This window comes from Kumtagia ephedrae, assembly GCF_003012745.1.
GTDB lineage: Bacteria > Pseudomonadota > Alphaproteobacteria > Rhizobiales > Rhizobiaceae > Kumtagia > Kumtagia ephedrae.
In genome coordinates this window covers 1-113957 of sequence record NZ_PXYK01000004.1, presented here as the reverse complement: position 1 = coordinate 113957, position 113957 = coordinate 1, and the positions used below count along the sequence as shown (strand labels likewise).

General features: G+C 67.2%; 98 protein-coding genes (1 of these 98 running past the window's edge). 54 read left to right on the top strand and 44 right to left on the bottom strand.

The window, feature by feature from the left end; all coding sequences use genetic code 11:
• The 5 genes from C7I84_RS05190 to C7I84_RS05170 form a co-directional block, all read left to right on the top strand.
• Nucleotides 1-1408 carry the 3' portion of an ABC transporter ATP-binding protein gene (locus C7I84_RS05190; RefSeq protein ID WP_425351299.1) on the top strand. 176 nt of this gene lie to the left of the window's left edge, so the window shows 1408 of its 1584 coding nt (coding positions 177-1584); the start codon falls outside the window, past its left edge; its stop codon occupies nt 1406-1408.
• On the top strand, nt 1408-2499 hold the full coding sequence (locus tag C7I84_RS05185; protein WP_207770968.1) for an ABC transporter permease: 1092 nt from the start codon (nt 1408-1410) through the stop codon (nt 2497-2499). The genes C7I84_RS05190 and C7I84_RS05185 overlap by 1 nt, the downstream gene beginning before the upstream one ends.
• A 2-nt stretch (nt 2500-2501) precedes the next feature.
• On the top strand, nt 2502-3422 hold the full coding sequence (locus C7I84_RS05180) for an ABC transporter permease (RefSeq protein WP_106771093.1): 921 nt from the start codon (nt 2502-2504) through the stop codon (nt 3420-3422).
• 73 nt (nt 3423-3495) lie between these two features.
• On the top strand, nt 3496-4566 hold the full coding sequence (locus C7I84_RS05175; RefSeq protein ID WP_106771092.1) for a BMP family ABC transporter substrate-binding protein: 1071 nt from the start codon (nt 3496-3498) through the stop codon (nt 4564-4566).
• Between the two features lie 326 nt (nt 4567-4892).
• Entirely contained in the window at nt 4893-5633 is a 741-nt protein-coding gene (locus C7I84_RS05170; protein WP_106771091.1) for an ATP-binding cassette domain-containing protein, read from the top strand.
• On the opposite strand, the gene C7I84_RS31010 is transcribed toward C7I84_RS05170, so the two are convergent.
• Complete coding sequence (locus C7I84_RS31010) at nt 5608-5733, bottom strand: hypothetical protein (RefSeq protein WP_425351303.1); 126 nt, start codon at nt 5731-5733, stop codon at nt 5608-5610. The genes C7I84_RS05170 and C7I84_RS31010 overlap by 26 nt on opposite strands.
• Between C7I84_RS31010 and C7I84_RS05165 the strand changes: the two genes are divergently transcribed.
• The 3 genes from C7I84_RS05165 (at nt 5692) to C7I84_RS05155 (ending at nt 8616) form a co-directional block, all read left to right on the top strand.
• Nucleotides 5692-6750, top strand: coding sequence for an ABC transporter permease (locus C7I84_RS05165; RefSeq protein WP_425351302.1), 1059 nt, complete (start codon nt 5692-5694; stop codon nt 6748-6750). The two genes, C7I84_RS31010 and C7I84_RS05165, sit on opposite strands and share 42 nt — an antisense overlap.
• A 59-nt stretch (nt 6751-6809) precedes the next feature.
• Nucleotides 6810-7814, top strand: coding sequence for a substrate-binding domain-containing protein (locus C7I84_RS05160; protein WP_106771089.1), 1005 nt, complete (start codon nt 6810-6812; stop codon nt 7812-7814).
• A gap of 169 nt (nt 7815-7983) precedes the next feature.
• A complete protein-coding gene (locus C7I84_RS05155; protein WP_106771088.1) occupies nt 7984-8616 on the top strand; it encodes a glutathione S-transferase family protein in 633 nt (210 codons plus the stop codon).
• Between the two features lie 12 nt (nt 8617-8628).
• Here the strand turns inward: C7I84_RS05155 and rimO are convergent, their stop codons facing one another.
• From rimO to C7I84_RS05140, 3 genes are all read right to left on the bottom strand, one after another.
• On the bottom strand, nt 8629-9948 hold the full coding sequence (rimO, locus tag C7I84_RS05150) for a 30S ribosomal protein S12 methylthiotransferase RimO (protein ID WP_106771277.1): 1320 nt from the start codon (nt 9946-9948) through the stop codon (nt 8629-8631).
• Between the two features lie 154 nt (nt 9949-10102).
• Nucleotides 10103-10798 carry a TerC family protein gene (locus tag C7I84_RS05145; RefSeq protein ID WP_106771087.1) on the bottom strand — a complete coding sequence of 232 codons (696 nt, stop codon included), beginning with the start codon at nt 10796-10798 and terminating at the stop codon, nt 10103-10105.
• Between the two features lie 132 nt (nt 10799-10930).
• Nucleotides 10931-11377 carry a Ros/MucR family transcriptional regulator gene (locus C7I84_RS05140; protein ID WP_106771086.1) on the bottom strand — a complete coding sequence of 149 codons (447 nt, stop codon included), beginning with the start codon at nt 11375-11377 and terminating at the stop codon, nt 10931-10933.
• Nucleotides 11378-11591: 214 nt separating this feature from the next.
• On the opposite strand from C7I84_RS05140, the gene C7I84_RS05135 reads away from it, so the two are divergent.
• A complete protein-coding gene (locus C7I84_RS05135) occupies nt 11592-11987 on the top strand; it encodes a hypothetical protein (protein ID WP_106771085.1) in 396 nt (131 codons plus the stop codon).
• 329 nt (nt 11988-12316) lie between these two features.
• Here C7I84_RS05135 and C7I84_RS05130 read toward each other — a convergent pair whose 3' ends face one another.
• Nucleotides 12317-12676, bottom strand: coding sequence for a hypothetical protein (locus tag C7I84_RS05130; protein WP_133170059.1), 360 nt, complete (start codon nt 12674-12676; stop codon nt 12317-12319).
• Nucleotides 12677-13008: 332 nt separating this feature from the next.
• Here C7I84_RS05130 and C7I84_RS29505 point away from each other — a divergent pair, with 332 nt between their 5' ends.
• Nucleotides 13009-15330, top strand: coding sequence for a calcium-binding protein (locus C7I84_RS29505; RefSeq protein ID WP_120785111.1), 2322 nt, complete (start codon nt 13009-13011; stop codon nt 15328-15330).
• Between the two features lie 239 nt (nt 15331-15569).
• Nucleotides 15570-17447: a L,D-transpeptidase family protein gene (locus C7I84_RS05120; protein WP_425351298.1), complete on the top strand. Its 1878-nt coding sequence runs from the start codon at nt 15570-15572 to the stop codon at nt 17445-17447.
• A 119-nt stretch (nt 17448-17566) separates the two neighbouring features.
• On the opposite strand, the gene C7I84_RS05115 is transcribed toward C7I84_RS05120, so the two are convergent.
• Complete coding sequence (locus C7I84_RS05115) at nt 17567-26191, bottom strand: hypothetical protein (RefSeq protein ID WP_106771082.1); 8625 nt, start codon at nt 26189-26191, stop codon at nt 17567-17569.
• 347 nt (nt 26192-26538) lie between these two features.
• Here C7I84_RS05115 and C7I84_RS05110 point away from each other — a divergent pair, with 347 nt between their 5' ends.
• From C7I84_RS05110 to C7I84_RS05100, 3 genes are all read left to right on the top strand, one after another.
• Nucleotides 26539-26850 (top strand): Hpt domain-containing protein, encoded by a 312-nt coding sequence (locus C7I84_RS05110; protein WP_245428317.1) that lies wholly within the window; start codon nt 26539-26541, stop codon nt 26848-26850.
• 108 nt (nt 26851-26958) lie between these two features.
• The gene (locus tag C7I84_RS05105) at nt 26959-27279 is read left to right on the top strand and encodes a 2Fe-2S iron-sulfur cluster-binding protein (protein WP_106771080.1); all 321 of its coding nucleotides are present in this window, start codon (nt 26959-26961) and stop codon (nt 27277-27279) included.
• Between the two features lie 25 nt (nt 27280-27304).
• Nucleotides 27305-28330 (top strand): NAD(P)/FAD-dependent oxidoreductase, encoded by a 1026-nt coding sequence (locus tag C7I84_RS05100; protein ID WP_106771079.1) that lies wholly within the window; start codon nt 27305-27307, stop codon nt 28328-28330.
• A 12-nt stretch (nt 28331-28342) separates the two neighbouring features.
• Here the strand turns inward: C7I84_RS05100 and C7I84_RS05095 are convergent, their stop codons facing one another.
• Complete coding sequence (locus C7I84_RS05095; protein ID WP_106771078.1) at nt 28343-29014, bottom strand: DUF922 domain-containing Zn-dependent protease; 672 nt, start codon at nt 29012-29014, stop codon at nt 28343-28345.
• Nucleotides 29015-29086: 72 nt separating this feature from the next.
• Here C7I84_RS05095 and folP point away from each other — a divergent pair, with 72 nt between their 5' ends.
• Genes folP through folK form a run of 3 tightly spaced genes read left to right on the top strand, consistent with a single transcriptional unit; the run spans nt 29087 to nt 30811 of the window.
• Nucleotides 29087-29926, top strand: a complete 840-nt coding sequence (gene folP / locus C7I84_RS05090) for a dihydropteroate synthase (protein WP_106771077.1) — start codon at nt 29087-29089, stop codon at nt 29924-29926.
• A 26-nt stretch (nt 29927-29952) separates the two neighbouring features.
• Nucleotides 29953-30312 carry a dihydroneopterin aldolase gene (gene folB, locus C7I84_RS05085; RefSeq protein WP_106771076.1) on the top strand — a complete coding sequence of 120 codons (360 nt, stop codon included), beginning with the start codon at nt 29953-29955 and terminating at the stop codon, nt 30310-30312.
• On the top strand, nt 30296-30811 hold the full coding sequence (folK, locus tag C7I84_RS05080; protein ID WP_106771075.1) for a 2-amino-4-hydroxy-6-hydroxymethyldihydropteridine diphosphokinase: 516 nt from the start codon (nt 30296-30298) through the stop codon (nt 30809-30811). The genes folB and folK overlap by 17 nt, the downstream gene beginning before the upstream one ends.
• Before the next feature lie 6 nt (nt 30812-30817).
• Here the strand turns inward: folK and C7I84_RS05075 are convergent, their stop codons facing one another.
• The 5 genes from C7I84_RS05075 to C7I84_RS05055 all read right to left on the bottom strand — a co-directional run bounded on the left by C7I84_RS05075 (nt 30818) and on the right by C7I84_RS05055 (nt 36105).
• Nucleotides 30818-31369, bottom strand: a complete 552-nt coding sequence (locus C7I84_RS05075; protein ID WP_106771074.1) for a DUF924 family protein — start codon at nt 31367-31369, stop codon at nt 30818-30820.
• A 12-nt stretch (nt 31370-31381) separates the two neighbouring features.
• Nucleotides 31382-33211 carry a monovalent cation:proton antiporter-2 (CPA2) family protein gene (locus C7I84_RS05070; RefSeq protein WP_106771073.1) on the bottom strand — a complete coding sequence of 610 codons (1830 nt, stop codon included), beginning with the start codon at nt 33209-33211 and terminating at the stop codon, nt 31382-31384.
• Between the two features lie 101 nt (nt 33212-33312).
• Nucleotides 33313-33858: a hypothetical protein gene (locus C7I84_RS05065; RefSeq protein WP_106771072.1), complete on the bottom strand. Its 546-nt coding sequence runs from the start codon at nt 33856-33858 to the stop codon at nt 33313-33315.
• Nucleotides 33859-34063: 205 nt separating this feature from the next.
• Entirely contained in the window at nt 34064-34660 is a 597-nt protein-coding gene (locus tag C7I84_RS05060) for a DUF4142 domain-containing protein (RefSeq protein ID WP_106771275.1), read from the bottom strand.
• Nucleotides 34661-34710: 50 nt separating this feature from the next.
• On the bottom strand, nt 34711-36105 hold the full coding sequence (locus C7I84_RS05055) for a cytochrome B6 (RefSeq protein WP_106771071.1): 1395 nt from the start codon (nt 36103-36105) through the stop codon (nt 34711-34713).
• 177 nt (nt 36106-36282) lie between these two features.
• Here C7I84_RS05055 and C7I84_RS05050 point away from each other — a divergent pair, with 177 nt between their 5' ends.
• Both C7I84_RS05050 and cml read left to right on the top strand, forming a co-directional pair.
• Nucleotides 36283-38766 (top strand): DNA translocase FtsK, encoded by a 2484-nt coding sequence (locus C7I84_RS05050; protein ID WP_106771070.1) that lies wholly within the window; start codon nt 36283-36285, stop codon nt 38764-38766.
• 249 nt (nt 38767-39015) lie between these two features.
• Nucleotides 39016-40206, top strand: coding sequence for a CmlA/FloR family chloramphenicol efflux MFS transporter (gene cml / locus C7I84_RS05045; RefSeq protein ID WP_106771069.1), 1191 nt, complete (start codon nt 39016-39018; stop codon nt 40204-40206).
• Between the two features lie 88 nt (nt 40207-40294).
• Here the strand turns inward: cml and C7I84_RS05040 are convergent, their stop codons facing one another.
• The 3 genes from C7I84_RS05040 to C7I84_RS05030 all read right to left on the bottom strand — a co-directional run bounded on the left by C7I84_RS05040 (nt 40295) and on the right by C7I84_RS05030 (nt 43424).
• Entirely contained in the window at nt 40295-41374 is a 1080-nt protein-coding gene (locus C7I84_RS05040; protein ID WP_106771068.1) for a YcjF family protein, read from the bottom strand.
• Nucleotides 41371-42834 (bottom strand): YcjX family GTP-binding protein, encoded by a 1464-nt coding sequence (locus C7I84_RS05035; RefSeq protein WP_106771067.1) that lies wholly within the window; start codon nt 42832-42834, stop codon nt 41371-41373. The genes C7I84_RS05040 and C7I84_RS05035 overlap by 4 nt, the downstream gene beginning before the upstream one ends.
• Before the next feature lie 86 nt (nt 42835-42920).
• Nucleotides 42921-43424 (bottom strand): SixA phosphatase family protein, encoded by a 504-nt coding sequence (locus C7I84_RS05030; protein WP_106771066.1) that lies wholly within the window; start codon nt 43422-43424, stop codon nt 42921-42923.
• A gap of 253 nt (nt 43425-43677) precedes the next feature.
• Between C7I84_RS05030 and dksA the strand changes: the two genes are divergently transcribed.
• A complete protein-coding gene (gene dksA / locus C7I84_RS05025) occupies nt 43678-44094 on the top strand; it encodes an RNA polymerase-binding protein DksA (protein ID WP_106771065.1) in 417 nt (138 codons plus the stop codon).
• 106 nt (nt 44095-44200) lie between these two features.
• On the opposite strand, the gene C7I84_RS05020 is transcribed toward dksA, so the two are convergent.
• Entirely contained in the window at nt 44201-45046 is an 846-nt protein-coding gene (locus tag C7I84_RS05020; RefSeq protein ID WP_165815985.1) for a flagellar biosynthetic protein FliO, read from the bottom strand.
• 374 nt (nt 45047-45420) lie between these two features.
• On the opposite strand from C7I84_RS05020, the gene cckA reads away from it, so the two are divergent.
• Both cckA and C7I84_RS05010 read left to right on the top strand, forming a co-directional pair.
• Nucleotides 45421-48042, top strand: coding sequence for a cell cycle histidine kinase CckA (gene cckA / locus C7I84_RS05015; RefSeq protein ID WP_106771064.1), 2622 nt, complete (start codon nt 45421-45423; stop codon nt 48040-48042).
• A 62-nt stretch (nt 48043-48104) separates the two neighbouring features.
• A complete protein-coding gene (locus C7I84_RS05010) occupies nt 48105-48803 on the top strand; it encodes a purine-nucleoside phosphorylase (RefSeq protein ID WP_106771063.1) in 699 nt (232 codons plus the stop codon).
• 3 nt (nt 48804-48806) lie between these two features.
• On the opposite strand, the gene C7I84_RS05005 is transcribed toward C7I84_RS05010, so the two are convergent.
• Nucleotides 48807-49112 (bottom strand): ribbon-helix-helix domain-containing protein, encoded by a 306-nt coding sequence (locus C7I84_RS05005; RefSeq protein ID WP_106771062.1) that lies wholly within the window; start codon nt 49110-49112, stop codon nt 48807-48809.
• Between C7I84_RS05005 and C7I84_RS30315 the strand changes: the two genes are divergently transcribed.
• The 4 genes from C7I84_RS30315 to C7I84_RS04990 all read left to right on the top strand — a co-directional run bounded on the left by C7I84_RS30315 (nt 49112) and on the right by C7I84_RS04990 (nt 52071).
• Complete coding sequence (locus tag C7I84_RS30315) at nt 49112-49408, top strand: hypothetical protein (protein ID WP_133170058.1); 297 nt, start codon at nt 49112-49114, stop codon at nt 49406-49408. The two genes, C7I84_RS05005 and C7I84_RS30315, sit on opposite strands and share 1 nt — an antisense overlap.
• Before the next feature lie 19 nt (nt 49409-49427).
• Entirely contained in the window at nt 49428-49823 is a 396-nt protein-coding gene (locus tag C7I84_RS05000) for a VOC family protein (RefSeq protein WP_106771061.1), read from the top strand.
• 73 nt (nt 49824-49896) lie between these two features.
• Entirely contained in the window at nt 49897-50430 is a 534-nt protein-coding gene (locus tag C7I84_RS04995) for a Twin-arginine translocation pathway signal (protein WP_106771060.1), read from the top strand.
• 69 nt (nt 50431-50499) lie between these two features.
• Nucleotides 50500-52071: a GMC family oxidoreductase gene (locus C7I84_RS04990; RefSeq protein ID WP_106771059.1), complete on the top strand. Its 1572-nt coding sequence runs from the start codon at nt 50500-50502 to the stop codon at nt 52069-52071.
• Nucleotides 52072-52188: 117 nt separating this feature from the next.
• On the opposite strand, the gene C7I84_RS04985 is transcribed toward C7I84_RS04990, so the two are convergent.
• Entirely contained in the window at nt 52189-53082 is an 894-nt protein-coding gene (locus C7I84_RS04985; protein ID WP_106771058.1) for a LysR substrate-binding domain-containing protein, read from the bottom strand.
• A 123-nt stretch (nt 53083-53205) separates the two neighbouring features.
• On the opposite strand from C7I84_RS04985, the gene C7I84_RS04980 reads away from it, so the two are divergent.
• The gene (locus C7I84_RS04980; protein ID WP_106771057.1) at nt 53206-54426 is read left to right on the top strand and encodes an acyl-CoA dehydrogenase; all 1221 of its coding nucleotides are present in this window, start codon (nt 53206-53208) and stop codon (nt 54424-54426) included.
• Between the two features lie 57 nt (nt 54427-54483).
• Here the strand turns inward: C7I84_RS04980 and C7I84_RS04975 are convergent, their stop codons facing one another.
• The 8 genes from C7I84_RS04975 to C7I84_RS04940 form a co-directional block, all read right to left on the bottom strand.
• Nucleotides 54484-55362 carry an SMP-30/gluconolactonase/LRE family protein gene (locus C7I84_RS04975; RefSeq protein WP_106771056.1) on the bottom strand — a complete coding sequence of 293 codons (879 nt, stop codon included), beginning with the start codon at nt 55360-55362 and terminating at the stop codon, nt 54484-54486.
• 25 nt (nt 55363-55387) lie between these two features.
• Nucleotides 55388-56260: an SMP-30/gluconolactonase/LRE family protein gene (locus C7I84_RS04970; RefSeq protein WP_165815984.1), complete on the bottom strand. Its 873-nt coding sequence runs from the start codon at nt 56258-56260 to the stop codon at nt 55388-55390.
• Nucleotides 56261-56279: 19 nt separating this feature from the next.
• Nucleotides 56280-57242: a 3,5-dioxohexanoate:acetyl-CoA acetone transferase gene (gene kce / locus C7I84_RS04965; RefSeq protein WP_106771055.1), complete on the bottom strand. Its 963-nt coding sequence runs from the start codon at nt 57240-57242 to the stop codon at nt 56280-56282.
• Nucleotides 57239-58186 carry a 3-hydroxyacyl-CoA dehydrogenase gene (locus tag C7I84_RS04960; RefSeq protein ID WP_106771054.1) on the bottom strand — a complete coding sequence of 316 codons (948 nt, stop codon included), beginning with the start codon at nt 58184-58186 and terminating at the stop codon, nt 57239-57241. The genes kce and C7I84_RS04960 overlap by 4 nt, the downstream gene beginning before the upstream one ends.
• Nucleotides 58187-58195: 9 nt before the next feature.
• Nucleotides 58196-59002, bottom strand: a complete 807-nt coding sequence (locus C7I84_RS04955) for an SDR family oxidoreductase (RefSeq protein ID WP_106771053.1) — start codon at nt 59000-59002, stop codon at nt 58196-58198.
• 12 nt (nt 59003-59014) lie between these two features.
• Nucleotides 59015-61090, bottom strand: a complete 2076-nt coding sequence (locus C7I84_RS04950; RefSeq protein WP_106771052.1) for an ABC transporter permease — start codon at nt 61088-61090, stop codon at nt 59015-59017.
• Nucleotides 61087-62628, bottom strand: coding sequence for a sugar ABC transporter ATP-binding protein (locus tag C7I84_RS04945; RefSeq protein WP_106771051.1), 1542 nt, complete (start codon nt 62626-62628; stop codon nt 61087-61089). Before C7I84_RS04945 ends, C7I84_RS04950 begins: the two co-directional genes overlap by 4 nt.
• A 290-nt stretch (nt 62629-62918) precedes the next feature.
• Nucleotides 62919-64049: a sugar ABC transporter substrate-binding protein gene (locus C7I84_RS04940; RefSeq protein WP_106771050.1), complete on the bottom strand. Its 1131-nt coding sequence runs from the start codon at nt 64047-64049 to the stop codon at nt 62919-62921.
• A gap of 187 nt (nt 64050-64236) precedes the next feature.
• On the opposite strand from C7I84_RS04940, the gene C7I84_RS04935 reads away from it, so the two are divergent.
• Both C7I84_RS04935 and C7I84_RS04930 read left to right on the top strand, forming a co-directional pair.
• Nucleotides 64237-64914: a GntR family transcriptional regulator gene (locus C7I84_RS04935; protein WP_106771049.1), complete on the top strand. Its 678-nt coding sequence runs from the start codon at nt 64237-64239 to the stop codon at nt 64912-64914.
• A 122-nt stretch (nt 64915-65036) separates the two neighbouring features.
• On the top strand, nt 65037-65966 hold the full coding sequence (locus tag C7I84_RS04930) for a hypothetical protein (RefSeq protein WP_106771272.1): 930 nt from the start codon (nt 65037-65039) through the stop codon (nt 65964-65966).
• Nucleotides 65967-65972: 6 nt separating this feature from the next.
• Here C7I84_RS04930 and C7I84_RS04925 read toward each other — a convergent pair whose 3' ends face one another.
• From C7I84_RS04925 to C7I84_RS04895, 7 genes are all read right to left on the bottom strand, one after another.
• Nucleotides 65973-67484, bottom strand: a complete 1512-nt coding sequence (locus C7I84_RS04925; protein ID WP_106771048.1) for an aldehyde dehydrogenase family protein — start codon at nt 67482-67484, stop codon at nt 65973-65975.
• Nucleotides 67485-67557: 73 nt separating this feature from the next.
• Nucleotides 67558-69192, bottom strand: coding sequence for an ATP-dependent acyl-CoA ligase (locus tag C7I84_RS04920; protein WP_106771047.1), 1635 nt, complete (start codon nt 69190-69192; stop codon nt 67558-67560).
• A 10-nt stretch (nt 69193-69202) separates the two neighbouring features.
• Complete coding sequence (locus tag C7I84_RS04915; protein WP_106771046.1) at nt 69203-70711, bottom strand: aldehyde dehydrogenase family protein; 1509 nt, start codon at nt 70709-70711, stop codon at nt 69203-69205.
• Between the two features lie 51 nt (nt 70712-70762).
• On the bottom strand, nt 70763-71563 hold the full coding sequence (locus C7I84_RS04910) for a cyclase family protein (protein ID WP_106771045.1): 801 nt from the start codon (nt 71561-71563) through the stop codon (nt 70763-70765).
• On the bottom strand, nt 71560-72801 hold the full coding sequence (locus tag C7I84_RS04905; protein ID WP_106771044.1) for an SDR family NAD(P)-dependent oxidoreductase: 1242 nt from the start codon (nt 72799-72801) through the stop codon (nt 71560-71562). The genes C7I84_RS04910 and C7I84_RS04905 overlap by 4 nt, the downstream gene beginning before the upstream one ends.
• Nucleotides 72798-73991 (bottom strand): thiolase family protein, encoded by a 1194-nt coding sequence (locus tag C7I84_RS04900; protein WP_106771043.1) that lies wholly within the window; start codon nt 73989-73991, stop codon nt 72798-72800. The genes C7I84_RS04905 and C7I84_RS04900 overlap by 4 nt, the downstream gene beginning before the upstream one ends.
• Before the next feature lie 27 nt (nt 73992-74018).
• Nucleotides 74019-75635 carry an AMP-binding protein gene (locus tag C7I84_RS04895; protein WP_106771042.1) on the bottom strand — a complete coding sequence of 539 codons (1617 nt, stop codon included), beginning with the start codon at nt 75633-75635 and terminating at the stop codon, nt 74019-74021.
• A 162-nt stretch (nt 75636-75797) separates the two neighbouring features.
• On the opposite strand from C7I84_RS04895, the gene C7I84_RS04890 reads away from it, so the two are divergent.
• The 14 genes from C7I84_RS04890 to C7I84_RS04825 all read left to right on the top strand — a co-directional run bounded on the left by C7I84_RS04890 (nt 75798) and on the right by C7I84_RS04825 (nt 92254).
• Complete coding sequence (locus tag C7I84_RS04890) at nt 75798-76697, top strand: LysR substrate-binding domain-containing protein (protein WP_207770967.1); 900 nt, start codon at nt 75798-75800, stop codon at nt 76695-76697.
• A gap of 256 nt (nt 76698-76953) precedes the next feature.
• Nucleotides 76954-78567 carry a GMC family oxidoreductase gene (locus C7I84_RS04885; RefSeq protein ID WP_106771040.1) on the top strand — a complete coding sequence of 538 codons (1614 nt, stop codon included), beginning with the start codon at nt 76954-76956 and terminating at the stop codon, nt 78565-78567.
• 44 nt (nt 78568-78611) lie between these two features.
• Nucleotides 78612-80237 carry a GMC family oxidoreductase gene (locus C7I84_RS04880; RefSeq protein WP_106771039.1) on the top strand — a complete coding sequence of 542 codons (1626 nt, stop codon included), beginning with the start codon at nt 78612-78614 and terminating at the stop codon, nt 80235-80237.
• The gene (locus C7I84_RS04875; RefSeq protein ID WP_106771038.1) at nt 80234-81829 is read left to right on the top strand and encodes a sugar ABC transporter ATP-binding protein; all 1596 of its coding nucleotides are present in this window, start codon (nt 80234-80236) and stop codon (nt 81827-81829) included. The genes C7I84_RS04880 and C7I84_RS04875 overlap by 4 nt, the downstream gene beginning before the upstream one ends.
• Nucleotides 81830-81855: 26 nt before the next feature.
• Nucleotides 81856-82857: an ABC transporter permease gene (locus tag C7I84_RS04870; protein ID WP_207770966.1), complete on the top strand. Its 1002-nt coding sequence runs from the start codon at nt 81856-81858 to the stop codon at nt 82855-82857.
• A 182-nt stretch (nt 82858-83039) separates the two neighbouring features.
• A complete protein-coding gene (locus C7I84_RS04865) occupies nt 83040-84026 on the top strand; it encodes a sugar ABC transporter substrate-binding protein (RefSeq protein ID WP_106771036.1) in 987 nt (328 codons plus the stop codon).
• A 29-nt stretch (nt 84027-84055) separates the two neighbouring features.
• Nucleotides 84056-85447: an amidase gene (locus C7I84_RS04860; RefSeq protein ID WP_106771035.1), complete on the top strand. Its 1392-nt coding sequence runs from the start codon at nt 84056-84058 to the stop codon at nt 85445-85447.
• A gap of 112 nt (nt 85448-85559) precedes the next feature.
• Nucleotides 85560-86345: an SDR family NAD(P)-dependent oxidoreductase gene (locus tag C7I84_RS04855; protein WP_106771034.1), complete on the top strand. Its 786-nt coding sequence runs from the start codon at nt 85560-85562 to the stop codon at nt 86343-86345.
• A gap of 279 nt (nt 86346-86624) precedes the next feature.
• Nucleotides 86625-87791, top strand: coding sequence for an ROK family transcriptional regulator (locus tag C7I84_RS04850; RefSeq protein WP_106771033.1), 1167 nt, complete (start codon nt 86625-86627; stop codon nt 87789-87791).
• Complete coding sequence (locus C7I84_RS04845) at nt 87788-88594, top strand: ATP-binding cassette domain-containing protein (RefSeq protein ID WP_106771032.1); 807 nt, start codon at nt 87788-87790, stop codon at nt 88592-88594. Before C7I84_RS04850 ends, C7I84_RS04845 begins: the two co-directional genes overlap by 4 nt.
• Entirely contained in the window at nt 88591-89631 is a 1041-nt protein-coding gene (locus C7I84_RS04840; protein WP_106771031.1) for a sugar ABC transporter substrate-binding protein, read from the top strand. Before C7I84_RS04845 ends, C7I84_RS04840 begins: the two co-directional genes overlap by 4 nt.
• Nucleotides 89632-89826: 195 nt before the next feature.
• Nucleotides 89827-90822 carry an ABC transporter permease gene (locus C7I84_RS04835; protein WP_106771030.1) on the top strand — a complete coding sequence of 332 codons (996 nt, stop codon included), beginning with the start codon at nt 89827-89829 and terminating at the stop codon, nt 90820-90822.
• A gap of 10 nt (nt 90823-90832) precedes the next feature.
• Nucleotides 90833-91603: an SDR family NAD(P)-dependent oxidoreductase gene (locus C7I84_RS04830; RefSeq protein WP_106771029.1), complete on the top strand. Its 771-nt coding sequence runs from the start codon at nt 90833-90835 to the stop codon at nt 91601-91603.
• A 9-nt stretch (nt 91604-91612) separates the two neighbouring features.
• Nucleotides 91613-92254, top strand: coding sequence for a GNAT family N-acetyltransferase (locus tag C7I84_RS04825; RefSeq protein ID WP_106771028.1), 642 nt, complete (start codon nt 91613-91615; stop codon nt 92252-92254).
• A gap of 65 nt (nt 92255-92319) precedes the next feature.
• Here C7I84_RS04825 and C7I84_RS04820 read toward each other — a convergent pair whose 3' ends face one another.
• The 6 genes from C7I84_RS04820 to C7I84_RS04795 form a co-directional block, all read right to left on the bottom strand.
• Entirely contained in the window at nt 92320-94350 is a 2031-nt protein-coding gene (locus tag C7I84_RS04820; protein WP_106771027.1) for an aldo/keto reductase, read from the bottom strand.
• A 66-nt stretch (nt 94351-94416) separates the two neighbouring features.
• The gene (locus C7I84_RS04815; RefSeq protein WP_106771026.1) at nt 94417-95496 is read right to left on the bottom strand and encodes an ABC transporter ATP-binding protein; all 1080 of its coding nucleotides are present in this window, start codon (nt 95494-95496) and stop codon (nt 94417-94419) included.
• A 15-nt stretch (nt 95497-95511) separates the two neighbouring features.
• On the bottom strand, nt 95512-96345 hold the full coding sequence (locus C7I84_RS04810) for a carbohydrate ABC transporter permease (RefSeq protein ID WP_106771025.1): 834 nt from the start codon (nt 96343-96345) through the stop codon (nt 95512-95514).
• A complete protein-coding gene (locus C7I84_RS04805) occupies nt 96342-97202 on the bottom strand; it encodes a carbohydrate ABC transporter permease (protein WP_106771024.1) in 861 nt (286 codons plus the stop codon). The genes C7I84_RS04810 and C7I84_RS04805 overlap by 4 nt, the downstream gene beginning before the upstream one ends.
• A gap of 156 nt (nt 97203-97358) precedes the next feature.
• On the bottom strand, nt 97359-98633 hold the full coding sequence (locus C7I84_RS04800; RefSeq protein WP_106771023.1) for an extracellular solute-binding protein: 1275 nt from the start codon (nt 98631-98633) through the stop codon (nt 97359-97361).
• A gap of 112 nt (nt 98634-98745) precedes the next feature.
• On the bottom strand, nt 98746-99651 hold the full coding sequence (locus C7I84_RS04795) for a phytanoyl-CoA dioxygenase family protein (protein ID WP_106771022.1): 906 nt from the start codon (nt 99649-99651) through the stop codon (nt 98746-98748).
• 80 nt (nt 99652-99731) lie between these two features.
• Between C7I84_RS04795 and C7I84_RS04790 the strand changes: the two genes are divergently transcribed.
• On the top strand, nt 99732-100622 hold the full coding sequence (locus C7I84_RS04790) for a helix-turn-helix domain-containing protein (protein WP_425351301.1): 891 nt from the start codon (nt 99732-99734) through the stop codon (nt 100620-100622).
• A gap of 42 nt (nt 100623-100664) precedes the next feature.
• Here the strand turns inward: C7I84_RS04790 and C7I84_RS04785 are convergent, their stop codons facing one another.
• A complete protein-coding gene (locus C7I84_RS04785) occupies nt 100665-101504 on the bottom strand; it encodes an SDR family NAD(P)-dependent oxidoreductase (protein ID WP_245428316.1) in 840 nt (279 codons plus the stop codon).
• Between the two features lie 325 nt (nt 101505-101829).
• On the opposite strand from C7I84_RS04785, the gene C7I84_RS04780 reads away from it, so the two are divergent.
• The 5 genes from C7I84_RS04780 to C7I84_RS04760 all read left to right on the top strand — a co-directional run bounded on the left by C7I84_RS04780 (nt 101830) and on the right by C7I84_RS04760 (nt 105901).
• On the top strand, nt 101830-103020 hold the full coding sequence (locus C7I84_RS04780) for an MFS transporter (RefSeq protein ID WP_106771020.1): 1191 nt from the start codon (nt 101830-101832) through the stop codon (nt 103018-103020).
• Nucleotides 103017-103490, top strand: coding sequence for a cyclophilin-like fold protein (locus tag C7I84_RS04775; RefSeq protein ID WP_165815983.1), 474 nt, complete (start codon nt 103017-103019; stop codon nt 103488-103490). Before C7I84_RS04780 ends, C7I84_RS04775 begins: the two co-directional genes overlap by 4 nt.
• Before the next feature lie 24 nt (nt 103491-103514).
• On the top strand, nt 103515-104531 hold the full coding sequence (locus tag C7I84_RS04770; protein ID WP_106771019.1) for a zinc-dependent alcohol dehydrogenase family protein: 1017 nt from the start codon (nt 103515-103517) through the stop codon (nt 104529-104531).
• 189 nt (nt 104532-104720) lie between these two features.
• On the top strand, nt 104721-105113 hold the full coding sequence (locus C7I84_RS04765; protein ID WP_106771269.1) for a (R)-mandelonitrile lyase: 393 nt from the start codon (nt 104721-104723) through the stop codon (nt 105111-105113).
• A gap of 29 nt (nt 105114-105142) precedes the next feature.
• On the top strand, nt 105143-105901 hold the full coding sequence (locus tag C7I84_RS04760) for a carboxymuconolactone decarboxylase family protein (protein WP_106771018.1): 759 nt from the start codon (nt 105143-105145) through the stop codon (nt 105899-105901).
• A gap of 26 nt (nt 105902-105927) precedes the next feature.
• Here C7I84_RS04760 and C7I84_RS04755 read toward each other — a convergent pair whose 3' ends face one another.
• The gene (locus C7I84_RS04755) at nt 105928-106824 is read right to left on the bottom strand and encodes a LysR family transcriptional regulator (protein ID WP_106771017.1); all 897 of its coding nucleotides are present in this window, start codon (nt 106822-106824) and stop codon (nt 105928-105930) included.
• Between the two features lie 154 nt (nt 106825-106978).
• On the opposite strand from C7I84_RS04755, the gene C7I84_RS04750 reads away from it, so the two are divergent.
• The 4 genes from C7I84_RS04750 (at nt 106979) to dusA (ending at nt 111467) form a co-directional block, all read left to right on the top strand.
• On the top strand, nt 106979-107425 hold the full coding sequence (locus tag C7I84_RS04750; RefSeq protein WP_106771016.1) for a (2Fe-2S)-binding protein: 447 nt from the start codon (nt 106979-106981) through the stop codon (nt 107423-107425).
• A 10-nt stretch (nt 107426-107435) separates the two neighbouring features.
• Nucleotides 107436-109664: a xanthine dehydrogenase family protein molybdopterin-binding subunit gene (locus tag C7I84_RS04745; protein WP_106771015.1), complete on the top strand. Its 2229-nt coding sequence runs from the start codon at nt 107436-107438 to the stop codon at nt 109662-109664.
• Nucleotides 109661-110035 carry a c-type cytochrome gene (locus C7I84_RS04740; protein WP_106771014.1) on the top strand — a complete coding sequence of 125 codons (375 nt, stop codon included), beginning with the start codon at nt 109661-109663 and terminating at the stop codon, nt 110033-110035. Before C7I84_RS04745 ends, C7I84_RS04740 begins: the two co-directional genes overlap by 4 nt.
• A 424-nt stretch (nt 110036-110459) precedes the next feature.
• Entirely contained in the window at nt 110460-111467 is a 1008-nt protein-coding gene (dusA, locus tag C7I84_RS04735; RefSeq protein ID WP_106771013.1) for a tRNA dihydrouridine(20/20a) synthase DusA, read from the top strand.
• A gap of 36 nt (nt 111468-111503) precedes the next feature.
• On the opposite strand, the gene C7I84_RS04730 is transcribed toward dusA, so the two are convergent.
• Both C7I84_RS04730 and C7I84_RS04725 read right to left on the bottom strand, forming a co-directional pair.
• Complete coding sequence (locus C7I84_RS04730) at nt 111504-112208, bottom strand: TIGR02281 family clan AA aspartic protease (RefSeq protein ID WP_106771012.1); 705 nt, start codon at nt 112206-112208, stop codon at nt 111504-111506.
• Between the two features lie 4 nt (nt 112209-112212).
• A complete protein-coding gene (locus tag C7I84_RS04725) occupies nt 112213-112440 on the bottom strand; it encodes a DUF1289 domain-containing protein (RefSeq protein WP_106771011.1) in 228 nt (75 codons plus the stop codon).
• 121 nt (nt 112441-112561) lie between these two features.
• Here C7I84_RS04725 and C7I84_RS04720 point away from each other — a divergent pair, with 121 nt between their 5' ends.
• The gene (locus C7I84_RS04720; RefSeq protein WP_106771010.1) at nt 112562-113569 is read left to right on the top strand and encodes a nicotinate-nucleotide--dimethylbenzimidazole phosphoribosyltransferase; all 1008 of its coding nucleotides are present in this window, start codon (nt 112562-112564) and stop codon (nt 113567-113569) included.
• Nucleotides 113570-113573: 4 nt separating this feature from the next.
• On the opposite strand, the gene C7I84_RS04715 is transcribed toward C7I84_RS04720, so the two are convergent.
• A complete protein-coding gene (locus tag C7I84_RS04715) occupies nt 113574-113753 on the bottom strand; it encodes a hypothetical protein (protein ID WP_106771009.1) in 180 nt (59 codons plus the stop codon).
• Between the last annotated feature and the right edge of the window lie 204 nt (nt 113754-113957).

The window sequence follows — 113957 nt, the reverse complement described above, 5'->3', positions numbered from 1 at the left end:
GAAGATGCTGTTCGGCTCGCTGGAGCCCAATGCCGGCGAGATTTTCTGGGACGGCCAGCCGGTGCGCATCGCCAGCCCGCACGCCGCGCGAAAGCTCGGCATCGGCATGGTGTTCCAGCATTTTTCGCTGTTCGACGCGCTGACGGCGGCGGAGAATATCGCGCTGTCGCTCGACGACGACACGCCGATCGCCACCATCGCCGCCAAGGCGCAGGCGCTGTCGCACAGCTACGGCCTGCCGCTCGACCCCTATGCGCTGGTCGGCGACCTCTCGGTCGGGGAGCGCCAGCGCATCGAGATCATCCGCTGCCTGCTGCAGGTGCCGCAACTGATCATCCTCGACGAGCCGACCTCGGTGCTCACCCCGCAGGAGGCGGACAGGCTGTTCGAGACGCTCGACCGGCTGCGCGCCGAGGGCAAGTCGATCCTCTACATCTCGCATCGTCTGGAGGAGGTGAAGCGCATGTGCGATTCCGCCACCGTGCTGCGCCATGGCAAGGTCGTCGGCCACTGCGACCCGCGCCGCGAGACCGCGTCGTCGCTGGCGCGCATGATGGTCGGCAACGACGTGCAGGCGGTAGTGCGCGAGCCGGCGGAAGGCATGGACAAGGCGCCGGTGCTGCTGGAGGTGAAAAAGCTGTCGCGCGCTCCGGCGACGTCCTTCTCGATTCCTCTGCGCGACATCAGCCTTGGAGTCCGGGCCGGCGAAGTGATCGGCATCGCCGGCGTGGCGGGCAACGGCCAGGGCGAGTTTTTCGAGGCCGTGTCGGGCGAGATGGCGCAGGCGGATGCGGCAAGCGTGCGCATCCGCGGCAAGGATGCCGGGCGCCTTTCGATCTCCGAGCGGCGGCGGCTGGGCGCCGCCTTCGTCCCGGAGGAGCGGCTCGGCCATGGCGCCGCGCCGCGCATGAAGCTGTCGGAAAACCTGCTGCTGTCGCGCCACGCCACCGACGACAAGGCCTTCATCGGTCCCGGCGGAACGATCCGGACCGGCGCCGTCGATGCCGCCGCGCAGCGCATCATCGCCGCCATGGACGTGCGCAAGAGCGCCCGCGATCCGGAGGCGGCCGCGCTATCCGGCGGCAACCTGCAGAAATTCATCATCGGCCGCGAGCTCGACCGCCGGCCTGCCGTGATGGTGGTGAACCAGCCGACCTGGGGCGTCGACGCGGGTGCGGCGGCAAAGATCCGCCAGGCGCTGATCGGGCTGGCGCGCGCCGGCTCGGCCGTGCTGGTGATCAGCCAGGATCTCGACGAACTGTTCGAGATCTCCGATGCCATCGCCGTCATGCACAATGGCCAACTGTCGAAGCCGCTGCCGATCGCCGAGGCGACGTTCGAGAAGATTGGCCTCTTGATGGGCGGCGCCGAGCCCGGCCATGTCGAGCCGGCGATGGAGGTCGCCTGATGCGCGTCGAACTGATCAAGCGGCCGCAGCAGTCGGCGCTGTTCTCGGCGGTCTCGCCCTTCATCGCGCTGGCGCTGACACTGGTCGCCGGCGCCATCATGTTCTCCCTGCTGGGCAAGAGCCCGCTGGATGCGCTGTATTATTATTTCATCGATCCTCTGCGCGAGGTCTGGTCGCTGCACGAGCTGGCGATCAAGGCGGCGCCGCTCATCCTGATCGCCGTCGGGCTCGCCGTCTGCTACCTCTCCAACAACTGGAACATCGGCGCCGAGGGCCAGTTTATCATCGGCGCCATGGCCGGCTCGATCCTGCCGATCATATTTCCGGATTTCCAGGGCTGGTACGTGCTGCCCCTGATGCTGCTCATGGGGATCGCCGGCGGCGCGGCCTATGGCGCGATTCCGGCCTTGCTCAAGGTGCGCTTCAACACCAACGAGATCCTCACCAGCCTGATGCTCGTCTATGTCGCGCAGCTCTTCCTCGACTGGATGGTACGCGGCCCCTGGCGCAATCCGGAAGGCAACAATTTTCCGGAAACCCGCCGCTTCCATGTCGACGCCATCCTGCCGGAGATTCTTCCGTCGTCCGGCCGCGCCAATCTCGGCTTCGTCTTCGCCATCCTTGCCGCGATCGTCGTCTGGTTCCTGGTGACCCGCACCCTCAAGGGCTTCGAGGTGCGCGTGCTGGGGTCGAGCCCGCGCGCCGGACGCTTCGCCGGCTTTTCGGCCAAGAAGATGGTGTTCTTCGCCTTCATGTTGTCGGGCGGGCTGGCCGGCCTCGCCGGCATCTCCGAGGTGTCGGGCGCGATCGGCCAGCTCCGCCCGGTGATCTCGCCCGGCTACGGCTTTGCCGCCATCATCGTCGCCTTCCTCGGCCGGCTGAACCCGCTCGGCATCATCGCGTCGGGCCTCATCCTGGCGCTCACCTATCTCGGCGGCGAGGCGGCGCAGATCTCGCTCGGCCTGTCCGACAAGGTGGTGCGGGTCTTCCAGGGCATGCTGCTGTTCTTCGTGCTCGGCTGCGACACCCTCATCCACTACCGCGTCCGCCTCGTCGGCTTCGGCGCGAAGCCGGCCGTCGAGGGAGCCTGACCATGGGGATCGCCGAAAGCATCCTGCTGACGATCGCCACGGCAGCGACGCCGCTCCTGATCGCCGCGCTCGGCGAGCTGGTGGTCGAGCGCTCCGGCGTGCTCAACCTCGGCGTCGAGGGCATGATGGTGATGGGCGCGGTCTGCGGCTTCGTCGCTGCCGCGCTCACCGGCTCGCCATGGCTCGGCGTGCTGGCGGCGATCGTCGTCGGGGCGCTGTTCTCGCTGCTGTTCGGTTTCCTGACGCTCAGCGTCGCCACCAACCAGGTCGCCACCGGCCTGTCGCTGACGCTGCTCGGCCTCGGCCTGTCCGGCATGATCGGCGAAGGCTTCGTCGGCCAGGCCGGACAGAAGCTGCCCAGCCTCTATATTCCCGGTCTCTCCGACCTGCCGCTGGTCGGCCGGCTGGTGTTCGGCCAGGACCCCATCTTCTACATGTCGATCGCACTCACCGTCGGCATCATGTGGTTCCTGTTCCGCACCCGCGCCGGTCTGACGCTGCGCTCGATCGGCGACAACCACGCCTCGGCCCATGCGCTCGGCATTCCGGTGATCGCCTACCGCTACCTCGCCGTCATGTTCGGCGGCGCCTGCGCGGGACTGGCGGGCGCGCATCTGTCGCTCGTCTACACGCCGCAATGGGTGGAGAACATGACGGCCGGGCGCGGCTGGATCGCGCTGGCGCTGGTGGTGTTCGCCTCCTGGCGGCCGCTCAGGGTGCTGGCGGGCGCCTATCTGTTCGGCGCCGTCACCATCGGCCAGATCCACGTGCAGGCGCTCGGCTACGGCATTCCTTCTCAACTGCTTTCTTCGCTGCCCTATCTGGCGACGATCGTCGTTCTCGTTCTAATTTCGCGCAACAGGCGGCTTACCATGATGAACACGCCGGCTTCGCTCGGCCGCGCGTTCGTGCCTGACAGGTAGGGCGGGGGACTTGCACTGCACAACGATAACAAACGGTAGGCCCGAGCAGCTCAAACCACAGAGGATCGCAAAAATGAAGAAGATCGTATTCGCACTGGCCGCGGTGCTTGCCGCCGGCGTTTCGGTGCCGGCGATGGCGCAGGACAAGATCAAGGCCTGCTTCGTCTATATCGGCCCCAAGACCGACGGTGGCTGGACGCAGGCGCATGACGTCGGCCGCCAGATGGTCGACAAGGAGCTCGGCGAAAAGGTCGAGACCCAGTTCGTGGAGAACGTACCGGAAGGACCGGACGCCGAGCGCGTCATCGAGCGCTTCGCCCGCTCCGGCTGCGCCATCGTCTTTACCACCTCCTTCGGCTACATGGACCAGACGCTGGCCGTGGCGCAGAAATTCCCGGACGTGAAGTTCGAGCACGCCACCGGCTACAAGACCGCGCCCAACCTCACCACCTACAATTCACGCTTCTACGAAGGCCGCTACATCATCGGCCAGATCGCCGCGAAGGTGTCGAAGACTGGGGTGGCCGGCTACATCGCCTCCTTCCCGATCCCCGAGGTGGTGCAGGGCATCAACGCCTTCACGCTCGGCGCGCAGACGGTCAATCCGGACTTCAAGCTGAAGGTCGTGTGGGTCAACACCTGGCACGACGCCGGCAAGGAGGCCGACGCCGCCAAGGCGCTGATCGACCAGGGCGTCGACATCCTGACCCAGCACACCGACTCGGCCGCACCCATGCAGATCGCCGAGGAGCGCGGCATCAAGGCGTTCGGCCAGGCCTTCGACCAGATCCAGGCCGGCCCCAAGGCGCAGATGACGGCGATCATCGACACCTGGGGGCCCTATTACGTCAAGCGCATCAAGATGGTGCTCGACGGCACCTGGAAGGGAGGCGAATCGAGTTGGGACGGCCTCAAGGACGGCATCCTGACCATGGCGCCCTACACCAACATGCCCGACGACGTGAAGAAGGCCGCCGAGGAGACCGAGGCCCAGATCAAGTCGGGCGAGCTGAAGCCCTTCACCGGCCCGATCACCAAGCAGGACGGCACGGAATGGCTGAAGGCCGGCGAAACGGCCGACGACAAGACGCTGCTCGGCCTGAACTTCTACGTCAAGGGCGTGGACGACAAGCTGCCGCAATAACAACTGGAGCCTTCGCATCTCACGGAAAGGGCGCCCGCTGTGGCGCCCTTTTTTGTCGCCGGCAGGGGAACGGCCACATCGTCCAGGCCCGGCTCTCGCCGCCACTTCCCAGACACGTCGATAGGAGGTGACGGCGCGTGATTTCTCTGCTTAGCTAATCTGGTCCGACCAGCGACATGAGCAAACCGGGGAACGCTGGTAATCTCTTGCCGCTCCGGAACGGATTGTGTAACTTTTGTTGCAATAAAGGAAAAACCGCAATAGACATTCCATAGAGGGATGCGGAGTGAAAGGCCGTAAGAGCCAAGACCGCAGGGAGGAAACGCGTGGCTTTGCTGGACGTGCGGAGCATTTCGAAGAGCTTCGGGGCTATCCGCGCCTTGTCGGAGGTGGACTTCTCTGTGCAGGCCGGCGAGGTCGTCGGGCTCATGGGCGACAATGGCGCCGGCAAGTCCACGATGGTCAAGCTGATTGCCGGCAACTTTCCGCCGAGCGAGGGCGAGATCGTGGTAGGCGGCAAGGTCTGCCATTTCCACAAGCCGATCGAGGCGCGGGCGGAAGGCATCGAGGTCGTCTACCAGGATCTGGCGCTGGCCGACAATCTGACGGCCGCGCAGAACGTTTTCCTCGGACGCGAGATCAGGAAGGGCATCTGGCCGTTCCGCGTGCTGAACAAGCAGGCGATGATCGACCGCGCCGCCGAACTGTTCGCCGAGCTGAAGTCGGAGACACGGCCGCGCGACCTGGTCAAGAAGATGTCGGGCGGCCAGCGTCAGGCGGTGGCGATCGCCCGTACCCGTCTTTCCAACGCCAAGCTGGTGCTGATGGACGAGCCGACCGCGGCGATCTCGGTGCGGCAGGTCGCCGAGGTGCTGGAACTGATCCGCAGGCTGAAGGCGCGCGGCGTTTCGGTGATGCTGATCAGCCACCGCATGCCGGACGTGTTCGCCGTCTGCGACCGCATCATCGTGCTCCGGCGCGGCTCCAAGGTTGCGGACAAGAGAACCGACACCACTTCGCCCGAAGAGATCACGGGCCTCATCACGGGAGCGATCCGTGACGCCTAGTCAGCCGATGTCCCAAGCCATGCCGGCGGCCGAGTTGCGCGAGCAGGACCACGCCGCGATCGCCGACATCGTCGGCATCAAGGAGCAGACGCTGTTCCAGCGCTTCCTCGCCAGCCAGGCCTTCTGGGTCGCGATCGCGCTCTTCGTGCTAGTCGTCTTCATGACATGGCTGGAGCCCAGCTTCGGGACATCCAGCAATGTCACCAACATCACCCGCAATTTCGCGCCGATCGCCATCATGGGGCTCGGCATGACCGTGGTGCTGATCACCGGCGGCATCGACCTTTCGGTCGGCTCGGTGATGGGCCTAGTCGCCATCGTCGCCGGCCTGCTGCTCACCTGGCACCAGCCCTGGTACGTGGCCTTCGGCGCCGGGCTGCTGGCGGGCCTTGCCTGCGGCGCCTTCAACGGCTTCTTCGTCGCCTATGTCGGCATGCCGTCCTTCGTGGTGACGCTCGGCATGCTGTCGATCGCCCGCTCGCTCGCGGTCGTGCTGTCGGGCAACCAGATGCTCTACCAGTTCGGCGCGGACGCGCCGATCGTCAAGGCGATCGGCCAAGCGAAATGGCCGCTGCGCGAGCCGGCCGGCTGGGCGCCCGCCTGGATGCCGGAATTCTCCTCGCATTTCTGGGTGATGGTGGTGCTGGCGCTGATCGTCGGCTTCTGGTTCAACTTCACCGCCTGGGCGCGCCATCTCTTCGCCATCGGCGGAAACGAGAACGCCGCGCGCATGACCGGCGTGCCGGTCGACTGGATAAAGTTCCAGGCCTATGTCTTTTCCGCCTTCACCGCCTCCATCGCCTCGCTGCTGCTGCTCGGCTACAGCGGCTCGGCCATCAACGCGATGGGCACCGGCTACGAGTTGCGGGTGATCGCCGGCACGGTCATAGGCGGCGCCAGCCTGATGGGCGGCTACGGCACGGCCTTCGGCGCGGTGATCGGCGCGGCGTTCCTCGAAGTCATCCGCAACGCGCTGCTGATGGCCGGGATCGATTCGAACTGGCAGGGCGCCTTCGTCGGCGGCTTCATCATTCTTGCTGTGCTTCTTGGCATGCAGACGTCCGGAAGGTCGCTGCGTGGGATGCTGGAGGGCATGTTCACCGGGAAGCACAAATAGAAGCCGGCGGTCGGAGGGCCGCCGATAGACAGGTAAAACAACAAAGGTGGAGGAGTAACGTGAAGAAGTATGTTTTGACGGCCGCCGTGGCGTTTTCGGCGCTTATGGCGGGCCAGGCCTATGCCCAGGAGAAGTTCACCTTCGCGCTGGTACCGAAGAACATGAACAACCCGTTCTTCGACCAGGCGCGCGACGGCTGCAAGAAGGCCGAAGCCGAAGCCAACGGCGCCTTCGAGTGCATGTATATCGGCCCGGGCGAGCATGGCGGCGGCGAGGAGCAGGTTCAGATCGTGCAGGATCTGGTCGCCAAGAAGGTCGACGGCATCGCCGTCGCGCCGTCCAACGCGGCCGCTATGGCCGTCGCCCTGCAGGCGGCCAAGGATGCCGGCATCCCGGTGCTCACCTGGGACTCCGACATGCTGCCGGAAAATGCCGATCTGCGGCTCGCCTATGTCGGCACCCACAACTACGAGATCGGCGTCAACCTCGCCAAGCTGGTGCAGGCGATCAAGCCGGAAGGCGGCAGCATCTGCATCCAGTCGGGCGGCGCGGCGGCGGCCAACCACAACGAGCGCATGCAAGGCATCCGCGACACGCTCGCCGGTGCGAAGTCGGCCGCGTCGCCGGGCGACCGGCTGACCGGCCAGAACGGCTGGACGGAAGCCGAGGGCTGCCCGCTCTACACCAATGACGACTTCCCGCTGTCGGTCCAGCAGTTCCAGGACTTCATGGCGAAGATGCCGGACCTCGACGCCTTCGTGCCGACCGGCGGCTTCCCGCAGTTCATCCCGGATGCCAACCGGGCCGCCGTGACGCCGTTCAAGGACAAGATTTCCTCGAAGGCGCTTGCGCTGGTCGTCGCCGACACGTTGCCGGTGCAGATGGACCAGATGAAGGAAGGCCTGTCGCTCGGCCAGGTCGGGCAGCGCCCGTTCGAGATGGGCTACAAGACCATGTTCGCGTTGAAGGACATCAAGGAGGGCAAGCCGGCCCCGGCCGACCCGACCTATACGGGCCTCGACGTCTGCACGCCCGAGACCGCCGACACCTGCATCGCCAAGTGACGGGCTGTCTTTGAAGCCGGGCGGGCGAGGGGGAACTCTCGCCCGCCTTTCCGTGTCGGCCGTTCTGGAACGAGGCGGCGATCGAGGCAGGCAGTTGACATCTCCTGACAGTCGGTTGTCAGGAGCGCCATGGTAGAAATCCCTCCGACATCAGATGCGGAGGAGGAAAATGCTGAAATTCTACCATGCGCCGTGGTCGCGCGGTTCGGGCGTGCTCTGGCTGATGGAGGAGCTTGGCGTCGACTACGAGCTTGTCCATATCGACATCCGCGCCGAAGGTGGCGTGCCGGAGGACTACCGGAGGATCCAGCCGAACAAGAAGGTGCCGGCGATCGAGCATGACGGCGTCGTCATCACCGAGCGCGCCGCGATCACCACCTATCTGGCGGATGCGTTTCCGCAGGCGGGCCTGGCGCCGGCGATCGGCGACCCTATGCGCGGTCCTTACCTGACCGCATTGGTCTACTGCGATGCGGTTTTCGACCCCGCCATCTCCGCTCACGCGCATGGCCTGACATATAAGAGCGGCGACTATTCCTTCGGCCTGTTCGACGACATGGTCGCCTATGTCGAGCGCAAGCTCACGGAAAATCCCTTCGCCGCGGGCGACCGTTTTACCGCGGCCGACATCCAGCTCGCGTCGGGCATCGGCTACACGATGGTGCAGATGAAGAAACTGCCGGAGCGGCCCGCCTTCACCGCCTATCTGGAACGGGTCGGCGACCGCCCGGCCTGGAAGCGTGCCCAGGCTAAGGACCATGCGCTGGCGAAGACGGTGCCTGCCTGGGAAGGCAAGGTGTGATCGGATGGGATGTCAGACCGCCTGGCCGTAGAGGTCGTAGGCGTCGGCGCGCTCGATCTTCACCGTGACGATGTCGCCTGCCCGCAGCGGCCGGCGCGACGAGACATGCACCGCTCCGTCGATCTCCGGCGCGTCGTATCTGGTCCGGCCCTTTCCGGCGCCGCCATTCGCCTCGTCGATGATGACCGGCAGGCGCTTGCCGACCTTCTTCTGCAGCTGCGTGGCGGAGATTTTCTGCTGGCGCTGCATGAAGCGGTGCCAGCGGCTTTCCTTGACCTCCTGCGGCACCTCGGCAAGGCCGAGCTCGTTGGAGCGCGCGCCCGCCACCGGCTCGTATTTGAAGCAGCCGGCACGGTCGATCTTCGCCTCGTCCAGCCAGTCGAGCAGCATCTGGAAATCGTCTTCGGTCTCGCCGGGAAAGCCGACGATGAAGGTCGAGCGGATGGCAAGGTCGGGGCAGGCGTCGCGCCAGCCGCGGATGCGCTCCAGAGTCTTCTCGCCATGGGCTGGGCGGCGCATGTTCTTCAGCACCGCCGGTGAGGCGTGCTGGAAGGGGATGTCGAGATAGGGAAGGATCTTCCCCTCCGCCATCAGCGGAATGACGTCCGCGACATGCGGGTAGGGGTAGACGTAGTGGAGGCGCACCCACATGCCGAGATCGCCGAGCTCTTTTGCGAGGTCGTGGAACTTCGCCCGCACCTCGCGATCCTGGAAGCGGCTCGCCTCGTATTTCACGTCGACGCCGTAGGCGCTGGTGTCCTGCGAGATCACCATTATCTCCTTGACGCCGGCCTTGGCCAGTTTTTCGGCCTCGCGCAGCACGTCGGCGGCGGGCCGCGACACCAGATCGCCGCGCAGCGCCGGGATGATGCAGAAGGTGCAGCGGTTGTTGCAGCCCTCGGAGATCTTCAGATAGGCGTAGTGGCGCGGTGTCAGCTTTATGCCTTGCGGCGGCAGCAGGTCGACCAGCGGGTCGTGTTGCGGCGGCGCTGCCTCGTGCACGGCGGCCATGACGCTCTCATAGGCCTGCGGACCGGTGATGGCGAACACGTTCGGATGCTTCTCGCGGATCAGCTCGGGGGTCGCGCCCATGCAGCCGGTGACGATGACCTTGCCGTTCTCCTTCATCGCCGTGCCGATGGCGCTGAGCGATTCATCGCGGGCGGAATCGAGGAAGCCGCAGGTGTTGACGACGACCAGGTCGGCGCCGTCGTGCTTGCGGGCGATTTCATAACCCTCGGCGCGCAGGCGGGTAAGGATGCGTTCGGAATCGACCAGTGCCTTGGGGCAACCGAGGCTGACGAAGCTGACGCGAGGTGCGGTGGCGGACATTGTCGGGCCCTTCAACGGCGAAAGCCGGAACCGTTTGAAGGTCCGGCCTTGCCTGAACGTGTTTGTGCGATCGGCGAGCGCGCTGCGCTCAATTCGCGCGGCGCAATAACACAGTTCCGCCTGCAGGAAAACCGCGACGCGGCGTCCCGCCGCCTCAGTGGCCGGCGGCGCCCGGCGCACCGAACCAGGCGCCCAGAACCGAAAGCTGCTCCGGCCATTGCCCGTAGGCGCCCTTCAGCGTCATCTCGATCGCCACGTAGAGGATGACCAGCAGGCCGATATAGGCGATCCAGCGATATTTATGCAGCAGCCGCGCGATGAAGGAGGCGGCGAAGCCCATCAGCGCGATGGAGAGCGCCAGCCCGATGATCAGCACCGTCGGGTGGTCCATCGCGGCGCCGGCCACCGCCAGCACGTTGTCGAGCGACATCGACACGTCGGCAATGACGATCTGCCAGGCGGCCTGGGCGAAGGTCTTGCGCCGCGCGCCGCTGGCGACCGCGCCGCTCTTGTCGTAGTCGGTATCGGAGAGCGCCTCGGTCGCCTCGTGCTCTTCCTCGTGCGTGGTCCTGAGCTCGCGCCACATCTTCCAGCAGACATAGAGCAGCAGGATGCCGCCGCCGATGAGCAGGATCGGTCCGATCTGCAGGAGCTGCTGGGTGATCAGCGCGAAGACGATGCGCAGCACGGTGGCCGCGATGATGCCGACGAGGATGGCTTTCTTGCGCTGATCCGCGGGCAGGCCGGCCGCCGCCAGGCCGATCACGATGGCATTGTCGCCGGCAAGCACCAGGTCGATGGCGATGACCTGCAGCAAGGCGGAAAAACCGGCGGCCGTGAAGATTTCCATTAGTGGAGGAGCCTCGTGAGGATCTGGTCGCGTGGTGGCCTACCGGGCGCGCATCTCAGCGTCAAGCACGCACTGCCTCGACCACGTCACGGCTGCCGCCACCGGCGCCGAGCTGGGCGGCGAAGAGGGTCGTCAGCCCTTGGCCTTGCGCGGCCGGCCGCGGGTCTTGCGCGGCGCCGGGGCTTCCGCCTTGCGGCCAAGGCCCATCGATTTGGCCAGGGTCGAGCGCGTCGTGGCGTAGTTGGGAGCGACCATCGGATAATCGGCCGGCAGGTTCCATTTCGCACGGTACTGTTCCGGCGTCATGCCGTACTGCGTGGCGAGATGCCGCTTCAGCGACTTGAACTTGCGGCCGTCCTCGAGAGAGACGATGTAGTCGGGCGTCACAGACTTCTTGATCGGCACGGCAGGGGTAAGCGGCACGCTCTCGGGTGCCGGCCTGTCTGCCAATTTGTCGAGGGAGCTGTGTACACTGGCAACAAGATCGGCGAGGTTGGCCATCGGCACGCTGTTCTTCGACACATAGGCCGACACGATCGACACGGTCAATTCCAGCTTTGACGTCTGCTCTTCGTTCACGGTCTTCCTCCGCAAGTATCCGCCAGCGCTCTACAGCAAAAATCGGGCGAATCAAAATTCTTTTTAAGAAACCGGACGGCCCGAATCCTTCACGTCGCGGCAGGTATGCCGGCGGTCAACGGCGTGCGAAGTCATACCGCAAAAAAGCCAAAGACTGGGCCGATGCCAAATACGCGCATTTGGCGCGACGGTGCGAGGAGGACGGGAGAACATCATGAAGAACTTGGCGATTTTCGCCGCCGTGGCGATGCTGGCGGGCCTTGGCGCGCTGCCGGCCACGACGGTCCCGGCCGGCGCGCAGGGAATCGAGCTCGAGATCGGGCCGGACGGATCACGCATGCGGCTGCGCGACGATTGCAACCCGCGCTATGAGCGATGCCGACGCGAAGACTGGCGCGACGACGAGGGGCGCCGCGACGACTGGCGCCGCGAGCGGCGGCGTTTCTGCACGGAGGACCGGGCGCTGGACAAGGCGGAACGGATGGGCATCCGGCGTGCCCGCATCGTCGGGGCCAACCGCCGGGTCATCGAGGTCCGCGGACGCGACCGCTTCGGCCAGCGGGTCCACATAGCCTTCGGCCGCGAGCGGAACTGCCCCGTCCTCGGCTGATCGGCGTGCCGGACGACTCCGCCGACAGCCGCGCCGATGAGGCCCGCGACGTGGCTCTCGACCCGGTGAGTGGAATGCCATGGCATTCGCCCGGAAGCGGGAACCGGTTTCCGGCGGAATGCGCGAGCGACAAACGTCGAGTTCGTCGCGCACACCGATTCGACGCGGTCCCTTCGGGCGGATTTCTTGGCCGGCGAGCGGGCGGCAACAAAAAAAGGCCGGGGAACCCGACCTTCTCTGGGGCGTCCCCAACCTGCCGATACATCCACGGTCAGGCAGGAACGATCCTGCTATAGGCGAGCAGCATGACAGGCTCGTGACTCTCCAGGCTACAGGCAGACCACGCGGATGCGTCCGTCGGCCGCCGCCTCGTTGCGGCACTGCACGCTGCGCGGCGTGTCGGCCTTCATGCGCGGCAGGAGCCGTCCGGGCTGGCGGCGCGGCGCGGAAACCCGTGGCGGCGGCCCGTCGTCGGAAGCGACTGGTTGCGGCGTCGGCGGAAACTCGACGAGCCGGCTGGGCGCCTCGAGGTCGGTCCTGCGCGTCTCCAGGCGAGGCATGCCGTCGGAAACCATCTGAGCGGTATAGGCGGGAACGATGGTGCCGTCATACATCCGCGCGCAGCCGGACGCCGCGAGGCAGGCGGCGATGGACATCGACAGGCGGGCACAGGTCTTCCAGGCAGGCATCTGGTCAGGTCATTCCGGGTGCGCCGGTCAGGCCGGCTCGGCGGCAACCTAATGCAATGTATCGTCGGGCGAAACCGTTCCGAAGGAAGGAATGGGCGCGGGGCGAACAAAGAATGCACCAACCTGTAAGAGCCGGTGATCGGAAGAGCATGCAGGCATGTCGGGGGAACTTATCTTGCCGGCCATGTGCGGCAGGTCGGGCATGGCGGCGAAGATCATCGTTCAACTCTGCTTGTTCTTCCACGATAAGGTCGTCGCGATGCATTGTTTGTGATTGTCCATAGTTAAGCTGTGTGCGATGGAGAGAGCGGGATGGGACAAAGGGGGGCCGCATGGGCACGATCACCAACACCGATTTTCAGGCATTCAACCCGGCGCTGGAGGATATGCTCGATGCCATCTTCGTTGTCGGCGTTGCCGACGCGACGACCTACGAGATTGTCGGCAGCACTTCCGGCTATGTCTTCCAACTGACCGGCAGCGACTTCTCCTATTCGGGCACGGATCCGGCCGGGGGCAGCATCACCGGCTTCAACGTGCTCGACCTGTCCGGCAATCTGATCGTTGCCGCCACCGGCCTTGACCGATCGCTGCTCGATGTCCTGGCCGGGCTGACGACTTCGTCGACGGAGGCGCTGCGGATCCTGTTCGGCACCGACAGTCATTCGTTCTTCGGCTCGGACTCGGACGACGACATCTCCACTTTCGACAGTACCGCGGCCGTGGACGGCGGCGGCGGCGACGACATGATTACTGGCGGCACAGGAAACGACATCCTGAACGGCGGTGACGGGCTCGACGACATCGACGGCGGTTCAGGCAACGACACGCTGGACGGCGGTGACGGGGACGACGACATCTATGGCGGCGACGGCAACGATATTCTGGCCGGCGGCGCCGGTGACGATTACGTCTATGGGGACGAGGATGACGACACCCTGAACGGTGGTGACGGGGACGACGCCCTCGACGGCGGCGCGGGCAACGACATCCTGGACGGCGGCGCCGGTGCCGACCTGCTCGATGGCGGCGACGGCGACGACCAGTTGTTCAGCCTCACCGGCCTCGAGTGCGGATGCGATATCGACGCTCTGGTCGGCGGCGCGGGCGTCGATTTCGCCTTCGTCGACCGCTCTGACTGGTCCATCGCGCTGCAGCTCGACCTGACCGATCCCTATTACGTCAACTACATCGCTGAACGGATCATCCTCACCGAGATCGAGCGCATCGAGTTCCATGCCGGCTCCGGCAACGACACGCTGACCGGCGGCGCCCTCGATGACGCGCTCTATGGGGGAGCCGGGCGCGACCTGCTCGACGGCGGCGCGGGCGACGATGTCCTGCAGGGTGGTGCCGGCATCGACACGCTGGATGGCGACGACGGCGACGACCTGCTCGACGGCGGGTCGGAAGCCGACACGATCGAGGGCGGTGCCGGCAACGACACCATTTTCGGCGGCAGCGGCTCGGACAACCTGTCCGGTGGCTCGGGCAATGACCTTCTCGACGGCGGGCCCGGCATCGACATCATGGATGGCGGCGACGGCGACGACACCTACGTCGTCGACAACATCTACGACATGCTCAATGAGGAGGATGGCGCCGGCACCGACCTGGTGATCAGCTCCGTCGATTTCCGCCTGGGCGCTCATTTCGAGAACCTTACCCTTGCCGGGGCGGCGATCATCGGCGTCGGCAACGAACTGGGCAACCTGATCGTCGGCAATGCGAACCAGAACCAACTCCTCGGGCTGGACGGAAACGACCGGCTCGACGGCGGCGCCGGCGCCGATCTCATGCTCGGCGGTCGCGGCGACGATTTCTACATCGTCGACAACGCCGGCGACCTGGCGGTGGAGGGTTCGGGCGAAGGCTTCGATCGAGTCATGGCCAGGGTCAGCTACGAGCTGCTGCCCGAAAGCGAGATCGAGTTGCTGACCACCAACGGTTCGATCGGTACCAGCCGGATCAACCTGACCGGCAACAGCTTCTACCAGGAGATCATCGGCAATTCCGGCGCGAACATCCTGTCGTCCAAGGGCGGCGGCGACCTGATGCGCGGCCTCGCCGGCAACGACACATACAGGGTCTACGACGCGGCGGACGTGGTGCGCGAGGATTCGCCGGGCGGTGGCATCGATCATGTCGCCGCCGCGGTGGATTATGCGCTGGCAAGCGGCGCCTACATCGAAAAGCTGACGACCAATGGCTCGACCGGCCTCTCCAACATCGATCTGACCGGAAACGAGAAAGGGCAGATCATCGTCGGCAACGCCGGTGCCAACCGGCTCGACGGCAAGGCCGGCAACGACACGCTCACCGGACTTGGCGGCAAGGACGGTTTCGTCTTCTCGACGGCACTCGGTCCCGACAATGTCGACACCATCACCGACTTCAACGTCGCCGACGACACGATCCGGCTCGATGCCGCGATCTTCGCGGCGGCGGGACCGATAGGGCGGCTTGCAGCCGCGGCGCTGCTGATCAACGACACCGGCGTGGCGACGGAAGCCGCCACCCGCATCGTCTACGACACGCTTACCGGCGCGCTGTTCTACGATGCCGACGGCAGCGGGACTGACTTCACGGGCATACAGTTCGCCAATCTGACGCCCGGTCTTTCGCTCACCAACGCCGACTTCGTGGTGTTCTGAGCGAATTCCTCGAGTCCGGTGCTGACGCACGGGAAAGGCGGTACGGATCGGCGGCGCCGACCCGTGCCGGCCGATTGCGGTTCACGCTATCTTAACCTCGGCGGGATGACTTGCTATCGTCGACCGACAGGCGGGACAACAGGGTGCAATCCTGGGTGGCGCCTGTGCTATCGTGCGGGTCGGGCAGCGAGCCAGCATTGGGGGGAGCGATGACGTCTAGGCCGGGATGGACATCGTTCGTGTCGCTGACCGCATTGGCGCTTAGTCTGTCCGTCGGCGTGCCCGAAGCCAGCGCGCAAGGTTTCTTCGAAAGACTGTTCGGCGGGGGTTCGAGGCAAGCCCGCCAGCAGGAATTCCCTGCAAATCCTCCCGCCAAGCGGCTTCGGAACGAAACGAAGACGGTCCAGAAAGCCAAAAACCGGCGCCAGGCCGCCTCCCTGCGCAAGGCAAAAGCGGCGCCGCAGATCAGTGCGCCGAGCTACTATACCTACAAGGCCGAGCCGCTGGTGGCAGTCGATTTTTCGTCGCTCACCCATGTGGCTACGCCGATCGTTTCGATCTCCCACGAAGCCGCCGCGACAGGCTTGCGGTTCGACGAGGCGCTTGCCGGCCTGGATGAGTTCGAGCTGCTCGCCGAAAAAGACATCGCCGCCGCGCTTTCTTCCTACTATGCCGAAAACCGGAGCTTCATCTGGATCGACGGGACCGAGCCCAACGCGCGCGCCTTCGAGACGCTGAGCGTGCTTTCCGAGGCGGCCGGGCACGGCCTCGATCCCGCCGACTACCAGGTCGGCTTCCCACTGTCGGCCGAACCGGTCGGACGTCGCCGCGACCTCATCCGCTTCGAGATGGCGCTGTCGGCGCGCGCACTTCGCTATGTCCGCGACGCCACGCGGGGACGCATCGATCCCAATCGCATTTCCGGCTACCACGACTTTCCGGCCAAGCCGCTCAATCTCGCCGGCGTGCTCACAATCCTGGCACGGACGAACGCACCGCGCGCCTATCTCGAAACCCGGCATCCCCGGAACCCGCAATACCGTGCGCTGCAAGCGGAGCTGAAGGCGCTCGAGACGGTGCAGGACGATACGGTGTCGGTCGATCCCGGGCTGCTGCTCAAGCCCGGCCAGTCAAGCCCGGAGCTGCCGAAGCTGCTAGCGCTGATCGCGCGCGATGCAGGCGCCCTGGGCGGCGAGGATCGCGAGACCTTGGCTCGGCTCGCCGCAAGCGAGGTCTATGCCGGCGACCTGGTGCCGGTGATCAAGGCCGCCCAGCAGCGCGCCGGCCTCAAGCCCGACGGCGTCGTCGGCCCGAGGACCGTCCGGGCCCTCGTCGGAACGTCGAAGGCCGAGCGGATCGACAAGGTCAAGATCGCGCTGGAGCAATTGCGCTGGCTGCCCTCGCAGCTCGGCAGTCCGCGCGTCTTCATCAACCAGCCCGCCTTCACCGCTGCCTATATCGACGGTGAAACGGAGACGCTGAAGACGCGCGTCGTCATCGGCGCGGCGGCGACGCAGACGAGCTTCTTCTACGACGAGATCGAGCAGGTCGACTACAATCCCTACTGGGGCGTGCCGCAGTCGATCATCGTCAACGAGATGCTGCCGCGCCTGCGCCGGGATCCGGGCTGTCTCGATCGCGCCGGCTACGAAGTGTTCAACGGCAAGGGCAAGCGCATCCCGTCCTCTTCGGTAAACTGGTGGCGTTACGGCGCGAACGTCCCCTACACGATCCGGCAGACGCCGAGCGAAGCCAATGCGCTCGGCGAGCTGAAGATCCTGTTTCCCAACGAGCATGCCATCTACATGCACGACACGCCGGTGAAACATCTGTTCGAGCGCGACGGCCGCGCCTTCAGCCACGGCTGCATCCGGCTGCAGGACCCGCGCGGCATGGCCGCCGCGGTGCTGGGCACCTCGGTCGATCATGTCGCCGCAAAGCTGAAGCAGGGGCATTCCATGGAGAAGACCCCCAAGGTGCCGGTCTATGTCGCCTATTTCACCGCCTGGCCGACGCCTGCCGGCACGGTCGAATATTTCGACGACGTCTACGATCGCGACTCGCGAGTGAGGCTGGCCATCGACGCGACCGAAGCGGTGCGGGCGCCGGGAAGCTGACCCGGAGCGTCGCCGGCCCTCGGCCAGCCGACGACGTCAGTCGTAGCGCAATCCGTCCGATCCTCGTTAGGCACGGTCGGGGAGGTGGGTTACCCCCAACCATTGATTCACGACGCTGCTCAGCGCAGCCGGCCGGCCGCGTGGGCGAGCATGGTGTAGACCTTGCCTGTGTCGGAGGCGAGATAGGTCTGCTCCAGCCGCCCGTCGCGGTCGTTGCGCGAGATGTCCTTGAGCAGCTTCTCGAAATCCTCGCAGTAGCGGTCGACGGCCGCCTGGAAGTCGCGGTCGGCCTGATACTTGCGGCGGATCTCGTCGAAGGTCTGCTGCCCCTTCAGCGTGTAGAGGCGGCGGGTGAACACGTCGCGTTCGCCGCGCCGGTGGCGGGCCCACAGCTCCAGCGCCGCATCCTGGTCGATCGCCCGGGCGATATCGACGGTGAGCGAGCCGAGCGAGGCGGCGACCGGCGAGCCCTTGCGCTCGGCGGGGCGGGGCTGCAGCGCGACCTCGCCGTCCTCGTTCTCGGCGCGCGCCGCGCCGCTCAGGAGGTCGCGCACCCAGCCCGTCTTCGGCCTTGTGTCTTCATCGCGCGAGGGTGCGGGATCGACCTTCGGCTCCGGCTTGCGCTCTGCCGCTGGTGCCGGCGGCACGAGCCGGCGAGGGGCCGGCGACGACTTGTCGGAAACGTCGACGGTGCGGCCGGATTTGGCAACGATGTCGGACAGTTCCTTCAGAGCCTTGATCTGCTCGCCGACGGCGCGGCGGATCGCGGTGGTCGATTCCTTGGCCTCCTGCGGCATATCGAGCACGCCCTTCTTGAGCTCCGCGCGGGTGGCGTCGAGATCGCCCTTGATGGCGCTTGCCGTGCGGCGCATCTCCTCGGTGGCGTCGGCGAAACGCTTGGTGGCGGATTCGACCACGTCGGTGATGGCGGCGCGGATCTTGTCCGTCGACTCGCGCGTGCGGCCCTCGGCCTTGTCGAGCGCGCCACCGACCAGGTTCTCGAACGACTTCATGATGGTCTCGAGATCCTCCGATTTCTTGACCAGGCCGACCGCGAGGTCCTCCAGTGCCGACTGCCGCTCCAGCGTGTGCTCGAGATTGCTCTGGGCCGAGCTCAGCAGTTGCGACGCGCTGGTGAGAAGGCGGCTGTGCTCCTCGAAGCGGGTGGCGATCGAGGCAACCTCGCGCAGCGTGCCGGACGACAGTTCGGTGAGGCGGCTGGTGTTGGATTCCACCAGCCGGGCCGAACTGGCGAAGGTGAGCGCGGCCTTCTCGGTGGAGGCGGCGAAGCGCTCGGTCGTGCTGCCGAGATCGGTTTCCACCTTCGACAGGTTTTCCGCCGCCGTCTCGATCAGCTTGCCGAGCTTGGCGCTCGACGTCGACATGCGCCCGATCAGCTCGTTGACGCCGGTGGCGAGGCTGCCGCGGGCGCCGTCGACCGCGGCCAGCGTCTCGGCCGTGCGGCTGGCCAGCGCCTCGGCAAGTGCTGCGTTCTCGGCGCGCAGCTTCTCGGCGGCGCGCTCCGAAGCTTCCTCGACGGTCTTTTCGAGTTCGGCATGGGCGGCGCCGAGCTTGTCGGCGATCGGCCGCGCCGTCTCGTCGAGCACGCGCGTGATCTCGGCGGAGCGTTCCGCCATCAGCGTGTTGAGCTCGCGGGTGCTGGCGGCGATGGCACGCGCCGCGTCGTTGGTGCTGTCGCCGATATGCTTGCCGACAGAGGAGAAGGTGTCGGCGACGATGCCGGCGCGCGACACCAATTGCTCCTCGGCGCTGGTCACATGCTCGCCGATCCTGCGGCCGAGTTCCTCGGCGCTCGCGGTCATGCGGCCTTCGACGTCGGCCAGGGCGGCGCCGACGCGGCCGGCGGCCGCCTCCGCGCTGCCGGCGAGCCGGCTCTCCGCATCCGACAGCTTCGCATCGACATGCGCGGCTGCCGCCTCGGCGCCGGACATGACGCGCTGGTCGGCGGCCGACAACGCCTGCTCGATCCGGCGGGCACGGATTTCCAGCTCCTTGGACGACTGGGCGACACGGGCGCCGATCCGCTCCTCCGCTGAGGAGAACGCGCTTGCCGCTTCCTCGGCGCGCGCGGCGATCACCGAGGCGCTCTCGCCGACGCGGGCGGCGAACCGCTCGTCGGCTTCCTTGAACACCTCGCCCATCTCCACGGCACGCGCCGACAGCGCGTCGGCGGCGGCGTTCGTACGGGCCGCGATACGCTCCTCGGCGGTCTCGAAGACGCTGCCGAGTTCGACGGCGCGGGCCGCCAGGGACTCGGCCGTCTGGTCCACCCGCGAGGCGATGCGCTGGTCTGCGGCCTCGAACACTTTTTCGAACTGGTCGGCTCGGCCGGCCAGCATGTCGGCGCTTTTCTCGACGCGGGCGGCGAGCCGCTCGTCCGTATCGTGGAAGATGCGGCCGATCTCGCTGGCGCGCGCCGCCAACTGGCCGGCCGTCTCGCCGACACGGGCGGTGAGACGCTGGTCGGCGTTCTCGAACACCTGCACCAGCTCCGTGGCGCGCGCCCCGAACGCCTGCGCGCCGTTCTCGATACGCTCGGCGAACTTGCGGTCGGCCGTCTCGAGCAGCGCCCCGATCTCGCCGGTGCGCGCATCCAGCGTCTCGGCGCCCTTGGCGAAGCCCAGCACGATGCGCTCGTCGACGTTCTCGAACAGGCGTCCGATCTCCGCGGTCCGGGCGTTGAGAGCCTCGGCCGATTCGGCGATCCGCTGGGAGAGGGTGCCGTCGGCCTTGTCGAAACTCTGGCCGATCTCGGCGGCGCGGGCGGCAAGCGTCTCGGCCGTCGCCATCGCCCGCTCGACCAGCTGGCGATCGCTCTGGGCGAAGCTCTGCACGATCTCGGCGGCGCGCGCCGACAGCGTGTCGGCGGTCTCGCCAGTGCGGGCGAGGAGGCGCTGGTCGGTCTGCGCGAACACGTCGGCGATGTCGTTCGCCCGGGCGAGCAGCGCGGCCGAGGTCTCCTCGGCGCGCTCGGCGATGCGGCGGTCCGCATCGGTGAAGACGTCGCCGGCCTCCTTCTGCAACGCCGCGGTGATCTCCATCACCTTGTCGCGCAGCGAGGTGGCCACGGCCACGGCGCTGCCTTCCAGCGCCACGCGCACGTTTTCGACGCCGGCCGAAAGCGCCCGCTGCATCGTGCCGGTACGCTCCTCGATGACCCCGGTCTGGCGGTCGAATGCCTCGCCGATCTTCTCGACATCGGCGGCGATCGCCTGCGAGATGAGCTCGCGCTTGCCGGCGATGCTGTCGATATGCGCGGAGATTTCGAGGTCGATGGTGCGGCGTGCGTCGACCAGCTTCTCCAAATCGGTGTCGAGCGCCTGCGCAAAGCTCTGGCGGCCCTCGGCCAGTCTGCCGAGATGGTCCACAACCATCGCGTCGATACCCGCGCGGCTGTCGGCGACCTTGCGGAGGTCGGCTTCGAGCGCTTCGGCGAGCACGCCGCGGCGTTCGGTGATGGTCGCCGCCTGCGACTGCACGAGCTGATCGAGGGCATCCCGGGCTTCGGCGAGCTTCGCCAGATCGTCGTCGAGCGCCCGCTCGAGCAGGGTCCGGCCTTCCGCCAGCTTGCCGGCATGCATCTCGATGGCGCGGTCGACGCCCGACCGGGTGTCGCTGATCTCGGCGAGATCGGCTTGCAGCGCCTGCTTCAGCGTTTCGCGGCTTTCCGCCAGCTTCGCGACATGCGCCTCGACGAGACGGTCGAGGTCGCCGCGTGCGTCGCCCAGCCTGGACAGATCGCTTTCCAGCGCGCGCCGCAGGATGTCGCGGCCCTGGGCCAGCTTCTCCACCTGCGCGGCGACCAGCGCGTCGATGCCGGCGCGGCTTTCGGACAGCTTTGTCAGATCGTCGGCAAGCGTGCGGGCGAGGACATCGCGGCCCTCGGCCAGCTTGTCCGCCTGGCCGGCGATCGCCTGATCGACCATGGCGAGATCGCCGCGCAGGGCGTCCGTCAGCGTGCCGCGCGCCTGTGCGAGCTTTTCGGTCTGACCGGCAATGAGCTGGTCCACCGTCTCCAGGTCGCCGCGCAGCGCCTCGGTGAGGGCGTTGCGGGTTTCCGCCAGCTTTTCAACCTGGCCGTCGACCATGCCGCCGATGCTCGCCATGTCCTGTTCGAGGGCGCGCGACAGCATCTCGCGGCCGTCGGCGACCTTGGCGATCTGGTCGCGGATGATCGTCTCCAGACCGGACATGTCGGTCTCGATGGCGCGGGCCAGCATGTCGCGGCCTTCGGAGATGCGGTCGAGCTGCTTGCCGACGATCTCGTCGAGCACGTCGCGGCTTTCACCGACCTTGTTGAGATCGGCTTCGAGCGCCCGCGACAGCAGGCTGCGGCCTTCCGCCAGCTTGGCGACATGGCCGACGATCATGCTGTCGAGCCCTTCGCGTGCCGACGCGACCCTGGTGAGGTCGGCTTCCAGGGCCTCGGCGAGGGTGGTGCGGCCCTCGGCGATGCGGTCCACCTGCGCCTGGACGAGACCGTCCACCGCGCTGCGGGCTTCCGCCAGCTTGTCAAGGTCGGCTTCGAGCGCCAGCTTCAGGGCGTCGCGCCCTTCCGACAGCTTGTCGAAATGCGAGGCGACCAGCCGGTCGATCTCGCCGCGTGCGTCCTGGACCTTGGCCAGATCCTCCTCCAGCGCGCGCGTGAGCCGGTCGCGGCCCTCGGTGAACTTCTCGACCTGGTCGACGACGATGCCGTCGATCGTGGCGCGGCTCTCCTGCACGACCGCGAGGTCGGCCTCGAGCGCGCGCTTCAGCATCTCGCGGCCCTCGGCGAGCTTGTCCAGATGACTGGCGGCGATGTGGTCGATCTCGGCGCGGCTCTCCAGCACCCGGCCAAGGTCGTCCTGCAGCGCCTGCTTCAGCACTTCGCGGCCTTCGGCCAGTGCCCGGACATGATCCTGGGCGATGCCGGTGATCTCGGCACGGCTCTCCACAAGCTTCTGGAAATCGGCGTCCAGCGCCCTCCTGAGGATGTCGCGGCCCTCGGCCAGCTTCTCGACCTGAGCGGCGACGAGCCCGTCGATGCCGGCCCGGCTCTCCGCCAGCTTGGCCAGATCCGCCTCGAGCGCCTGCTTGAGCATCTCGCGGCCTTCGCCGAGTTTTTCGACATGGGCGGCGGCGATGCCATCGATCTCCGTGCGGCTCTCCGAAAGCTTAGCCAGGTCGGCTTCGAGCGCCTGTTTCAGGATTTCACGGCCTTCGCCGAGCTTCTCGATATGGCTGGTCGCCAGGCCGTCGATCTCCGCGCGGCTTTCCGAAAGCTTCGCCAGGTCGGCTTCCAGCGCGCGCTTCAGGATGTCGCGGCCTTCGGCCAGCTTCTCCACCTGCGCGGCGACAAGCCCGTCGATGCCGGCGCGGCTCTCCGCCAGCTTGGCGAGATCCGCCTCCAGCGCCTGCTTGAGCATCTCACGGCCTTCGCCGAGCATTTCGATATGCCCGGCGGCAATACCGTTGATCTCGGCGCGGCTTTCGGACAGCTTGGCGAGGTCGGCCTCAAGCGCCTGCTTGAGCATCTCGCGGCCTTCGCCGAGTTTTTCGACATGGGCGGCGGCGATGCCGTCGATCTCCGTGCGGCTTTCGGAAAGTTTCGCGAGGTCGGCTTCAAGCGCCTGCTTGATCATCTCGCGGCCCTCGGCCAGCTTCTGGATATGGCTGTCGGCAATGCCGTCGATCTCGGCCCTGCTGTCGGACAATCTTGCCAGGTCCGCTTCCAGTGCGCGCCTGAGGATGTCGCGGCCCTCCGCCAGCTTCTCGACCTGGGCGGCGACGAGACCGTCGATGCCGGCGCGGCTTTCGTCGAGCTTGGCAAGGTCGTCGGCCAGCCGCTTCGACAGCACGTCGCGGCCCTCGGCGAATTTCTGGGCCTGAACGTCGCCGGCGGCATGCATCCGGGCGATGTCGCTCTCCAGCGCGGCGGTGAGCAGGCTACGGCCCTCGACAAGCTTGTTCACATGCGTGGCGACCATTTCGTCGATGGTGCTCATGTCCGAGGCGAAGGCCTGGCTCAGCGCCTCGCGGCCTTCCGCCAGCCGTCCGGACTGGCCCGACAGCATGCCTTCGATGTCGGCCATCTCGGTTTCGAGCGCGCGCGACAGGATGCGCCGGCCCTCGGACAGCTTGTCGAGATGGTTGGCGACCATGGCGTCAATGTTGGCGAGATCGGCTTCCAGCGCCTTGGACAGAACGCTGCGGCCGCCTTCGATCTTTTCGGCCTGACTGACGACCAGACCGTCGATGGTCTCGACGTCGCTTTCCAGCGCCCGGCTGAGCGCCTGACGGCTTTCGGTGATGCGTTCGATCTGGCCGCCCACCAGATGCTCGATGCCCTCGAACTCGCCATGCAGCGATTGGGTCAGCGCCCGCCCGCCCTCGGCGATCTTGGCGATCTGCTCGGCAACCGTCGCCTCGACACCGCCGAGATCACTGCGCAGCGCCTCGATCAGGCCCTTGCGGCTGGCGTCGATCCGGTCGATCTGCGTCGAGATGGTGGCTTCCAGGCTGCCGACGTCCTCGTCGAGCGCCCGGCTCAGCGCGCCGCGCGTATCGGCGATGCGGGCGGTCTGGGTGGTGACGATGGTCTCCAGCCGTTCCAAATCCTTTTCAAAGGCTTGCGACAGCGCATTGCGACCGTCCGCGAACTTTTCCAGCTGCGCGGCGACCATGCCGTCGATTACCGAGGAGTCCGCCTCGAGTGCACGCGACAGGATGTTGCGTCCCTCGCTCAGCTTGGCGACGTGCGAGGTCACCATCTCGTCGATGCTGGTGCGGCTCTGGGCCAGCTTCTCGGCGTCCTCGTGCAACGCCCGCTCGAGGCCTTCGCGGCCTTCGGCGATCTTGCGCAGCTGCTCGCCGAGCGAAAGGTCGATGAGGGTGCGCGACTCGTCCAGCCTGCGCAGGTCCTCCTCGACCGCCTTGGCAAGCGTCTCGCGGCCCTCCGCCATCTTGCGGACCTGGGCGTCGACCGCTTGCTCGATCTCGTCGCGGTCGGCTGTGAAGCGTTCAAGGTCGGCGCGCAGCACGCCGGCCATGCGCTCGCCGCTCTCGGTGATCTTGCGCGCATGCTCGTCGATGACGTCCTCTATGCCCTGGCGCGCCGTGGTCAGCCTGCCGAGGTCGGCGTCGAAGGCCTGCGCCGCCATGGAGCGGGCGTCTTCCAGCCGGCCGGCGAAGTCCACCGCATGCGCCTCCAGCATGGTCGAGGTGGAGGTCACCATCTCGGCCATGTCGGCGTTCAGCTTGCTCTTGTTCTCGTCGATGAGGTCGGCGAGCTGCTGGCGCCCGCCTGTGAAGGTGGCGGCGATCTCGGTGGCGCGCTCGACCAGCGTGTCGTTGATCTGGCGGGCGCGTGCCTCCAGGGCGGCGTTCAGCTTCTCCGTTCCCGTGTCGAGCGCCTCTGCCCGCGTCTGGAATTCGCTGATCAGGCTCTGGCCGCGCTCGGCCAAGGTGCGCTCGATGCCCTTCAGGCTGGTGTCGAACTCCTCGTTGAGGGTGCGGGCGGCATCGCCGAGCAGCGAGACCATGCCCGACGTCCGCTCGTCGAGCAGGTCGCTCAGCGAGCGCGTCGCATCCTCCGACGTCTGCTTGAGGGTGGCGATGCGGGTGTCGAGCAGGCTGGCGAAGGCCTCGCCCGAGGTGGTGATGCGCTCGCTCAGCGCGTCCAGCCGGCTGCCGATCGACTCGAAGATGGAGCTGCCGCTGTCGTTGATACGGTCGATCAGCGCATCGCCGGAATTGTTGATGGTCATCGACAGTTTTGTCGACGCGCCGAGAATGCTGTCGCGGATGGCGTCGCTTGCCGAACTCAGCTGCTCCTTCAGCGTCTCGTTGGCGCCGGTGATCGAGGCGCGCACGCGCTCGGCATGGCCGACCACCGCCTCGCGCTCGCTGCCCAGGCCGTCGACGAGCGCGCGGATGCGCGCCTCGTTCTCGGAATAGGAACGCTCGAGCTGGTTCACTTCGGTGTGGACAAGCGTCTCAAGCTCGACGGCGCGCGCCAGCGTGCGCTCGATGCCTTCGCCCATAGCAGCGACCTCGCGCCGCACCGCCTGGCCGACGGTGAGCACGCGGCCCTGCGCGAGATTCTCCGGCTCGGCGAGGCGGGCGGCCACCTCGGCCATGCCTTGCGCGGCCAGGCGCATGTCCTGGGCGCGGCGGACCATGACGGCAAAGCCCCAGAACAGGATGAGCGGCGTCAGCGTGATGACGGCGACGAGCAGCACGACCGGCTGCTCGAGTATGGCGGCAATCGACGGCTGGGCAAGAATTTCCGGATCGACCAGCAGGTAGCCGAGCGCAACGCCGCCGGCGATCCATAGCAGCGACAGCAGGGCGACGGTCCAGTAGATCGCCGATGACGAGCGGCGCGACAGGCTCTGCAGCATCAGCCGCGTATCGCGGACGCTGTCGTCATTGGCGGCCGTGAAGGCCGGCTGCGGCGCGTCGACCGGGCGCAGGCCGAGCGACGAATGGGGCTTGACGTCCTCCGCGCGTTCGATGTCGGCGGCCTCGGATTGCGACGCGGCCTTGACCGGTCCAGAATCCATCTCGCGGCTCTCGCGCGACAACTCCTCGGCCGCCCGCGATATCTGCGCCTCCAGATCCTCCATGGACGCGGCGATGTCGAGATCGCCGGTGCCGGTGGGATCGTTGTTCAGCGCATCCTCGAGTTCCTTCGCGGCATCGCCATCGAGGTGCTTCGAGGTCGTCGGTCTCTTCGCCATGCCGCTACTACCCTGTACCAATGCCGCAGTGCCAGCCGAAACTGGCAGGGAAAGCCCCGTTCGCAAAGCCCGTTATAACCCAGTTTCATCGTATCTACCGGGTTCGGTAAAGAAAACTCCAATCCGGGCGAATGCGTAAAAGTTTAAACATAGGGTTAACGCCTGCGCAGCCTAAAGCCAGGATTTGAGCCGTTTTTTTGGCCGCTTTTTCGATTAACCGGTTATCCACACGATAGACATAGGGTGCGACGGACGCGCCGGATCAGTACCGAGGTTCAACCGGAATGTTGCAGAACGAAATGAATGCTGTCGCTTTCTCTCGGCCAGGCGGAGAGGCGGCGAGGACCATGCGCGGCCGACCCATCGATCTCGCCCATCTCGCCCGCCAGACCATGGGCGACCGCGCCCTCGAGCAGGAGATCCTCGGCCTGTTCGTGCAGCAGACCCGGCAGGTGCGCGACCGGATCGGCGAGGCGGAGCCTCGGGAATGCCGACAGCTGGCGCATGGGCTCGTCGGCTCGGCGCGCGGGGTCGGCGCCTTCGCCATAGCCGACTGCGCCGCCGAGATCGAGGCGGAGCCGGAGAACCGCACCGCCAGGAAACGGCTCGCCAGGCTGATCGACGAGGCGCGCGACTTCGTGGCGGCGATCGGGCGCTAGGACAAGCCTGCCGGACGGTCTGGGCCACGCCGAAAGGCCCTCTTGTTGACTCGGCCGCCACAGTGCTTATGTCCGGGCTGACCAGGCATTCCGGACCGATACCCAATCATGACCAAGCTGACTTTTGTAGCCTTCGACGGCACGCGTTTCGAAGTCGATGCCGAGAACGGCTCGACGGTGATGGAGAATGCCATCCGCAATGCCGTGCCGGGCATCGAGGCCGAATGCGGCGGGGCCTGCGCCTGCGCCACCTGCCATGTCTATGTCGACGAGGCGTGGACCGGCGTGGTCGGCGAGCCGGAGGCGATGGAAGAGGACATGCTGGACTTCGCCTACGAGGTAAGGCCGAATTCGCGCCTGTCGTGCCAGATCAAGGTGCGCGACGAACTCGACGGGCTCGTGGTGAGCGTGCCCGAACGGCAGGGATAAAGCCGCCCGCTCGGAGGGAAAAGCCATGGCAGAGCCGACCCGCACGGATGTCCTGATCGTCGGGGCGGGGCCGGTCGGGCTCTTCGCCGTGTTCCAGCTGGGCCTGTTCGACATGCGTTGCCACCTGGTCGACATCCTCGACCGGCCTGGCGGCCAGTGTGCCGAGCTCTACCCGGAAAAGCCGATCTACGACATTCCCGGCTATCCGATGATCTCGGCGCAGGGCTTGGTCGACCGGCTGATGGAGCAGATCGCCCCGTTCACGCCCGGCTTCACCTTCAACCGCATGGTCACCGCCTTGGAGCGGCTGGAGGACGGCGGTTTCCGGGTGACCACGGATGAGAACGAAGTGTTCGAGGCCCGCGTCGTGGTGATCGCCGCCGGCGGCGGCTCGTTCCAGCCGAAGCGGCCGCCCATTCCCGGCATCGAGGCCTATGAAGGCGGCAGCGTCTTCTATTCGGTGCGCCGCATGGAGGCGTTCCGCGGCGAAAAGGTGCTGATCGTCGGCGGCGGCGATTCCGCCCTCGACTGGACGCTCAACCTGCAGCCGGTTGCCGAAAGCGTGACGTTGGTGCATCGCCGGCCGGAGTTCCGCGCCGCGCCCGACAGCGTCAACAAGATGTATGCGCTGCAGGAGATGAAGCAGCTCGAATTCCTGGTCGGCCAGGTGACGGGCCTTCACGGCGGCGACGGAAAATTGACGGCTGCGACCGTCAAGGGGCCGGACGGCGAGGTCGAGGTGCCGTGCACGCGGCTCTTGCCCTTCTTCGGCCTGACGATGAAGCTCGGGCCGGTCGCAGACTGGGGCCTCAATCTCCACGAGAACCTGATCCCGGTCGACACCGAGAAATTCGAGACCTCCGAGCCCGGCATCTTCGCCATCGGCGACATCAACTGGTATCCCGGCAAGCTGAAGCTGATCCTGTCGGGTTTTCACGAGGCGGCGCTGATGGCGCAGGCGGCCAAGCGCATCGTCAGCCCGGGCGAACGCATCGTGTTCCAATACACGACCTCCTCCACCAGCCTGCAGAAGAAGCTCGGCGTGGCGTGAGGTCGTTCGTCTTCAGGTCGATCCGAAAATCTTCTGCCAGAACTCGACGATGAAGGAGGGGCGGTAGTTCTTCGCCCTCTCGGCCGCCTGCATTTGCTCCAGCCGGTAGAGCATGAGGCGCAGCAGCCGGCTCTCGAAATTGATGCCTTCGACCCGGTCGAACTCGTCCTGCGCGGCATTGTGCCTTGCAAGCACCTTGGCGGTCACTTCCTTGATCTTCTCGGCGGTCTGCTGGCAGGTCGGCTGCCGGTCGATCGCCAGCAGCGCCCGCTCCAGCTCGCGGGCGTGGTTCTTGGCGATGACGACGTGGCTCTCCTCGTGCCGCTTGATGTCGGCGGCCAGCGTGTCCCAGATCAGCCGGACCTCGCGGTCGGCCTGTTTCGAGCGCCGCCATTTCGGCAGGATCACCTTGGCCTTGACCGTCACGTCGGCCTGGACGATGCGGCAGCGGCCGTTCTGCTCGCCATAGCCGATGCGGCTCTTGAACTCCATCTGAGTCACGCCGGGGTGGCGGCGGCCGGAGCTCTGCACATGCGGCCCGCGCTCGGCCAGTTGCGATTCGATCTCGTCGAGCGTGCTGCCGCCGATCGAGAAGTAGCTGTAGCTCTTGGAAATGCTGGCCGCGCCGGCAGCCGGGGCGGTGAGGGCAATCATGGCCAGCGCAGTCAAGGTTCGTTTCAGCATGTTGCCTCTGGCGGCACCATGCTTTACGGGCGTGCCCGGCGCAATGAAAAATCGGCGGCTCACGGCAATTCGATGAAAGCGGCGGTCTGGCAACTCGCGCATGGGCGAAGCCTGGGGCTTGGCGAGCGCGCCGTCGTCATGGGCGTCCTCAACGTCACGCCCGACAGCTTTTCCGACGGCGGCCGTTTCGTCGATTTCGACCGCGCACTGGCGCAGGCGGAGCGCATGGCGACCGAGGGTGCCGCCATCATCGACGTCGGCGGCGAATCGACCAGGCCGGGCGCCGATCCGGTGCCCGCCGACGAGGAGCAGGCGCGCGTCCTGCCGGTGATCGCCGCTCTTGCGAGCAAGGGCGGCGTCCTGATCTCGGTCGATACCTACAGGGCCGAGACGGCGCGGCTCGCTGTCGCCGCCGGCGCCCATATCGTCAACGACGTCTGGGGCTTGCAGCGCGACGTCGGCCTCGCACGGGTCGCAGCCGGGACCGGTGCGGGCCTGGTCGTCATGCATACCGGGCGCGACCGCCGGAAGCTGCCCGACGTCATCGACGATCAGGTGGCATTCCTGTCCGAATCGCTGCGCCTGGCGCGGGAGGCAGGCGTCGCCGACGACCAGATCGTGCTGGATCCCGGCTTCGGCTTCGCCAAGGACGCCGAGGAGAATCTGGCCTTGATGGCACGCTTTGAGGATCTGGCGCGACTTGGCCGGCCGTTCCTGGTCGGCACCTCGCGAAAGCGCTTCGTCGGCCATGTGACTGGCCGCGATCCCGACCATCGCGCAGCCGGCACGGCTGCCACCAGCGTCATCCTGAGGCTGAAGGGCGCGGCGCTGTTCCGCGTCCACGATGTCGCAATCAACATCGATGCCCTGGCCTTCGCCGATGCTATGCTTGCCCGCGGCGGCGAGGAATAAGACCGCGGAACGGCGCGACGGGAAAAATGTACACGATCAAGATCAAGAACTGCGCCTTCTTCGCCCGGCACGGTGTGTTCGACGCCGAGGAGACGCTGGGACAGCGTTTTTACGTCGATGCCCTGCTGTCGGTCGATCCCGGCGACGCGCTGCTGACCGATTCGATCGGAGGCACCGTCGACTATGGCGAGGCCTTCTCGTTGATCGAGCGCATCGTCATGGGCGAGCGGCGCTTTCTGATCGAATCCCTGGCGCTGGAAGTGGGCAGGGCGCTGGTTGCCGAGTTCCCGCAGATCACGCGGGCCGAGATCACCATCCGCAAGCCCAACGCGCCCGTGCGCGGCGTGCTCGATTATGTCGAGGTGACGGTTGTCTGGCCGCAATAGGGAGCACGTCTTCCTCAGCCTCGGCGGCAATCTCGGCGACCCGGCGCGGGCGATGGGCGCGGCGCTGCGCCTGATCGACGCCGATGCCGAGTGCACCGTGGCCGCGGTGTCGTCTCTCTACCGCACGCCGCCCTGGGGCAAGCTCGACCAGCCGGACTTCCTGAACTCGGCGGCGGAAATCCTGACGTCGCTGCCGCCGCGCGCTTTCCTCGACCTCTGTCTGGAGGCCGAGCGGCGGCTGAAGCGGGAGCGCCGGGAGCGCTGGGGTCCGCGGCTGATCGACATCGATATCCTGCTGTTCGGGACGCGCCGCGTCCATGAGCCCGGCCTCGAGGTGCCGCATCCGCGCATGGCCGATCGCGCTTTCGTGCTGGTGCCGCTGGCAGAGATAGCGCCGGACGTCGCATGGGACGGCGTGGCGCTGTCGCAACGGATCGAGGCGATCGACACCTCCGGCATCGAGCGCATGCCGGGCGGCCGCGACTGGTGGAGGCAGTAGCGTCGGTCAGCCGGCGAAGCCGCCGCCGTCGAGAAAGGCCTGTTCCTCCGGCGTGGTGTCGCGGCCGAGGATAGCGTTGCGGTGCGGGAAGCGTCCGAATCTTGCGACGATGTCGCGGTGGCCGCGCGCATGCTTGGCATAGTCCTCGGCAAATTCCTCGGGCAGCGAGAGGTTGAAACGCACCGCCTCCTCCTGGTCGGCCAGGTTCTCCGAATGCGAGAAGGGCAGATAGAAGAAGACGCGGATCGGCCCCTCCAGGGCGCGGTCGTGGCCGGCCTCGATCGCTTTGCGCGCGAAGCGGCGGGCGAGCGGGTCGGTGGCATACATGTGCCCGGTGCCGCGAAAGCAGTTGCGTGGCAGCTGGTCGAGCAGGATCATCAGGGCAAGCGACCCGTCCGGCGTCTCCGACCACCGGTCGAGCTCGCGCCGCGCCGCCGCCATATGCGTCTGCATCAGCGTGTCGCGGAACGCAGCATCGAAGGCCTCGTCCTTCTCGAACCAGCGTTTCGGTCCGGCCTCCCGCCAGAAGCCGACCACCTGGTCTATCGTGGCGATCATCGGCAATCCTCCTCAGCTTTCCGTCGCCGGCCGGGCAAGGATGTCGGCGGTCTCCGGATTCATCGCCTGGCCGGCGCGCCGGGGTTGCGACAGCGGACCCGGAACCGGTGCGTTGCCCTTCATCAGCGCACGCCCGGCCTGGAGGCCGCCGGCGATCTGCAGCTCCAGCCGCTCGTCGTCGCGCTGGCGGACGTCGGCCAGCACCTCGGTCACGGACTCCGCCTCGACGCCGAGTGTCTGCAGCGCCTGGCCGCCGAGGGCAAGCGCCGATTCGAACGTCTCGCGGATCTGGTAGTCGACGCCCGCCTTGATCAGGGCGAGCGTCGTGCCGCGGTCGAAGGCGCGCGTCAGGACCGGCACCAGCGGGAACTCGGCCTTGAGCAGCTCGGTGATGCGCACCGCCGTATCGCCGTCATCGACGCAGACCAGCACGGCGCGTGCATGCGCGGCCCCGGCGGCGTGCAGGATGTCGAGCCGCGTGCCGTCGCCGTAATAGACCTTGAAGCCGAAATTGGCCGCGGCCTGGATCATCTCAACGTCATTGTCGATGATCGAGACGTCGATGCCCCTCAGCAGCAGCGGCTGGCTGACGATCTGGCCGAAGCGGCCGAAGCCGATGATCAGCACGCTGCCGCTCAGCCCGTCGGCGATGTCGACATCGTCCAGCGACTGCGTCTCGCGCGGCGTGACGGCGCGCAGCGCGATCACCGCGAGAGGCGTCAGCACCATGGAGACGATGATGATCGCTGTCAGCACGGCGTTCTCGTCGGTGCTGAGGATGCCCTCGGACAGAGCGGCGGAATAGAGTACGAAGGCGAACTCGCCGCCCTGCGCCATGATCACCGCGCGCTCCAGCCCCTCATGGTGGCCGGAGCCGAACAGCCGGGCGACGACATAGATGCCGACCGCCTTCACGATCATGTAGGCGGCGACATAGAAGGCGACGGTGCGCCAGTTGTCCCAGACGATGCCGAGGTCCAGCGACATGCCGACGGCGATGAAGAACAGGCCGAGCAGGATGCCTCGGAACGGCTCGATGTCGGCTTCGAGCTGGTGGCGGAAGGTCGATTCCGACAGCATGACGCCGGCCAGGAAGGCGCCCATGGCCATCGACAGGCCGCCGAGTTGCAGCGCCAGCGCCGATCCGAGCACCACCAGCAGCGCCGCCGCCGTCATCACCTCGCGCGCCCGTGATTCTGCGAGCAGGCGGAAGAACGGGTTGAGCAGGTAGCGGCCGGCGACCACCAGGCCGACGATCGCGCCGACGCCGATGCCGATATGGGCGAGGCGTTCCGACCAGCCGGTCGCCTCGGCATTCGGCGCCAGGAAGGCGACCAGCGCCAGCAGCGGCACGATCGCCAAATCCTCCAGCAGCAGGATCGAGATGATCCTTTGGCCCTTCGGCGTGGCCATGTCGCCGCTTTCCTCCAGCGACTGCATGACGATCGCCGTCGAGGTGAGCACGAAGCCCGCGCCGGCGACGAAGGAGGCTGCGACGGGGAAGCCGGTGGCGATGCCGATGGTCGTGAGCAGCAGCGAGCAGATCAGCACCTGCATGAAGCCGAGACCAAAAATCTCGCGGCGCAGGCCCCACAGCCGCGACGGCTTCATCTCCAGCCCGATGATGAACAGGAACATCACCACGCCGAGCTCGGCGACGTGCAGGATGGCTTCCGCCTCGTAGAAGATGCCGAGGCCGAAGGGGCCGATCGCCAGTCCGGCGGCGAGATAGCCGAGGATCGAGCCGAGGCCGATCCGCCTGAAGATGGGGACCGCGACCACGCCTGCCGCGAGCAGCGCCACCACCTGGACGAGGTCGTCGCCTGCTCCTTCAACCGCCATCAGCCGCCTCGTCCTTCGAACCATCCGAGGCCTGCGACGGCAGACCTTCTTGCGGCTACGATAGGGACTTGGGGCGGCCTCTGCCAGCCCCGGAGGCGCTGCTAGTCGATCGAGCCCACAGCCGTGGCGTCGAGACGTTTCAGGCTCATACCGATCACCGGCACCAGCTGCTTGTCGACGCGTACCGAGACGGTGACGTTCATGGTGTTGGCATCGGCGATGCGGGCCTGCATGACACCCTTGAGCTGCTTGCGGTTGATCGCGAACATGACCTTGCGGCCGTCCTCGACGACGCTGCCGGAAACGATGTCGAGACCCTTGCCCGCGGCGCCGTCCATGAAGGCGCCCTGGTAGCGGCCGCCCTTCTGCTCGACCGTGGCGGTCATCTTCTGCGAGAACACGCCGACCCGGCAGCTGCCGTCGAGCGTCATGCCGGCGGCCTTCGCCGGCGTCGAGCCGGCAAAGGTGCAGTTGAACTTGGTGCCCTTGTATTTGCCGGCGACGATCTCGCCGGGTCCGGCCCAGTTGCCCTCGACCGACTGGAAGAACTTCTTGTCCCGGTCGGCGGCCTGGGCATCGAGCGCAGGCGCGCCTGCGGCGGCCGCGGCAAGCAAGGCAAGGGCGGCGGAACGGGACACGGACATCATCGGCGACTTCCACGCATCGGAGCTGATGACCGACCATGACCAAGAATGGTTAATGCTTTGCTTCGGAACTCTGCCCTGCCGGCCGCCAAGACAGCAGCCGGTGTCCACACGGGAGGCGGGGCGGTTGGTCCCGTTCGGCGCTTTCCGGTGTTGCTGCCGGGTGCTGCTTGACAGCCCGGACGGCGGCCGTGTCGACGATGTTCGATTATTTCGTGCCGGCAGGCCGGACCCTTGCATCGTCGGCCAGTTGCGCCTGGATTTGCCGGGCCATCTCGAGATGCTCCAGCACCTTGGGAAGCGTTTCCTTGGCGAATTGCTGGACTTCGGCGTCCTGGCCGAGACCGATCTCCCAGACGAGAAGCTGCACGGTCTTCTGGTGATCGATCACCTGCGCCTTCATGTATTCGAGATCGAATCGGGCGCCATCGAGTTTTTCGAGATCGGCGCGCATCTTCTCATGGTCGGGATCGAGCCTGTCGGGCAACGGCATCCTGCTCTTGTCGGCGATCGCCTTGAGCTTTGCGTTCGCGTCGGTGTGGTCGCCGACCATGCGGTCGGCGAAGGCCTTCACCTCATCATTCGTGCTCTTTCCGGCGGCGAGCCTGCCCAGTTCCACCTCGGCCAGGCCGCCTGCGGTGACGAGTTGGGCGAACAGCCGGTCCTGGTAGTTAGTCTGGTTCGGCGCCGGTTTTCCCGGCGCGTCCGTCCGCGAGTCCGGCGCCCAGCCGGCGGGATTGCCGAATTGCGCAAGGGCATGGCCGGGCAGCAGAACCAGTCCGAGCATGATCGTCAGGGCGCGCATCTCTTCCTCCGTCGTTGCGCGCAGAAGCTGCGCGGGCGCGGTCGCGGCGCTCAAAGCGTGAGCAGATAGGCGACCAGCGCTTCCTTCTCCTCGCCTGTGAGCCTGGTGCCGAGCACTAGGTTGAAGAACTCGACCGTGTCGGCGAGCGTCATCAGCCGACCGTCATGCATGTAGGGCGGCGAATCCTTGATGCCGCGCAGCGTGAACGTCTTGATCGGGCCGTCGGGCATGGCGACGAAATCGTTCGTCGTCTCGCCGATCTTGTAGAAGCGCTCGAGCTTCAGGTCGTGCATGGCGTTGTCCATGAAGGACAGCGCCGGGACGTGGCATTCCGCGCAGCGGCCCTTGCCCATGAACACCTGTTCGCCCATCAGCTCCTGCTCGCTCGCCTGCGCCGGGTCGAGCCGGCCGAACACGTCGAGCTTCGGCGCCGGCGGGAAGTCGATGATGTTCTGCATCTGCGCCATCATCGCCACCTGGTTGGGGCGGTCTGGCAGGTGCACGCCCTTGCGGGTGGCGCTGACATGGTCGCCGTTGAAATAGGCGGTGCGCTGCTCGAATTCGGTGAAATCCTCGACAGAGCGCAGCGAGCGCTTCGAGCCGTGGATCTGCTGGTTGAACAGCCCGCGCAGGCTCGTCGTGTCGAGGCGGAAGCGCTCGGCCTGCGGGCGGATGTCCGGCGTCAGGTGGAAGGCCGCGTTGGTGTGGAAGTTGGAGTGACAGTCCAGGCAGGCGACGCCGAGGCTCGGTTGAGCGACCTTGCGGTCCTCGGTCTGGTTGAACTCCTCCTGCGGGAAGGGCGTGAGCAGCAGCCGCAGCCCCTCCATCTGCACCGGCGTGACGATGCCGTTCATGTATTCGTAAAAATTTCGGATGGTCAGCAGGTCGCCGCGCGAGACGTCGCCGAGCTCCGGATGGGTGGTGAGGAAGATCGGCGGCGGGAATTCCGGCGTCAGATGGGCGGGCAGATCGAAATCGACGTCGAAGCGCCGGAGGTCGCGCGCCTCGTCGCGGCCGATCTCGGTGATCTGCTCTTCCGGAAAAACCTGGCCGCCCGCCGCCTGCTTGGTGTGCGGCAGCGGCTTGAAACCGTCGGGCAGCAGGTCGCGATCGCGGATTTCCTGAGGGCTCATCGCCGCCAGGCCGTCCCAGGTCTCGCCTTCCGGCAATTTGACGCGCACACCCTCCTGCACCGCCTTGCGGCCGCCCGACATCATCACGGCCGCCGGCCGGTCGGCGAGGTCGTAGCGCTGCTCGAGCAGGGCACGCTGGCGCTGCATCACGCCCGGTCTGGCCGCCTCGTCATTGGCCCTGACCGCCGAGAAGGGAAGCGCCGGCAGAGGCCGGTAGGTCGTATCCGGCGGCAGCGGGTCGCCGGCATGGGCGAGCGTGAGCGCCGCGGCGCCCAGCGCGCACGGCAGTCCGTACCAGATGAGACGGGGCATGATTCCCTCCAACGACGTGCCGCCGGACGAGCGTCTGAAACACGGCGCGCCCTAACCGGGAAGGGGAGGGAATGTTCCTCGACGATCGATCACGTCGCCGCCGCTTCGGAAGGAACTGTTAACCAGTCGCTTCCTATTCCTCGGTGGACATCCCACCAAGAGTCCGAGTTGGTCTCCATGCATTCCCACCGCGCCAATTTCCCGAACCAGGTCTTGCACGGCGACGAGGGCGATCGCGGCAAGGAAACGCTTGCGGGCGGGCAGGGCGCCGGGCTCGTCGATTCGCCGTGGCAGGAGTATTTTTTCCTGGCGCCGAACGTCCGCTTCACCCGCACGCCGGATCGCGATATCCGCAGGCAGCGCCCGGAGGACGACGCCGGGCAGGCGGACGGGCAGGGCGGTGCCGCGCCGGACAAGGTCGCGGCGGCGGTTCCGGCAGTCGCAAAGCCCGCTGTCCACCCCTCGGCGCCATCTGGATTCGCCAGGAATCGTCCGGCAGGCTCTCCGTCACCCTCGAAAACGACGGAGGCCGCGTCCCGGAAGCCTGTGCCGACCGTCGTGCCGTCCGCCCCACAGCCGCCGGGCGAGGCCGCCACGGCAGCCGGCCTGCCCAAGCCGAACGGCCATCAAGACCCGGGGGCAGGCGTTTCGCCGGCTGTGCCTGCCGGCGCCGGACGGACCGGCTGGTCCTTTCTTTCCGACCACGCCTTCTTCGAGTTCGTGGATCCCTATCTGTCGGTCGCGCCGGCCCGGGCCGCGCCGGCGGCGACGGTTGTAGCCATGCCGGCGCCGGTGACGCTGCCGGCGAAGGGGAAGGAGGCCCGCGCCGCGGCCGCGCCCGAGATCACCGCGCTGTTCCGCGTCATCGACTGCGCCCAGGGCAGGGCGGCTGCCACGGCAGCGTCCCATGTCGCTGCCGTACCGCCGGCCCAAGACGCTTCGCGGGACCTGCGCGTGCCCGCCGCCGCTTCCGGTACGCCAAGGGCCGCGCCCGCTCCGGCCGGCAACGCCGCGGCCTGCGGGCAGCCGGCGAGAAAGCCGGACATCGCCATGCCCCTAGCCCCCCGTCCGTCCCTGCCGGCGGTCGGCGCGAGCACCCGGTCCGGCGCGACCGACGCCTACGCGTTCCCGTCCGAGGAGCTTTTGCAGCAGCCGCCCGAAGGTCAGGGTTTTTACATGTCGCAGGAGCGGCTCGAGCAGAACGCCGACCTCCTGGAAAGCGTGCTCGAGGATTTTGGCGTGCGCGGCGAAATCATCCATGTTCGCCCCGGCCCGGTCGTCACGCTCTACGAGTTCGAGCCGGCGCCGGGCGTGAAATCCTCGCGCGTCATCGGGCTGGCCGACGACATCGCCCGCTCCATGTCGGCCGTCTCGGCCCGCGTCGCCGTCGTGCCCGGCCGCAACGTCATCGGCATCGAGCTGCCCAACGAGACGCGCGAGACCGTCTATTTCCGCGAGCTGATCGAAGCCGACGGCTTTCGACGAACCGGCTGCAAGCTGGCGCTCTGCCTCGGCAAGACGATCGGCGGCGAGCCGGTCATCGCCGAGCTCGCCAAGATGCCGCATCTGCTGGTTGCCGGCACCACCGGCTCGGGCAAGTCGGTCGCCATCAACACCATGATCCTGTCGCTGCTCTACCGCCTCAAGCCCGACGAGTGCCGCCTCATCATGGTCGACCCGAAGATGCTGGAGCTTTCGGCCTATGACGGCATCCCGCATCTGCTGACCCCCGTCGTCACCGACCCGAAGAAGGCGGTGACGGCGCTCAAATGGGCGGTGCGCGAGATGGAGGACCGCTACCGCAAGATGGCGCGGCTCGGCGTGCGCAACATCGACGGCTACAACCAGCGCGCCGCGAGCGCCCGCGACAAGGGCGAGACCGTCACCATGACGGTGCAGACCGGCTTCGAGAAGGGCACCGGCGAGCCGCAGTTCGAGGAGCAGGCGATCGACCTCGCGCCGATGCCCTACATCGTCGTCATCGTCGATGAGATGGCCGACCTGATGATGGTCGCCGGCAAGGAGATCGAGGGCGCCATCCAGCGCCTGGCACAGATGGCGCGCGCCGCCGGCATCCATCTCATCATGGCGACGCAGCGCCCGTCGGTCGACGTCATCACCGGCACCATCAAGGCCAACTTCCCGACCCGCATCTCCTTCCAGGTCACCTCGAAGATCGACAGCCGCACGATTCTCGGCGAGCAGGGGGCCGAGCAGCTGCTCGGCCAGGGCGACATGCTGCACATGGCCGGCGGCGGCCGGGTCGTGCGCGTCCACGGCCCGTTCGTCTCGGATGCGGAGGTCGAGCAGGTCGTGGCGCATCTGAGGACGCAGGGCCGCCCCGACTATCTCGAGACGGTGACTGCCGACGAGGAGGAGGAAGAGGCGGAAAGCGACGACATCGCAGTCTTCGACAAGGGCGCCGTCGCGGCGGACGACGCCGACGCCCTCTACGAGCAGGCGGTGAAGGTGGTGCTGCGCGACAAGAAGTGCTCGACCTCCTACATCCAGCGGCGGCTTGGCGTCGGCTACAACAAGGCCGCCTCGCTGGTGGAGCGCATGGAGAAGGAAGGACTGGTCGGCTCTCCCAACCATGTGGGAAAGCGCGAGATCATTTCGGGCAGGCCGGCCGCCGGGCTGGACAGGGACGCGGGGGAATGATTGCGGGGGCGCCGGCATTTGCATGCGACTGTCGCGCAAGCAGCCCGCTTGTCCGAACAGTCTCTTTCTGGTAGGGCCGCGCTTCTCAATTCCGCAACGTCCAGTTAGGAGCCGGGTCGGTGAAATCGTCAGACAGGTAAGCCGCAACAACCCTCCCACGTTGTTGCGGCGTTCTGTTCGATGGGGTCACGATCCCGGCCGACAGGCAGATCGCCGCCAGATGTCTTTCATTTGAGCGGATGTTTTCCCATGCCTGTGAAACCGCCCGTATGGGCCAGTTCGCTGCCGGCAGCGCTGCTGCTGATGGCGCCCTTCGATATCCTCGCCTCGCTGGCGATGGACATTTATCTTCCCGTCGTTCCGGCCATGCCGGGCATGCTCGGCACCAGCCCGGCCGTGGTGCAGTTGACGCTGAGCCTCTACATGGTCGTGCTCGGGCTCGGTCAACTCGTCTTCGGCCCGGTCTCCGATCGGATCGGCCGCCGGCCGGTGCTGATCGGCGGCGCGCTGCTGTTCGCCGCCGCATCCTTCGCCCTGGCCGCGACCTCGACGGCGGTTCCGTTCGTCGCCCTGCGGTTTCTTCAGGCGGTCGGCGCCTCGGCGGCGCTGGTCGCCACCTTCGCGACGGTCCGCGACGTCTATGCCGAGCGCCCGGAGGGCGTGACCATCTACGGCCTGTTCAGCGCCATGCTGGCCTTCGTGCCGGCGCTCGGCCCGATCGCCGGAGCCGTTATCGCGGACGTGTTCGGATGGCGAGCGATTTTTGCCACGCTCGGCGCGCTGGCGGTCCTCGCCACGCTCAACGCGCTCCTGCGCTGGCACGAGACCCGGCCGGCGACGGCCGCCGCCCGCCGGTCGGCACTGCCGATCTTCCGCAGCATGCCCTTCTGGACCTATTCGCTCGGCTTCAGCGCCGCCATGGGCACGTTCTTCGTGTTCTTCTCGACTGCGCCGCGCGTCCTCATCGGCCGCGCCGGCTATTCGGAGTTCGCGTTCAGCCTGGCCTTCGCCACGGCGGCGGTCGTCATGATCGCCACCACGCGCTTCGCAAAAGGCTTCGTGGCGCGATGGGGCATTGCCGGCAGTTTGGCCCGCGGCATGCTGCTGCTGCTCGCCGGGGCGTTCCTGCTGGTCGCCGGCCAGCTCTTCGGCGCGCCGTCCTTCATGACCTTCATCCTGCCGATGTGGGTGATGGCGGTCGGCATCGTCTTCGCCGTCTCGGTGACGGCCAACGGCGCGCTGCAGGGCTTTGATGACGTCGCCGGTTCGGCGGTGGCGCTCTACTTCTGCGTCCAGAGCCTGATCGTCGGCATCGCCGGCACGCTGTCGGTCGTCCTGCTCGGGGGCGACACAGCCTGGCCGCTCGCGGCCTTTGCGACGATCATGGCGCTGCTGGTGCTTGCGGCGCTGGCGGTATCGCGGCGGCGGGCGAGAGCATAGCGAGGCGGTTGCATACGAGGCAGTAGCGTGATGCCTCTCCGATGCGGCGTGCCGGATCGGAGAGGACGGCGAAACAGTCGCACGGGTATCAGCCGGCCGGCGCGTCCTTCGCGCCGGCCTTGCGGCGGGTGAATGACGCCAGTTCGGTCAGGAAGTCGGTCAGCCTCGGCCGCTTCAGTGCGTTGAAGGGAAGGGGCCGCACGGTCTCGATGGCGGCGATGCCGATGCGCGCCGTCATCGTGCCGTTGACGACCCCTTCGCCAAGCTTTGCCGAGAGCCGGGCCGCCAACCCCTGGCCGACGAGCTGGTGGACGAGGTCGTCGCCGGCGGCGATCGCGCCGGTGACGGCGAGATGCGCGATCACGCTCCGCGCCAGCCGGAAGAAGCCGAGCGTGCCCGGCCGTCCGCCGTAGAGCTCGGCCAGCCGGCGGATCAGCCGGCCGGCCTCGAACACAACATAGGCGAGGTCGACCAGCGCGCGCGGGCTGACGGCGGTAACGATCGACACGCGCTTGGCGGCGTCGAGCACCATGGTGCGCGCCCGCTGGTCGAGCGGGCCAAGAATCTCGGCCTCGGCAAGGCGGATGAGGTCGGCGCCGTCGATGATGTCGGTCTCCAGGTCGGCGAGCGCGCGCCGGCCGGCCGCCGTCTGCGGGTTCGCCGCGACCAGCGTCGTCAGCTCGGCGACGACCTTTCGCGCCGCGGCGGCATCGTTCCGCTGCGTCGCCTCGGCGGCAGATCGGCGCAGTTTCTCGATCGAGGAAAGCCGAGACAATGCAAGCAGTTCGCGCGCCAGGATCACGAGCAGCGCGAGCAGCGCCACAGCCGCCGCAACCGCTGCGACCCAGCCCAGCCAGTCGGCGCGGGCGAACAGGTCGCGGATCAGCCGGTCGGTCCACAGGCCGATGGCCAGTGACACGAGAATGCCGAAGGCAGTCGCGAAGGCGGTGCCGAGCCATGAGCGCTTCCGCGGCGCGGTGGCGGGCGGCGGATCGCCGGCAGGAATTTCCGGCTCGGCGAACACGTCGATCTCGTCCGGCACCACCACCGCCTGCTCGGTCTTGAGCGCGCGCGGCGGGCGCGGTACGGCCGTTCCACGGCTGGTAGGCTCGAGAGCCGTCTCGATCTGAGGCGGCTCGACGCGGAAGGCCGTCGGCTTGCGGGTCATGCGAGGCGGTCTCCCAACAGGAACTGCAGGGCGCGGTCCAGCCGGATATGCGGCAGCGACAGGGTGATGCCCTCGGCGGTGCGCTCCAGTTTCGGCGGCCGGAAACGCACGAAGCGGATGGCGTTCTCGACGGCGACGTCGCCGGCCGTCTCGAAGACGGCTTCCGCCTTGCCCGGCAGGTCGCCCGGAAACACGGCGGTCTCGGTCTTGCCGTCGAAAGTCTCGTCGCCGATGCGCTCCCCGGCGAGCGGCGTGCCGATGATGACAGGCAGTTCCTCGCGACCCTGCCGCACCGTGCCCTCGCGGGTGGCGCGCACGGCGGCCATCGCCAGCACGTCGACCGTGGCGCCGGTGAAGTCGGCGCGCTTCACCGCGCCGTCGGCGATGCGCCGGACGATCGCCTGCAGCCTGTCGTGGCTTTCATGGTGCAGGTGGTCCGCCTTGGTGGCGGCGATCAGGATGCGGTCGATGCGGTGGGCGAACAGGTCGGAGAAGAAGCCGCCGCGACCGATGCGGAAGCAGGCAAGGATCTCGCCCAGCGCCCGCTCCAGGTCGGCCAGCGCCCACGGCCCGGCATTGAGCGCCTGCAGCGCGTCGACTAGCACGATCTGCCGGTCGAGCCGGGCGACATGCTCGCGGAAGAACGGCTTTATCACATGCGTCTTGTAGGCCTCGTAGCGCCGCTCCATCATCGCGTGCAGCGAGCCCGGCCTGGCCGCCGCGCCTTCCTTCAGCGGCAGCGGCGAGAAGGTGAGCGCCGGCGAGCCGTCGAGGTCGCCCGGCATCAGGAAGCGTCCCGGCGGCAGTGTCGACAGCGCCCGTTCGTCGTGCTTGCAGGCCTTGAGATAGTTTGCGAAGGCCTCGGCGAGGCGGCGCGCCGTCATCTCGTCGGCGGTTGCGTCCGGATCGGTACCCGCCGCGAGCTTGCGCCACTCCGCCGCCAGTTCGGCGCGCACCGGCAGGGCCGAAAGCTCGACCGCCTCCCGCGAGAAATCGCGAAAGGATTTTGCCAGCAGCGGCAGGTCGAGCAGCCATTCGCCGGGATAGTCGACGATGTCGACCGACAGCTTTCCGGCGGAGAACATGCGGCTCCAGGCGGAGGCCGATTCGTACTCGATGGTCAGCCGCAGTTCGGAGATGGCGCGGGTCGAATCCGGCCAGGTGCGCGCCTCGACGAGGGCGGCGACATGGTCCTCATACTGGAAGCGCGGCACCGCGTCGTCCGGCTGCTCCTCCAGCCGGGAGCGGGCGATCCGGCCCGATTTATAGGCCTCGAACAGCGGCAGGCGGCCGCCATGGATGAGATTGTGAACAAGCGCGGTGATGAACACCGTCTTGCCGGCGCGCGACAGGCCGGTGACGCCGAGCCGCAGCGACGGCGAGAACATGGTCGCGGCGCGGCCGGTGATGGTGTCGAGCGCGATGCGCGCTTCGTCGGTGAAACTGGTGAGAGACGCCAAACCCGGTGACCCGCTCCTGCCCGTCTCCCGCGATATAGGCGAGCCCGCGGGCAATTGAAATGGCGCTCGCCCGGCGGGCGCCCGGCTCAGGAGCCGACCGGCGTCAAAAACGCTTCGAGGAAACCCTTGCCGGGCGTAACCCCGCTCAGGCTCGCGTCGAAGCGGATGACGGCGAGGCCGGAGGTCGGAAAGCCGAGCCCGAGCATGGCCAGCGCCGCCGGTTCTCCTCTCTCGGAAAGCGCCAGCGCCAGATCTTCCATCATCGGATTGTGGCCGATGACGAGCAGCGAGCCGTGCCGGCCGTGCTCGCGGACCAGTTGGAGGTAGCCGGCCGCATCCTCCGAATAGAGGTGATCGAGGAAGATCACCCGGCCGGTATCGGCGCTGCCGGCGATGCCTTCCAGCGTCTGCCGGGCGCGCTTCGCATTGGAGCACAGCGTCACGTCGGGAACATAGGCGTGCTCGCGCATCGCCTGCCCGGTCGCCTCGGCATCGGCGCGGCCGGTCGCGTCGAGCGGGCGGTCGAAGTCGCGCATTCCGGGTTGGGCCCAGCCGGCCTTGGCGTGCCGGAGAAGATAAAGCCTGCTCAACCTGCACTCCTGCCCGGACGAGGGCTCGAGCATCGATGTAGCCGCAGCGGAGAGGCCGCGCAACCGGCCGCGGGTAACGTCTGCGGCATGTTCGCTCATCAAATCAACGTCATGCAGACGTGCAATCAAGGCATGAATTGGTCCCGCGCCGACCCTAACAATCGCGTGACGCCGACGAGGAATGATCTTGTGCCGCGGGAGGTCGCCGAATATATAGGCGCCCAAAAACCAGGGGTGTAATGGGATGAGTCGAATGAGCGTGCTCGTTGATACAGACTATGTGCCCTCGGAAGATGAGCCGTTCATGAACGAGCGGCAGAAAGCCTACTTCCGAGCCAAACTTGTCAACTGGAAGAGTGAAATCCTACGAGAAGCCCGAGAAACCCTCGAAATCCTGCAGCAAGAAAACGCCAATCACCCCGATCTCGCCGACCGCGCTTCTTCCGAAACCGACCGAGCCATCGAACTTCGCGCCCGCGATCGCCAGCGCAAGCTGATCGCCAAGATCGATTCGGCGCTGCAGCGCATCGACGAGGGCACCTACGGCTTCTGCGAGGAAACCGGGGAGCCGATCTCGCTGAAGCGGCTCGACGCACGTCCGATCGCGACCTTGTCTATAGAGGCGCAGGAGCGGCACGAGCGCCGCGAGAAGGTTTATCGCGACGATTGAGCGGCCAAAAGCGCCGCTTTTTTTGTGAAAGCGGTCCTATTTTCTGACGAGAACGCATGAAAAAAAGCGGCTTCGAGCCGCTTTTTTCTGCGTCCATGCCGAAGATTTACCGGCGTGGCTTGGAGAGTTCGCCAAGCAGCCTAGCCATCTCGTCGTCCAGGGACGGAGCCGGGCCCGGCTTGCCGCCCTTGGTCTCGTCGTCGTCGAGCGAGACTTCCAGTTCCTTCAGCAGCGCGTCGTCGAGATCGTCCGAAGGTGACGGCGGAGGCGGGTTCCTGAGTGCCGAAGCCGCTGGCAGCACCGGCCCGGCCGGCGCCGGACGCGGCTCGGGCCCGGCCGGCGCCGGACGCGGCTCGGGCCGGGGGGGCGCGACCGGCTGGGCAGCAGGTCGCGGCGGCGCAAGGCGTTCCGAAGGCTGAGGCGGGGGCGGTTCGGGCAGGCGCGGCAGCGGCGCCGCCGACTCGGCCGGGCGGCGCAGCACCGGAGCGGGCACCTCGGGCACCGGTTTCGCCGGCGGGGGTGGCGGGGCGGCCCGCAGCGGTTCCGGAGCGCGCTGCGGCGGTGCCGCGGCGGGGGCAGGGGCTGGCTGCGCGGCGGGCGCGGGAGCCTGCGGCTCGCGGGCGCCTTCCGGCGGAAGGGACGGCCGGCGCTGCTGGCCGATGCGGATGTCGCGCTCCACCACCACGTCGGTCGGGCCGCCGATCAGAAGCAGATGCTCGATATCGTCGCGGCGCACCAGCACCAGCCGCCTGTGGCTGTCGACGGCCGTGGCGTCCATCACCGCCAGCCGCGTCTTGCGGTTGCGGCCGCCGGCCACGAAGGTGCCGAAGAACATGCCGCGAAACACCTTTACGACGATCAGCAGCACAACCAGCAGCAGCAGCGCGAAAAGTGTCCACAGGACCGCCTGCGAATATCCTGGACCCGCCACCTCGTCCAACCAGTCCAGCATTTCAGGCCCCGCATCGTTGAAATCGTGGCGACACTAGAGCAAAGGCCGCGCCGATGGAACCTGTCCGGGACGGCGGTTTTCGCAACCAAGGCGCTCGTATCGAGTCCGGCCCGTGCGGTCCGCCTTAGCCCTTGTTTTGCGAGGTAACGCTGTCCCGAAACAGGTTCCCACTCTCGGGCAAGATGCTTTAGTTTGACACCGTCAGCCGGCTTTCCGGGGGATGTGCGGGCAAGCCGGGGCTTTCGGAGTGACGGCTGGTCGGTGATCGGCCTGCAAGCCTTTGGCCGGAGGGCTTTTCGGGCTAAGGAGAATGGGACTTTGAGCCGATTCGGAGAAGGGGCAGGGCGGCGGGAAATGGCGGGGATCGCGCTCTGATGGCCAAGGACACGCGCGGCGATTTCTATCCCGTTCCGATCGTCGATCAGGGGACGCGCCCCGGCGCGATCACCCGGCTGATCGTCTTCATCGCCGTGCTGACGCTCGCGGCGGTGGTGTTCGGCCTGTTCCGCGACCATCTCGGCGATCCGTTCCTGCTCGGCATGCTCGGCGTGCTGGCCATGACCGGCGTCGGCTTCCTGTTCGCCGCGGCGATCGGCTTCGTGCAGATCGCCTCGCGCTCGACCACGGACGAGTTGTCGAAATCCTTCATCGATTCGATGGCGCAGGGGCTGGTGGTGGCCGATGCCAAGGGGCGAGTGGTCTATGCCAACCATGCCTATGCGGAGATGACCGGCGCCACCAGCGCCTCCGATCTGCGCACCGTGGAAGCGCTGCTGTCGGATGTTCCGGAAGCAGCGGATTCGGTCTACCGGCTGGCTTCCGGCCTGCGCGACGGCCATCCCGGCGCAGGCGAGTTCCGCATGGCGCGCTCGCTCAGGCCCGGCACCGACAGCGGTCCGCGCTGGTACCGGGTGCAGGCGCGCACCTTCAAGGTGCCCGGCCATAAGCAGCCCTTCTCGGCCTGGCAGCTCGCCGACATCTCGCGCGAGCGGGCCGAGCAGGAGCGTTTCTTCCTCGATCTGCAGCAGGCGATCGACCATCTCGACCATGCGCCGGCCGGCTTCTTCGCCGCCGATGCCGAGAGCCGCATCACCTATCTCAACTCGACCCTGGCCGAGTGGCTGGGAGTCGACCTGGCAAGTTTTACGCCCGGCGACCTGACGCTTGGCGAGATCGTCGCCGGCGACGGCATGGCGCTGGTGCGCTCGGTGAAGGCCGATCCCGGCACGACCAAGAATGCCGTCATCGATCTCGACCTGGCGATGTCCACCGGGCAGGCGCTGCCGGTGCGCTTCCTCCACCGCGTCACCGCCAATCGCGACGGTTCCAACGGGCCGACCCGCACGGTCGTGCTCAACCGGGCGCAGGGGGAGGATTCCTCTTCGGATCTGCGGGCTTCGGAGATACGCTTCACGCGGTTCTTCAACTCGACGCCGATGGCGATCGCCGGCATCGACCAGCAGGGGCGCATCCTGCGCACCAACGCGCCGTTCTTCTCGCTGTTCGCCTCGGTGGTCGACCGCGACGCCATCGACCGTCATGTCCGCTTCGATTCGGTCATCCACGAGCGCGACCGGCCGGCTTTCGCGCTGGCGCTGGAGAAGGCGCGCCGGCGGCAGGCCGATATCGAGCCGATCGAGACGGTATTGCCCAACAACGAGGAGCGGCATGTCCGCCTCTACGTGAACGCGGTCGTCGACGGCCCCGAGGGCGACCCCGCGGAAGAGGCGGCGATCGTCTACGCGGTCGAGACGACCGAGCAGAAGGCGCTGGAGGGCCAGATGGCCCAGAGCCAGAAGATGCAGGCCGTCGGACAGCTCGCGGGCGGCATCGCGCACGATTTCAACAACGTGCTGACGGCCATCATCATGGCCTCCGACCTGCTGCTCACCAACCACCGGCCGTCCGACCCGTCCTTCCCGGACATCATGAACATCAAGCAGAACGCCAACCGCGCCGCGTCGCTGGTCCGGCAACTGCTCGCCTTCTCGCGCAAGCAGACGCTGCGGCCGGAGGTGCTCAGCCTGACCGACGTGCTGGCCGACCTGCGCATGCTGCTCGCCCGCCTCGTCGGCAACAACGTCAAGCTGAAGATCGACCATGGCCGCGATCTCTGGCCGGTGAGGGTCGACATCAGCCAGTTCGAGCAGGTCGTGGTCAACCTGGCCGTCAACGCGCGCGATGCCATGCCGGAGGGCGGCACGCTGACCGTCCGCACGAAAAACCTCACCGCTGAGGAGACGCGTTCGCTGCCCTATCATCGCGAGCTCGACAACAACGACTTCGTGCTGGTCGAGATCGAGGACACCGGCACCGGCATCGCGCCCGAGGTGCTGAAGAAGATTTTCGAGCCCTTCTTCACCACCAAGGAGGTCGGCAAGGGCACCGGCCTCGGCCTGTCGATGGTCTACGGCATCATCAAGCAGACCGGCGGCTTCATCTTCTGCGAATCGGACGTCGGCAAGGGCACGCTCTTCCGCATCTTCCTGCCGCGTCATGTCGCGCCAGCTCGCGCCGTAGAGGCGGGTTCATCCTCCGCCGACAGTGCAGCGGCGGGCGAGAAGCCGTCGAGGGCCGAGATCGCGCAGCTCGCCGCACGGCAGGAGGCTGCGCGCGACCTGTCCGGCTCGGCCACGGTTCTGCTGGTCGAGGACGAGGACGCCGTGCGCATGGGCGGCGTGAGGGCGCTGACGTCGCGAGGGTACACCGTGCACGAGGCGTCGTCAGGCGTCGAGGCGCTGGAGATCTATCACGAGCTCGAAGGCAAGATCGACATCATCGTATCCGACGTGGTCATGCCGGAAATGGACGGCCCGACCCTGCTCGGCGAGTTGCGCAAGCTCGATCCGGACGTGAAGTTCATTTTCGTGTCGGGCTATGCGGAGGACGCGTTCGCCAAAAACCTGCCCGCCGACGCGAAATTCGGCTTCCTGCCGAAGCCCTTCTCGCTGAAGCAGTTGGCGACCGTCGTGAAGGAAGTGCTGGAAGGAAACTGAAAAACCGGCAGAATGCCGGGAGGAGACGCAGACAGCCGATCGCGAGCGCATTCGAGGGGACGATGACGCCGCATAACGAGGCCTTGCCGGGCGACTTTGCCGAAACCGTGCTGATCCCGGGCGACCCGCTGCGCGCCGAGTGGATCGCGGCGACGTTCCTGGAGGCGCCGCGCTGCGTGAACCGGGTGCGCGGGACATTCGGCTTCACCGGTCTCTACCGGGGCAAGCAGGTGAGCGTGCAGGCGACCGGCATGGGGCGGCCGTCCTTCACCATCTACGTGCACGAACTGGTCGCGGTCTACGGCGTGCGCACCATCATCCGCGTCGGCTCCTGCGGGGCGCTGACGCTCGGCACCCCGCTGCGCGAGGTCTTCATCGCCGAAAGCGCCGTGATGGACACCGATGTGGGGGCGAGCCGGCATGTCGGCACGCCGGACCCCGATCTGTTCCGCCGGGCGGTCGAAGCCGCCACGACGCAATCGATCGGCTTTCATGTCGGGCCGATGGTGTCGAGCGACGTCTTCTATCATCCCGAGCCCGAGACCCGCTTCGACCTGCCGGTGTCGAAGGGCATCACCGCCGTCGACATGGAGACTGCCAACCTGTTCGCGCTGTCGCAAAGCCTCGGCTTCCGTGCGCTCTCGGTCTGCACGCTGGTGGACAGCCTGGTCACCGGCGAGGAAACGGCGCTGTCTGAGCGGCACGAGCTGTTCCGCGGCAGCGCCCTGGTCGCGCTGGAGACGGCGAGGACAGCCGGTTAGCGTTCAGGCGGCTTCGCTGTGCAGCGCGACCAACTCCGCTTCGGCCGGTCGGTGGCCGCGCAGATACAGTGCGCAGGTGGTGCGCAGCATCGAGGCGAAATTCGGGATCTGGCCGTTGATCTCGAGCGCCTCGTCGTAAAGCTTCGAGATGAATTTCGGCGTGCTCAGCCCCTGCGTCACGGCGATCTCATCCAGCAGCTCCCAGAACGTCGCTTCGAGCTGGATGCTGGTGGAATGGCCGCCGATGCGGATCGAGCGGTTGATCTGGCGGTAGCCTTCCGGATCCTGGCCCGCGAATACCCTGCACATTGCGCATCTCCTCCGAGAGCAATTCCGTTTTCTTCGAAATCAACGAAATTGCTGTATTTCTTTGTTTTTTTGCAATTCCGGACGCAAAACCGCTGCACATTTTTGCTGGAATTGCCCTAGATCCTGGTCCTGGCCGGCTGGCCGAGAAGGCCGGCCGGCAGCATTGCCCGTGTGGAACCATATTCCGTCCAATCGGCCGCCGCCGCAATCGCACTTTCGTCCGTCAGGTGTTTTCGGCGGTGGTAACCCGCTGCCACCACAGGCCGGGCGCGCCGGCTCATAATCCGCGCTACTGATGGTTCGACGGAGACGGGTTTGGCCAAGGCGAAACACAGCATGATCCGGGTGCTCGACGAACCGCGCTCGGTGGGGTTTTACCAGAAGGCGTTCGGCCTCGAGATTGCCGATCGACTCGACTTCGACAGCTTTACGCTGGTCTATCTGAGCAACAGAGAAGCCGATTTCGAGGTCGAGCTGACCATCAACAAGGGCCGGACCGAGCCCTACGCATTGGGCGACGGCTACGGCCACATCGCCTTCTCCGTCGACGATCTCGACGCCGAGCATGCGCGCTTCGAGGCGGCGGGTTTTGCGCCGCGCAAGATCGTCGAGTTCAACCGCGACGGCGCGCTGCTCGCCCGCTTCTTCTTCGTCGAGGATCCCGACGGCTACAAGATCGAGGTGCTGCAGCGTCAAGGCCGGTTCCGATAGGGCGGCGCGGACGCGGGGTCCGCCAGCCAGCCGCGGCGCAAGGAGGCGCCGTCAGCAAGCAAGGGAGGAAAATATGGTCACCGTATATGACAGGACGCCCGGCATTTCCCGCCGGGAGCTTTTCCGGCGCGGCGCAGGCGCCGGCGCGCTGCTGGTCGTCAGCGGCACGGCGGTGCTGAGCCCGCGCCACGCCTGGGGCCTGGAGACGACGGCGCTCAAGCCGGAGACGATGGCGACGCTGATCCAGATGGCACGCGACGTCTATCCGCACGACCAGGTGCCGGACAGGTTTTACGCCATCGCGGTGAAGTCGCACGACGAGACGGCCGCCAGGGACGCCGCGCACAAGGAGCTGATCGAGAACGGCGTCGCCGATCTCGACCGGCGCTCGGGCGCCGGCGGCTATCGCGGCCTCGGCTGGGAGGAGGAGCGCGTCGCCGTGCTCCGGCAGATCGAGGAGACGCCGTTCTTCCAGGCCGTGCGCGGCGGGCTGGTGGTCGGGCTCTACAACCAGAAGGAGGTGTGGCCGATCTTCGGCTACGAGGGCGAGTCCTATTCCAAGGGCGGCTACATCGCGCGCGGCTTCGACGACATCGAGTGGCTGTAGGGGCGCTCGCCCGGCCGCCGCACGGGCGGCCCGTTCAAGCCTCTGACATCAAGCCTTTGGGAGGAAACCATGGCTGCATCCTATGATCTCAACGACGACAGCGTTGTCGTCATCGTCGGCTCGGGCGCCGGCGGCGGCACGCTCGGCAACGAGCTCGCACAGAAGGGCATCGACGTCGTCATCCTCGAAGCCGGACCGCGCGTCGAATATGACGCGTTCGTCAATGACGAATGGGAGTCGTTCGCCCAGCTCGCCTGGGGCGATCCGCGCACCACGGCGGGAAGCTGGCGCGTCGCCAAGGATTTTCCCGGCCTGCCCGCGTGGATCGTCAAGGCGGTCGGCGGCTCCACCACGCACTGGGCCGGCGCCTCGCTGCGCTTCCAGGAGCACGAGTTCAAGACGCTCACCCATTACGGCAAGATCGATGGGGCGAACCTGCTGGACTGGCCGATCTCGCTCGCCGAGCTGGAGCCCTACTACGCCCGGGCCGAGGATAAGATGGGCGTCACCCGCACCAACGGCATCGAAGGGCTGCCCGGCAACAACAATTTCAAGATCCTGAAAGCCGGCGCCGACAAGCTCGGCTACAAGGAGTGCCACACCGGGCGGATGGCGATCAATTCGGTCGACCGCGACGATCGCATGGCTTGCCAGCAGACCGGCTTCTGCTTCCAGGGCTGCAAATGGGGCGCGAAGTGGTCGACGCTCTATACAGAGATTCCCAAGGGCGAAGCGACCGGGAAGCTGGAGGTGCGGCCGAACGCGCAGGCGGTGAAGATCGAGCACGACGCCTCGGGCAAGGTCACGGGCGTCACCTATGCCGACAAGGACGGCAAGCTCAGCACCCAGAAGGCGCGCATCGTCGCCGTCGCCGGCAACTCGATCGAGAGCCCGCGCCTGCTGCTCAACTCGGCTTCGTCGCTGTTCCCGGACGGGCTTGCCAACTCGTCTGGGCAGGTCGGCAAAAACTACATGCGCCACACCACCGGCTCGGTCTACGCCATCTTCGACAAGCCGGTGCATTTCTACCGCGGCACAACCATGGCCGGCATCGTCCAGGACGAGGCCAGGCACGACACGTCGCGCGGCTTTGCCGGCGGCTACGAGATGGAAACGCTGGCGCTCGGCGTGCCGTTCATGGCGGCCTTCCTCAACCCCGGCGGCTGGGGCCGCTCCTTCACCACGGCGCTCGATCACTACGACCATATGGCGGGCATGTGGATCGTCGGCGAGGACATGCCGCAGGAGGGCAATGCGGTGACGCTCGATCCGGAGGTCAAGGACAAGTTCGGCATGCCGGTGGCGCGGGTCAGCTTCTCCGACCATCCGAACGACGTCGCCATGCGCGAGCATGCCTACCGGCAGGGTACGGCGCTGTACGAGGCGGTCGGGGCGACCCGCGCCTTCCCGACGCCGCCTTATCCCTCGACCCACAATCTCGGCACTAACCGCATGAGCGAGAAGCCGGGCGACGGCGTGGTCGACAAGAACGGCCAGACGCACGACATCAAGAACCTGTTCATCTCGGACGGCAGCCAGTTCACCACCGGCGGGGCGGAGAACCCGACGCTCACCATCGTCTCGCTGGCGATCCGGCAGGCCGACCATATCGCCAACGAGATGACGGCGCGCAACATCTAGGCGGCGTGCCGGCCGGTCGCTTGGCCGGCCGGATCATTTGTCCCGGCAAGGCCGGGTCCTCCCAGCCGGGGGGAGGGAAGAGCGGCGGCTCTCCCTCCCTCCGGTGCCGCGGGATGGTCAGGAACCGGCGGCTGCCGACTCTGCGCGAATCCAGGCGAGGAACGCTTCGAAGGCGGGCGCCTGGGCGCTGCGCTCGGGATAGAGCAGCGCATAGGGCGCGCCGACGCTGAGCGCCCGCGGCGAGGCGCGGACCAGCTTGCCCTCGAGAATCTCCTTCTCCGCCACCTGTTCGGGCACCAGCGCGATGCCGAGGCCGGTGACGGCCGCCGCCACCAGCATGCCGAAATGCTCGAAACGGTCGCCGCGCAGGATCGAGCGGGGGTCCATGTCGGCGTCGCGGAACCAGTCGAGCCACAGCCGCGGCCGCGTCGCCTGCTGGAGCAGGGGAAGGCGCGCCAGCGCCGCGTCGTCAAGCGGCGCGGCGACGAGGCCGGGCGAGGCGACGACGATCAGCCGCTCCTCCATCAGTGCCTCCCACAGCGTGTTGGCGCCGCGCATGTCGAGCCGCTGCAGAGCAGCGTCGAACGGTTCCTTGTCGAAGTCGACCGGATCGAGACGGGCGGCGATGTCGACCGTCACCTCCGGGCAGATCTCACGGAAGCGGACCAGCCGCGGCACCAGCCAGGCGGTGCCGAAGGAGGGCAGCACCGCCAGCCGGATCAGGTCGCCGCGGCCGCCGAACGCCATGACGGTGGCGGCCGCCTGCTTGAGCCGGTTGAGCAGCCGCTCGGCCTCCGGCAGGAAGGCGCGGCCGGCGTCGGAGAGGACCAGCCGCTGCCGCGCCCGGTTGAACAGCCGCACGCCGAGCCGCGCCTCGAGGCTCGCCAGCGAGCGGCTGACTGCGCTCTGCGTCAGGTTGAGCTCCACCGCCGCGCGGGTCGTCGCTCCCGTCCGCGCGCAGGCGCAGAAGGCGTTGAGCTCGTTCACCGTCGGCAGATAGGCGTCGCGCATCGTGACCGGTTCGGTTATGATCGGAACTCATAAGAAGCTGAGATTTCATCGTTAGCATCCGGGTTGCGGATGCGCTAGGTCCGCCCGGCGAGCCGTGTGCCGTAAAGACGAAGGAGAATGCCGATGACCGAAGCGCCGAAGCTCAAGGCAAAGGATCAGCCCGGTCTCGCCGCCTTCGCCTGGGAGGACCCGTTCCTGCTGGAGGAGCAGCTTTCCGAGGAGGAGCGCATGCTGCGCGACGGGGCGCGCTCCTTCGCCGACGACAGGCTGCAGCCGCGCATCATCGAGGCCTTCGCCAATGAGCATACCGACCCGGCGATCTTCCGCGAGATGGGCGAGGCCGGCCTGCTTGGCGTGACCATTCCCGAGGAATATGGCGGCCTCGGCGCCTCCTACGTCTCCTACGGCCTAGTCGCCCGCGAGGTCGAGCGCATCGATTCCGGCTACCGTTCGATGATGTCGGTGCAGTCGTCGCTGGTGATGTACCCGATCTACGCCTATGGCAGCGAGGAGCAGCGGCGCATATACCTGCCGAAGCTCGCCTCGGGCGAATGGATCGGCTGCTTCGGCCTGACCGAGCCGGACGCCGGCTCCGATCCGGGCGGCATGCGCACGCGTGCCGAGAAGACCGCCAAGGGTTTTCGGCTCTCAGGCTCGAAGATGTGGATCTCGAACGCGCCGATCGCCGACGTCTTCGTCGTCTGGGCGAAGTCGGACGCGCATGGCGGCAAAATCCGCGGCTTCGTGCTGGAGAAGGGCATGGCCGGCCTGTCGGCGCCCAAGACCGAGGGCAAGCTGTCGCTGCGCGCCTCGATCACCGGCGAGATCGTCATGGACGGCGTCGAGGTCGGCGAGGAAGCGCTGCTGCCGCATGTCGAGGGACTCAAGGGGCCGTTCGGCTGCCTCAACCGCGCCCGCTACGGCATCAGCTGGGGGGCGATGGGTGCGGCAGAATTCTGCTGGCACGCGGCGCGCAACTACGGCCTGGAGCGCAAGCAGTTCGGCCGCCCGCTCGCGCAGACGCAGCTCTTCCAGCTCAAGCTGGCCAACATGATGACCGAGATCTCGCTCGGCCTGCAGGCGTCGCTGCGCGTCGGCCGCCTGCTCGACGAGGCCAAGGCGGCGCCGGAGATGATCTCCATCGTCAAGCGCAACAATTGCGGCAAGGCGCTCGACATCGCCCGCATGGCGCGCGACATGCACGGCGGCAACGGCATCTCGGGCGAGTTCCAGGTGATCCGCCACATGATCAACCTCGAGACCGTCAACACCTACGAGGGCACGCACGACGTGCATGCGCTGATCCTCGGTCGCGCGCAGACGGGGCTGCAGGCGTTCTTCTGAGCGCTGGGCGCAATCTGACATGCCTGCCGGCGACCAACTCGCCGGCGTCAACCGATATCACCCGGCGAAGCGCGGCTCCGGCACGCCCTTGATGCCGAGGCCGTGGATCGCGAACAGGCTGCCGCGCAGGACGCCGTCGCCGGGGAAGCGCGGCAGCGGCGGTTTTGCCATCGAGGTGACGTAGAGGATGTCGAGGTTCGGCCCGCCGAACATGACGCTGGTCACCTTCTTCACCGGCATGTCGATGACACGGTCGACGCTGCCGTCCGGCGCGTAGCGGACCAGCTTGCCGTCATAGACCTGCGCGTTCCACAGAAAGCCCTCGGCGTCGACCGTCGAGCCGTCGGCGGCGCCGCCGCGCGACGTGTCGATCTTCGTGAAGGTGCGCCGGTTGGAGACGCTGCCGGTCTCCTGGTCGTAGTCGTAGGCCCAGATCTCGCCCGACCAGGAATCGGCGAAGTAGAAGATGTCGCCGTCGGGGCTCCAGCACGGGCCGTTGGAGACGATGATGCCGGTCTCCATCTGAGTGACGGTGAAATCCGGATCGAGCCGGTAGAGCGCGCCATAGGGGCCGGTTTCCTGGCTGTCCATGGTTCCGGCGAAGAAGCGTCCCCGGCGGTCCACCTTGCCGTCGTTGATCCAGTTGGTCGGACGGGCGGTTTCGATCTCGGCGACGAGCGGGCATTCGCCGGTCCCGAAATCGAGTGCGTGGAAGCCCTTCGCCAGCGAGCAGATGGCGCCCTTGCCGTCCTTGCGGATGGCGATGGAGCCGACGCGCGACGGCACGTCCCAGGCGCGGATCTCGCGGCCGTCATGGGTGGCGCGGAAGACCCTCATGCCTGCCGCGTCGATCCAGTAGAGCCGCTGCTGCTCCACGTCCCATAGCGGGCCTTCGCCCAGTGTGGTCTTCACATCGACGACGACTTCGATCTTCATCAAGTATCCTCCCGAATGGAAATGCTCAGCCGCGGAAGCGCGGCTCCTCGATGCCGCGCACGCCGAGGCCGTGGATGGCGAAGACGAAACCCGCCTCGCGCTCGCGGTGGTATTCGTACTGGAAGGGCCGCGCCATCGACGTGACATAGGCGATGTCGAGGTTCGGCCCGCCGAAGGTGAGGCTGGTGGTGGAATTCACCGGCAGGCCGACGATGCGGTCGACGACGCCGTTGGGGTCGAAGCGGATCAGCCGGCCGGAATAGACCTCGCAGCTCCAGACAAAGCCGTCCGCGTCGACGGTGGCGCCGTCGGGCAGGCCGCGTTGGTTTTCGAAGCTGGTGAAGGCCCGGCGCGAGCGGACGTTGCCGGTCGCGGTGTCGTAGTCATAGGCCCAGATGAGCTTTTTGCCGGTGTCGGCGAAATAGAAGGTCTTGCCGTCCGGGCTCCAGCATGGGCCGTTCGAGCAGACGATGCCGGTGTCGAGCGTGTGAACGGACCAGTCCGGATCGAGCCGGAACAGTTTTCCGACCGGCTCGCTCTCCTCGAAGTCCATGGAACCGGCGACGAAGCGGCCCTGGCGATCGACCTTGCCGTCATTCATGCGCGGCCGCAGTTCGCCGGGCTGGGTTTCGGCGAAACGCTCCGCTGAACCGGTCGCGAAATCGAAGGTGTAAAAACCGTCGCGCAGCGACAGGATGGCGCCGCCCCTCTCGCGTAGCGCCATGGAGCCGATCGGCTCCGGCACGCTCCAGCTCCGGCGGTCTCCGCCCGAGGCGTCGCAGCTATGGATCGCCGGCCCGTAGGAATCGATCCAGTAGAGCCGCTGCTCGCGGACGTCCCACAGCGGTCCTTCGCCGAGCTGGTCCGGTCGGTCGCTCAGAACCTCGATGCGCAGCATGGTGTCCTCCCGGCGCCGGTCAGAACGCGACCTTGTCGCCGCCCTTCAGTTCGAGGATGGCGCGCGCCTCGTCGGGCGTGGCGACCTCCAACCCAAGTCCCTCGATGATCTTTCGGGCGAGTTGCACCTGCTCGGCGTTGGACTTGGCGAGCTTGCCCTTGCCGGCCCACAGCGAGTCCTCCAGGCCGACGCGGATGTTGCCGCCGAGCGCTGCCGCCTGCGCGGCGATGCGCAGCTGGCTGGCGCCGGCGCCGAGCACGGACCAGCGGAAGGCGTCGCCGAACAGCCGGTCGGCGGTGCGCTTCATGTGCGCCACATCCTCCGGATGGGCGCCGATGCCGCCGAGCAGACCGAACACCGACTGCACGAAGAAGGGCGGCTTCACCAGACCGCGCTCGGCGAAATGGGCGAGGTTGTAGAGATGGGCGATATCGTAGCACTCGAACTCGAAGCGCGTGCCGTTGTCGTAGCAGGTCGCCAGGATGTACTCGATGTCCTTGAACGAGTTGCGGAAGACAAGATCCCTGGTCGCCTCCAGATGCGGCCGCTCCCAGTCGAACTTGAAGGTCTCGTATTTTTCGGCGAGGTGGTAGAGGCCGAAATTGATCGAGCCCATGTTGAGCGAGGCCACCTCCGGCTTGAATTTTGCGGCCGGCTTCACCCGCTCCTCGACCTTCATGTAGGGGCTGCCGCCGCTGGTGATATTGATCGCGGCATTCGTGCCCTGCTTGATGCGCGGCAGGAAGCGCGCAAAAGCCTCCGGCGTCTGGTCGGGCTTGCCGGTTTCCGGATCGCGGGCGTGCAGATGGAGGATCGCAGCACCGGCTTCCGCCGCGGCGATCGCCTCGGAGGCGATCTGGTCCGGCGTGATCGGCAGATAGGGCGACATGGTCGGCGTGTGGATCGCTCCCGTCACCGCGCAGGTGATGATGACCTTGCCTTTTGCCGTCGAGCCGCTCGACTTGCGGGTGGTCTCGTTCATTCTCCAAACTCCTCGTCGGATTTTCTCTTGTGGGCGGCGAGCGCCATCAGCCGGCGGTCGCGCCAGACCTGCCGCTCGACCAACTTTTCCCGGGGCAGCTTGCCGCGTCGGTCGGCCTCGACCGTCTTCATCACCTCGCCGGCCCAGTCGACGCGGCGCATCATCTGCGGAAAGATGTTGGAATAGATCGACTGGTAGCGTTCGACGTAGTCGCGCACGCCGCCGGGCGCATTGAGGTCGATGGTTTCGAACGGCCCCATGAACGACCAGCGCAGCGCCAGTCCGTCGCGGATGCCGATGTCGACGTCCTCGACGCTGGCATAACCGTCGGCGACCAGCCGGAACGCCTCCTCGAGCAGCGCGCCCTGCATGCGGTTCATGATGAAACCGTCGAGCTCGCGCGTCATCACCAGCGGCGCGTGGCCGGCCGAGATCAGGAAGGCGCGGGTCTTTTCCAGCGTCTCTGGCGAAGTCCACGGCGCCGGCACCACTTCGGCGGCGGGCACGAGATAGGGCGGGTTGATCGGATGCACGACGAGGCAGCGGTGCCGGCCGTCGAGATGATCGGTGAAGGTCGAGGGCAGCAGCGCCGAGGTGGAGCTGGCGATCACCGCGTCCGGCCCGGCGCCCGCGTCGATGCGCTCAAAGATGTCGCGCTTGATGTCGCGCTTCTCTGGCGTGTTCTCCTGGATGTGCGTCGCGCCGTCCAGCGCTTCGCCGAGATCGGCGACGACGGCGATGCGAGCCAGTACCTCGTCCGGTGTCTGTCCTCGCAGCAGGTCGTTGGCGGCGAGATCGCCGAGCACGCCGGCGATATAGCCGCGGGCGCCCTCGGTGGCCTCGGGCAGGTGGTCCCACAGCCGCACCTCATGGCCGGCGCGGGCAAAACTGATCGCCCAGGCCCGTCCGATAAAGCCGCTTCCGACGATGGCTACCTTGGTCATGACCGATCCTCACAAAGTCTCGACATTGCCGTCGACGCCGAGCGACTGGCCGGAGATGTTGAATCCGGCATCCGACAGCAGGAAGGCGACCATGGCGGCGACATCATAGGGGCTGGTCATGCGGCGCAGCGAGATGTTCTGCAGGTAGCGGCCGGTCATCTCCTCGTGGCTGATGCCGATCTGCTTTGCGCGAGCGGCAATCACGCCTTCGATGCGCGGTCCCTCGATGATGCCGGGCAGGATGGCGTTGACGCGGATGCCATGCGGGCCGAGTTCCTTGGCGAGACTCTGGGTGAAGCCGATAACGCCGAACTTCGCGGCGGAATAAGGCGTGCGGAAGGCGTAGCCGTGGCGGCCGGCGGCCGACGACATAGAGACGATCGAGCCGCCGCCCGCCGCCTTGATCAGCGGCACGGCACGCCGCGCGCACAGGAACTGCCCGGTCAGGCCGATGTCGAGGCAGCGGCGCCAGTCCTCCGGCGAAATCTCGTCGACGCCGCCGGTCGGGCCCGCGATGCCGGCATTGTTGATGAGGGCGTCGAGCTCGCCGAAGGTCGTTTTCACGGTTTCGAACAGGCGGTCCACGTCAGCCTCGCTGGAGACGTCGGCCTTCAGCGCTGCCTCGACTTTCACCTTGTCGCCGACCGTCGCCAGCGCTTCGTCCGACACGTCGCAGATGATGAGACGGGCGCCGAGTTTCGACAGCGTGTCGGCGATGGTGAGTCCGATGCCGCCGGCGCCGGCGGTGATGACGACCCGCTGCCCCTTCAGGCCGCCCAGAAAGTCCTCGGCCGAGTCCGGCGCATGTGAACTCATGTTTTTCTTCCTTCAATGCAGGCGCCGTTCGCGCAGCGCCATGACGGCGCCGAGAACGACCAGACCGTAGAGGATTGCCCGCGTCGCATAGGGCAGGGTGGTGCCGGCAAGCAGCATCTGCAGGGCGGTGAGCAGGAGCACGCCGCCGAGCATGCCGAGATAATGGCCGCGCCCACCGGTGATCAGCGCGCCGCCGACGACGACGACGGCGATGGAGGGCAGCAGGTAGTCGTCGCCCATGCCGAGGCTGGCCTGGCCGGAGAAGCCGGTCAGCATGATGCCGACCAGCGCGGCGCAGACGGCCGACAGGACGTAGACGAGGATCAGCGTCTTCTCCACCGCGATGCCGGAAAGCTGCGCGGCGCGGACGCCGTTGCCGATGCCGTAGACGCGGCGGCCGAAGGCGGTGCGGCCGAGCAGCAGGACGGCGGCGGCGGCGAAGGCGATGAGGAAGAACACGACAGGGGTGATGCCGAGAATCCGTCCGGTCATGAACCAGCGCAGCATCGGCGAGGAGAAGCCGGCCGGCGTGCCCTGCGAGTAGAGCAGGGCAAAACCCTGCAGGATGCCGTTGGTGGCGAGCGTCATGACGATCGGCGAGATGCCGAGATAGGCGATGCCGACGCCGTTGGCGAAGCCGATCGCTACGGCCATGAGCAGCACGGTGGGCAGCGCATAGACGAGGGCGGCGTCCGAGCCGTTGACCATGCCGGCCAGCACGATGCCGGAAATGCCGATGGTCCATGGCACGGAGAGGTCGAGCCCGCCGGTGAGGATCACCGTGCCCTGGCCGAGCGCCAGGATGGCGAGGAAGGAGGACAGCACCAGCAGCGAGTTCCAGTAGCCCGGATTGAAGATGGCGCGGCCGAGCCAGAGCTGGGTGACGACCACGACGACCAGCAGGCAGACATAGGCAGGCAGCGCGTAGCGCAGCGTCTCGGCGTTGCGGATGTGGAAGGGCGGCCGCGTCGCTGATGCCTTCGGCTCGCGCACCGGTGCGGCGATGCGCAGCCGCCGGTCGACGCGGTCGAGCTGCGACGGCAGCATGCCGGCGCGCCAGGCGGCGAAGCGGGCCTTTGCGGCGCGAAGCTGCTGGGCGAGCACCGAGCCGTGCGAAATCGAGCCGGCCAGCACTGCGAGGATGAGGATGGTGCCCTCGGCGATGGTCGAATAGTAGGCCGAGACGTTGAGCACCAAGAGGATGTTGACGACCATCATCAGGATGTAGGCGCCGAACACCGTGCCGACCGGCCCGCCCTGGCCGCCGCCGAGCCGGGTTCCGCCGACCACCACCGCCGCGAACATGGAAAGCAGCAGCGGGTTGCCGACCAGCGGGTCGCCGCTGCCGGTCTGGGCGCTGATGAAGACGCCGGCCAGTCCGTAGCAGCCGCCGGCGATGACGTAGACGAGAAATTTGGTGAGCACGACGTTGACGCCGACGGCGGCCGCCGAATCCGCGTCGCTGCCGACCGCGTAGAGCGCTGTGCCGAAGCGCGTGCCCTTGAGCCAGAGCCACAAAAGCAGCACGACGCCGATGACGACCAGCGGCATCGGCAGCCAGCCGGGAATCGCGTCGCCGAGATAGAAGGCGCCGAGGTCGGGCGAAACGCCGCCGCCGGGCTTGTCCATGACCAGCAGGGTGACGCCTTGCAGGATGAACATGGTCGACAGCGTCACCACGATCGGCTGCATCCTGAGCACGGCGATGAAGAAGCCGTTGAAGGCGCCGACGCACGCGCCGATACCGATACCGGCGAGCGTCCACAGGGCGACGCTGGCGGGCGCCATCGGGTCCATGCCGGAGGCGAGGACCACGTTGACCAGCGAGATGACGGCGCCGGCCGACAGGTCGAAGCCGCCCGACAGGATGACGATGGTCTGGCCGATCGCAGCGATCGCCGAGGTGGCGCCGCCCGACGACAGGAAGGAGATGTCGAAATAGGTGAGCGGTCCGGCGCTGATCCAGTCGACGAGGAACAGCAGGAGCGCGAAGACGGCCGCGGCTATCAGCGCGCCGCGGTTTTTTGCCAGGGCGCGGCGCAGTCCGGTGCTGCCTGAGGCGGTCGAGGGCAGGGCGGTGTCGGTCATGCCGCCACCGCTTCGCGCACGTGGTCCTGCCCCAGCGCCGGGCGCATGATCGCCGGCTCGGTGATGGCCTCGCCCTCCAACTCCGCGGCGATGCGCCCGTCATAGAGCACCAGAACCCGGTCGGAGAGGTGCACCAGCTCGGGGATTTCCGTCGAATGCAGCAGGATCGAGCCGCCGGCCGCCACATAGTCGCGCATCATCACATAGAGCTCGTGCTTGGTGCCGACGTCGATGCCGCGCGTCGGATCGAAGAGAAGAAGGATGCGGCTCTGCGCGACCAGCCATTTGGCGATGGCGATCTTCTGCTGGTTGCCGCCGGAAAAGGCGCCGGCGCGCGTCCACAGGGCGCGGCGGTCGACCTCGACCGTCGAGAAGGCCGCATCGACGGCCTGCGTCTCCGCCGGCCCGTCGATCAACCCGAATCGGGTGAAGCGCGACACCACCGGCAAGGTGGCGTTCTGGCGTCCTGACAGTTTCAGGAACAGCCCCTCCGACTTGCGGTCCTCGGGGACCAGCCCGATCGCCATGTTCGGCCGCAGCGCATCGGCGGGCGAGGCGAGCGAGACTTTCCGGCCGTCGACCAGGACGGCGCCGCGCTCGATCTCGGCCATGCCGAAGCAGGCCAGGAACAGGTCCTGCTGGCCCATGCCTTGCAGGCCGGCGACGCCGAGGATTTCGCCACGGCGCAGGTCGAAATTCACGCCGTCCAGCTTGCGGCCGACCTTGAGGTCGCGCACGCCCAGCACCGGCGCGCCGAAAGCCAGCGCGCTATCGGGTTTTGGCGGAAAGGTCTGCTCGATCGAACGGCCGATGATCTTTTCGATCACGTCGGCGTCGGAAATCGCCTTCGCCGGCGCCGTCACGATGTGGCGGCCGTTGCGCAAAATGGTGAGCGTGTCGCAGAAGGCGCGCACCTCGCGCATGCGATGGGTGATGAAGACGATTGTCGTGCCCGCCGCCTTCAGCCGGGCGATGATGTCGCCAAGCCAATCCACGTCGCGGCCGGCCAGCGTCGAGGTGGGCTCGTCGAGCAGCAGGATTTTCGGCTTGCGATAGACGGCGCGGGCAATCTCGATTTTTTGGCGGACCGATAGTTCGAGCGTGCCGACTTCGGCGTCGAGGTCGACGGAGAAGCCGAGATCCTCGATGTGGCGCTGCACCGACTTGCGCGCCGCGGCGCGGCGGACGAGACCGGTGATGCCCATCGGCGCATAGGGCAGCAGCATGTTGTCCAGCACCGAAAGGTCGCGCACCAGGGTCATTTCCTGGAAAGCGGTCTGGATGCCGTGGGCATGGGCGGATCGCGGCGAGGCGAGCGCGGCGTCCTGTCCCAGGATGCGCACATGCCCCTCGCTCGGCCGCACCAGCCCGGACAGCAGCTTGACCAGGGTCGACTTGCCGGCGCCGTTCTCGCCGAGCAGGGCATGTACGGCGCCCTGGGCGATCGAGAAGGAGACGCCGTCGAGCGCGACCGTCGGTCCGAACGCCTTGCGGATGCCGTCGACCTCGACCGCCGGAATTGTTTTGTCACTCGTCATTGCATCGGCTGCCGCAATTCTACCCGGTCCAGTTGGAACCCGAAAACCGTCGACGCGAGGTCGACGTTCGAAGGCGCACCGCAGGGGACAGTTTACTTTCTTTCGGCAGAAAGGCCGCAGTGGCCCAGAAGTCACGCGGGCCGAAAAAAGTAAACTGTTCCCGGCATTTGCGCCGGTTCGGCCGCGCACGTCCCAGACCGTTTTCGGGTTTCCGGGCGGACCAAGTATCACTCGTATTTGGCGAGGCGCGATCCAAAAAATCCGCACCTCGCCACGATCAGCCTGGAGGCTTAGTCTTCGGGCTGGCCGACCAGCGCGGCGTTGAGGCCGATCTCCGGCGTCTGGTCGGAGAAGATCGAGGCAAACCAGCCGGGATTGCTGACCAGCGCCGGCTTGAAGGCGTTGCAGCCGGCCTTCATCTCTTCCCACGTGCCTTCCTCGCAGAGCTTGATCGTCTCGTTGGTGACGAGTGGCAAAGGCAGGATGGTCTTCTTCGGCACCTCCTTGCCTTCCAGCGCGGCGACGGCGAGTTTCAGCGCCAGCGCGCCGGAATAGGGCGGCGAGGCGTAGGAAATGCGCGGCGCGCCGAGCGGCGCGTAGGGCGATGCGGCACCCTCGACTTCGGTGCTTTCCGGCAGCATCTGGATGCGGCCGCCGTTGGAGCCCTCGCCGGCGCAGGGCAGCAGTTCGCTGGTCTTCTTGCCGGCCTCGAGCTGCATCGAATTGGCGGTGAAGCAGCCGACCTGCATCCACAGCCCGTCGATGTCGTCCCAGGAGCGGGTGCCGAGAATCTTCGACAGTTCGGTGCGCGCCACGGCCTGACTCCACATGCCGACCGCTTCGGCGACGATCTTGATGTCGGGGTGTTTTGCGAACACCTCCTTCGCCGCCTTGGTGCGCAGGTCGTCGACGGAGGTGCCGGGCACGCCGGTGATGGCGACGATCTCGCCCTTGCCGCCGAGTTTCTGCACCAGCCACTCGGCAGTCACCCGGCCCGCCTCCTCCTGGTCGATATGGACGTTATAGGCGCACGGTTCCGTGATCTCGGCGTCGTAGGCGAAAACCTTCACGCCCTTGTCGCAGGCGTTCTTCACGACTTGGTTGAGCGCGGTCGGCGAGATCGGGAAGATGACGATCGCCTCGGCACCGGCCTGCACCATGGCGTTAATCTGCTGGATCTGGCGCTGGGCGTTCGGCCCGGCGACCTGGACCTGAAGGTCGACCTTGTCGGCCAGGCTTGGATGCGCCACCATGGCCTTCACCATGTTGGCGGCCTCTGCCTGCCAGTCATTGCCGATGAAGCTCATGCTCAGGAAAATCTTGTGCTTTTCCTGCGCCTCGGCCGCCGAGGCGAGGCAAAGCGCGCTCGCGGCCATTCCGGCCAGCAGCCCGAGCTGCCGGACCCTTGATCCGATACCCATAGAAGTCCTCCACCCTTGTTCCGGACGAATCCGCAGCGGGTCGCGGCCCGCTTGCCATCCAACGATGGGGAAGCTAGCATCATTTGATCAAAGATCAATGATAGAAAGCAGGTGGTCGCAACTTTCTCCGGCTTGACGTGCCGACCCGGGCTTGCAATGCGGGAGAGGGAGACGGCGGCAATGATTCATGGCAAGCGCTGACTTCAAGAGGCCTGGTTTCGACGTCGTCCCGCTGACGCGCGACACGCTCCAGGACCGTGTGTTCGAAAACATCACCGAGCTCATCCTCGACGGCAGCCTGGTGCCCGGCGAGATGGTGACGGTCCAGAGCCTTGCCAGCGCCTTCGGCGTCAGCCCGATGCCGGTGAGAGAGGCGTTGCGCCGGCTGATGGCGGCCAATGCGCTGACCGTGGTCTCCGGCCGTTCGATCGGCATACCGAAGCTCAGCCGCGAGCGCCTGACCGACCTTCGCAATGTCCGCTTCGAGATCGAGGCGATCGCCGCCGCCTGGGCGGCGGAGCGCCGCACCGAAGCCGACATCGAGGTTTGCGCGAAACAGTTCGAGAAGCTGGACGCCGCCAACGCCGAAGGCAACGTCAAGGCCTATCTGCGCGCCAACTACGCCTTTCATTTCGCCATCTACCGCGCCGCAGGCTCCGACAATCTTCTCAAGATCATCGAAAACCTCTGGCTGCAGATCAGCCCGTTCTTCAACATGCTGCACGGCTCCGGCAATTATTCCACCGCCAACACGCATCACAAGGAGATGCTGGAGGCGCTGAGGGGCCGGGATGCCGACGCGATCAGGCGGGCCGTGCGCGCCGACATCGACGCCGCCTACCATGTGCTGGAAGGGTTGCTCTGAGCCAGGCAGCTTTCTTCGCCTGCTTTGGCTTCACTGCCCGGTGTCACAGCACAGGCCGTTGACAATTTTGACGAATTTGCCGCTCTTGCCGTGTCTCCCCGACGATGATGGAGACAATGATGATGATGCATTTTCCCTATGTGGGCTCCGGCCCTTATTGCTACGCCAACGCCTTTGCGATGATGCTGGGCAGGCGGGCGCCGTCCACCGCGGTCATCGAGTTCGCCACCGGCAGCCCGTTCGGCATGCAGCTGGTCGGCGGCACCCTGCCGTTCTTCGACCCCTATGGCTGGACGCCGGAAGCCGGCTTCGACGATGCGCTCGCTGCCATGGGTTGGAAATCTGACGTCGAGCGCGGCCGCGACGCGGACGACGCTCTCTCCCGCCTTCATGCCGCGCTTGCAGCCGGCCCTGTATGGGTCGGTCCGGTCGAGATGGGTCATCTCAGTCACCAGCCGAACATGACCGGGCCGATCGGCGCCGACCACTACGTGGTGGTTCTCGAAGTGGCGGACGGGCGCGTGCTCATGCACGATCCGCAGGGCTATCCCTATGCGACGCTGCCGCTGGCTGAGTTCATGGCCGCCTGGCGCGCCGAAACAGTGGGTTACGGCTCACCCTTCACGCTGCGCAGGAATTTCCGGCAGATCGCGGAGGTTGCGGAGGAGGAGGTGATCCGCGCTGCCCTGCCGGCGGCGATCCGCTGGCTGTCGATGCGCGAAGCTCCGCGAATGCCGGAAGGCAGCTGCGGCAACGGCAAGGCGGCGGAGAACCTGGCCGACAGGCTCGAAGCGGGCTGCGATGACGATCTGCGCGGCCATCTGATCCATTTCGCGGTGCGGGTCGGCACCCGGCGCGCCGACGACGCCGCAACCTGCCTCGCCCGGATCGGCCTTGCAAAGCCGGCGGACATCATGGCTCGGCAGGCACGCCTCATCGGCTCGCTGCAGCACCCGCTTGTCGCCGGAGACGATGCGGGCGCGGCCGCGATCCTGCGCTCGCTCGCACCCGTCTATGGCGAACTGCTGGCGGCGCTGGAGGGGCGGGCCTGACCGCCGTCACTCCAGCTCCGGCGCTTCGAGGCGCATGCAGACCGCCCGCGTCTCCGTGTAGGCGTTGATCGCTTCCGAGCCGAATTCGCGGCCGAGGCCGGACAGCTTGTTCCCGCCGAAAGGCACGGCCGTGTCGAGGATGTTGTGGGTGTTGATCCACACCGTTCCGGCGTCGATCTGGCTCGCCAGCAGATGCGCCTTGTTGACGTCGCGGGTCCAGACGCTGGCGCCGAGGCCATAGACGGTGTCGTTGGCGAGCGCCTTGATCTGCCGCAAATCCCTGATCGACATGGCGAGCACCACCGGCCCGAACACCTCCTCGCGGGCAATGCGCATGTCGGGACGGCCGTTCTTCAGCACGGTCGGCCTGTAGAAATAGCCCTGCCGCTCTTCACGGCTGGCGCCAGCCAGCGGCTCGGCGCCCTCGGCGATGCCGCTCTCGACCAGGCCGGAGACGCGCTCGATCTGGCGGGCCGAGATCAGCGGTCCGAGCTGCGTTTCAGCGCTGAAGCCGTTGCCGAGCCTGAGTTCGCCGGCGATCGCCGCGACGCCGCGCACGACCTCGTCGAAGATCGCTTCCTCGACGAATAGGCGCGAGCCGGCGGTGCAGACCTGCCCGGAGTTGGGGAAGATGGCGTTGGCGGCGCCCGGTATCGCCTTGTCGAGATCGGCGTCGGCCAGGATGATCGTCGGCGACTTGCCGCCGAGCTCCAGGGTCACGCGCTTCATCTGGGCAGCCGCCGAGGCGAGGATGCGCTGGCCGGTCGCGGTCGAGCCGGTGAAGGCGATCTTGCGCACCAGCGGATGCTCGACAAGCGCCTGGCCGGTCGCCGCGCCATAGCCGGTGACGATGTTGATGGCCCCCTCGGGGATGCCGGCCTCGAGGATAAGCTCGCCCAGCCGCAGCGTGGTGAGCGACGCCTCCTCCGACGGTTTCAGCACGATGGTGCAGCCGAAGGCGATAGCCGGCGCGATCTTCTGGATCGCCTGGCCGATCGGGAAATTCCATGGCGTGATGCCGGCGACGACGCCGAGCGGGCGGCGTTCGGTATAGGCGCGGTAGGTGCCGCCGTCGTCGAAGAAGGGCGATAGCGCGAGATATTCGCCCGCGATCTTGGAACTCCAGCCGCCATAGTAGCGCAGTGCGTCGACCGAGAATTTCAAGTCGACGTTGCGGGTCACGAAATAGGGCTTGCCGCTGTCCAGCGTCTCCAGCCGGGCGATCTCCTCGGCATCGCGTTCGATCAGCAGCGCCAGCTTCTCCAGCAGGCGCCCGCGGTCGAGCGGCCGCATCTTCTGCCAGGGGCGGCTTTCGAAGGTGCGCTGCGCCGCCTGCACCGCGCGGTCGACATCGGCGGCCGAGGCGGCGGCGATCGTCGCGATGCGCTCCTCCGTCGCCGGGTCGAAGACCGGGATGGTTTCGCCCGACGATGCGGGGCGCCATTGCCCGTCGATCAGCAGCCTTCCCTCCGGAATGCGTACCGGGGCTCCGCCTTCCCGTTCGATCGTATTTTTCATGTCTTCCTCCGGTCTCTTAACGTGGCGCCATAAACCGCTGGTTGCGCACGAAATTCCATATGCGCCGGCGCCGTCAGCGCCGCAGCTTGTAGCCGACGCGCTCCCGGTCCCAGGCGCTTGTGGTGATGCCGGCCTGCCGCAGCACGGTCTTGCGGATCTTGCCGTTTTCGGTGAGCGGCAGGGCGTCGACAAAGTCGAGGTAGCGCGGCACCGCGAAATAGGCGAGGCGCCCGGCGCAGAAGTCGAGCAGCGCAACGGGGTCGGTACGTTTGCCGGGAGCCTGGATGACCGCGGCCATCACCTCGTCCTCGCCGAGTTCCGACGGCACCGCATAGACGGCGCAGGACGCGACCGCCGGATGCGACAGCAGCACCTGCTCGACCTCCCAGGACGAAACATTCTCGCCGCGGCGGCGGATGGCGTCCTTCATGCGGTCGATGAAGCGGAAGGTGCCGTCGGCATCGCGCGCGACGCGGTCGCCGGTGTGGAACCACAGATTGCGCCAGGCTTCGACCGTCTTCTCCGGCATGCCGAAATAGCCGGTGGCGAAGGCGAATGGCTCGTCCGCCCTGAGCACCAGCTCGCCGGACTGGCCGTCGCCGACCTCGACGTCGTCCTCGTCGACGATGCGGGCCTGAAAACCGTCGACCAGATGGCCCATGGTGCCCGGATGTTTCGACGGGATGTCGCCGGCGAAGACGAAATTGGTCTCGGTCGAGCCGTAGGCGTCGAGCAGCGGTACGCCGAAACGGTCGAAGAAGGGTTGGTGGAAGCGGCCGGGAACGCCGCCGCCGAGCGCCACCCGCATTCGATGCGAGCGGTCGGCGGTTTCGGCCGGCCGGCTGAGCAGGATCGCCGCCATGGCGCCGAGCAGGTAGCCGACGGTCGCCTCGTGTTTTGCGGCGGATGCCCAGAAGGCGGAGGCCGAGAATTTCCGCTCCAGCACGTAGGTGGAACCTGTCAGCAGCGCCTGCCAGAAGCAGTTGAGCGCATTGGTGTGGAAGAGCGGCAGGGTGGTGAACAGCACGTCGCCGTCGCGGATGCCCAGGCCGCGCGCCGTGTTGACTCCCCACCAGAAGAACTGCGCCTGCGGACAGCACACGCCTTTCGCCGGCCCGGTCGTTCCCGATGTGTAGAGGATAGCGAGCGTATCGCTCGGCTTGCCGGCCGGCTGCGCCGGCGTGGGCGGATAGGGCGGCATCGGCTCGGCCGGGCTTTCTCCAACCTTTGTCCCAGGCTTGCCGCCGATGAGCCAGATCGCCGGCATGGTCGCCAGCTCGGCCGCGCAGTCGCTGAAGGCGGCCGAAAGCTCCGCTTCGACGATCAGCAGCCTGGCGCCGCAATTGCCGAGGACGTGGCGCAGCTGCGGACCGCGCGCCGCGGTGTTGATCGGCACCAGCACCGCGCCGATCCAGCCGCAGCCGAGGAACAGCTCCAGGAATTCCGGGCGGTTCGAGCAGAAGATCGCCACCCGGTCGCCATGGCCGATGCCGGCCGACGCCAGGAGTGCGCCGGCGCGCGCCGCCCTGTCGCGCATCTCGAGATAGGTCCAGGACGAGTCCTCGAAGGCGAACAGCATCCGCGATCCGAAAGTGCGCGCCTGCGCTTCCAGAACCTCGGCCAGGCAGCGCCGGTGCGCCGGAAACCGGGCAGGGAGCGATGCGGCCGGCTCGGTATGTGCGGGGGCTATGCGCTGCGCTTCCGGCATCCCGGCGCTCCTACAGGCTGATGACCGCGGCCTTGATCCTGGTGTGGTCGAGCACCGACTGCTCGCCGAGATCGTGGCCGACGCCGGAATTCTTGGTGCCGCCGAAGGGCAGGGCCGCGTCGAGCACGTTGTGGACGTTGACCCAGACGTTGCCGGCCTTGAAACCCCTGATGAAGCGGTGGACGCGGCTGATGTCGCGGGTCCAGACGCTGGCGCCGAGGCCGTATCGGGAATCGTTGGCGAGGTTCAGCGCCTCGGCCTCGTCGGCGAAGCGCGACGCCACCAGCACCGGGCCGAAGATTTCCTCCTGCACCACGCTCATGGCCTGCGTCGTGTCGACCAGCACGGTCGGACGCACATAGCTGCCCGGATGGTCGAGGGCCTCGCCGCCGGTCAGCACGGTGGCGCCGTCGCGCCTGCCGGCCTCGATGTAACCCAGCACCCGTTCCTGCTGCGCCTTGCTGACCAGCGGTCCCATCTGGGTGTCGGGGTCGAGCCCGGGCCCCAGCCGGATCGACCGGGCGATCTCGGCGACGCCTTCGATGACCTTGTCGAATATGGAGCGGTGCACGTAGAGGCGCGAGCCGGCGCAGCAGTTCTGGCCGTGATTGGCGAAGATCGCCCAGGCGGCGGCGGGGATCGCCTTGTCGAGGTCGGCATCCTGCATGATGACGACCGGCGACTTTCCGCCGAGCTCGAGATTGTATGTCTTGAACGCCACCGCCGCTCTCGCGGCGATCAGCCTGCCGGTGGCGGTCGAGCCGGTGAAGGAGATCTTGTCGATGCCGGGATGGCTGACGAGATGCGCCCCGGTGCCCGCGCCGGAGCCGGTGACGACATTGACGACGCCGGCGGGGAATCCTGCCTCCAGCGCGAGATCCGCCAGCCGCAGCGCGGTCAGCGGCGTCGGTTCGGCCGGCTTCAGCACAACGGTGCAGCCGGCCGCCAGTGCCGGCGCCAGCTTCCACACCGCCTGGCAGAGCGGCACGTTCCACGGCACGATGCCGGCGACCACGCCGACGGGCTCGCGGGTGGTGAAGGAGAAGAACTCGCCGGAGGGGATGTAGGGGGCGGAGATGTCGACGGTGCGCCCCTCGATCTTGGTCGCCCAACCCGACATGTAGCGCAGGACATGGGCGGAGAATTCGACGTCGATGAGTTTCGTGGCGCCGATCAGCCGGCCGCTGTTCACCGTCTCCAGCTCGGCCAGCTCGCGGCCGTTCTGCTCGATCAGCTCGGCGAGCTTCGCCATGGCGTGGGCGCGCTCATAGGGGCGCATGCGCGGCCACGGCCCGCTTTCCAGCGCCGCGCGCGCCGCGAGCACGGCGGCGTCGACATCCGCCGCGCTGGCTTCCGGCACACGGCCGACCTCTTTGCCCGAGCTCGGATCGATCAGCGCCACGGTTGCGTCGCCGGTGGAGGCGACGGGTTTTCCGCCGATCCGCAATTGGTGCTCCTGCGCGAGGAACGCCCGGCTGGCTTCTCCGAGCAGGGCGAAGTCGTTGCTGTAGGCGTTCATGTCTGCCGACCTTTCCGAATTGTCTTCACCATCCGATTGTCCTCCCGCCGCTCAGCCGCCGACCAGCGCGACGACCCTTAGCGGGCTGCCCGAGCCGTGCAGGATCTTCAGCGGCGCGGCGAAGACGAGCGCGCCGACCGGAGGCAAGAGGTCGAGATTGGTCAGGCATTGCAGCCCGTAGCGGCCGGCACCGTGCAGAAAATGATGGGCGGGGTAGGGCGGGTCGAAATGCCCTGCCTGGCCGGCGTCGGTGCCGATCGTCTCGGTGCCGAAGCCGATGATGCCGCGCTCCTCGACCAGCCAGCGTATCGCCTCGGCGTCCGGACCGGGCGTGTGCGCGCCGTCGTCGGTCAGGTTGGCGTAGTCGCGGCCCGTCTTCTTCGACCAGTCGGTGCGCATGAGCACCCAGCTGCGCGACGGGACACGGCCGTGCCGCGCTTCCCAGTCGAGCACATCCTGGCGGGTCAGCAGGAAATCGGCGTCCTCGGCCGCTTGGCGCGCGCAGTCGATGATGCAGGCGGGCGCCAGCATGTCGGCGGTGGGCAGCGTGTCCACCGTGTTGAGCGGCAAATCCTTGCCGGTGAACCAGTGCACCGGCGCGTCGAAATGCGTGCCGGTGTGCTCGCCGAAGGAGATGTTGTTCCAGTACCAGGCAGGGCCGTCGCCGTCGTAGCGCGATATCCGCTCCATGCGGAACGGGGCGGATTGCCCGAACTCCGGCGGCATGACGATGGTCGGGAAGTCCGGGGAGAGTGTATGGGTGAGGTCGACCAGCTTCACGCCGCCGCCGGCGATCGAAGCGGCGAGCTTTCCGAGCAGGTCGGTAGGACCGGGGCCGGCTGCGGCGGTCATTGGCCGATCTCCCGTTCGAGCGCTTTCGGATTTGCCGTCAGGCGGGTTTTGATGTCGTTGGCGACGTCGCCGACATAGACCTCCTCCAGCCCGCGCCGCAGGCCGTCGACCACCGCTGTGGCGAGCGCGGCGGGCGCCACCTTGGGCGGCGGCAGGGTCTGGAACCATTCGGTGTCGAGCGGGCCGGAGAAGGCGTTCATGAGCTTGACGCCGCCGCGCGCCAGCTCCGCCCGCAGCCAATGCGACAGCGACAGGCAGGCGGCATGCGACACCGACAGGCTGCCCAGCGCCGGCAGGTTGGCGAGCGCATGGACCGACAGCAGGTTCACCCAGGCGGCGGCGCCATGCCGGCCGTCGGCACCGCGGGCAATCATCACCGGCGCGAAGGCACGGGCGAGCCGCATCGCGCCGAACAGCGTCTGCTCCATCGTCTCGCCTATGCGCAGCGTGGCGCCCGCATCGAACAGGTGTCCTGGTCGGATATGGTCGGTCGTGTTGATCAGGATGTCGACCTTGGCGCCGATATCGGTGGCGAGGTCGGCGACCGACCGCTCGTCGGTCAGGTCGAGCGGCACGATTTTGACGCCGCCGATCTGCCGCAGCGCCTCTTCGTTGGGAAACGGTTTCCACTGCTCACCGACGCCGACGAAGATCTCGCGCGCGCCGGCCTCCGCCAGGGTTTTGGCGAGCGCCTGGCCGACAGGATTGCGGCCGTCGGTGATCAGGACGCGCCGCTGGTTTGGATCGGCGGTCATCTCCCGCCATTGCAAATCGTCTTGCATGTCTGGCGTCCTCGAAATGGGGTTTGCGAACAGCGCGGCCTGGCCGCCGCGGTCGAGTTGCAGCGACATGTTCACCCGCTCGCCCTCGGCGCAGTCGCCATGGACGTGCGCGATCGCCTGCGGGCCGCAGTCGAGCGTGACGATCCCGGTCCGCCAGGGCAGGCGCTCGCGAAAATAGCTGTCGGCCGTCACATGCACGGTGGTGAGCGCCGCCAGCACGCCGCCGGTGGGCGCATCGACGAACGGCAGCCGGTCGCTCAGGCAGCGCGGGCAGGCGTCGCGCGGCGGGTAGGTGAAGGCGTGGCATTCGGCGCAGCGCTGGATGGCGAAGCGGCCTTCCGCCGCCGCGCGGGTCAGGCCGTGCGCGGTTCGGCTGCGGGGAGCGGGCGGCAGCAGCGGCTCACGGGTGCGCTCCAGCGGGTTCTTGCGCTTCGGCTTGGCGATCGGCTTGCTCATGCGCGGTCCCCCGCGAAGATCACGGCGCCGGCGGAGAGGCCGCGGTCGTAGTTGATCATGCCGAAGCCCGACGCCAGTCCGATCCGCGCGCCGTCGATCTGCGTCGGTCCGGCTATTTTTATCACCTGGCGCATGCATTCGACGATACCGAGATGGCCGCCGGCCGCCCCCGCCTGGCCGACCGACAGCTGGCCGCCCGACGTGTTGTGCGGAAAGCTGCCGTTTATGGTGAAGCTGTGTTTTCGGACGAAATCCGGGCCTTCACCCTTTTCGCAGAAGCCGAGATCCTCGAACTGCATCATCGAGATGACGGGATAGTCGTCATAGGTCTGCACCACGTCGATGTCGGCGGGGGCGATCCCGGCCATGGCGTAGAGCTCGCCCGCGTCCTGCGCCCAGCCGCCGCGCACCTGGATCGGATCCTCGGCGAAGGCATTGTGGCGCTCGATGGTGGAAAGGATTTTTGCCGCCGGCAGAGCGAGGGCGCGTGCAGTCTCCTCGCGCATGACGAGGAAAGCCTCGGCGCCGGCGCAGGGCATGACGCAGTCGAACAGGTGGATCGGCTCGGCGATCGGCCGTGCCGCAAGGTACTGGTCGAGGGTGAGCGGCTTCTTCATCAGCGCGTGGGGATTGCGCAGCGCGTTGTCGCGCTGGGCGACGCACAGCTTGCCGAAATCCTCGCGGCGGGCGCCGAACTGCTTCATGTAGTTGCGGGCGATCAGCGCGAAGCTGGCATTGGGGCCGCCGGCGCCGTAGGGATAGACGGCGTCCTGGGCGAAGCGGGAAAAATTCGACAGCGTCTTGCGAAACGTGTCGACATGGTTGGTGTCGCCGGCCACGCAGGCGACGATGTCGGCATCGCCCGCCTGCACGGCGCGGGCCGCGCGCCGCAGCGACAGGATGCCGGAGACGCCGCCCATCGGGATCGTGTCGAGCCAGCGCGGCGACAAGCCGAAATGCTGGGTCAGCCCGACGGCGCTGTCCGGCGCGATGGAAAAACTCGCGACGGAAAACCCGTCGAAATCGCGATGGCTGATCCCGGCGCCGTCGGCGAGGGCGCGCAGCGCCCGGCCGATCCACCACTGGCCGCTCTCGATCGAATAGCGCTGATAGGGCACGGTGACGGGGACAGTCGCGACGACGCCGTCGTAGGATTGCCGCTTGCTTTTTGCTGCCCCTGTCCCGTTCATCGGCTCATATCCGGATGTCCGCCGCGCTCATTGCCCTTCGCCCTTGCGCAGCGCCGTCTTGAAATCCCTGAGATCGATGGCCAGTCCTTGCCGCACCAGATCGGCGGCCATCGCCTTGATCTCGCCGCGCTGCAGTTTCTGGGTCGAGCCGAGCGGCAGCTCGTCGACGAAGGCGGCGTAGCCCGGCAGCTTGTGATAGGAGAGGCGCGCCGCGCCCTGGCGGACGATCTCCTCGGCCGTCGTCCTGGGATCGCTATGGCGACCATTCGCCGTGACGAAGAAGGCGAACACCTCCTCGCCGCGCAATTCGTCCGGGACGGGCGTGACGGCCACCGCTTTCAGCGTCTCGTCGCCTGTCAGCGCCGCCTCGACCTCGAGGACGGCGATGTTCTCGCCGCTGCGGCGCACGATGCTCTTCTTGCGGTCGAAGAAGTAGAGCAGTCCCGCGTCGTCCTCGAAGACGAGATCGCCGGTGCGGAACCAGCCGTCGGTCCATGCCTCCTCGGTCGCCTGCTCCTCCTTGAGGTAGCCGCTGAAGAAGCCGTCCCTCGGGTCGGGGCCTTCGGCCCGCACAATCAGCTCGCCGGGCTCTCCTCTGATAACCGGTGCACCGTCGTCGCCGACGATCCGGTATTCCATGCCTTCGCGCGGCCGGCCGATGCAGCGCTGGCCGGGCGTGTAGTCGTCGCAAGCCGTGGTAGTCGTGGCGCGGCCGCCGGTCTCCGTCATCGCCCAGGCCTCGACGATTGGGATGCCGTAACGCCGCTCGAACTCGATCTTGTGGGCGGCGTCAACGCCCGGGCCGAGCGCGAATTTCACCTTGTGCGCGGTCTCTTCCGGCGTCTCCGGCAGCTGCAGCAGGATCGCCGGGATGACGCCGAGGAAATGTGCGATCGTCGCCTCGGAATCCTTCACCGTCCGCCACCAGCGTTTTGGATGGAAGCGGTCGAGCGGCACGATGGCGCCACCCCTGACGATCATGCCGAGCGCGGTGCAGCCGAGCGCGTTCATGTGGAACATCGGCAGCGGCGTCAGCGCGACCTCGCGGCCGTCCTCGACCTCGGCTATGCCGCCCTGGGTCACGTACCAGTCCGCCAGCGTCATGAAATAGCTGTTGGAGAGCATGCAGCCCTTCGGCTTGCCGGTGCTGCCGGAGGTGAACAGCAGCGCGCATTCGTCCTGCGGCTCGCCATACCGGCGCTCGGCCGGCGTGCCGGCCGGCGGGATATCGTCGGTCGTGTCGATGACCCGTACCCGCGGGTCGGAGAAGGCACGCAGCGCCGGCGCGTCCCTGGCGTAGGTGACCAGCAGATCGGCGCCGGCGAGGTCGAGCTGGTAGGCAAGCTCGGCCGGGCGCAGGTCCGGGTTGATCGGCACGATCGACACGCCCAGCGCGTTGAGGGCCAGCCAGTGAAGGAGCAGGTCCGGCCTGTTCTCCAGCAGCAATGCAACGCGGCAGCCAGCCCCATAGCCGGGATCGGCGAAGCGCGACCGCAGCCGGTCGACGGATTCGAGCGCCTCGCCGTAGGAAACCCGAAAACCCTCGGGTGCATAAGGCAGGGCAGCGCTCGCCGGCGCGATCAGAAACGTCGCGTCCGGCTTTGTCGTCGCGCGTTCCGCGAAGGCGAGAAATGGAGAATGCATCGGACATCCCGTTTCGCGCTCCGTCGCAGCGAAACCCGGCTTCTTCTGCCCGAGGCGACTGACACAGCGCGTCTGAAACTGGCCAAAGGGGTAGTGGGGGGCGGAGGGGACGGTCCAATATTATTGCTTGCCGGTTTGGATAGTGGATTGCTATCGATCGCCATGGACCTGAGACAAATTCGATATTTCATCGCCGTCGGCGAGGACGAGCATTTCGGCCGCGCCTCGGAGCGGATCCACATCGCCCAGCCGGCGCTGAGCCGCCAGATCCAGATGCTCGAGGCCGAACTGGGCGTGACGCTGTTCGAGCGCCTGCCGCGTGGCGTGCGGCTTTCGGCGGCGGGACGGACCTTTCTCGACTACTGCCGCAAGATCATGCTCGACCTCGGCCATGCGGTGAGCGAGACGCAGGCCGTCAGCCGCGGCGAGGCGGGAATGCTCAAGCTCGGCTTCATCGAGGTCGCGGCATGGAGCGGCACCATCCCGGAAGTGATCATGGGATTCAGGCGCTTGAGCCCGGACGTTCAACTGGTGCTGCGGTCGATGTCGACGCTGGACCAGCTGGAAGCCATCCAGGACGGCCGGATCGACGCCGGCTTTCTCTACAATCCGGCGACGAACAACCCGCTGCTGACGACGCTGCCGGTCGCGCGCCACCGGGTGCTGCTGGCCGTGCAGTCGGACTCGGCCCTGGCCGGCCGTCAGGCTGTCGACGTGAAGGAGTTGTCCGGACAGCCGCTGATCTCGTTCCACCGGCGTCAGAGCCCGATCTATTACGACGAGCTTCACCGCGGCCTGTTCAATGCCGGCGTTGCTGTCGACATCGTGCACGAGGCCGACAACGAGGCCGAGATGCTGGCGCTGGTCACAACCGGCCTCGGCGTCGCTCTCATCAACGAATGCCAGAAATGGCGCAGGCCGGAGGGGCTGGCGCTCGTTCCGGTGCGCGGGCTGGATGTCGGGCTGGATCTGGCCCTGGTCTACCGCACGGCCCACGGGCTGCCGGCGCTTGACAGGTTCCTGGATCTGGTTCGGGCGCAAACCGCCGGTGCGGCCGGCTGACGGCGGCACACGCTCCCCGTGCATATAATGAGATTGATGGCCTGGAGGTGCAATCGATGCCGGGACGGTATGGATTGGCCCAAACTTTTGTATTGGAGTTGCCGGGTAAACTCCGCTTCATTCACCATCACAACGATTGAAGGCCCGCCACGGCGTAGCCGTTGGAAACGGGCCGGCGCAGTGGGGACATGGCGAAGGATGCCGGCCGGATTTTCGGTTGGTGCCCGATGTCTGGGCAGGAGGACGGACGCCTTTCATGGCTGATGCGGTGGAGATCATTAAAACCGATTTCGTGATCGTCGGTGCGGGTTCGGCGGGATGCACGCTCGCCGGCCGGCTTTCCGAGGATGCGGGAACGTCGGTGACGCTGCTGGAGGCCGGTGGGCCAGACCGCAATCCGTGGATACATATCCCGATCGGCTACGGCAAGACCATCGTCGATCCGCGCCTCAACTGGCGCTACGAGACGGAGAAGGGCGCCGAGATCGCCAACCGGCCGATGTACTGGGCGCGCGGCAAGGTTTTGGGCGGCTCCTCCTCGATCAACGGGCTTCTCTATATCCGAGGCCAGGCGCGCGACTACGACCAGTGGCGCCAGCTCGGCAATGCCGGCTGGTCCTACGAGGACGTCCTGCCCTATTTCAGGAAGGCGGAGGACCAGGAGAACGGAGCCGACGCCTATCACGGAAGCGGCGGGCCGCTGCGCGTCTCCAACCTCAAGGAGCGCAACCCGCTGTGCGACGCCTTCATCGACAGCGCGGTCGAGGCCGGCATTCCGCGCACCGAGGATTTCAACGGCGCCTCGCAGGAGGGCGTCGGCTACTACCAGATCACCACGCGCAATGCCCGCCGCTGCTCCGCCGCCGTCGCCTATCTGAAGCCGGCCAAGCGGCGGCCCAACCTGCGCATCGTCACCCACGCTCTCGCCGAGCGCATCCTGTTCGACGGACGGCGCGCCGTCGGGGTGGTGTTCGAGCGCGCCGGCCGGCGCACCACCGTGCGGGCCCGGCGCGAGGTGATCCTCAGCGGCGGCTCGATCAATTCCCCGCAACTCCTGCTGCTTTCGGGCGTCGGCACGGCCGGCGAGCTCTCCGAGCTCGGCATCTCGCCCGTCCACGACCTGCCCGGCGTCGGCGAGAACCTGCAGGACCACTACGGCGCGATCATCACCTACAAGAGCAGGCTGCCGCTCACCGTCAACGACATCATGCGCAGCCCCCTGCGGCAGGTGCAGGCGGGGCTGCAATACATGCTGTTCCGCACCGGGCCGCTCACCATATCGGCCGCGCAGGTCGGCGCCTTCGCCCGATCCGGGCCGCATGTCGAGACGCCCGACATCCAGTTCCTGTTCCAGACCTTCAGCCACGACGAATACGATGCCGGCCTGCACAAATTCTCCGGCTTCGCCAACGTCGTCTGCCCGGTGCGGCCGGAAAGCCGCGGCAGGCTCGCGCTGCGCTCGGCCGATCCGAAGGACACGCCGCTGATGCAGCCCAACTACCTGGCGGCGGAAACCGACCGGCGCGTGCTGGTCGAAGCGATGAAGCTGTCGCGCCGCGTGGCCGAGAAGGCGGCGATCGCCGCCCATATCGTCGCCGAATACGCGCCGGGTCCGGCCGTACGGACGGACGACGAACTGCTCGCCTATGCCAGGGAGACGGGACTGTCGATCGCCCACCAGGTCGGCACCTGCAAGATGGGCAATGACCCGATGGCGGTGGTCGACAGTGCGCTGAAGGTGCATGGCGTCGACGGGCTGCGGGTGGTCGACGCGTCGATCATGCCGACGCTGGTGTCGGGAAACACCAACGCCCCGACGATCATGATCGCCGAGAAGGCGGCCGACATGATCCGCGGCAAGGCGGCCTGAGGCGACCCCGGAACGATGCGCGGCGGACGGCCGATGGCGAAGGCATGATTGGGAGCTGGCGTTCCGTGCTCGACGGGCAGATGTTCGATTACGTCATCGTCGGTGCCGGCTCCGCCGGCTGCGTGCTGGCGGCACGCCTCAGCGAGGACGGCAGGAGCACCGTGCTGGTGCTGGAGGCGGGCGGCAAGGATTCCAGCTTCTGGATTCACATTCCGGTCGGTTACGGCAGGACCATCACCGATCCGCGCGTCAACTGGAAGTTCGAGACCGAGCCCAATCCGGCGCTCGACGGCCGCCGCATCTATTGGCCGCGCGGCAAGGTTTTGGGCGGCTCCTCGTCGATCAACGGCCTGATCTACATTCGCGGCCAGGCGGAGGATTTCGACCACTGGCGCCAGCTCGGCAATGCCGGCTGGTCCTACGACGACGTGCTTCCCTATTTCCGACGCGCCGAGGACCAGGAGAACGGCGCCGATCGCTATCACGGCAAGGGCGGCCCGCTGTCGGTGACCAATCTCACCGAGCGCAACCCGCTCTGCGACGCCTTCATCGGCTCGGCCGCGGCGCAGGGGATTTCCCGCAACGAGGATTTCAACGGCCCCGTCCAGGAAGGCGCCGGCTATTTCCAGGCGACCGTGAGGCGGGGCAGGCGGGCCTCCGCCGCCACCGCCTATCTCCGGCCGGCCATGGCGCGCCGCAATCTGACGGTGGCGACTGACGCCCACGCCGAACGCATCCTGTTTGAGGGCCGACGGGCCAGCGGCGTCGAGTTCAGGCGTGGCGGGACCGCGATGCGCGTCAATGCCCGGCGCGAGGTTATCCTGGCCGCCGGCTCGGTGAAGTCGCCGCATCTGCTGATGCTGTCGGGGCTGGGCGACGCCGAGGACCTGGCGAGCCATGGCATCAAGTGGTTGCACCACCTGCCGGGTGTGGGCAAGAACCTGCAGGATCATTACGGCGGCCAGATCACCTGGAAATGCAACCGGCCGATCACCATGAACGACGTGATGCTGAGCCGCTTCCGGCAATTGAAGGTCGGCCTGCGCTGGCTGCTGACGCGCGGCGGCCCGCTGTCGGTGCCGGCGGGGCAGGCCGGACTGTTCGCCAAGGTGCTGCCGGAATCCGCGTCGCCGGACTTGCAGTTCCTGTTCCAGACCTTCAGCGGCGGTTATTATGAGGACGGGCTGTTCAAGTTCTCCGGCTTCGCCAATTTCCTGTGCCCGGTGCGGCCGCTGAGCCGCGGCGAGATCCGGTTGCGCTCGGCCCGGCCGGACGACACGCCGAAACTGCTGCCCAACTACTTTTCCGAGGAGCGCGACCGTCGCATCGCCGTGGAGGGGTTGAAGCTCGCCCGCCGCATGGCGGCGAGCCGGCCGCTGGCGGATTTCGTCGTCGAGGAGCACCTGCCGGGATCGCCGACCGCGACCGACGCGGAGATCGAGGCCTATCTCAGGCGGAACGGCGGCTGCGTCTCGCACCAGGTCGGGACCTGCAAGATGGGAACCGACGAGATGGCGGTGGTCGACCCGGAACTCAAAGTGCGTGGCGTCGAGGGACTGCGCGTCGCCGACGCCTCGGTGATGCCGACGCTGGTGTCCGGCAACACCAACGCCGCCACCATCATGATCGGCGAGAAGGCGGCGGACCTGATCCGCGGGCGGGCCGCATGAGCCTGGCCGTCGTCGAGCAGCGCTGCGAACCGGCCGACGCACCGCCTCCGCCCCGCGCCGGTGCGGCCGAACTCGTCCGGGTGGAGGGCATAAGCAAGAGCTTCCCCGGCGTGCGCGCCCTGAACGATGTCAGCCTGACCATCCGGCCGGGCGAGGTCCATGCGTTGACCGGCGAGAACGGCTCCGGAAAATCGACGCTGTCGCGCATCATCGCCGGCATGATGAAGCCGGATGAAGGCCGCATCTTCGTCGACGGCCGGGAGTGCACGATCGACAGCCCGGCGGCCGCACTCGGCATGGGCATCGTCATGATCAGCCAGGAGCTGACGCTGGCGCCGACGTTGACGGTGGCGGAGAACATTTTCCTCGGTCGCCTGCCGCGCACCCGCCTCGGCCTCGTCGATTGGTCGCGGCTGGAAGAGGACGCGGCGCTGGCGCTGGCGCGGCTCGATGTCCATGTCTCGCCGCATGCGCGGGTGGGCGACCTCAGCGTCGAGTTCAGGCAGGAGGTGGAGATTGCCCGCGCGCTCTCGGCCAATGCCCGCCTGCTGATCCTCGACGAGGCCACCAGCTCGCTGTCCGAAGCCGCCACGGCGCGGCTGCTCGAGCGCGTGCGCCAGGAGCGCGACGCGGGCATGGCGATCCTAATGATCACCCACAGGATGCCGGAGATCTATGCGGTGTCCTCCGTCGCCACGGTGCTGCGCGACGGAAATCTCGTCGCCACCGTCGCCCTGCCGGAGGCGACGGAAAGCCAGCTCGTGCGGCTGATGGTCGGCCGCGAGATCAACGACTTCTACGGAAAGCGCTCCATCCCTGTCGGCGACCGGGTGCTGCGCATCCGCGACCTGCACACGCCGGCCGGCATATTGCGGCCGACCTCGCTGGAGGTAAGGCGCGGCGAGATCGTCGGCATCGCCGGCCTGGTCGGATCGGGCAAGTCCGAGTTCGGCCTGGCGCTCGGCGGCGCGATCCCCGGTGCTGGCGAAGTCGAGGTCGACGGCCGTCCGGTGCGTCTCGGCGACCCGCGCAGCGCCATCGCCGCAGGCATCGGCTTCGTCCCCGACGACCGAAAATCGTCGGCCCTGCTCTTGGTGCGCAGCGTGCTCGAGAATTTTTCGCTGGCCTGGATGGATCGGCTGTGCCGGGCCGGCCTGCTGGACACGCGCCGCGAGCGCTCGCAGGTAGAGGCCGCGGTCAAGAAATACCACGTGGCCGCGGCGTCTCCCGCCGTGGCGATCGCCACCCTGTCGGGAGGCAACCAGCAGAAGGTCATCCTGGGGCGGACCTTCGCGCGGCAGCCCAGCGTGCTGGTGCTGAGCGAACCGACGCGCGGCATCGACGTCGGCGCCAAGAGCGAGATCTACCGGATGCTGCAGGACGCTGCCGAGGCAGGTGCGGGCGTCGTCGTCATCTCCTCCGAACTGCCCGAGCTCTTGGGCATCTGCGACCGCATCGCCGTGTTCTTCGAGGGCGGGCTGGCGGCGGAGTTCAACCGCGACGAGGCAACGGAGGAGGCGATCGCGCATGTCGCCGTCGCCGGCACCGGCAGCAGGGCGCACGCCGACGATCGATACGAGGAATTAGAATGACAGCCACGAATGCGAGGAGTGCGGTCATGACGGAGCGAAGCCGGCCGGCCGCGCCGATCTTCCAGCAGATCCTGCAGAACCGCTACGCCGGCGCCCTGTTCAGCCTGTTGCTGGTGTCAGCGATCGTGGCGGCCACGCAGCCGGTGTTCCTGACCTGGCCCAACCTCATGAACATCGTGAAGTCGAACAGCGTCGTCTTCGTCCTGGCGATCGGCGCGACTTTTGTCGTCATCGCCGGCGCCATCGACCTGGCGGTCGCCAGCGCCACGGCGGCCTGCGCCATGGTGCTCGGCCTGCTGCTGGTCGCCGGCATGCCGGCCTATGTGGCGATCCCGGCGGCGCTGCTGTTCGGCGGATTTCTTGGAGCGATCAACGGCACGCTGATCAGCTACTTCAAAATCTCGTTCTTCGTCGTCACCCTCGGCTCGCTGTCGATGTTCCAGAGTTTTGCCCTGATCGTCAACGACGGCGGCAGCATCAGCGTGTTCTCCTCGCCCGGCTTCGCGCCGATCAGCGCCTTCGTCAACGGCAACATCGGTGCCGTTCCGATCATCCTCGTCTTCGACCTGGCGCTGCTGCTGATCGCCGGCGGCGTGCTGCGCTACACGGCGTTCGGCCGAGCGCTTTATGCCATCGGCGCTAACACGGAAGCCGCGCGCCTCAACGGCATCGACGTCAAGCGCATCATGCTGCTCGTCTTCGTCATCGCCGGCCTGATGGCCGGGCTCGGCAGCGTCGTGCAGGTCGGACGCCTGACCTCGGCCTCCGCCGAGATCGATCCGACGCTGCTGCTCACCGTGCTGGCGGCGGTGCTGATCGGCGGCACCGCCTATACCGGCGGCGAGGGCGGGGTGTTCGGCACCATGATCGGCGTGCTGTTCCTCGGCGTCATCCAGAACGGGCTGACGCTGAGCGGCGTGTCCTCGTTCTGGCAGGGCATGGTCAGCGGCCTGATCCTCATCCTGGCGGTGTGGCTGGGCGGACTGCGGCAGGTTCTGCGACGCCGGCGGCAGGCCCGGATCGGCTGACCGCGTGGGCATGGCTGCATGAGCGGTGTCCCTCGACGAGCGATAGCATTCCGGTATCGGACGGCCTGATTGAATCTATTGGATGGGGATGGGTTTTTCGGCTGTGATGAACACAGGCGCGGCGGCGGCCCTTTCGAAAGGAACGGCCGCGCCGGCAGAAAAACAAGGAACAGGGGAAGATCATGGGAAAGATCAGGATCGGATTTGGCGCGCTGGTCGCGCTCTATGCTACGGCCTGCGCCGCGCAGGCCGAGGACACGCTCATCGGCTACATCTCACCGATCGCCAGCCAGCCCGGCCAGCAATTGATCAACACCGCCATCGGCGCGGCGGCGACCGAGAAGGGCTGGCAACATCGCGTTCTCGATGCCAACCTCTCCGCCGACAGGCAGGTCTCGCATGTCGACACGCTGCTGACGCTGGGTGCCAAGGCGATCGGCTCCTGGTCGCTCGATGCCAACGCCGTCGGCGGCGCCTATGAGCTCGCCCGTGCCCAGGGCGTCCCGGTCATCGGCGTGAACTCGGTCGGGCAGGGCGTCACCAACACTGTCTGGTGGGAGGTCAACACCTGCAATCCCGGCGGGCCATACGAGAAGCAGGCGGCATGGATCGCCGAGCGGCTTCCCGCCGCCAAGGTGATCGTGTTCGGCGGCCCGCCCGTGGAGTCGATCATGGCCAACGCCAAATGCTTCACGGAAGCCGCAAAGGCTGCCGGGCTCGAAGTGATCGACCGCGTCGACAACACCAAGGATTCCACCGCCAACGCGGCCACCCTGGCGTCCGACGAGCTGATCCGCTTTCCCGACGTGCAGGTCTTCTGGGCCTACAATGATTCCAGCGCGCTCGGCATCTCCGCTTCGGTGATCGCCGCCGGCAAGTCGGTCTACGCGGCGGGCAAGACGGACGGGGTCATGGTGTTCGGCATCAACGGCGATGCCGATGCCATCGCCGCGGTGCGCGAGGGGCGGCTGACCGGCACCTGGGATCCCGATGCCCCAGCGACCGGCTTCGCCCTGGCGCGTGCCATGGACGAGGCGATCGCCAACCCCACGGCCGAGCAGAAGCCGATCGTCGTCGCCTCGAAGCTGTTCACCTCCGAAAACATCGACAGCTGGGTGGCGGACGACAAGCGCGCCTATTCGATCGCCGCATTCCCCGAGGCGAAATAGCCTCGTCCCCCGGGCGGGCACCGGCCGGCATGAATCTCACGGCGGAGCTGCATTTCAGCGACCTGACGGATGTCGCCGCGCTGCTGCGCGACGGCGACATCCGGGCGCGGGATCTTGCCGAGGCCTGCCTCTCGCGCATCGCGGCGATGGACGGGCGCTGCAACGCCTACATCACCGTGCTGGCCGATCGGGCGCTGGCGGCCGCCCAAGCGGCCGACAGGGCGAGGGCCGCGGGGCGCCTGCTCGGTCCGCTGCACGGCGTGCCTATCGCCGTCAAGGACATCCTCGACATAGCCGGCGCGCCCACCACGGCGGGCATGCCGATGCGCCGCGACCATGTCGCCACCGAGGACGCGACCGTCGTGCGGCGTCTCGATGAAGCCGGCGCGGTGATCCTCGGAAAGCTCAACGTCGCCGAAGGGGTCTACGGCGAATATCTGGAACCGTACGGCGCACCCATCAATCCCTGGAATGCGGATCGCTGGGCCGGCGCCTCGTCCGGCGGCAGCGCCGTCGCCACGGCGGCCGGGCTGTGCTTCGGATCGATCGCTTCCGACACCGGCGGCTCGATCCGCCTTCCTTCAGCGGCCAACGGCGTCACCGGGTTGCGGCCGACCTGGGGCCGGGTGAGCCGCCACGGCGCGTTCGAGCTCGCCGGCGATCTCGACGCCATCGGGCCGATGGCGCGTTCGGCCGCCGACGTGGCCTGCCTGCTCCAGGTTATCGCGGGAGTAGACACGCTCGACCCGACCTCGCTGATCGAGCCGGTGCCCGACTTCTCCGCGCAGCCGCCCGAACTTGCGGGCGTGGTCGTCGGCGTCGATCCTTCCTGGATGAGCGACCGCGTCGAGCAGCCGGTGGTGCGGGCTGTCGAGGCCGCGCTGGTCACATTCCGGTCGCTGGGCGCCACGGTGCGGGAGATCAGCCTGCCGCCGGCGGAGCAGGTCATCTGGGACTGGTTCGAGATCTGCGCCGCGCAGGCCGCCCTGGCGCACGAGGCGACCTATCCGTCGCTGGCCGGGCGGTATTCGCGCTCGCTCGCGGCGCTGCTCGATCTCGGGCTCGGCCTTAAGGCGGTCGACCTGCAGCGCGTGCAGAAGCGCCGGGCCATATTTGCCGGGCAGCTTCAACGAACTTTGCGGACGGTCGATTTCGTCGCCATGCCGGCCATCGCCTTCGCCATCCCGACACGGCAGCGCATGCTGACGATCGACGACGACACCATCTACGGCATCCACCGCTTCACCTGCCCGTTCGCGATGTCGGGCAATCCCACCATCACCTTTCCCGGCGGGTTCGAGGCCGACGGCATGCCGCTGTCGGTGCAGCTCGTCGCGCCGCGCCTTGCCGAGGCGGTGCTGCTGTCGGCGGCCCGCGCCTTCCAGTCCGTCACCGACCATCATCGCCGCCGTCCGCTGTAGCGACGGGACGCGGCGCGGACAAAATTCGCAGGGTCGAGCGAAGCCCGGGCTATCGCAAGCCCGCTGCGATGAGGCATGCTGCCTCGCAACACACATCGCAGGGAGGGACGGAATGGATTTCGGCGTCACGGACAAGATCGCGATCGTGACCGGCGGCGGCACCGGCATCGGTCACGCCATCGCCAGGACGTTTCACGACGAGGGGGCCACCGTCGTCATCAACGGCCGCTCGAAGGAGCGCATCGAGGCGGCCGCCGCGGCGATCGGCCCGCGCGCCCACGGCGTCGTCGCCGACTTGCTGACCGCGGAGGGAGCCGAAGCGTTGGCCAGCCATGCGGCGCGCCTCGGGCCGGTCTCCTTCCTCGTCAACAACATCGGCATCTTCGACGTCAACGACTTCTTCGAGGTCGGCGACGAGCGCTGGATCGAGTATTTTCAGCACAACATCATGACCGCCGTGCGCATCACGCGCCTCGTCATGAAGGACATGCTGGCGCGCGACGAGGGCAGCATCGTCTTCATCTCGTCGGAGGCGGCGATCCGCTCCATCGGCAACATGGTGCCCTATTCGGTGACCAAGACGGCGATGCTGGGGCTCGGCCGGTCGCTGGCAGAGCTGACGCGCGGCACCGCGGTGCGCGTCAACAGCTACATGCCGGGAACCACGGCAACGGAGTCGGTCGAGACCTATTTCGCCGACCTTGCCCGCCAGCAGGGAAAATCGGTGGAGGAGACGCTGCGCGACTTCTACAAGGAGGTGCAGCCCTCCAACCTGACGCAGAAGCTGATCGACCCGATGCTGCACGGCCGCGGCGTCATCCAGCTCGCCACCAATCCGGCCATGAACGGGGTGACCCACCGGGCCGACGGGGGCACCATCCGCTCGATCTTCGGCTGATTGGCCGCGACTGGTTCATTCCTCGTCCTTTCGTCGTCCGGCTGGACGTTCATCTCCATTCTCGCGCGGGGGGATCATCGACGCGGCATTCTCTGCCCCTGGCTCATCGAGCGCCGTCATCGCGGCGGCGCGCTGCCGCTCCATGGATCGGCGGCGCGACCGGCACATGAAATTTTGCAGGCCATTTCCCAGCCAGCGGCGTGCCTTTCTGATTTTTGAAAACCGTTTGACAAAAACGAACCACGGTGCAACTCTGCCCGTGTCGGGAGGGCGCACGGGATGGCGCTGCGGGGTACCAATCAGGAATCCGGACGACCGTACAACCGGCGGATCGTTCTGGAATCGATCCGCCTGCACGGCCCGACTACCCGCGCCGACATTGCCCGGGGCGTCGGCCTTACCGTCCAGACCGTCTCCACCATCGTCCGCGAGCTCGAGGAGCAGGGTTTCGTCCTGTCCGGGCGCGACGAACCGAAGGGGCGGGGACTGCCTCCGGCGACATTGCGCATCAACGCCGCGGGCGGCTACGCCGTCGGCATCCATCTCACTCCGCTCGGCATCGATGCCGCGCTGATCGATCTTGGTGGCAACGTCGTCGAAAATACCCGCCGCGCCGCGCCGGGCGTGTCGCCCGACCGCGCCTTCGAGCTGATCCGCGTCATGGTGCGCGACCTGACCCGGTCGAGGCCGGGCGGCCGCGTTCTCGGCGTCGGCATGGCGCTGCCCGGTCCGTTCGGCGTGGAAACCATGAGTTTCGTCGGCCCGACCACCATGGCGGGCTGGGAAAACGTGGCCCTCCGGGACCGGCTGGCCGAGGCGACGGGATTGCCTGCCTTCCTCGACACCGACATGGCGACCGCCGCGCTCGGCGAGCAGCTCTACGGCTACGGCACGAAATTCTCGGACTATTACTATCTCTATTTCGGCGTTGGCCTCGGCGGCGCCCTGGTGCATGACGGCGCGGTACTGCGCGGCGCCTGGGGCAATGCCGGCGAGATCGGCCACATCCCGGTGGTGCCGGACGGCGAGCCGTGCCCTTGCGGCAATCGCGGCTGCCTGGAGCGCTACGTATCGCTGGAGGCGCTTGGCCGAAGCGGCGCCGGCGAAACGGACTGGCTGCGCAGCGTGGCGCCGATCTTCCGCAACGCCATCAGCACCATCGAAAACCTCTACGACCCGCAGACCGTCATCCTCGGCGGCCTGGCGCCGCCCGAACTTCTCGAAAGGCTGGCGGAACTCGGCAAGGAGCTACCCAATTCGGTGTCGGCGCGTCGCGACAGGGTGACGCCGCGCCTGATCGTCGCCCTTGGCGGACAGCAGTCGGTGCTGCGCGGAGCGGCCGCGCTGGTCGTATCGGGCGTGCTGTCGCCGCGCTTCGGAAAAATGTTCGCCGCCGAGCACGAGAGCGGACACAGCGGCTCCGAGGGAAAGGGTATGGCGGCATGAGCGAGCCCCTGCTGGTCCTGGAAGACATCACCAAGAAATACGGTGCCATCGAAGCGCTGAGAGGCGTCAGCTTCTCCATCGCCAAGGGGGAGGTGGTCGCCCTGCTCGGCGACAACGGCGCCGGAAAATCGACCTTGGTGAAGATCATCTCCGGCGGCCTGGAGCCTACGTCGGGCCGCATGCTCTTCGAGGGCAAGGAGTTTCTGGCGAAGACGCCGGCCGAAGCCAAGGCGGCGGGCATCGAGACTGTCTACCAGGACCTGTCGCTCTGCACCAATGTCGACGTCGTCGCCAATTTCTTCATGGGCCGCGAGATCACGCGCAGGGTGCTGGGCGTGCCCGTGCTCGACGAGAAGGCCATGGAGGCTGTGGTCGGAAAGGCGCTCGCCAATGCCGGCACGCGCATCCCGTCGCTGCGCACCAAGGTCGAGCATCTGTCGGGCGGCCAGCGCCAGGCGATCGAGCTCAACCGCTTCGTCCACTGGGGCGGCAAGCTCGTGCTCCTGGACGAGCCGTTCGCCGCGCTCGGCGTCGAGCAGACGCGGCGCGGCCTCGAGATGATCCGCCAGGTGGCGCGCCAGGGCATCGGCGTCGTCATCATCACCCACATCATGCAGCAGGCCTTCCAGGTCGCCGACCGGATCGTGGTGATCCGCCAGGGTGTCGTGGCCGGCGACGTGCCAACCGATAAAACCAGCCCCGATGCGGTGGTCGCCATGATCACCGGGGAAGTGCTTGCCGGCGCCGGTCCGGCAGCACAGGGGCAGAAGAGGGGTCCGGCACAAGAGGAGAGAACGACATGAGACGAACATTGATGTCCGCCCTCGGCGTCCTGGCATTGGCGATCGCCATGCTGACGCCGGCCTGGGCGCAGTCGAAGGGCACCGTCTACTACATGGTCCCGACCTTGCTGGACGAGTTCCAGACGGGCTCCGTCGGCGCGCTGGAGATGTTCCTGAAGCAGGTCGGCTACGACGTGAAGACGCTCAACGCCGACAACAAGACGGATGCCCAGCAGAGCCAGATGAACGACGTCATCGCGCTGAAGCCGGCGGCGATCATCCTCGCCGCGGTCGACTTCAATGCGCTGAAGCCGTCGATCGAGGCGGCGCGCGCCGCCGGCATCCCGGTGGTCGAGTTCGACCGGCAGATCACCTCGACGCCATCCGACTTCACCTCCGTCGCCGGCACGGTCGAGATCGGCTACGTCGCCGCCGAGCAGGCCGAGAAGCTGCTCAAGGAGAAGCACGGCTCGGTCAAGGGCAAGGTCCTGCAGGTGCTCGGCGACCCCGGCGATCCCTACACGCTCGACATCCAGAAGGGGTTCGAGGAGAAGATGAAGGCGTTCCCGGAGGTGACCATCATCTCGCATCCGGCCATGCAGTGGGAGGCCAGCAACGCCGGCACGATCGTCGCCGACCAGCTCGTCGCAAACCCCGACATCGACCTGATCTTCAACCACGCCGCGCATCTGTCGGTCGCCGCCGTCGCTTCGCTCGAGGCCGCCGGCAAGAAGCCCGGCGACGTCATGATGATGAGCTCGAACGGCGCGCCGGTCGGTCTCGACCTGATCCGCAAAGGCTGGCTGAACGTCGAGGTCGAGCAGCCGCTCTACGCGCAGGCCGCGGCGGTGGCCATGTTCATGGACAAGGTCGTGAACAAGCAGGAGATCAAGGCCGGCGAGTATGACGTGATCGGGCTGAAGGGTACGCTCACCGTCGAGAGCTGGGGCCCCAACATCCGCCTGCCGGGTGCGGCGATCGACAAATCGAACGTCGACAACCCGGCCTTCTGGGGCAACATGAAGCCGCCTTCGGACACGGTGAAGGCGGTGGAGTGAACGTCAGACTTTGATCGGCACCTTCACTCGCCCCCTCCACCGCCTGCGGCGGTCCCCCTCTCCCGCCTCGCAGGGGAGGATCCAAGGCCGCGACCGTTACGGGCGCGGATCCTCCCCCGTTTACGGGGGAGGGGGACCACGCGAAGCGTGGTGGAGGGGGCGCCTGATTCGATTGGAACAACCTTTAGCCCATACATGACCCCACGCACCCGAAAGATCCTCGAGTTCGTCCTGGACAATCTCGTCTGGTTCATGCTGCTTTTCGTGCTGGCGATCTTCTCGATCTTCGTCCCGAACTATTTCCAGCTCGGCATCTTCGCCAACATCATCGAGGCCTCCAGCGTACTCGGCGTCATGTCGATCGGCCTGGCGCTGGTGATCATCACCGGCCACATGGACCTGTCGGTGGAATCCGTCGCCGCGCTCGGCGCCATGGCCGTCGGGATACTGTTCTGCTCGGCCGGCATCGGCATGGGCCTCCAGCTCCGGCCGGAATGGCTGATGGTGCCGGTGTCGATCCTGGTCGCCGTCGCCGTCGGCGGCGCGGTCGGGCTGCTCAACGGCGTCCTCATCGTCAAGGTGAGGATGAACGCCTTCATCATCACGCTCGCCGCCTACATCTGGGTGCGCGGCCTCGTGGTGGCTGTGTCGGGCGGCCGCTCGGCGCAGGATCTGGCGCCGGCGATCCGCTGGTTCGGCATCCAGCGGATTCTTGGTCTGCCGCTGACGGCCTGGATCGCGATTGCCTGCTTCGTTGTCTTTTCGCTGATCATGGCGAAGACGCCGTTCGGGCGGCATCTCGTCATGATCGGCGGCAACGAGACGGCGACCTTCCGAGCCGGTATCAGGGTCACCCGCAACCTGATCATCGCCTTCGTGCTGGCCGGCGCGATCGCCGGGCTGGCCGGCTGGCTGCTTGCCGTCCGCACCTCGGGCGCCACCGCCAATCTGGGCGTCGGCCTGCTGTTCAACGCCTTCGCCGCGGTGGTGATCGGCGGCGTCAGCCTGAAGGGCGGCGTCGGCTCGCTGTCCGGCGTCTATGCCGGCGTGCTGCTGCTGTCCTCGATCAACACCGCGATCAATCTCATGGGGCTGCCGGCCAATTTCACGCAGGTGATCCACGGCCTGCTGGTGCTGGCCGCCGTGCTGCTCGACACGCTGAAGCAGACCATCCGCCAGAAACTCGCCTGAGGACGAACAAATGACCGGACGGATCCAGGACAAGGTCGCGCTGATCTTCGGCGCGGCGCGCGGCATCGGCAAGGGTATCGCCCAGCGTTTCGCCGAGGAGGGGGCGAGGCTGGTGCTGGCCGACACGGAGGCGGAGGCGGGGCAGGGCACGGCGGCGGAGCTGGGCGCCGTCTTCATCCGCTGCGACGTCTCGCAAATGGCCGATGCCGAGGCGGCGGTGGCGCTCGCGGTCGAGAGGCATGGCCGGCTCGACATCGTCGTTCAGAACGCCGGCATCTATCCCTGGCAACTGATCGAGAGCACCAGCCCGGACGACTGGGACCGCGTCATGGCGGTTAACCTGCGCGGCACCTTCAACGCCGCGCGCGCCGCGCTCGTGCCTATGAAGGGGCAGCGCGCCGGCCGCATGCTGTTCACCTCGTCGATCACCGGGCCGCACGTCACCAGTCCCGGCCACGGCCATTATTCCGCCAGCAAGGCGGGCATCAGCGGCTTCATCCGCTCGGCCGCCCTCGAATTCTCCGGCTACGGCATCACCGTGAACGGCGTCGAGCCCGGCAACATCATGACGGAAGCGATCCGGATGCATCGCGGCGCCGAATTCATCAGGAGCATGGAGGACTCGATCCCGCTCGGCCGCTTGGGGACGCCGCGCGACGTCGCCAACGCCTTCCTTTTCCTCGCCTCCGACGACGCCGACTACATCACCGGCACCACGATCGTCGTCGACGGCGGCCAGTTGCTGCCCGAAGGCAAGGATTTCCGCATCCTGCCGCCTTGACCGCAAGCCATGGTCCTCGATCTCGGAAACGGCTTTATCCTGCGGCACGCGACGGCCGGCGACCATCCGGCGCTCTGCATGGTGTGCCTGAAGACCGGCGCCGCCGGGCAGGATGCAACGGATCGGGAAGACGACCCGGAGCTGATGGGCCTCATCTATGCCGTGCCGTATCAGGTTTTCGAGCCGGAGCTCGCCTTCGTGGTCGAGGGTAGCGAGGGCGTCGCCGGCTACCTGTTCGGCGCGCGCGACACGCGGACCTTCAACGCCCGGCTGGCGGTGGAATGGTATCCAGCGCTACGGGCTCGCGTCGTCGATCCCGGCCCCGATCCGACGCTGTGGCACGGCAGCCACTGGGCGCGGCGGATGGTCCATCACCCGCACCTCGACATACCGCCGCCGCTTGCCGCTTTTCCGTCGCACGGCCACATCGATCTGTTGCCGCAGGCGCGCGGAAGCGGGATCGGCAGAAGATGCATGGCGTTTTTGGAAGAGCGCCTGGCGGCGGCCGGATCAACCGGGCTGTTCCTCGACGTCCACCCCGCCAACCGCAATGCGCTCCGCTTCTACGAACGGCTCGGCTACGCGGCTCTTGCGGGCGACGGGCTGCCGGAGACTTCAGTCTTCATGGCCAAGCGGTTGCCTCGCGGATGAAAGACGGCGGCGGTGCGGCAACCGCTCGTTCTCGCCTCGATCCGTCCTGGCCGAGCCACGCGGACTCATGACCCGGTCCGGCTCCCTTCCAGCCAGGCGACATCCTCCGGCGAGAGAGCGATATCCAGCGCGTTGAGGCTGTCGTCCAGCTCGGCTAGCGTGCGCGGGCCGATCAGCGGCACCGACGGGAAGGGCTGCGCCAGTGCGTAGGCGAGCGCGACGTGGATCGGGCTCTTTCCCAGCCTTTCCGCCAGTTCGACGGCGCGGTCGCGGCGGCCGAAATTCCGCTCCGAATACCAGACCCGCACCAGTTCCTCGTTGTCGCGCCTGTCGCGTCCGGCCTTTTCGGTGAAGAAGCCGCGCCCCTGGCTCGACCAGGCGAAGTTCGGCATCTGGCGGGCGACCAGCCAGTCCTTCCAGTCGTCGCTGGAGGCGGTGACGCAGCCGGTCCAGATCGGCGTCAGCATCTCGGCCAGCGAGAAATGGTTGGAAAGCGCGCCGGGCTTCTGCTTGCCGGTCCGTTCGGCATAGGCGATCGCCTCGTCCATGCGCGCCATGGTCCAGTTGGAACCGCCGAACGGCCCGCGGATGCGGCCGGCCTTGACCTCGCGGTCCATGGCATCGACGAACTCGCCCACCGGCACGTCGAGATTGTCGCGATGCATGAAATAGACGTCGACGTGGTCGGTCCCGAGTCGCTGCAGCGACTGGTCGAGCTGCTTGCCGATCATGTCGGGATAGCAGAACGGCGTGTGCGCGCCCTTGCCGATGACGACCGCCTCTTCGCGCACGCCGCGGCTCTTCAGCCATTCGCCGAGGAGCTTTTCCGTGTAGCCGCCGCTGCCGCCGCCATAGACGTAGGCGGTGTCGAACAAATTGCCGCCGGCCTCGAAGAAGGCGTCGAGCAGGATGGAGCCTGAGGAGAAGGTACGGAAATCCTCGAAGCCGAGCGCAAGCACGGAGGCCAGGCGGGCGAGGCCGGGAATGCTGCGCTTCGGGATGGTCTTGCCGTCGCGCCGGAGCGGCCGGCCGGCGATGGTGGCGACGCGCCGGTCCGCCTTCTCGATGGCGTATTCCAGTCCGCTTGCGGCGCGCCATTTGTCGAGCACGCGCAGCGTGCCGAGGCTGTCGGCCCAGTCCATGCCGGGCCAGGCGAGTTCCTGGCGGCCCGCCAGGATCGCTTCGCCGGCGGCGTCCACCTCGAAGGAATAGAGGTGGTGCGTCTCGCCGAGTTCGATGACCTCGCGCTCGCCGTTCCGGAGCACCTCGATCCGGCCCGGGCCGACGTCGCGGTCGCCGCCGGCGAACCAGAAATCGGGCACCTCGATGCGGCCTTTCGTGCCGAAGATGCGCAGCATGTTGTCCTGGTCGAGCGAGATCGAGCAGGACACGTCGGCGATGATGCCGCCGGGAAAGGCGAGCACGGCCGACGCCCATTCGTCGACGCCCGATTCCCCCAGATGCGCGGCGCCGAATACCTTGTCCGGCTCGGCAAACGGCTTTCCCGTGGCCGCCCCGGCGATCAGCCGCACCATCGACACGGGATAGCCGCCGACGTCCAGAATGCCGCCGCCGGCGAGGTCGTTGGCGTAGAGGCGGTGCTCCGGCATGAAGCGAGGCATGGCGAAGCCGAAGCTCGACCGGATCATCCGGACCTCGCCGATTGCCCCGGATTTCACAAGCTCGACAATCCGTTGCGTCTGCGGGTGCAGCCGGTACATGAAGGCCTCGCCGAGGAAGGTGCCGGCCTTGCGCGCCGCGTGCATCATCGCGTCGGCCTCGAAGGCAGTGAGCGCCAGCGGCTTTTCGCACAGCACATGCTTGCCGGCCTCGGCCGCCCTGATCGCCCATTCGGCGTGGAAGGGATGCGGCGTCGCGATGTAGATCGCGTCGATCTCCGGATCGGCGAGCAGCGCCTCGTACCCGCCAAGGATGCGCGCGCCCGGAAAAGTCTCGGCGAGCCCGGCGCGGCCCGGGTCGCGCGTGGCGATAGCCACCAGCCTGCCGGTCCGCGAGCCGGCGACGCCGCCGGCGAAGGCTTTGGCGATACCCCCTGGCCCCAGGATGCCCCAGCGGACGATCTTGTCGGAATTCATGTCATTCTCCTTGGAGCTGGGACGTTTGGCTGCCGGCGCCTTGTTGGTGCGCCGGCTCAAGTTCGATCAGCGAAGGCGTTTTCCGCTTTCGTCGAACAGGTAGGATTTGCGGATCGAGACGGTGATTTCGCCGGCATCGGCGCGATGCTCCGCGTCGCGCTGGATGACGAGCTCGCGGTTGCCGGCCATGCTGGCGTAGACGAATGTCGTGCCGCCCAGATGCTCGGCCATGTCGACGGCCACGCTGAGGTCGGCGTCGCCCTTGCCGGCCTCGCCGAAATGCTCGGGCCGCACGCCGACGACCACGCTGCTGCCCGCCTCCGGCGCCGGCCCGGTCAGCGGCTGCCTGAGGCGGGTCGGCCGGTCGCCGGCGAGCTCGACCGTGGCGCCCTTTTCGCCGCGCTCGACGATACGAGCCGGGATGAAATTCATCTTCGGCGAGCCGACGAAGCCGGCGACGAACTGGTTGTCGGGGTCGTCGTAGAGGTCGAGCGGCCTGCCGACCTGCTCGATGTTGCCGTCACGCAGCACCACGATGCGGTCGGCCAGCGTCATCGCCTCGGTCTGGTCGTGCGTCACGTAGATCATGGTGACGCCGAGCTCCCGGTGCAGCCGGGCAAGCTCCACCCGCATCTGCACGCGCAGCTCCGCGTCGAGGTTGGAGAGCGGCTCGTCGAAGAGGAACAGTTTTGGCTCGCGCATGATGGCGCGGCCGATGGCGACGCGCTGGCGCTGGCCGCCGGAGAGCTGGCGGGGCTTGCGCTGCAGGAGCTCGGCGATGCGCAGGATGCCGGCGGTACGCGTCACCCGCCGGGCGATGTCGGCCTTGTCGTGGCCGGTCATCCTCAGCCCGAAGCTGAGGTTCTGCTCCACCGTCATGTGCGGATAAAGCGCGTAGGACTGGAACACCATCGCCACGCCGCGCTCGGCCGGCTCGACGTCGTTGACCAGCCGGCCGCCGATCATCAGCTCGCCGGCGCTCACCTCCTCCAGCCCGGCGATCATCCTAAGCAGCGTCGATTTTCCGCAGCCGGACGGGCCGACGAACACCACGAACTCGCCGTCGGCGACCTCAAGGTCGGCGCCGTGGATGATCTGGTAAGCTCCGAAACGCTTGACCACTTTTTTGAGCGAAACGCCTGCCACTCCGTTACCTCTCCCTCACTTGACCGCACCGGCCGAGATGCCGGCGATGAAATGGCGCTGCAGCGCCACGAACAGCACGAGCATCGGCGCCGTCAGGATGACCGCGCCGGTCATGATGCCGCCCCACGACACCTTGGTGAGCCCGATCAGGCTGCCGAGCTCGACCGGCGCCGTCATCATCGATGGGTCGCTGTTGATGAGCAGCGGCCACAGATAGTTGTTCCAGCTGTGGAGGAAGAGGATGATCGACAGCGCGGCGAGCGTCGGCCTTGCCAGCGGTAGCGCGACGAACAGGAAGATGCGCCATTCGCTGACGCCCTCGACGCGGGCCGCGTCGAACAGCTCCTGCGGCATCATCCGAAAAGTCTGGCGGGTGAACAGCACGCCGAGTGAGTTGAACAGCGGCGGCACGATCAGCGCGAACCAGGTGTTGTGCAGGCCGAAGTCGCGCGCCACCATCACATATTGCGGGATGACGACGACGAAATAGGGCAGGGTGAGCGTGCCGAGTATGGTCGCCAGCACGGCGCCCTTGCCGACGAAGCGGTAGCTGGCGAGCGCCCAGCCCGCCATCGAGGTCAGCGCCACCGAGAGCAGCGTGTAGACGAAGGCCACGATCACCGAAATTACGGTGGCACGGATGAAGCCGACGTCACGCTCGAGTGCTGCGAAGTTCGCCGCGAACTGGTCGGAGGGGGCGAGCACGACGCCCTGGCTGAAGATTCCGTTGTCGTCCATGGTCGAGTAGACGAACATCACCCACAGCGGGAACAGCCAGATCAGGGCGAGCGGCAGCATCGCCGCATGCAGGGCGATCGAGCGCCGGCGTTCCGAGACCGATTTCCTCATTGCTCGCGCTCCCGGCCGATCCACAGGTTGAGAAGCGAGATAGCGACGGCGAGCGCCGCGATGGTGTAGGCGATGGCCGACGCGTAGCCGAAGTTGAAGGTGTTGAAGCCCATCCGGTAGAGGAACAGGCCGAGCGTCTCGGTCGCCTGGCCAGGGCCGCCGCGGTTGGTGATCAGGAACGGCTCGGAGAACAGCTGCATGGTGCCGATCACCGACAGCACCACGCACAGGATGATGACCGGCCTCAGGAGCGGCAGCGTGATGAAGAGGAACTGCCTGAACTTGGAGACCCCGTCGATGGTCGCCGCCTCGTAGACGTCGTCGGGGATCGACTGCAGGCCGGCTAGGATGATGATGGCGTTGTAGCCGGCCCAGCGCCAGGTGAGCGCGATGATGATCACCGCCATCGCCGCGGTCGGCTCCGACAGCCAGGCGACGGCGGGCAATCCGGCCGTCATGCCGAGCTTGTTGATGATGCCGAACTCGTTGAACATCAGGCGGAACACCGCCGCATAGGCGACCTCGCCGACCACCACTGGGGCGAAGAAGGCGAAGCGGAACGGCCCTCTCGCCTTCAGCGCCGGCGAGTTGAGCAGCACGGCGAGCACCGTCGCCAGCGCGATCATGATCGGCACCTGGATCACCAGGATGAGCAGCGTGTTCTTGAGCGCGTTGGCGAAAGCGGGGTCGACCAGCAGCCGCCCCCACGTCACCTGCGGGTTGAACGTCCAGTTGGCCGTCCTGGTGTTCAGGAACGACAGCCAGAACGAGTTGACGATCGGCCATATCCAGAAGGCCAGGAAGACCAGCAGATAGGGTGTCAGGAAGGCGTAGGCCGTCCGCGTTCGCAGCCGCATGATTGTGTGACCTGGCTGTCAGTCCAAGGGAGTCGGATTTCGACGGTCGGCGCCGCCCCGCATCGCCCTGTCGGGCACTTCTCCCCGTAAACGGCAAGAGGATGCCGGCAGGCAGGTGAGGGGCGGCGCCAGGGACAAACCAGCAGCCCGCCGCCGCTACTCGGCGACCGGCAGGCCGGTCGCGCCGGCGATCTGGTTGGCCACGTCGTCGAGCGCCGCCTTGGCGTCGGCATATTGCCCGTTCAGGTATTTGAGCTGCGCGGCGACCAGGATCTTGTCGGCGTCCTGGAAGAACGGCGTGCCGCGGCTGGGCTTGACCTTGGGCAGCGTCGACAGGATGTCGACCCAGACCTTCTGCCCGCCCCAGTAGGGCTGGTCCTCCTTCACATACGGCTCGTCCAGCGCCGACGGCAGCGAAGGCACCAGTCCGAACTCCTTGAGCATTGTCACCTGGCCCTCATTGGTGCCGAGCGTGTAGTTGATATAGGCCCAGGCCGCCTCCTTGTTCTTCGAGCTCGCCGAGATGGCCAGCGCCGAACCGCCCAGATTGGCGGCGCGGGGGCCGTCGGCGCTGGCGCTCGGCATCTGGTACACGCCCCATTTGCCGGACAGGTCTGGAGCGGTCGAGCGGATCGTGCCCTCGTACCAGCCGCCATACATCTGCGTGGCGACCGTGCCGGCCTTGTTGGCCTGGATCTTCTCGTCCCAGGTGCCGGCGATCAGCAGGCCGTTGTCCTTCAGCTTCTTCACCGTCTCCAGCGCCGTAACGCAGGCCGGCTGGTTGGCGGTGATCGACTGGCCGTCGCCGGAGAAATAGCCACAGCCCTGCTCGTTGGCGATCATGCGGAAGAATTCCGAATCGCCGTTGATGTCGGCCTGCGTCATCGACACGCCGGGATTGGCCTCCTGGATCTTCTTGCCGGCGGCGATGAAGTCGTCCCAGGTCTTCAGCGACGCCGGATCGACGCCGGCCTTCTCGTAGAAGTCGCGGCGATAGAACATGGTGACCGGGCCGGAATCCCAGGGCATGGCATAGGCCTTGCCCTCCACCTCCAGCTCGGTGCGCTTGAAGTCGGGAAACTTCGCGGCGATCTCGTCGGTGTAGCCGAGCGTCTTCAGGTCGACGAAGCAGTCGGGGAACTGGCTCCAGAATATCTCGGATTCATGGTTCTCGACGGAGATGATGTCGGGGAGACCGACGCCGCCGGCCGCGCAGCCGGCCAGCATCTTGTCGAAGGTCTGCTGGTTGCCGAGGTCCTCGACCGTCACCTTCACGTCGGGAAACTGCTTGTTGAAGCCGGGGACCGTCGCCTTCAGCGAGGACGCCGCGATGTTCCAGCTCCAGGCCGTGATCTCACCGGATTGCGCAAAAGCAGAGCCGGATATCAGCGCAAACGCAAGCGTGGCGCACGCCAGTTCGGTACGACGCATGAATTCCTCCCATTTCTAAGCTCTCTGTCGGAGCCGCCCCAGACTAGACCCTCCGCCGCGCCCGTCTTCCGCAAATGGAACATGAACTTGCCGGATGGTAAGATCGTGCGTCCTACAGCCCGTCGTCGGGCGACCAATGACTCGACCAGCGCGCATCGATATCGTCGGCGACGGGCTGGTAGCGGATATCCGTCGACAGCCGCATGACACCGTGGGGATCGGCGTTGGTCGTGGCCGCGTGGATCGTGTAGGGGCTGTGCAGGACCACGTCACCAGCCTCGTAGTCGGCGACCAGCCAGCGCCGGTCGAAGCGCTCGGCCATCTCCGGCAGATTCTTCGATATCCAGCCGGTTTCCGACATGTTCCTGTTGAAGGCGCTGACCCGCTCGTCCGGAGGCAGATCGGCATTGGCGCTGGCGAACTCGTCCTCCAGCCGGCGCCCGAGGCTATGCGAGCCCTCGAGATAGACGAGGCCGCCCATGCGCACCGGCACGTCGCCGACGGGAATCCACGCGGTGACCAGCCGGCGCGTGCCGCCGCGCAGGTAGACCAGGTCGTAATGGGCGCCCGTCGAGGATGCGTCGCCGGGTTTCGTGTAGCGGATCAGCTTGCGCTTGTGCAGATACGACATGCCGCCGAGGAACCGGTCCAGGAACATCCAGAGCTGCTGCTTCAGGCAGAACGATTCGTAGGCGGCGGAGCGCACGATCTCGAACAGCACTTTCCGTGCGTTCCCACCTGCTTCGGGCGCGGAACTGGCTATGCCGTCACCCGGGTCGGTGCCGGGCGCAAGCAGGCCGGTGGTGGCGAACTGGCCGAAGAAATAGCGGCGGAACGCCAGCACCTCGTCGCGCGACAGGAGACCCTTCAGCCACAGATAGCCCTGCTCCTCGTAGCGTGCCGCCAGCCGGTCGAGCGGCTCGGCCGGATCGCTGGCGGTCAGCCGGCCGAGACGCGCCGGGCTGTCGTCGAGCCGGTAGCCATTGGACGTCAGGGACAGTACCGACAGGCTCGGCATTGGTTCTCCTCCCAATTCGTTTGCGCCGCGGAATTGTGACGCTAGACTGCCGTCCCTCCCGCGTCTCTTCCAAGGGGAACATCCATTTGGCGAATGGTAGGGTCATCGGCGGTTCGGTGTGGCAGCCCGGGATCAGCTCGGTCGAAAGCGCGCCGATGGCGCTGCAGATGTTCCACAACCATCCGGCCCTGATGACGACGCCGCACTGGCATGCCCAGGTAGAAGTCAATTTCATCATGCGCGGCACCGTGCACTACCTGATGGCCGACCATGAAATGATCCTGTCGGCCGGCGACCTTTGCCTGTTCTGGGGCGGCCTGCCGCATCAGATGGACTGGCGCAGCGAGGACACCATCTATGCCGGCGCGCATCTGCCGCTGGTGCACTTCTTCCGCCTGCACCTGCCCGATGATGTGCCGCGTCGCCTCATGGCCGGCGAGACGCTGGTCTCGCAGGCGACCGATGCCGCCGACTATGAGAATTTCGCCCGCTGGAACCTCTATGTGCGCTCCGGCGACGCCGCCCGCGCCGAGCACGCAGTGGACGAGTTGCTGCTGCGGCTGGAGCGGGTCCGCTTCGAGCCCTATCGCCTGGTGCCGGGGACATCCGGCGCGGCAGCCGCCCCCGGTCCGTCCGATCAGCAGGCGTCGCGCGCCGTGCGGCGCATGTGCGATTTCATCGCCAACGGCTTTCTCGACGACATCGATTCGGTCGATATCGCGGCGGCCGCCGGCATCCATCCGAAATACGCAATGAGCCTGTTCCGCAAGTCGACCGGCATGACGCTCAACGAATATGTCAGCCTGCTCAGGCTGAGCTACGCCCAGGCGCTGCTGATGAACGAGGACGTCAACGTCATCGAGGTCGCCATGGAGAGCGGCTTCGGCTCACTCAGCGCCTTCAACAAATCGTTCCGAAAACTCGCCGGAATGTCGCCGTCGAGTTTTCGCAAGGTGTCGGCGGCGAGATGATCGCGGCCCGGCTTCCACGATAGCGGCGGGCCGGACGGCCGCTCAGCGGGCGAGAAACCCGCCGTCGACCGGCAGGATGGCGCCGGTGATCATCGCGGCCGCCGGCGAGGCCAGGAACAGGATCGCATCCGCGACCTCCTCCGGTTCCGCGATGCGGCCCATCGGCGTCGCCGCGACGATCGTCGCCATGCGCTCGGGATCGTCCAGCAGCGGCTGGATGAACGAGGTGCGCACATAGGTCGGGGCGACCGCGTTGACGCGGATGCCGAGCGGCGCCCATTCGAGCGCCAGCGCACGCGTCATGTTGACGACGCCGCCCTTGGTCGACTGGTAGGCGACATTGGGATAGAGCCCGCCGGACAGCCCCATGATCGAGGCGGTGTTGACGATTGCGCCGCCCTTGCCGGCCATTTTGCGCGCCGCCAGCCGGGCGACGATGAACATGCCCGTCATGTTGACGGCGAGCACCTTGTTCCAGTCCTCGACCGGCATGTCGAGCGCCGGCGAGCGGATCGCCATGCCGGCGTTGTTGACCAAGACGTCGATGCCGCCGAACGTTTCCGCGACCGCGTCGAAGGCGGCCGCCACGGCCGCCTCGTCGCTGACGTCGACGGCGAAGGAGATCGCCTTGCCGCCAGCCTCGCCGATCGCCTGCGCGACCGCAGCGCCTTTGCCGGCATCGCGATCGACGACGCAGACGGCGGCGCCCGCGGCGGCCAGGTGGTGCGCGGCGGCCTGGCCGATCCCGGCGCCGCCGCCGGTGACGACGGCGACCCGGCCGGGAAGCGTGAAACGGGAGAGGATCGTGTCGGTGGACATGGTCTGCGCGTCGTCCCTCGTCGGTCGGGCGTTCTTCGGCGAGGTGCGAAGAGGCCGAGTCATTGTGCCTTCAGGCATATGCCACAAGCCGGACGCCGGATTCCATGCCCCTCCTGTCCTTGGCGGATATTTCGGATGGCGGCGATCTCGCCCTGACAGTGCGTGCGGCTCGCCGTCTGCCACGCTATGGCATGAGCGCGAGGGTTTGCCCTGCTTGCTTCCGAGTGGCCTTCGGTGACTTCCGGCAGTCCCAATTCATGGCGCATATCGATAAGTCCAATTGGATTGGTCCGCCTAATGCGATCGGCATGGGGACGCTATTTTCCCGGGCATAGCGGTAGATCGGCGGGATGAACCAGCCGGCTGCCGCGCTGCCAGGACGTCCGCCATGGAAGCCACCTACGACACACGGCTTGTCCGCGGCCGCGCCGCATGGGGCGCAGTATTTTCGATGGCGCTGTGCGTTTCCGTTCTGATCGCGTCGGAGTTCATGCCGGTCAGCCTGCTCTCGCCGATCGCGGCCGACCTCGGCATCACCGAGGGACGGACCGGTCAGGCCATCTCGATCTCCGGTGCCTTCGCCGTGCTGACCAGCCTGCTGGTGGCGAGCCTCACGCGCCGGATCGACCGCAAGCTTGTCGTTATCGGCTTCACAGTGCTCCTGATCGTGTCCGGGCTCGCTGTCACCTTCGCCCCGAACTACGCATTCCTTATGGTCGGTCGGGCACTGCTAGGCGTCGCGATCGGCGGCTTCTGGTCGATGTCGACTGCTATCGTCATGCGTCTCGTGCCCGAAGACCTCGTCCCCAGGGGCCTCGCCATGCTGAATGCCGGCAATGCCATCGCGGCCACGATCGCCGCGCCGCTGGGCAGCTTCCTCGGCGCCTATGTCGGCTGGCGCGGCGCCTTCTTCCTCGTCGTGCCGCTCGGCCTGCTGGCGCTGGTCTGGCAGTGGATCAGCCTGCCGGCGCTTCCGCCGCGCGGAAGGCGGGCGACCGGCAACGTGCTGGCGCTGCTCGGCCGCCGCCCTGTGGCACTCGGCATGGCGTCCATCCTGATGCTTTTCACGGGTCAGTTCGCGCTCTTCACCTATCTGCGTCCCTTTCTCGAGACAGTGACTGGTCTCGGCATTTCGGCGCTTTCGGCGATGCTGCTGGTCATGGGGCTGGCAGGCGTCGCCGGCACCTGGTGCATCGGAGGGCTGCTGCGGGAGCGCCTGTTCGGCGTCCTGATCACCATCCCGCTCGTGATGGCTGGTCTCGCCGTCGGACTGGTCGGCCTCGGAGCGATGCCCGTTCCGGTGTCGCTACTACTCGCCGCCTGGGGCTTCTTCGGCACCGCCGCGCCGGTCGGCTGGGGCACCTGGCTCGCCCGCACGCTTCCGGACGACGCCGAGGCCGGCGGCGGGCTGCAGGTCGCCGTCATCCAGTTCGCGATCACCGGCGGCGCGGCGATCGGTGGTATGCTGTTCGATGCGTTCGGCTGGTGGAGCGCGTTCACATTCGGCGCGGCGCTACTGTGCGCGTCATCGCTGTTCGCGATCGCTGCATGGCACGCGAGCCGGAGATCCCTGCCATGACCATCCATCTGCCCGCCGTCAATCGTCGCACATTGCTCGGCACGGCACTCGCGACAACCGTCCTGCCGCGGCTGGCTTACGGCCAGCAGGGCAGGGACCCGGCCAGCCAGGAGCCCAGCGATATGCAAATCAGGATGATTTTCGACGGCCGCACCATGACCGCCACGCTGTACGACAATCCGTCGGCGCGGGATTTCTTCTCGATGCTGCCGCTCGACCTGACGATCGAGGATTTCAGCAACAACGAGAAGATCGCACATCTCCCGCGCAAGCTCACCGAGGAGGGCAGCGGCCCGTTCGGCAACGAGAAGCCCTACGACCTCTGCTACTACATGCCCTGGGGCAATCTGGCGATGTTCTATGCCGACTACCGTCATCCCGGCCTGATCCGGCTCGGCCGCTTCGACGAGGGATACGAGGCCCTGCATGTGCGTGGCGAATTCCCGCTGCGCATCGAGGCCATTGCCTGACGCAAGCCAGAAAGGAGCAAGTCCATGCTCGCAACCATTCTCCACAAGCCGGGCGACATAAGCTGCGAGGAGGTCACCGACCCAAAAATCCTTCAGCCCACGGATGCCATCATAAAACTGGCCGCCAGCTGCATCTGCGGGTCGGATCTGTGGCCGTTCCGCGGGCTGCAGCCGGTGGACCGTCCCATGCACATGGGCCACGAATATTGCGGCGTCGTGGTCGAGGTCGGCGGCGAGGTGCGCACGATCCGCCCCGGCCAGTTCGTCGTCGGCTCGTTCTGCATCTCCGACAACACCTGTCCGCATTGCCGCTTCGGTTTCCAGTCCTCCTGCGTGCAGCGCGAGTTCATGACCGGAGCACAGGCGCCTTACGCCCGCGTGCCGCTGGCCGACGGGACGCTGGTGGCCACCGCCGAGATTCCGCCCGCCGATCTCGTGCCGGACCTGCTGGCCGCGTCGGACGTGCTGGGCACCGGCTGGTACGCCGCCGATGCGGCCGAGGTCCGGGAAGGCTCGACCGTCGTCGTGGTCGGCGACGGTGCCGTCGGCCTGATGGGCGTGCTCGCGGCCAGGGAGATGGGCGCGGAGCGCATCATCGCCATGAGCCGCCACGAGAGCCGCCAGAAGCTCGCCCGTGAATTCGGCGCGACCGACATCGTGGCCGAGCGCGGCGACGAAGGGGTGGCGCGCATCAAGGAACTCACCGGGGGCGTCGGCGCGGATTCGGTGCTGGAATGCGTCGGCACGGCGGGGTCGTTCGATCAGGCGCTGGCCTGCTCGCGCCCGGGCGGCACGATCGGCTATGTCGGCGTGCCGCACGACGTCAAATTCGACGGCCAGCAGCTTTTCTTCGGCCAGAAGCGCATGCTCGGCGGCCCGGCGCCGGTGCGCCGCTTCCTGCCGGATCTCATGGACCGCGTGCTGACGGGCAGGATCAAGCCCGGCAAGGTCTTCGACCTCCAGCTGCCGTTGGCGGAGGTCGCGGAAGGCTACCGCGCCATGGACGAGCGGCGGGCCATCAAGGTGCTGCTCCGGGTCTGAGCAGGCGCCCGGCGTCGCCGAGCGCCTTCCACCGGCATGGCCGCAAGCGCGCGCAGGACGTCCGGCAGGCCTGGTTGTGCGCCAGCCTTCGCATGCCCATCAATGGAGTCATATCAGACGATGACGAACTCTTTGTCCCTGACCGCCGCAACGCTGGCGCTGCTCGCCGGCACTGCCCAGGCCCAGACTATGCAGGTTTCGCCCAACGGATCGCGGGCCTCCGTTCCGGGCCCGGCGGAAACCTTCACCGGCGTCGTCACGGTCACGCCGCTGTTCGCGCCCAGCGAGCACAGCAACGCCGGCGGCGGCCTCGTCGAGTTCACGCCGGGCGCTCGCTCGCACTGGCACACGCATCCGGCCGGCCAGACGCTGATCGTCACGGCCGGCACGGGCTGGGTCCAGGAGGAAGGCGGCGAGAAGATCGTCATCAAGCCGGGAGATGTCATCACCACGCCGCCGGGCGTGAAGCACTGGCATGGCGCGGCCTCCGAAAGCCCGATGAGCCATATCGCGATCACGCCGGCACGCGATGGCAAGGTCGTCGGGTGGCTCGAGCCCGTCACCGACGACCAGTACCGCTGATCCGGACCTGACGACGAAAGGAAAATATCATGAAATCGCTCGCAGCTCTCGCACTGGCCATGACCGTTGCGCCCGTCGGCGCAAGCGCAGCTTCAGGCGCCGACGATGATGTCTCGTCGGTCGCGCCGGCCCTGCAGCGGTATGAACGGGAGACCCTCGACGCGGGGCTCTGGGCACGGCCGGGCCTTTCGGCGCGCGACCGCAGCGTCGTGACGGTCGCGGCCGTCATCGCCCGCAACCAGGCGGGTCTCATGCCCGCTCAGATCCGCCGCGCGCTCGACAATGGCGTCAAGCCCGCCGAGCTCTCGGAGATCATCACGCATCTGGCGTTCTATGCGGGCTGGGGCAATGCAATGGCTGCGGTCGACGCGACGCGGCCCATCTATGCCGAGCAAGGCATCGGCGCCGACCAGCTCCCAGCGGTCGCCCCGGCGCTGCTTCCGCTCGACGAGGCACAGGAAGCGCGGCGCGCCGCCAGCGTCGAGCAGACCACCGGACCGGCCTCTCCTGGCCTGGTGCGGGACACGACGGAGGTTCTGTTCCGCGACCTGTGGCTGCGTCCGGACCTTGCGCCGCGCGACCGCAGCCTGGTCACGGTCAGCGCGCTGATTTCCGCCGGCCATGTCGCCCAGATGCCGTTCCATCTGAACCGCGCCATGGACAACGGCCTCAGCCGGGAGGAGGCCTCGGAGGTGATCAGCCATCTCGCTTATTACGCCGGTTGGCCGAACGCGTTTTCGGCAGCGCCGGTCGCGCGCGAGGTTTTCGAAAAACGTGCGAATCCCTGATGGCATGGCGGGAGGCCGCCAGCACCTCAAACCTCTCCGTAGCGCAGGGCGTCGACGATCACCTTGAACGCCGGCAGGTTCTGCCGGCGGCTTGGATAGTAGATGTAGTAGCCCGGGAATTTCGGGCACCAGTCGTCGAGCACCTGGACGAGTTCGCCGGACGCCACCAGCCGCTCCACAAGGCTCTCGGGGACGAAAGCGATGCCATATCCCTTCAGGGCGGCATCCACCATTGCGTAAGAGGTGTTGAAGGTGAGCTGCCCGTCCACCCGGACGCGAAGCTCCTGACCGTCCTTCTCGAACTCCCAGGCATAGAGCCCGCCGCCGCGTGTCTGGCGCATGTTCATGCAGTTGTGCCCGATCAGCTCCTGCGGATGCAGGGGCGCGGGATGCGCGGCGAAATAATCGGGCGAGGCGACGGCGACCATTCGCCAGTCGGGGCCGATGCGGACCGCGATCATGTCCTTCTCGACGCTTTCTCCCAAGCGGATGCCGGCGTCGAACCCGTCCTCGACGATGTTGCGCAGCCCATTGTCGATGCTGAGCTCCAACTTGATATCGGGATAGGCGGCGAGCACCGGTCCGAGCTTCGGCCAGACGATGCTTTCAAATCCGTGATCCGAAAGCGTCAGCCTGATCGATCCCGCCGGCTTGTCGCGGAATTCCATCAGAGCCGCGATCTCCGTCTCGATCTCCGCGAAACGCGGCGCGAGCGACTGCCGCAGGCGCTCGCCGGCCTCGGTCGTAGCCACGCTGCGGGTCGTGCGCATCAGCAGCCGGATGCCCATCCGCGTCTCCAGCCGCTTGATCGTATGGCTGAGCGTGGACTGTGTGATGCCGAGCTTCGCTGCGGCGCGCGTGAAGCTCCTCTCCTCGGCTACAGCCAGGAACCATAACAGGTCGTTGAAGTCTTCCTTGGCCATGTCGCATCCACCGATCTCATGGAGATTTATGCTTCCCGTCGATAGACGCAAGCGAATTATGCGGTCTAATCGAGGTGGTCGAAGGCACCTATTCTTTGGGTCGACGAGCCGACAGCCAGTCACGTTGGCTTTCCGCGAACATGAGGAGAAGGCCATGGAACTGACCGTCAACGGCTCGACACATCGGGTCGACGTCGAACCGGACACGCCGCTGCTCTGGGTGCTGCGCGACACGCTCGGCATGACCGGCACGAAATATGGCTGCGGCGTCGCCCAGTGCGGGGCCTGCACGGTGCTGATCGACGGACAGGCGACGCGCTCCTGCGTGACGACCGTCGACAGCGTCGCCGGGCTGGCGATCACCACCATCGAGGCGATCGATCAGGATCCGGAGGGCAGGAAAGTTGTGGAGGCCTGGGTCGCCAACCAGGTGCCGCAATGCGGCTACTGCCAGTCCGGCCAGGTGATGGCCGCCACGGCGCTGCTCAAACAAACTCCGCAACCTACCGAAGACGACATCGCCGGAGCGATGGTGAACCTCTGCCGCTGCGGCACCTACAACGCGATCTCGGCTGCCGTCCGGCAGGCCGCGCAGGCGTGAGGAGCGAGCCATGAACGACTTGACCCCCATCCGCCACCGGCCGACACATGGCGAGGACAGGCCGCTCAACATCTCGCGGCGCGGCTTCCTCGGCGGTGCCGCGGCGCTCGTTCTGTCCGTCACGGTGCCGGTCGGACGCGCCCGGGCGCAGGCAGCCGTCGTGCCCGGCACGCGGATTCCTGCCTTTCTGGAAATCCGGCCCGACAGCACGGTATTGTTCCGCAGCGCCTTCATCGAGGGCGGGCAGGGCATCTTCACCGCCATGGCGCAGATCGTCGGCGAGGAACTGGACGTCGATCCGGTCAACTTCGTGGTCGAGGGGGCGCCGCCCGGCCCCGACTATCTGCTGACCGGCGGCGGCCGCTTCACCGGCGGCAGCATGTCGGTGCGCATGAGCTACGAGACGATGCGCAGGCTCGGCGCCTCGGCACGCCGGATGCTGCTGGAGGCGGCGGCCGCCCGGCTCGGTGTTGCTGTGTCGGAACTGTCGACGGAACCGGGCCGCGTCGTGCATGCCGCGACCGGCCGGGCAATCCCTTACGGAGAGATCGCCGGCGCTGCCGCCGAGCTGCAGGTCCCGGACGACGTCGCGCTGCGCGTAAACGCCGACTTCCGATGGATCGGCAAGCCCGTTCCGCGGCTCGACGCGCGCGACAAGTCCACCGGGCGCGCGCAGTATGCGATCGATCTCAAGATCGACGGCATGCTGCATGCGGCCGTCCAGCACAGCCCGCGCCTCGGCGGCGAGCCGGGTATGCTCGCCAATGAGGCGGAAGTTCTGGCCAGGCCGGGCGTGCACTCGGTTCACCGGCTGCCCGGCGCCGTCGCGGTGGTCGCCGATAGCTGGTGGCGCGCGCGCCGGGCGGTCGAGACCCTGCAGGTGACCTGGACGGAGCCCACTGCCGGAACGCCGCACGCGATGCCGTCGGATTTTTCGTCGGAAACGCATATGGCGGCGTTGAAGGCGACGCCGGGTGAAGGTGTCGCCTTCGAAACGGTCGGCGATCCGGCAGGGGCGCTCGAAGGTGCCGCGCGCGTCGTGGAGGCGGCCTATGACGCCCCGTATCTCGTCCACGGCCAGTTGGAGCCGCCTTCTGCGATCGCGCGCTGGAACGAGGACGGCACGCTGGAGCTCTGGATCCCCAACCAGGCGCCGGAGATGTTCCAGGCCGATGCAGCGAAGGTCGCGGGCATCGGGCCGGACAAGGTGATCATCCATTCCCCGATGCTCGGCGGCTTCTTCGGCCGGCATTTCCTTTACCAGACGGCCAATCCCTATCCGCAGGCAATCCTGCTTTCGAAGGCCGTGGGCCGTCCGGTCAAGCTCATCTGGAGCCGCGAGGAGGAGTTTCTGCGCGACACGCTGCGGCCGATGGGGGCGGTGCGCTTCCGCGCCGGACTGGATGCCGCCGGCCTGCCGGTCGCGCTTGACGCGGTCGCGGTCGGCGAAGGTCCGACCGGCCGCTGGTTCGGACGCCAGCCCGACAAGGTCGACAGCTCGGCGGTCGAAGGCATTGCCGGGAAAGTCTATGCCATCGCCAACCGGCGCGTCGGCCAGATCCATGTCGATGATCCGGCGATCATCGGTTTCTGGCGTTCGGTCGGCCATTCGATGAACGACTTCTTCTACGAGACATTCTTCGACGAGATGGCCGACGCCGGCCGTCAGGACCCCTACGGCCTGCGGCTGCGGCTTCTGGCGGACAGCCGGCGGCATAAAAACCTGCTCGAGGCCGTGGCCGATCTGTCCGGCGGATGGAAGCGCGGCCCCTTCGCCGCCGAGGATGGCACGCGGCGGGCGCGCGGCGTCGCCATGGCCTCGCCTTTCGGCAGCGAGGTCGCGACCATCGCCGAAGTGTCGCTGCGGGACGGCGGGGTCATCGTCCACGACGTCTGGGTGGCGATCGATCCCGGCAGCATCGTCAATCCGGCCATCATCGAGGCTCAGGTCAATTCGGCCGTCGCCCTCGGCCTGTCGTCGGCGCTGCTGGAGGAAGTCGTCTATGTCGACGGCATGCCGCAGGCGCGCAATTTCGACGGCTATCCCATCCTGCCGCCCGACCGCATGCCGCGCGTGCATGTGCGCATCGTCGAAAGCGGCGCGCCGATGGGCGGCATCGGCGAGCCGGGCCTGCCCGGCGTGCCGCCGGCGGTGGTCAACGCCGCTTCCGTGCTGACGGGCCAGCGCATCCGCAGCCTGCCGCTGTCGAAGCTCGACCTGAAAGGCATGGAAGGATGAGGAACGCCGTACTCGCGGTCTTCACGGTGATCGCCGCTTCCTGGACAACGGCTCCGTCCGTTGCCCAGGAGACGGATGCCGCTTCGGGCGAGCGCCTGTTCCGGCAGCGCTGCGGCGCCTGCCACCAGATCGCCACCACCCGCAACGGTGCCGGGCCCCACCTGCAAGGCGTGGTCGGCCGCGCCGCCGGCGGCGTCGAAGGGTTCAACTACTCGCCCGCCCTGCGCAATTCCGGCATCACCTGGACGCCCGAGACGCTGGAGACCTATCTCGCCAATCCGACCGCGATGGTACGCGGCACCAGGATGGTCCAGCGCTTCAACAACGCGGACGAGCGGCGCGCCATCATTGCCTTCCTGGGCAGCCGGTAACGCGCCGCCAAAGCTTGCCCCGCGTCTTGCCCCGGCGGCATGGCGCCGTCGCTGCACGCGACACCGCGGTAGCCAACCAAGAGTCATGTTTCTTGACCATCGGCGCGCGCGTTCCTCACGAGAAGCTGTGTTCGGCGTCGAGCCCGGGATCGCTCGCCGGCGGTGCAGGCATATGGGGTGGCAGCGGCTTCGAGGGTCGGGCCTCTCTGGAGGCCAATCCTGCCATTGCGCTCGATGATGAACTGGCATGGTACTCCATCGAACCATGCCCTCGTTTTGCGTGCTGTGATCGTGGTGTCTCGGTCGCGATCGCGCTACAGCACGGACGGCCGCCATGCAGCATTGCTGTACTTTGGCAGAAAAAATGGGCCAAAATCGACCAAATGCGCTCGAAACAGTACCGCTTGAGGCCCATCTAGTTGTTATGACGGAAAGAAAATCAAGCAATTACAATGGCTTTCGCGTTGCCGTTGCTCCCATGATGGATTGGACGGACCGGCATTGCCGGTTCTTCCATCGCCAGCTCACGCGACGGGCGCTGCTCTATACCGAGATGATCGTCGCCGATGCGGCGATCCATGGCGAGCGCCAGCGGCTGCTCGGCTTCCATCCGGCCGAGCATCCGACGGCGCTGCAGCTCGGCGGCTCCGATCCGCACAAGCTGGCGGAAGCCGCGCGGATCGGCGAAGCCTTTGGCTACGACGAGATCAACCTCAACTGCGGCTGCCCCTCCGATCGCGTGCAGTCGGGCACGTTCGGCGCCTGCCTGATGAAGACGCCGGCGCTGGTGGCGGCTTGCGTCGCGGCGATGAAGCGCGCCGTCAACGTGCCGGTCACGGTCAAGTGCCGCATCGGCGTCGACGAGCAGGATCCGGAGCCGGCGCTCGATACGCTGGCCGACGCCGTTTTCGCCGCGGGTGCCGACGCTCTGTGGGTGCATGCGCGAAAAGCCTGGCTGCAGGGGCTGAGCCCGAAGGAGAACCGCGACATCCCGCCGCTCGACTACGGCCGCGTCTACCGGCTGAAGCGGCGCCTGCCGCAAAAGTTCATAGGCATCAATGGCGGCATCCAGACGGTCGCCGAGGCGAAGGCGCATCTCGGCCATGTCGATGGCGTGATGCTCGGCCGCGCCGCCTATCATGTGCCGGCGATTCTGGCCGACGTCGACGCCTTGGTCGATGCCGATCCTGCGCCGGTCGATTTCGCCGCACTGCTGGAGACGATGGCCGCCTACGCCGACGCCCATATCGCCGCGGGCGGGCGGCTGGCGCATGTCACGCGCCATATGGTCGGGCTTTTCCACGGCCGACCGGGCGCCCGCCGCTTCCGCCAGATACTGTCGACCGAGGCGACGCGCCCGGGTGCCGATTCGGCGGTGCTGCGTCGCGCCTTCGCGGCGGTGGAGGACGAGCGGGCGGCCGAAGCGGCGTGACCGGAAATCCGCCTGGCCTCCGTCGAGGCTCCGCGCTCAGTCGCGCAGGATCAGGCGGTCGCCGCGCATGTCGAAGCCGGACAGCGTCGAGATGAAGTTCATGCCAAGAAGGCTTTGGTCGAGCGAGCCATCGGCCGCCACCAGGACCGTGAGGTTGCGGCGCACGATGGCGCCGACCGTCACCTCCTGCACACGGACCGCGGCTGCGCGGGCCGTGCCGTTGGCGGTGGCGACGGGAATGGAGAAGGACAGCGCCGCGGTGTCGAAGCCGGCGCGCCGCGCATCCGCCGCCGTCAGCACCGTGCTGGTGGCGCCGGTGTCGACCAGGAAGGCGACCGGCGAGCCGTCGACCGAGCCGCGCACCTCGAAATGGCCGTTCTGCCGCTTCTCCATCATCACCGTGGCGCGGCCGTCCGCGTCCGTGATAGACAGCGGGCTGCCGGGGACGAGCCCGGCGGAGACGCGGCTCAGCACGTCCTGCAGTTCGTAGCGGTACTGATAGCCGGCGACCAGCGCCAGGATGATGGCGAGCCAGGCCACCACGCTGCGCAGCGTGCCGCCGGAGTTGCCGCGAAACAGTGCCACGACGCCGGCGCTGAGCACCGCCATGAGCGCCCCGGCATAGACCAGCCGCCCGAACTCGCCGCTGCTCAGTCCGGCCACGGAGCCGTCGTCATGCGTCCACAGGAGCACGACCAGTCCCACGCCGAGGATGAGCAGGCCGATGGCGAAGCGGTTCATCGCCTCACTCCGCGCGCTCGCGCGCCATGCGCGCCCGCCGCGTCTCGCGCCGCGGCCGCCGCTCCACCGTCTCCAGCCGCGCCGGCAGCAACGCCATGGTGCGGCGCCGCTCGTCGGGCGACATGGTGATCCAGGCGGCGATCTCCTCGCGTGTGCGCCCGCAGCCGAAGCAATAGCCGGTCTTCGTGTCGATCGAGCAGACGAGGATGCAGGGGGATTCGATCACGGCCATGCGGTTTCCATCGGGCCTCTGACATGGGACAGGCAGGGCTGCAATGCAAGGTCGCGATTGTGCCACGGCCAAGTTGCGTCTATGCCGCCTGCCGACGACGTTGCCTGCAGGCGGATACGACATGACTTCCGGACTTCCCTTCGACGATTTTCGCACCCTGGCCGGGCGGCTGCCGCAGGGCGACGAGGCGGCCGAGCGCCGTGTCCGGTCGGACTTCGCTGCTGCCGGCGGGCAGCCTGGCGGGCTCGGCCGGCTGGAGGAGACGGCCGCATGGCTGGCGTGCTGGAGCGGCCGCGCGCCGGCGGTGCGGCGGCCGCTTGTCGCCGTCTTTGCCGGCACCCACGGAGTCGCCGCCGCCGGCGTGTCGCCGCGGCCGGCGGAGGAAACGGCGCGCGCCGTCGAACTCCGGGGCGCCGGCGGCGCCGCCATCAACGGCGTCTGCCTGGCGCACGACCTTGGCCTGAAGGTGTTCGACCTGGCGCTGCACCTGCCGACCGGCGACATTTCGCAAGAGGCGGCGCTTGACGAGCGCGGTTGCGCCGCCACCATGGCCTTCGGCATGGAATCGGTCGCCGGCGGCACCGACCTGCTCGTCGTCGGTCATCTCGGCGTCGGCAGCTCCACCGTGACGGCGGCGCTGTTCGCCGCGCTGTTCGGCGGCGGCGGAGCGGACTGGGTCGGGCCGGGTTCCGGTGCCGATGGCGCGATGCTGGCCCGCAAGGCGGCGGTCGTCGACCGCGCGCTGGCGCTGCATCGCGGCCATCTGAAGGATCCGCTCGAAATCCTGCGGCGCCTCGGCGGCCGCGAGTTCGCTGCCATCGCCGGCGCCGTTCTCGCCGCGCGAACCGAACGTATCCCGGTCATCCTGGACGGTGACGCGGCGATCGCCGCTGCCGCTGTACTGCAGGCGCTGCAGCCGGGAGCGATCGACCATTGCCTGGTCGCGCAACAGCCTGTGGAACCTGGCGGCGCGGCGGTTGTCCAGCGCCTCGGCCTGATGCCGCTGCTCGATCTGCGGATAGCCGCAGGGGACGCCACGGCCGGCGCGCTCGCCGCCGGTGTGGCCAAGGCCGCCGCCGCCGTCGCCTCGACGCTTGCGGAAGCCGCCAGGGGTTCCGGAAAGTCCTGAGCCTTTACTGGACCCGGCCGGTCACGATGGTCGCGAACAGGTTGAAATTCGACGGCGTGTCGCAGAAGCCCGCGTCGTAGCGGTGCTGCGTGCAGGCCGGAACGAAGAATTTTTCGGGCGGCGTGCTCTGGCAGCCCGTGAGCAAGGCCAGGGCCAGGGTCATGCAGAGCGGCAGCAGTCGCATGGGCCGGTTTCCCGATTCTTCGGCTCGAGCCTTAGCACAGGCAGGCCGCATTCTGCCATGCCGCGGCGGGTTCACCGCAGGGCAATCGCTTCAGGTTAACGCGGTTGGGGTAGCGGATCAGGTGTGATGTGTGATTCATGGGCGGCTTCGCTAGATCGGAGCCGTTTATGACCCGTCCCGCCGTTTCGTCGCGCGCCATCCTGG

Excerpts from the sequence above, each read along its gene's own strand:
- C7I84_RS04930 (WP_106771272.1), top strand. The coding sequence starts at position 65,037 with ATGATGCATTTTCCCTATGTGGGCTCCGGCCCTTATTGCTACGCCAAC.
- C7I84_RS04850 (WP_106771033.1), top strand. The coding sequence starts at position 86,625 with ATGGCGCTGCGGGGTACCAATCAGGAATCCGGACGACCGTACAACCGG.
- C7I84_RS05070 (WP_106771073.1), bottom strand. The coding sequence starts at position 33,211 with ATGGCGGTTGAAGGAGCAGGCGACGACCTCGTCCAGGTGGTGGCGCTG.
- C7I84_RS05020 (WP_165815985.1), bottom strand. The coding sequence starts at position 45,046 with ATGCTGGACTGGTTGGACGAGGTGGCGGGTCCAGGATATTCGCAGGCG.
- C7I84_RS04730 (WP_106771012.1), bottom strand. The coding sequence starts at position 112,208 with ATGAACCGCTTCGCCATCGGCCTGCTCATCCTCGGCGTGGGACTGGTC.
- C7I84_RS29505 (WP_120785111.1), top strand. The coding sequence starts at position 13,009 with ATGGGCACGATCACCAACACCGATTTTCAGGCATTCAACCCGGCGCTG.
- C7I84_RS04945 (WP_106771051.1), bottom strand. The coding sequence starts at position 62,628 with ATGACGAGTGACAAAACAATTCCGGCGGTCGAGGTCGACGGCATCCGC.
- C7I84_RS05095 (WP_106771078.1), bottom strand. The coding sequence starts at position 29,014 with ATGCTGAAACGAACCTTGACTGCGCTGGCCATGATTGCCCTCACCGCC.
- C7I84_RS05040 (WP_106771068.1), bottom strand. The coding sequence starts at position 41,374 with ATGACCCGCAAGCCGACGGCCTTCCGCGTCGAGCCGCCTCAGATCGAG.
- C7I84_RS04720 (WP_106771010.1), top strand. The coding sequence starts at position 112,562 with ATGACTTCCGGACTTCCCTTCGACGATTTTCGCACCCTGGCCGGGCGG.
- C7I84_RS04970 (WP_165815984.1), bottom strand. The coding sequence starts at position 56,260 with ATGCTGCGCATCGAGGTTCTGAGCGACCGACCGGACCAGCTCGGCGAA.
- kce (WP_106771055.1), bottom strand. The coding sequence starts at position 57,242 with ATGAACGAGACCACCCGCAAGTCGAGCGGCTCGACGGCAAAAGGCAAG.
- C7I84_RS04865 (WP_106771036.1), top strand. The coding sequence starts at position 83,040 with ATGGGAAAGATCAGGATCGGATTTGGCGCGCTGGTCGCGCTCTATGCT.
- C7I84_RS04890 (WP_207770967.1), top strand. The coding sequence starts at position 75,798 with ATGGACCTGAGACAAATTCGATATTTCATCGCCGTCGGCGAGGACGAG.
- C7I84_RS04860 (WP_106771035.1), top strand. The coding sequence starts at position 84,056 with ATGAATCTCACGGCGGAGCTGCATTTCAGCGACCTGACGGATGTCGCC.
- C7I84_RS04715 (WP_106771009.1), bottom strand. The coding sequence starts at position 113,753 with ATGCGACTGCTGCCGCTCTGCATGACCCTGGCCCTGGCCTTGCTCACG.
- C7I84_RS05100 (WP_106771079.1), top strand. The coding sequence starts at position 27,305 with ATGGCAGAGCCGACCCGCACGGATGTCCTGATCGTCGGGGCGGGGCCG.
- C7I84_RS04750 (WP_106771016.1), top strand. The coding sequence starts at position 106,979 with ATGGAACTGACCGTCAACGGCTCGACACATCGGGTCGACGTCGAACCG.
- C7I84_RS04985 (WP_106771058.1), bottom strand. The coding sequence starts at position 53,082 with ATGCGCGACGCCTATCTGCCGACGGTGAACGAGCTCAACGCCTTCTGC.
- C7I84_RS04810 (WP_106771025.1), bottom strand. The coding sequence starts at position 96,345 with ATGAGGAAATCGGTCTCGGAACGCCGGCGCTCGATCGCCCTGCATGCG.
- C7I84_RS04980 (WP_106771057.1), top strand. The coding sequence starts at position 53,206 with ATGACCGAAGCGCCGAAGCTCAAGGCAAAGGATCAGCCCGGTCTCGCC.
- C7I84_RS05075 (WP_106771074.1), bottom strand. The coding sequence starts at position 31,369 with ATGATCGCCACGATAGACCAGGTGGTCGGCTTCTGGCGGGAGGCCGGA.
- C7I84_RS04995 (WP_106771060.1), top strand. The coding sequence starts at position 49,897 with ATGGTCACCGTATATGACAGGACGCCCGGCATTTCCCGCCGGGAGCTT.
- C7I84_RS04745 (WP_106771015.1), top strand. The coding sequence starts at position 107,436 with ATGAACGACTTGACCCCCATCCGCCACCGGCCGACACATGGCGAGGAC.
- C7I84_RS04940 (WP_106771050.1), bottom strand. The coding sequence starts at position 64,049 with ATGGGTATCGGATCAAGGGTCCGGCAGCTCGGGCTGCTGGCCGGAATG.
- C7I84_RS04920 (WP_106771047.1), bottom strand. The coding sequence starts at position 69,192 with ATGCCGGAAGCGCAGCGCATAGCCCCCGCACATACCGAGCCGGCCGCA.
- C7I84_RS04820 (WP_106771027.1), bottom strand. The coding sequence starts at position 94,350 with ATGAATTCCGACAAGATCGTCCGCTGGGGCATCCTGGGGCCAGGGGGT.
- C7I84_RS04805 (WP_106771024.1), bottom strand. The coding sequence starts at position 97,202 with ATGCGGCTGCGAACGCGGACGGCCTACGCCTTCCTGACACCCTATCTG.
- folB (WP_106771076.1), top strand. The coding sequence starts at position 29,953 with ATGTACACGATCAAGATCAAGAACTGCGCCTTCTTCGCCCGGCACGGT.
- C7I84_RS04855 (WP_106771034.1), top strand. The coding sequence starts at position 85,560 with ATGGATTTCGGCGTCACGGACAAGATCGCGATCGTGACCGGCGGCGGC.
- C7I84_RS05130 (WP_133170059.1), bottom strand. The coding sequence starts at position 12,676 with ATGCCTGCCTGGAAGACCTGTGCCCGCCTGTCGATGTCCATCGCCGCC.
- C7I84_RS04990 (WP_106771059.1), top strand. The coding sequence starts at position 50,500 with ATGGCTGCATCCTATGATCTCAACGACGACAGCGTTGTCGTCATCGTC.
- C7I84_RS04830 (WP_106771029.1), top strand. The coding sequence starts at position 90,833 with ATGACCGGACGGATCCAGGACAAGGTCGCGCTGATCTTCGGCGCGGCG.
- C7I84_RS04835 (WP_106771030.1), top strand. The coding sequence starts at position 89,827 with ATGACCCCACGCACCCGAAAGATCCTCGAGTTCGTCCTGGACAATCTC.
- C7I84_RS04950 (WP_106771052.1), bottom strand. The coding sequence starts at position 61,090 with ATGACCGACACCGCCCTGCCCTCGACCGCCTCAGGCAGCACCGGACTG.
- C7I84_RS05010 (WP_106771063.1), top strand. The coding sequence starts at position 48,105 with ATGACGCCGCATAACGAGGCCTTGCCGGGCGACTTTGCCGAAACCGTG.
- C7I84_RS04775 (WP_165815983.1), top strand. The coding sequence starts at position 103,017 with ATGACCATCCATCTGCCCGCCGTCAATCGTCGCACATTGCTCGGCACG.
- C7I84_RS05065 (WP_106771072.1), bottom strand. The coding sequence starts at position 33,858 with ATGATGTCCGTGTCCCGTTCCGCCGCCCTTGCCTTGCTTGCCGCGGCC.
- C7I84_RS04785 (WP_245428316.1), bottom strand. The coding sequence starts at position 101,504 with ATGACTCGGCCTCTTCGCACCTCGCCGAAGAACGCCCGACCGACGAGG.
- C7I84_RS04800 (WP_106771023.1), bottom strand. The coding sequence starts at position 98,633 with ATGCGTCGTACCGAACTGGCGTGCGCCACGCTTGCGTTTGCGCTGATA.
- C7I84_RS04780 (WP_106771020.1), top strand. The coding sequence starts at position 101,830 with ATGGAAGCCACCTACGACACACGGCTTGTCCGCGGCCGCGCCGCATGG.
- C7I84_RS05175 (WP_106771092.1), top strand. The coding sequence starts at position 3,496 with ATGAAGAAGATCGTATTCGCACTGGCCGCGGTGCTTGCCGCCGGCGTT.
- C7I84_RS04795 (WP_106771022.1), bottom strand. The coding sequence starts at position 99,651 with ATGCCGAGCCTGTCGGTACTGTCCCTGACGTCCAATGGCTACCGGCTC.
- C7I84_RS04875 (WP_106771038.1), top strand. The coding sequence starts at position 80,234 with ATGAGCCTGGCCGTCGTCGAGCAGCGCTGCGAACCGGCCGACGCACCG.
- C7I84_RS04905 (WP_106771044.1), bottom strand. The coding sequence starts at position 72,801 with ATGAGCAAGCCGATCGCCAAGCCGAAGCGCAAGAACCCGCTGGAGCGC.
- C7I84_RS05055 (WP_106771071.1), bottom strand. The coding sequence starts at position 36,105 with ATGCCCCGTCTCATCTGGTACGGACTGCCGTGCGCGCTGGGCGCCGCG.
- C7I84_RS04765 (WP_106771269.1), top strand. The coding sequence starts at position 104,721 with ATGCAGGTTTCGCCCAACGGATCGCGGGCCTCCGTTCCGGGCCCGGCG.
- rimO (WP_106771277.1), bottom strand. The coding sequence starts at position 9,948 with ATGTCCGCCACCGCACCTCGCGTCAGCTTCGTCAGCCTCGGTTGCCCC.
- folP (WP_106771077.1), top strand. The coding sequence starts at position 29,087 with ATGAAAGCGGCGGTCTGGCAACTCGCGCATGGGCGAAGCCTGGGGCTT.
- C7I84_RS04960 (WP_106771054.1), bottom strand. The coding sequence starts at position 58,186 with ATGACCAAGGTAGCCATCGTCGGAAGCGGCTTTATCGGACGGGCCTGG.
- C7I84_RS04925 (WP_106771048.1), bottom strand. The coding sequence starts at position 67,484 with ATGAAAAATACGATCGAACGGGAAGGCGGAGCCCCGGTACGCATTCCG.
- C7I84_RS04870 (WP_207770966.1), top strand. The coding sequence starts at position 81,856 with ATGACGGAGCGAAGCCGGCCGGCCGCGCCGATCTTCCAGCAGATCCTG.
- C7I84_RS05110 (WP_245428317.1), top strand. The coding sequence starts at position 26,539 with ATGCGCGGCCGACCCATCGATCTCGCCCATCTCGCCCGCCAGACCATG.
- C7I84_RS05115 (WP_106771082.1), bottom strand. The coding sequence starts at position 26,191 with ATGGCGAAGAGACCGACGACCTCGAAGCACCTCGATGGCGATGCCGCG.
- cckA (WP_106771064.1), top strand. The coding sequence starts at position 45,421 with ATGGCCAAGGACACGCGCGGCGATTTCTATCCCGTTCCGATCGTCGAT.
- C7I84_RS04900 (WP_106771043.1), bottom strand. The coding sequence starts at position 73,991 with ATGAACGGGACAGGGGCAGCAAAAAGCAAGCGGCAATCCTACGACGGC.
- C7I84_RS05105 (WP_106771080.1), top strand. The coding sequence starts at position 26,959 with ATGACCAAGCTGACTTTTGTAGCCTTCGACGGCACGCGTTTCGAAGTC.
- C7I84_RS04910 (WP_106771045.1), bottom strand. The coding sequence starts at position 71,563 with ATGACCGCCGCAGCCGGCCCCGGTCCTACCGACCTGCTCGGAAAGCTC.
- C7I84_RS04755 (WP_106771017.1), bottom strand. The coding sequence starts at position 106,824 with ATGGCCAAGGAAGACTTCAACGACCTGTTATGGTTCCTGGCTGTAGCC.
- C7I84_RS04955 (WP_106771053.1), bottom strand. The coding sequence starts at position 59,002 with ATGAGTTCACATGCGCCGGACTCGGCCGAGGACTTTCTGGGCGGCCTG.
- C7I84_RS04840 (WP_106771031.1), top strand. The coding sequence starts at position 88,591 with ATGAGACGAACATTGATGTCCGCCCTCGGCGTCCTGGCATTGGCGATC.
- C7I84_RS04770 (WP_106771019.1), top strand. The coding sequence starts at position 103,515 with ATGCTCGCAACCATTCTCCACAAGCCGGGCGACATAAGCTGCGAGGAG.
- dusA (WP_106771013.1), top strand. The coding sequence starts at position 110,460 with ATGACGGAAAGAAAATCAAGCAATTACAATGGCTTTCGCGTTGCCGTT.
- C7I84_RS04740 (WP_106771014.1), top strand. The coding sequence starts at position 109,661 with ATGAGGAACGCCGTACTCGCGGTCTTCACGGTGATCGCCGCTTCCTGG.
- C7I84_RS05005 (WP_106771062.1), bottom strand. The coding sequence starts at position 49,112 with ATGTGCAGGGTATTCGCGGGCCAGGATCCGGAAGGCTACCGCCAGATC.
- C7I84_RS04935 (WP_106771049.1), top strand. The coding sequence starts at position 64,237 with ATGGCAAGCGCTGACTTCAAGAGGCCTGGTTTCGACGTCGTCCCGCTG.
- C7I84_RS04975 (WP_106771056.1), bottom strand. The coding sequence starts at position 55,362 with ATGAAGATCGAAGTCGTCGTCGATGTGAAGACCACACTGGGCGAAGGC.
- C7I84_RS04825 (WP_106771028.1), top strand. The coding sequence starts at position 91,613 with ATGGTCCTCGATCTCGGAAACGGCTTTATCCTGCGGCACGCGACGGCC.
- C7I84_RS04845 (WP_106771032.1), top strand. The coding sequence starts at position 87,788 with ATGAGCGAGCCCCTGCTGGTCCTGGAAGACATCACCAAGAAATACGGT.
- C7I84_RS05145 (WP_106771087.1), bottom strand. The coding sequence starts at position 10,798 with ATGGAAATCTTCACGGCCGCCGGTTTTTCCGCCTTGCTGCAGGTCATC.
- C7I84_RS05060 (WP_106771275.1), bottom strand. The coding sequence starts at position 34,660 with ATGCGCGCCCTGACGATCATGCTCGGACTGGTTCTGCTGCCCGGCCAT.
- dksA (WP_106771065.1), top strand. The coding sequence starts at position 43,678 with ATGAGCGTGCTCGTTGATACAGACTATGTGCCCTCGGAAGATGAGCCG.
- C7I84_RS05135 (WP_106771085.1), top strand. The coding sequence starts at position 11,592 with ATGAAGAACTTGGCGATTTTCGCCGCCGTGGCGATGCTGGCGGGCCTT.
- C7I84_RS04880 (WP_106771039.1), top strand. The coding sequence starts at position 78,612 with ATGATTGGGAGCTGGCGTTCCGTGCTCGACGGGCAGATGTTCGATTAC.
- C7I84_RS05180 (WP_106771093.1), top strand. The coding sequence starts at position 2,502 with ATGGGGATCGCCGAAAGCATCCTGCTGACGATCGCCACGGCAGCGACG.
- C7I84_RS04915 (WP_106771046.1), bottom strand. The coding sequence starts at position 70,711 with ATGAACGCCTACAGCAACGACTTCGCCCTGCTCGGAGAAGCCAGCCGG.
- C7I84_RS05155 (WP_106771088.1), top strand. The coding sequence starts at position 7,984 with ATGCTGAAATTCTACCATGCGCCGTGGTCGCGCGGTTCGGGCGTGCTC.
- C7I84_RS04760 (WP_106771018.1), top strand. The coding sequence starts at position 105,143 with ATGAAATCGCTCGCAGCTCTCGCACTGGCCATGACCGTTGCGCCCGTC.
- C7I84_RS04885 (WP_106771040.1), top strand. The coding sequence starts at position 76,954 with ATGGCTGATGCGGTGGAGATCATTAAAACCGATTTCGTGATCGTCGGT.
- cml (WP_106771069.1), top strand. The coding sequence starts at position 39,016 with ATGCCTGTGAAACCGCCCGTATGGGCCAGTTCGCTGCCGGCAGCGCTG.
- C7I84_RS05050 (WP_106771070.1), top strand. The coding sequence starts at position 36,283 with ATGCATTCCCACCGCGCCAATTTCCCGAACCAGGTCTTGCACGGCGAC.
- C7I84_RS04895 (WP_106771042.1), bottom strand. The coding sequence starts at position 75,635 with ATGCATTCTCCATTTCTCGCCTTCGCGGAACGCGCGACGACAAAGCCG.
- C7I84_RS04725 (WP_106771011.1), bottom strand. The coding sequence starts at position 112,440 with ATGGCCGTGATCGAATCCCCCTGCATCCTCGTCTGCTCGATCGACACG.
- C7I84_RS05185 (WP_207770968.1), top strand. The coding sequence starts at position 1,408 with ATGCGCGTCGAACTGATCAAGCGGCCGCAGCAGTCGGCGCTGTTCTCG.